This is a genomic window from Paraburkholderia dinghuensis, assembly GCF_003837865.1.
Classification (GTDB): domain Bacteria; phylum Pseudomonadota; class Gammaproteobacteria; order Burkholderiales; family Burkholderiaceae; genus Paraburkholderia; species Paraburkholderia dinghuensis.
The window spans coordinates 286,600-395,561 of record NZ_RQIS01000003.1; the positions used below are offsets into that span (position 1 = coordinate 286,600).

General features: G+C 64.4%; 106 protein-coding genes and 1 tRNA gene (1 of these 107 running past the window's edge). 65 read left to right on the top strand and 42 right to left on the bottom strand.

The window, feature by feature from the left end; translation table 11 throughout:
- On the bottom strand, nucleotides 1–176 hold the 5' end (the start) of the coding sequence (locus D1Y85_RS05885; RefSeq protein ID WP_246024803.1) for an META domain-containing protein. Its footprint begins 364 nt before the window's first position; 176 of the gene's 540 nt are visible here — the first part of the coding sequence; its start codon is at nucleotides 174–176; the stop codon falls past the left edge of the window.
- 266 nt (nucleotides 177–442) lie between these two features.
- Here D1Y85_RS05885 and purT point away from each other — a divergent pair, with 266 nt between their 5' ends.
- From purT to D1Y85_RS05905, 4 genes are all read left to right on the top strand, one after another.
- Nucleotides 443–1,666, top strand: coding sequence for a formate-dependent phosphoribosylglycinamide formyltransferase (gene purT / locus D1Y85_RS05890; RefSeq protein WP_124150095.1), 1,224 nt, complete (start codon nucleotides 443–445; stop codon nucleotides 1,664–1,666).
- Nucleotides 1,667–1,862: 196 nt separating this feature from the next.
- Complete coding sequence (locus tag D1Y85_RS05895) at nucleotides 1,863–2,054, top strand: DUF6726 family protein (RefSeq protein ID WP_246024796.1); 192 nt, start codon at nucleotides 1,863–1,865, stop codon at nucleotides 2,052–2,054.
- Between the two features lie 46 nt (nucleotides 2,055–2,100).
- Complete coding sequence (locus tag D1Y85_RS05900; protein WP_124150096.1) at nucleotides 2,101–2,505, top strand: MliC family protein; 405 nt, start codon at nucleotides 2,101–2,103, stop codon at nucleotides 2,503–2,505.
- A 408-nt stretch (nucleotides 2,506–2,913) separates the two neighbouring features.
- Nucleotides 2,914–4,389: a DEAD/DEAH box helicase gene (locus D1Y85_RS05905; protein WP_124150097.1), complete on the top strand. Its 1,476-nt coding sequence runs from the start codon at nucleotides 2,914–2,916 to the stop codon at nucleotides 4,387–4,389.
- A 206-nt stretch (nucleotides 4,390–4,595) separates the two neighbouring features.
- Here the strand turns inward: D1Y85_RS05905 and gluQRS are convergent, their stop codons facing one another.
- Nucleotides 4,596–5,537: a tRNA glutamyl-Q(34) synthetase GluQRS gene (gene gluQRS, locus D1Y85_RS05910; protein WP_246024797.1), complete on the bottom strand. Its 942-nt coding sequence runs from the start codon at nucleotides 5,535–5,537 to the stop codon at nucleotides 4,596–4,598.
- 23 nt (nucleotides 5,538–5,560) lie between these two features.
- A complete protein-coding gene (locus D1Y85_RS05915) occupies nucleotides 5,561–6,448 on the bottom strand; it encodes a sulfurtransferase (protein ID WP_124150098.1) in 888 nt (295 codons plus the stop codon).
- A gap of 261 nt (nucleotides 6,449–6,709) precedes the next feature.
- Between D1Y85_RS05915 and dnaE the strand changes: the two genes are divergently transcribed.
- Nucleotides 6,710–10,267: a DNA polymerase III subunit alpha gene (dnaE, locus tag D1Y85_RS05920; protein WP_124150099.1), complete on the top strand. Its 3,558-nt coding sequence runs from the start codon at nucleotides 6,710–6,712 to the stop codon at nucleotides 10,265–10,267.
- Nucleotides 10,268–10,333: 66 nt separating this feature from the next.
- Here the strand turns inward: dnaE and D1Y85_RS05925 are convergent, their stop codons facing one another.
- Complete coding sequence (locus tag D1Y85_RS05925; protein WP_124150100.1) at nucleotides 10,334–11,188, bottom strand: glycosyltransferase family 2 protein; 855 nt, start codon at nucleotides 11,186–11,188, stop codon at nucleotides 10,334–10,336.
- Between the two features lie 356 nt (nucleotides 11,189–11,544).
- Here D1Y85_RS05925 and msbA point away from each other — a divergent pair, with 356 nt between their 5' ends.
- Complete coding sequence (gene msbA, locus D1Y85_RS05930; protein ID WP_425466883.1) at nucleotides 11,545–13,299, top strand: lipid A export permease/ATP-binding protein MsbA; 1,755 nt, start codon at nucleotides 11,545–11,547, stop codon at nucleotides 13,297–13,299.
- Nucleotides 13,300–13,394: 95 nt separating this feature from the next.
- Here msbA and D1Y85_RS05935 read toward each other — a convergent pair whose 3' ends face one another.
- Complete coding sequence (locus D1Y85_RS05935; protein ID WP_124150102.1) at nucleotides 13,395–14,750, bottom strand: O-antigen ligase family protein; 1,356 nt, start codon at nucleotides 14,748–14,750, stop codon at nucleotides 13,395–13,397.
- Nucleotides 14,751–15,021: 271 nt separating this feature from the next.
- Between D1Y85_RS05935 and D1Y85_RS05940 the strand changes: the two genes are divergently transcribed.
- On the top strand, nucleotides 15,022–16,083 hold the full coding sequence (locus D1Y85_RS05940) for a glycosyltransferase family 4 protein (protein ID WP_124150103.1): 1,062 nt from the start codon (nucleotides 15,022–15,024) through the stop codon (nucleotides 16,081–16,083).
- A 187-nt stretch (nucleotides 16,084–16,270) separates the two neighbouring features.
- Nucleotides 16,271–16,579, top strand: coding sequence for a DUF4148 domain-containing protein (locus D1Y85_RS05945; RefSeq protein ID WP_124150104.1), 309 nt, complete (start codon nucleotides 16,271–16,273; stop codon nucleotides 16,577–16,579).
- 188 nt (nucleotides 16,580–16,767) lie between these two features.
- Here the strand turns inward: D1Y85_RS05945 and mnmH are convergent, their stop codons facing one another.
- From mnmH to upp, 10 genes are all read right to left on the bottom strand, one after another.
- The gene (gene mnmH, locus D1Y85_RS05950) at nucleotides 16,768–17,868 is read right to left on the bottom strand and encodes a tRNA 2-selenouridine(34) synthase MnmH (RefSeq protein ID WP_124150105.1); all 1,101 of its coding nucleotides are present in this window, start codon (nucleotides 17,866–17,868) and stop codon (nucleotides 16,768–16,770) included.
- Nucleotides 17,869–17,891: 23 nt separating this feature from the next.
- Nucleotides 17,892–19,361, bottom strand: coding sequence for a ribonuclease G (gene rng, locus D1Y85_RS05955; RefSeq protein WP_124150106.1), 1,470 nt, complete (start codon nucleotides 19,359–19,361; stop codon nucleotides 17,892–17,894).
- A gap of 9 nt (nucleotides 19,362–19,370) precedes the next feature.
- A complete protein-coding gene (locus tag D1Y85_RS05960; protein WP_124150107.1) occupies nucleotides 19,371–19,994 on the bottom strand; it encodes a Maf family protein in 624 nt (207 codons plus the stop codon).
- Between the two features lie 152 nt (nucleotides 19,995–20,146).
- Nucleotides 20,147–20,617 carry a 23S rRNA (pseudouridine(1915)-N(3))-methyltransferase RlmH gene (rlmH, locus tag D1Y85_RS05965; protein ID WP_124150108.1) on the bottom strand — a complete coding sequence of 157 codons (471 nt, stop codon included), beginning with the start codon at nucleotides 20,615–20,617 and terminating at the stop codon, nucleotides 20,147–20,149.
- Nucleotides 20,618–20,639: 22 nt separating this feature from the next.
- On the bottom strand, nucleotides 20,640–21,218 hold the full coding sequence (gene rsfS, locus D1Y85_RS05970; protein WP_124150109.1) for a ribosome silencing factor: 579 nt from the start codon (nucleotides 21,216–21,218) through the stop codon (nucleotides 20,640–20,642).
- A gap of 2 nt (nucleotides 21,219–21,220) precedes the next feature.
- Nucleotides 21,221–21,976, bottom strand: coding sequence for a nicotinate-nucleotide adenylyltransferase (locus D1Y85_RS05975; RefSeq protein WP_124150110.1), 756 nt, complete (start codon nucleotides 21,974–21,976; stop codon nucleotides 21,221–21,223).
- 4 nt (nucleotides 21,977–21,980) lie between these two features.
- Nucleotides 21,981–22,934, bottom strand: a complete 954-nt coding sequence (hemF, locus tag D1Y85_RS05980; protein ID WP_124150111.1) for an oxygen-dependent coproporphyrinogen oxidase — start codon at nucleotides 22,932–22,934, stop codon at nucleotides 21,981–21,983.
- A gap of 354 nt (nucleotides 22,935–23,288) precedes the next feature.
- Entirely contained in the window at nucleotides 23,289–24,563 is a 1,275-nt protein-coding gene (gene purD / locus D1Y85_RS05985) for a phosphoribosylamine--glycine ligase (protein WP_124150112.1), read from the bottom strand.
- 135 nt (nucleotides 24,564–24,698) lie between these two features.
- Complete coding sequence (locus D1Y85_RS05990) at nucleotides 24,699–25,427, bottom strand: YebC/PmpR family DNA-binding transcriptional regulator (protein ID WP_124150113.1); 729 nt, start codon at nucleotides 25,425–25,427, stop codon at nucleotides 24,699–24,701.
- 509 nt (nucleotides 25,428–25,936) lie between these two features.
- A complete protein-coding gene (gene upp / locus D1Y85_RS05995) occupies nucleotides 25,937–26,587 on the bottom strand; it encodes a uracil phosphoribosyltransferase (RefSeq protein WP_124150114.1) in 651 nt (216 codons plus the stop codon).
- A gap of 388 nt (nucleotides 26,588–26,975) precedes the next feature.
- On the opposite strand from upp, the gene D1Y85_RS06000 reads away from it, so the two are divergent.
- From D1Y85_RS06000 to D1Y85_RS06070, 15 genes are all read left to right on the top strand, one after another.
- The gene (locus D1Y85_RS06000; protein ID WP_124150115.1) at nucleotides 26,976–27,755 is read left to right on the top strand and encodes an SDR family oxidoreductase; all 780 of its coding nucleotides are present in this window, start codon (nucleotides 26,976–26,978) and stop codon (nucleotides 27,753–27,755) included.
- A gap of 92 nt (nucleotides 27,756–27,847) precedes the next feature.
- Nucleotides 27,848–28,237, top strand: a complete 390-nt coding sequence (locus D1Y85_RS06005) for a methylglyoxal synthase (RefSeq protein ID WP_124150116.1) — start codon at nucleotides 27,848–27,850, stop codon at nucleotides 28,235–28,237.
- 89 nt (nucleotides 28,238–28,326) lie between these two features.
- Complete coding sequence (locus D1Y85_RS06010) at nucleotides 28,327–29,301, top strand: quinone oxidoreductase family protein (RefSeq protein ID WP_124150117.1); 975 nt, start codon at nucleotides 28,327–28,329, stop codon at nucleotides 29,299–29,301.
- Between the two features lie 326 nt (nucleotides 29,302–29,627).
- Nucleotides 29,628–30,659, top strand: a complete 1,032-nt coding sequence (pstS, locus tag D1Y85_RS06015) for a phosphate ABC transporter substrate-binding protein PstS (protein ID WP_124150118.1) — start codon at nucleotides 29,628–29,630, stop codon at nucleotides 30,657–30,659.
- A 334-nt stretch (nucleotides 30,660–30,993) separates the two neighbouring features.
- Entirely contained in the window at nucleotides 30,994–31,110 is a 117-nt protein-coding gene (locus D1Y85_RS27455) for a potassium ABC transporter ATPase (protein ID WP_124150119.1), read from the top strand.
- Entirely contained in the window at nucleotides 31,107–31,199 is a 93-nt protein-coding gene (gene kdpF / locus D1Y85_RS06025; RefSeq protein WP_124150120.1) for a K(+)-transporting ATPase subunit F, read from the top strand. The genes D1Y85_RS27455 and kdpF overlap by 4 nt, the downstream gene beginning before the upstream one ends.
- Nucleotides 31,196–33,001 carry a potassium-transporting ATPase subunit KdpA gene (gene kdpA / locus D1Y85_RS06030; RefSeq protein ID WP_124150121.1) on the top strand — a complete coding sequence of 602 codons (1,806 nt, stop codon included), beginning with the start codon at nucleotides 31,196–31,198 and terminating at the stop codon, nucleotides 32,999–33,001. Before kdpF ends, kdpA begins: the two co-directional genes overlap by 4 nt.
- A 17-nt stretch (nucleotides 33,002–33,018) precedes the next feature.
- Nucleotides 33,019–35,133 (top strand): potassium-transporting ATPase subunit KdpB, encoded by a 2,115-nt coding sequence (gene kdpB / locus D1Y85_RS06035; protein ID WP_124150122.1) that lies wholly within the window; start codon nucleotides 33,019–33,021, stop codon nucleotides 35,131–35,133.
- Between the two features lie 60 nt (nucleotides 35,134–35,193).
- A complete protein-coding gene (gene kdpC / locus D1Y85_RS06040; RefSeq protein ID WP_425466884.1) occupies nucleotides 35,194–35,772 on the top strand; it encodes a potassium-transporting ATPase subunit KdpC in 579 nt (192 codons plus the stop codon).
- Nucleotides 35,773–35,928: 156 nt separating this feature from the next.
- Nucleotides 35,929–38,892 carry a DUF4118 domain-containing protein gene (locus tag D1Y85_RS06045; RefSeq protein ID WP_124150124.1) on the top strand — a complete coding sequence of 988 codons (2,964 nt, stop codon included), beginning with the start codon at nucleotides 35,929–35,931 and terminating at the stop codon, nucleotides 38,890–38,892.
- Complete coding sequence (kdpE, locus tag D1Y85_RS06050; protein WP_124150125.1) at nucleotides 38,885–39,583, top strand: two-component system response regulator KdpE; 699 nt, start codon at nucleotides 38,885–38,887, stop codon at nucleotides 39,581–39,583. Before D1Y85_RS06045 ends, kdpE begins: the two co-directional genes overlap by 8 nt.
- Before the next feature lie 118 nt (nucleotides 39,584–39,701).
- Complete coding sequence (gene sugE, locus D1Y85_RS06055; RefSeq protein WP_124150126.1) at nucleotides 39,702–40,022, top strand: quaternary ammonium compound efflux SMR transporter SugE; 321 nt, start codon at nucleotides 39,702–39,704, stop codon at nucleotides 40,020–40,022.
- Between the two features lie 246 nt (nucleotides 40,023–40,268).
- A complete protein-coding gene (locus D1Y85_RS06060) occupies nucleotides 40,269–40,883 on the top strand; it encodes a DUF4126 domain-containing protein (RefSeq protein WP_124150127.1) in 615 nt (204 codons plus the stop codon).
- 131 nt (nucleotides 40,884–41,014) lie between these two features.
- Entirely contained in the window at nucleotides 41,015–43,522 is a 2,508-nt protein-coding gene (locus tag D1Y85_RS06065; protein ID WP_124150217.1) for an ABC transporter permease, read from the top strand.
- A gap of 77 nt (nucleotides 43,523–43,599) precedes the next feature.
- Entirely contained in the window at nucleotides 43,600–44,100 is a 501-nt protein-coding gene (locus D1Y85_RS06070) for a MarR family winged helix-turn-helix transcriptional regulator (RefSeq protein ID WP_124150128.1), read from the top strand.
- Nucleotides 44,101–44,184: 84 nt separating this feature from the next.
- Here D1Y85_RS06070 and D1Y85_RS06075 read toward each other — a convergent pair whose 3' ends face one another.
- From D1Y85_RS06075 to D1Y85_RS06095, 5 genes are all read right to left on the bottom strand, one after another.
- Nucleotides 44,185–44,907, bottom strand: a complete 723-nt coding sequence (locus tag D1Y85_RS06075; RefSeq protein ID WP_124150129.1) for an SDR family NAD(P)-dependent oxidoreductase — start codon at nucleotides 44,905–44,907, stop codon at nucleotides 44,185–44,187.
- Between the two features lie 37 nt (nucleotides 44,908–44,944).
- Complete coding sequence (locus D1Y85_RS06080; protein WP_124150130.1) at nucleotides 44,945–46,600, bottom strand: AMP-binding protein; 1,656 nt, start codon at nucleotides 46,598–46,600, stop codon at nucleotides 44,945–44,947.
- A 5-nt stretch (nucleotides 46,601–46,605) separates the two neighbouring features.
- Nucleotides 46,606–47,097 (bottom strand): aromatic-ring-hydroxylating dioxygenase subunit beta, encoded by a 492-nt coding sequence (locus D1Y85_RS06085; RefSeq protein WP_124150131.1) that lies wholly within the window; start codon nucleotides 47,095–47,097, stop codon nucleotides 46,606–46,608.
- A 17-nt stretch (nucleotides 47,098–47,114) separates the two neighbouring features.
- Complete coding sequence (locus D1Y85_RS06090; RefSeq protein WP_124150132.1) at nucleotides 47,115–48,434, bottom strand: aromatic ring-hydroxylating dioxygenase subunit alpha; 1,320 nt, start codon at nucleotides 48,432–48,434, stop codon at nucleotides 47,115–47,117.
- A gap of 62 nt (nucleotides 48,435–48,496) precedes the next feature.
- The gene (locus tag D1Y85_RS06095; RefSeq protein ID WP_124150133.1) at nucleotides 48,497–49,495 is read right to left on the bottom strand and encodes a PDR/VanB family oxidoreductase; all 999 of its coding nucleotides are present in this window, start codon (nucleotides 49,493–49,495) and stop codon (nucleotides 48,497–48,499) included.
- Between the two features lie 341 nt (nucleotides 49,496–49,836).
- Between D1Y85_RS06095 and D1Y85_RS06100 the strand changes: the two genes are divergently transcribed.
- The 5 genes from D1Y85_RS06100 to D1Y85_RS06120 all read left to right on the top strand — a co-directional run bounded on the left by D1Y85_RS06100 (nucleotide 49,837) and on the right by D1Y85_RS06120 (nucleotide 53,344).
- On the top strand, nucleotides 49,837–51,000 hold the full coding sequence (locus tag D1Y85_RS06100; RefSeq protein ID WP_124150134.1) for a thiolase family protein: 1,164 nt from the start codon (nucleotides 49,837–49,839) through the stop codon (nucleotides 50,998–51,000).
- A complete protein-coding gene (locus D1Y85_RS06105; RefSeq protein ID WP_124150135.1) occupies nucleotides 50,997–51,320 on the top strand; it encodes a Zn-ribbon domain-containing OB-fold protein in 324 nt (107 codons plus the stop codon). Before D1Y85_RS06100 ends, D1Y85_RS06105 begins: the two co-directional genes overlap by 4 nt.
- 93 nt (nucleotides 51,321–51,413) lie before the next feature.
- On the top strand, nucleotides 51,414–51,824 hold the full coding sequence (locus D1Y85_RS06110; RefSeq protein WP_124150136.1) for a group II truncated hemoglobin: 411 nt from the start codon (nucleotides 51,414–51,416) through the stop codon (nucleotides 51,822–51,824).
- A gap of 198 nt (nucleotides 51,825–52,022) precedes the next feature.
- Entirely contained in the window at nucleotides 52,023–52,757 is a 735-nt protein-coding gene (locus D1Y85_RS06115; protein ID WP_124150137.1) for an alanyl-tRNA editing protein, read from the top strand.
- The gene (locus D1Y85_RS06120) at nucleotides 52,754–53,344 is read left to right on the top strand and encodes a DUF924 family protein (protein ID WP_124150138.1); all 591 of its coding nucleotides are present in this window, start codon (nucleotides 52,754–52,756) and stop codon (nucleotides 53,342–53,344) included. The genes D1Y85_RS06115 and D1Y85_RS06120 overlap by 4 nt, the downstream gene beginning before the upstream one ends.
- A gap of 19 nt (nucleotides 53,345–53,363) precedes the next feature.
- On the opposite strand, the gene D1Y85_RS06125 is transcribed toward D1Y85_RS06120, so the two are convergent.
- The 10 genes from D1Y85_RS06125 to D1Y85_RS06170 all read right to left on the bottom strand — a co-directional run bounded on the left by D1Y85_RS06125 (nucleotide 53,364) and on the right by D1Y85_RS06170 (nucleotide 61,133).
- Nucleotides 53,364–54,110 carry an SDR family oxidoreductase gene (locus tag D1Y85_RS06125; protein WP_124150139.1) on the bottom strand — a complete coding sequence of 249 codons (747 nt, stop codon included), beginning with the start codon at nucleotides 54,108–54,110 and terminating at the stop codon, nucleotides 53,364–53,366.
- A gap of 56 nt (nucleotides 54,111–54,166) precedes the next feature.
- On the bottom strand, nucleotides 54,167–54,751 hold the full coding sequence (locus D1Y85_RS06130) for an LOG family protein (RefSeq protein WP_124150140.1): 585 nt from the start codon (nucleotides 54,749–54,751) through the stop codon (nucleotides 54,167–54,169).
- Nucleotides 54,748–55,488: a TetR/AcrR family transcriptional regulator gene (locus D1Y85_RS06135; protein WP_124150141.1), complete on the bottom strand. Its 741-nt coding sequence runs from the start codon at nucleotides 55,486–55,488 to the stop codon at nucleotides 54,748–54,750. The genes D1Y85_RS06130 and D1Y85_RS06135 overlap by 4 nt, the downstream gene beginning before the upstream one ends.
- 162 nt (nucleotides 55,489–55,650) lie before the next feature.
- Nucleotides 55,651–56,244: a diacylglycerol kinase gene (locus tag D1Y85_RS06140; protein ID WP_124150142.1), complete on the bottom strand. Its 594-nt coding sequence runs from the start codon at nucleotides 56,242–56,244 to the stop codon at nucleotides 55,651–55,653.
- Nucleotides 56,245–56,453: 209 nt separating this feature from the next.
- Nucleotides 56,454–57,485 (bottom strand): glycosyltransferase family 4 protein, encoded by a 1,032-nt coding sequence (locus D1Y85_RS06145; protein WP_124150143.1) that lies wholly within the window; start codon nucleotides 57,483–57,485, stop codon nucleotides 56,454–56,456.
- Between the two features lie 85 nt (nucleotides 57,486–57,570).
- Entirely contained in the window at nucleotides 57,571–58,530 is a 960-nt protein-coding gene (locus D1Y85_RS06150) for a UDP-2,3-diacylglucosamine diphosphatase (protein ID WP_124150144.1), read from the bottom strand.
- A gap of 177 nt (nucleotides 58,531–58,707) precedes the next feature.
- Entirely contained in the window at nucleotides 58,708–59,169 is a 462-nt protein-coding gene (locus D1Y85_RS06155) for an RDD family protein (protein WP_246024805.1), read from the bottom strand.
- Nucleotides 59,170–59,351: 182 nt separating this feature from the next.
- Nucleotides 59,352–60,134, bottom strand: coding sequence for a DUF3106 domain-containing protein (locus tag D1Y85_RS06160; RefSeq protein WP_124150146.1), 783 nt, complete (start codon nucleotides 60,132–60,134; stop codon nucleotides 59,352–59,354).
- A 16-nt stretch (nucleotides 60,135–60,150) separates the two neighbouring features.
- Nucleotides 60,151–60,573 (bottom strand): DUF3619 family protein, encoded by a 423-nt coding sequence (locus D1Y85_RS06165; RefSeq protein WP_124150147.1) that lies wholly within the window; start codon nucleotides 60,571–60,573, stop codon nucleotides 60,151–60,153.
- A complete protein-coding gene (locus tag D1Y85_RS06170; RefSeq protein ID WP_124150148.1) occupies nucleotides 60,570–61,133 on the bottom strand; it encodes an RNA polymerase sigma factor in 564 nt (187 codons plus the stop codon). Before D1Y85_RS06170 ends, D1Y85_RS06165 begins: the two co-directional genes overlap by 4 nt.
- Nucleotides 61,134–61,636: 503 nt before the next feature.
- On the opposite strand from D1Y85_RS06170, the gene D1Y85_RS06175 reads away from it, so the two are divergent.
- The 6 genes from D1Y85_RS06175 to D1Y85_RS06200 all read left to right on the top strand — a co-directional run bounded on the left by D1Y85_RS06175 (nucleotide 61,637) and on the right by D1Y85_RS06200 (nucleotide 68,822).
- Nucleotides 61,637–63,430, top strand: coding sequence for an acetolactate synthase 3 catalytic subunit (locus D1Y85_RS06175; protein ID WP_124150218.1), 1,794 nt, complete (start codon nucleotides 61,637–61,639; stop codon nucleotides 63,428–63,430).
- A gap of 111 nt (nucleotides 63,431–63,541) precedes the next feature.
- Complete coding sequence (ilvN, locus tag D1Y85_RS06180) at nucleotides 63,542–64,033, top strand: acetolactate synthase small subunit (RefSeq protein ID WP_124150149.1); 492 nt, start codon at nucleotides 63,542–63,544, stop codon at nucleotides 64,031–64,033.
- Between the two features lie 151 nt (nucleotides 64,034–64,184).
- Entirely contained in the window at nucleotides 64,185–65,201 is a 1,017-nt protein-coding gene (gene ilvC, locus D1Y85_RS06185) for a ketol-acid reductoisomerase (RefSeq protein ID WP_124150150.1), read from the top strand.
- Between the two features lie 148 nt (nucleotides 65,202–65,349).
- The gene (locus D1Y85_RS06190; RefSeq protein WP_124150151.1) at nucleotides 65,350–66,003 is read left to right on the top strand and encodes a phosphatidylserine decarboxylase; all 654 of its coding nucleotides are present in this window, start codon (nucleotides 65,350–65,352) and stop codon (nucleotides 66,001–66,003) included.
- Between the two features lie 11 nt (nucleotides 66,004–66,014).
- Complete coding sequence (gene pssA, locus D1Y85_RS06195) at nucleotides 66,015–66,890, top strand: CDP-diacylglycerol--serine O-phosphatidyltransferase (protein WP_124150152.1); 876 nt, start codon at nucleotides 66,015–66,017, stop codon at nucleotides 66,888–66,890.
- 381 nt (nucleotides 66,891–67,271) lie between these two features.
- Nucleotides 67,272–68,822, top strand: coding sequence for a 2-isopropylmalate synthase (locus D1Y85_RS06200; protein ID WP_124150153.1), 1,551 nt, complete (start codon nucleotides 67,272–67,274; stop codon nucleotides 68,820–68,822).
- Between the two features lie 112 nt (nucleotides 68,823–68,934).
- Here D1Y85_RS06200 and D1Y85_RS06205 read toward each other — a convergent pair whose 3' ends face one another.
- Nucleotides 68,935–69,477 carry a hypothetical protein gene (locus tag D1Y85_RS06205; RefSeq protein ID WP_246024798.1) on the bottom strand — a complete coding sequence of 181 codons (543 nt, stop codon included), beginning with the start codon at nucleotides 69,475–69,477 and terminating at the stop codon, nucleotides 68,935–68,937.
- A gap of 165 nt (nucleotides 69,478–69,642) precedes the next feature.
- On the opposite strand from D1Y85_RS06205, the gene D1Y85_RS06210 reads away from it, so the two are divergent.
- From D1Y85_RS06210 to D1Y85_RS06345, 28 genes are all read left to right on the top strand, one after another.
- The gene (locus D1Y85_RS06210) at nucleotides 69,643–70,986 is read left to right on the top strand and encodes a branched-chain amino acid ABC transporter substrate-binding protein (RefSeq protein ID WP_124150154.1); all 1,344 of its coding nucleotides are present in this window, start codon (nucleotides 69,643–69,645) and stop codon (nucleotides 70,984–70,986) included.
- A 243-nt stretch (nucleotides 70,987–71,229) separates the two neighbouring features.
- Nucleotides 71,230–71,499 (top strand): 30S ribosomal protein S15, encoded by a 270-nt coding sequence (gene rpsO / locus D1Y85_RS06215; protein ID WP_027795476.1) that lies wholly within the window; start codon nucleotides 71,230–71,232, stop codon nucleotides 71,497–71,499.
- A 322-nt stretch (nucleotides 71,500–71,821) separates the two neighbouring features.
- Nucleotides 71,822–73,981, top strand: a complete 2,160-nt coding sequence (pnp, locus tag D1Y85_RS06220; protein WP_124150155.1) for a polyribonucleotide nucleotidyltransferase — start codon at nucleotides 71,822–71,824, stop codon at nucleotides 73,979–73,981.
- A 126-nt stretch (nucleotides 73,982–74,107) separates the two neighbouring features.
- Nucleotides 74,108–75,124, top strand: coding sequence for an NAD(P)H-quinone oxidoreductase (locus tag D1Y85_RS06225; RefSeq protein WP_124150156.1), 1,017 nt, complete (start codon nucleotides 74,108–74,110; stop codon nucleotides 75,122–75,124).
- 186 nt (nucleotides 75,125–75,310) lie between these two features.
- Nucleotides 75,311–76,093 carry a triose-phosphate isomerase gene (gene tpiA / locus D1Y85_RS06230; RefSeq protein ID WP_124150157.1) on the top strand — a complete coding sequence of 261 codons (783 nt, stop codon included), beginning with the start codon at nucleotides 75,311–75,313 and terminating at the stop codon, nucleotides 76,091–76,093.
- Nucleotides 76,094–76,185: 92 nt separating this feature from the next.
- On the top strand, nucleotides 76,186–76,611 hold the full coding sequence (gene secG, locus D1Y85_RS06235; RefSeq protein ID WP_124150158.1) for a preprotein translocase subunit SecG: 426 nt from the start codon (nucleotides 76,186–76,188) through the stop codon (nucleotides 76,609–76,611).
- A 115-nt stretch (nucleotides 76,612–76,726) separates the two neighbouring features.
- Nucleotides 76,727–76,811, top strand: a tRNA-Leu gene (locus D1Y85_RS06240).
- A gap of 160 nt (nucleotides 76,812–76,971) precedes the next feature.
- On the top strand, nucleotides 76,972–77,331 hold the full coding sequence (locus D1Y85_RS06245) for an NADH-quinone oxidoreductase subunit A (protein ID WP_124150159.1): 360 nt from the start codon (nucleotides 76,972–76,974) through the stop codon (nucleotides 77,329–77,331).
- A 73-nt stretch (nucleotides 77,332–77,404) separates the two neighbouring features.
- Complete coding sequence (locus D1Y85_RS06250) at nucleotides 77,405–77,884, top strand: NuoB/complex I 20 kDa subunit family protein (protein WP_006052903.1); 480 nt, start codon at nucleotides 77,405–77,407, stop codon at nucleotides 77,882–77,884.
- A 22-nt stretch (nucleotides 77,885–77,906) separates the two neighbouring features.
- A complete protein-coding gene (locus tag D1Y85_RS06255; RefSeq protein WP_124150160.1) occupies nucleotides 77,907–78,512 on the top strand; it encodes an NADH-quinone oxidoreductase subunit C in 606 nt (201 codons plus the stop codon).
- 9 nt (nucleotides 78,513–78,521) lie between these two features.
- Nucleotides 78,522–79,775, top strand: a complete 1,254-nt coding sequence (locus D1Y85_RS06260; protein ID WP_124150161.1) for an NADH-quinone oxidoreductase subunit D — start codon at nucleotides 78,522–78,524, stop codon at nucleotides 79,773–79,775.
- Nucleotides 79,776–79,917: 142 nt separating this feature from the next.
- Complete coding sequence (nuoE, locus tag D1Y85_RS06265; RefSeq protein WP_124150162.1) at nucleotides 79,918–80,403, top strand: NADH-quinone oxidoreductase subunit NuoE; 486 nt, start codon at nucleotides 79,918–79,920, stop codon at nucleotides 80,401–80,403.
- Nucleotides 80,400–81,728 (top strand): NADH-quinone oxidoreductase subunit NuoF, encoded by a 1,329-nt coding sequence (nuoF, locus tag D1Y85_RS06270; protein WP_124150163.1) that lies wholly within the window; start codon nucleotides 80,400–80,402, stop codon nucleotides 81,726–81,728. Before nuoE ends, nuoF begins: the two co-directional genes overlap by 4 nt.
- A 108-nt stretch (nucleotides 81,729–81,836) precedes the next feature.
- Complete coding sequence (gene nuoG / locus D1Y85_RS06275; protein ID WP_124150164.1) at nucleotides 81,837–84,170, top strand: NADH-quinone oxidoreductase subunit NuoG; 2,334 nt, start codon at nucleotides 81,837–81,839, stop codon at nucleotides 84,168–84,170.
- Nucleotides 84,171–85,235, top strand: a complete 1,065-nt coding sequence (nuoH, locus tag D1Y85_RS06280; protein ID WP_124150165.1) for an NADH-quinone oxidoreductase subunit NuoH — start codon at nucleotides 84,171–84,173, stop codon at nucleotides 85,233–85,235.
- A gap of 15 nt (nucleotides 85,236–85,250) precedes the next feature.
- Nucleotides 85,251–85,739, top strand: coding sequence for an NADH-quinone oxidoreductase subunit NuoI (nuoI, locus tag D1Y85_RS06285; protein ID WP_028210402.1), 489 nt, complete (start codon nucleotides 85,251–85,253; stop codon nucleotides 85,737–85,739).
- Between the two features lie 175 nt (nucleotides 85,740–85,914).
- Nucleotides 85,915–86,571, top strand: a complete 657-nt coding sequence (locus tag D1Y85_RS06290) for an NADH-quinone oxidoreductase subunit J (RefSeq protein WP_124150166.1) — start codon at nucleotides 85,915–85,917, stop codon at nucleotides 86,569–86,571.
- A gap of 20 nt (nucleotides 86,572–86,591) precedes the next feature.
- Nucleotides 86,592–86,897: an NADH-quinone oxidoreductase subunit NuoK gene (gene nuoK / locus D1Y85_RS06295; RefSeq protein WP_124150167.1), complete on the top strand. Its 306-nt coding sequence runs from the start codon at nucleotides 86,592–86,594 to the stop codon at nucleotides 86,895–86,897.
- Between the two features lie 11 nt (nucleotides 86,898–86,908).
- A complete protein-coding gene (gene nuoL / locus D1Y85_RS06300; protein WP_124150168.1) occupies nucleotides 86,909–88,942 on the top strand; it encodes an NADH-quinone oxidoreductase subunit L in 2,034 nt (677 codons plus the stop codon).
- A 15-nt stretch (nucleotides 88,943–88,957) separates the two neighbouring features.
- A complete protein-coding gene (locus tag D1Y85_RS06305) occupies nucleotides 88,958–90,457 on the top strand; it encodes an NADH-quinone oxidoreductase subunit M (RefSeq protein ID WP_124150169.1) in 1,500 nt (499 codons plus the stop codon).
- Between the two features lie 39 nt (nucleotides 90,458–90,496).
- Complete coding sequence (gene nuoN / locus D1Y85_RS06310; RefSeq protein WP_124150220.1) at nucleotides 90,497–91,954, top strand: NADH-quinone oxidoreductase subunit NuoN; 1,458 nt, start codon at nucleotides 90,497–90,499, stop codon at nucleotides 91,952–91,954.
- On the top strand, nucleotides 91,954–92,256 hold the full coding sequence (locus tag D1Y85_RS06315; RefSeq protein WP_124150170.1) for a DUF2818 family protein: 303 nt from the start codon (nucleotides 91,954–91,956) through the stop codon (nucleotides 92,254–92,256). The genes nuoN and D1Y85_RS06315 overlap by 1 nt, the downstream gene beginning before the upstream one ends.
- A gap of 94 nt (nucleotides 92,257–92,350) precedes the next feature.
- Nucleotides 92,351–92,944: an NUDIX domain-containing protein gene (locus D1Y85_RS06320; protein WP_124150171.1), complete on the top strand. Its 594-nt coding sequence runs from the start codon at nucleotides 92,351–92,353 to the stop codon at nucleotides 92,942–92,944.
- A 210-nt stretch (nucleotides 92,945–93,154) separates the two neighbouring features.
- Nucleotides 93,155–93,589: a DUF1178 family protein gene (locus tag D1Y85_RS06325; protein ID WP_124150172.1), complete on the top strand. Its 435-nt coding sequence runs from the start codon at nucleotides 93,155–93,157 to the stop codon at nucleotides 93,587–93,589.
- 52 nt (nucleotides 93,590–93,641) lie between these two features.
- Complete coding sequence (locus tag D1Y85_RS06330; protein ID WP_124150173.1) at nucleotides 93,642–94,850, top strand: acyl-CoA dehydrogenase family protein; 1,209 nt, start codon at nucleotides 93,642–93,644, stop codon at nucleotides 94,848–94,850.
- Nucleotides 94,851–94,861: 11 nt separating this feature from the next.
- A complete protein-coding gene (locus D1Y85_RS06335; protein ID WP_124150174.1) occupies nucleotides 94,862–95,989 on the top strand; it encodes an acyl-CoA dehydrogenase family protein in 1,128 nt (375 codons plus the stop codon).
- 26 nt (nucleotides 95,990–96,015) lie between these two features.
- On the top strand, nucleotides 96,016–96,489 hold the full coding sequence (locus D1Y85_RS06340; RefSeq protein ID WP_124150175.1) for a MaoC family dehydratase: 474 nt from the start codon (nucleotides 96,016–96,018) through the stop codon (nucleotides 96,487–96,489).
- A gap of 29 nt (nucleotides 96,490–96,518) precedes the next feature.
- Nucleotides 96,519–96,956 (top strand): MaoC family dehydratase, encoded by a 438-nt coding sequence (locus D1Y85_RS06345; protein WP_124150221.1) that lies wholly within the window; start codon nucleotides 96,519–96,521, stop codon nucleotides 96,954–96,956.
- 85 nt (nucleotides 96,957–97,041) lie between these two features.
- On the opposite strand, the gene D1Y85_RS06350 is transcribed toward D1Y85_RS06345, so the two are convergent.
- From D1Y85_RS06350 to D1Y85_RS06365, 4 genes are all read right to left on the bottom strand, one after another.
- A complete protein-coding gene (locus D1Y85_RS06350; protein ID WP_124150176.1) occupies nucleotides 97,042–97,743 on the bottom strand; it encodes a glutathione binding-like protein in 702 nt (233 codons plus the stop codon).
- A gap of 175 nt (nucleotides 97,744–97,918) precedes the next feature.
- The gene (locus D1Y85_RS06355) at nucleotides 97,919–98,647 is read right to left on the bottom strand and encodes a histidine phosphatase family protein (protein WP_124150177.1); all 729 of its coding nucleotides are present in this window, start codon (nucleotides 98,645–98,647) and stop codon (nucleotides 97,919–97,921) included.
- On the bottom strand, nucleotides 98,644–99,432 hold the full coding sequence (locus tag D1Y85_RS06360) for an oxepin-CoA hydrolase, alternative type (RefSeq protein ID WP_124150178.1): 789 nt from the start codon (nucleotides 99,430–99,432) through the stop codon (nucleotides 98,644–98,646). The genes D1Y85_RS06355 and D1Y85_RS06360 overlap by 4 nt, the downstream gene beginning before the upstream one ends.
- A complete protein-coding gene (locus D1Y85_RS06365) occupies nucleotides 99,429–99,785 on the bottom strand; it encodes a 3-hydroxyacyl-CoA dehydrogenase NAD-binding domain-containing protein (protein WP_185218916.1) in 357 nt (118 codons plus the stop codon). The genes D1Y85_RS06360 and D1Y85_RS06365 overlap by 4 nt, the downstream gene beginning before the upstream one ends.
- Nucleotides 99,786–99,891: 106 nt before the next feature.
- Here D1Y85_RS06365 and D1Y85_RS06370 point away from each other — a divergent pair, with 106 nt between their 5' ends.
- A complete protein-coding gene (locus tag D1Y85_RS06370; protein WP_124150180.1) occupies nucleotides 99,892–100,533 on the top strand; it encodes a glutathione S-transferase family protein in 642 nt (213 codons plus the stop codon).
- A gap of 117 nt (nucleotides 100,534–100,650) precedes the next feature.
- On the opposite strand, the gene D1Y85_RS06375 is transcribed toward D1Y85_RS06370, so the two are convergent.
- Together D1Y85_RS06375 and D1Y85_RS06380 are read right to left on the bottom strand one after the other, a co-directional pair.
- A complete protein-coding gene (locus D1Y85_RS06375; protein ID WP_124150181.1) occupies nucleotides 100,651–101,841 on the bottom strand; it encodes a pyridoxal phosphate-dependent aminotransferase in 1,191 nt (396 codons plus the stop codon).
- A 120-nt stretch (nucleotides 101,842–101,961) separates the two neighbouring features.
- Nucleotides 101,962–102,465: a putative toxin-antitoxin system toxin component, PIN family gene (locus D1Y85_RS06380; RefSeq protein WP_124150182.1), complete on the bottom strand. Its 504-nt coding sequence runs from the start codon at nucleotides 102,463–102,465 to the stop codon at nucleotides 101,962–101,964.
- A 57-nt stretch (nucleotides 102,466–102,522) separates the two neighbouring features.
- Here D1Y85_RS06380 and yaaA point away from each other — a divergent pair, with 57 nt between their 5' ends.
- A complete protein-coding gene (gene yaaA, locus D1Y85_RS06385; RefSeq protein WP_124150183.1) occupies nucleotides 102,523–103,305 on the top strand; it encodes a peroxide stress protein YaaA in 783 nt (260 codons plus the stop codon).
- 14 nt (nucleotides 103,306–103,319) lie between these two features.
- Nucleotides 103,320–104,483 (top strand): M14 family metallopeptidase, encoded by a 1,164-nt coding sequence (locus D1Y85_RS06390; RefSeq protein ID WP_124150184.1) that lies wholly within the window; start codon nucleotides 103,320–103,322, stop codon nucleotides 104,481–104,483.
- An 85-nt stretch (nucleotides 104,484–104,568) separates the two neighbouring features.
- Here the strand turns inward: D1Y85_RS06390 and D1Y85_RS06395 are convergent, their stop codons facing one another.
- The 5 genes from D1Y85_RS06395 to D1Y85_RS27300 form a co-directional block, all read right to left on the bottom strand.
- Complete coding sequence (locus D1Y85_RS06395) at nucleotides 104,569–105,210, bottom strand: BspC domain-containing protein (protein WP_124150222.1); 642 nt, start codon at nucleotides 105,208–105,210, stop codon at nucleotides 104,569–104,571.
- A 203-nt stretch (nucleotides 105,211–105,413) separates the two neighbouring features.
- Entirely contained in the window at nucleotides 105,414–106,088 is a 675-nt protein-coding gene (locus D1Y85_RS06400; protein ID WP_124150185.1) for an energy-coupling factor ABC transporter permease, read from the bottom strand.
- A gap of 9 nt (nucleotides 106,089–106,097) precedes the next feature.
- Nucleotides 106,098–107,024, bottom strand: a complete 927-nt coding sequence (locus D1Y85_RS06405) for a helix-turn-helix transcriptional regulator (protein ID WP_124150186.1) — start codon at nucleotides 107,022–107,024, stop codon at nucleotides 106,098–106,100.
- A gap of 195 nt (nucleotides 107,025–107,219) precedes the next feature.
- On the bottom strand, nucleotides 107,220–108,434 hold the full coding sequence (locus D1Y85_RS06410) for a DUF2863 family protein (protein ID WP_124150187.1): 1,215 nt from the start codon (nucleotides 108,432–108,434) through the stop codon (nucleotides 107,220–107,222).
- 84 nt (nucleotides 108,435–108,518) lie between these two features.
- A partial coding sequence (locus D1Y85_RS27300) for a hypothetical protein (RefSeq protein WP_221410269.1) occupies nucleotides 108,519–108,962 on the bottom strand: 444 nt, incomplete at its 5' end.

Consider the following 108,962-nt stretch of genomic DNA (forward strand, 5'->3'; position numbering starts at 1 on the left):
CCATCGGCCTGCTTCCATTCGACTAGCTGCCACTGGGTGTTGTCGAGCAACTGCGTCGCCGCGGGTACGAATGGGTCGGACGGCGGTGCGGATGCGTAGTCGTGGACGGGCATCGTGCACGCGGCCAGCAAAAGGGCGGCGGCGAACGGCGCAATGCGCGACGCGATCAGGCGCATGGAAAAGCCCCCCGGTTTGCGTCCGGTCTGGAGTCCGGGTTTGCGTCGCGGCGGGCGCGTGCTCGAGCGGATTGGCATCGCATCGGTCCTCGTATTCAGCGAAGGCGTAAGCGTAACGCAGTAGTGGGGATGCGCGCGAGACAATCATCGAGTTCCCTGTGCGCCGACGTCCTTCGCACGCGGGGCGCGGCAGCGCTTTCCTGTGTTCGCGCGTGTTAACATCGGCGCTCTTTCGTATCGTGCAACACCGTCATTCTGGAGACATCATGGAGATCGGCACCCGCATCGGCACGCCGCTGTCCGCCTCGGCCACGCGCGTCATGCTGCTCGGCGCAGGCGAACTGGGCAAGGAAGTGATCATCGCGCTGCAGCGCCTCGGCGTCGAAGTGATCGCCGTCGACCGCTACGAAAACGCGCCGGGCCATCAGGTCGCGCATCGCGCGCACGTGATCGACATGGCCGATCCCGAGGCGCTGCGCGCCCTGATCGATGCCGAGCGCCCGCATCTCGTCGTACCCGAGATCGAGGCCATCGCCACCGACGCGCTCGCCGCCGTCGAATCCGAGGGCGTCGCCGAGGTGATTCCGACCGCGCGCGCCGCCCAGCTCACGATGAACCGTGAGGGCATCCGATGCCTCGCCGCCGAGGAGTTGGGTCTCGCCACCTCGCCCTACGCGTTCGCCGACTCGCTCGACGAACTGAAAGCGGGCGTTGCGAAGGTCGGCTACCCGTGTGTGGTGAAGCCGGTCATGTCGTCGTCGGGCAAGGGGCAATCGGTCGTGCGCAGCGACGCCGACGTCGAGAAAGCGTGGGAGTACGCGCTCGCGGGCGGGCGTGTGAACCGTGGCCGTGTGATCGTCGAAGGCTTCATCAACTTCGATTACGAAATCACGCAGTTGACCGTGCGCGCCATCGACCCGGCGAGCGGTCAGGTGAACACGTATTTCTGCGATCCGATCGGCCATCTGCAGGTGGATGGCGACTACGTCGAATCGTGGCAGCCGCAACCAATGAGCCCGAAGGCGCTCGAACGCTCGCGCGAGATCGCGCACAAGGTGACCGAGGCGCTCGGCGGGCGCGGGATTTTCGGCGTCGAACTGTTCGTGCGCGGCGATGAGGTGTGGTTCTCTGAAGTGAGTCCGCGCCCGCACGACACGGGCCTCGTCACGCTCGCGTCACAGCGCTTTTCCGAGTTCGAACTGCACGCGCGCGCCATCCTCGGCTTGCCGGTCGATACGACGGCCCGCGCTCCGGGCGCGTCAGCCGTGATCTATGGCGGGCTCGAAGCACACGGCATCGCGTTCGAAGGGGTGCGGGCGGCGCTGTCGGTGCCGGATTCGGACCTGCGGCTCTTCGGCAAGCCGGAGAGCTTCGTGAAGCGCCGTATGGGCGTCGCACTCGCGACCGGGGTCGACGTCGAAGAAGCGCGTGCGCGTGCGCGCGCATCGGCGGCGGCGGTTCGCCCGGTGCCGGGCTTCCCGGCGGACTGAGCGGTCGACACCCGCATCGGCGCGCTGCATTCCGCCCCGGCCACACCGTCATGCTGCTCGGCGGACGGAGCGGCGCAGCGTCGACGCGGACGGAGCGCGCATGGCGATGAGCGTCGCATAATCGCCGGATGGTGCAGTGCGCACGGCGTTTGTGCGCCTGCCTGTCTATCGTGATGTATGAAGACAGGAGCATCCGATGAAGATATCGATACCTTTTCGCTGGGCGCGCCTCGTCGTGGCCGCCGCGTGGGGGCTCGTTGCACTGTCGGGCTGTGGTCTCGCAGCGGCGCCATGCCGCGTGGCTTCCGCGGGGCTGAAAATCGTGCCGGTAGTCGGCCACGCCGCCGCGGCGCCAACCGATGCCTGCGCCGCAGTGATCGACCCTTGATTACCCGCACGCGGGGCAACGAACGACGCAACCGTGAGAGGACGCGATGAAGAACAAGCACAGACGCGTTGCAGATCGGGTGAGCCGGGCGGCTCATACCGCGGCGTTGCTGGCCCTCGTCTGCGGCGCAGCCGCGGTGCGCGCGCACGCCGCGCAACTGGTCGTGCATGAGATCCAGACGCAGGCGCGTCACACGTTCAGTTACACCTGTGCCAACGGCAAGACTTTCAAGGTCACCTATCTCAACGCGAAGAACGGCCAGAGCTTCGCGGTGGTGCCGGTGCAGGGACGGGACCTCCTGTTCGTCTCGACCATCGCTGCGTCGGGCGTGAAGTATCAGGCGGACCGCTACACGTGGTGGACGAAGGGGCCGCGCGCCGATCTCTTCGATGCCACGGCAGGCGAAAACGCAGCGCCGGTGCTCGCCGGCTGCGCGACGATCATGCGCTGAGCGCGCGCCGCTTCTGCGTTGTCAATGCGCCGCTTTTCGCGGGCGCTCCGAATGATGGGGCGCGACCACGCCGCGCGGGACGAGGCGCGCCCTTACGCAGGGGCCTTAGCGCGTTACCAGTGGGATTTATGCCAGGGTGCTACAATACCGCGCTTTCGGCGGGGTTCGCCGGCCGCAGAAAAATGCTGCGTGCCGCTCGACCTGTCGGATGACAGCCGGGGGAAGCGCGAAGCGCGCGACCTTGCGTCCGGGCCGATTCGTCGGTGCGGGAGCGACACCCCGGCCGTACGCCGGTGACTTGCGCCGGGCGTACTCCTCGCGGCCCGCCGGGCTGCGAGCCGCGACCCGCGCGCCCGGCCGTCAGTGCCGCAGCGCCAAGCGCTCAGGCGCCTTTATAGCGAAGCCACCATGTCCGACACCGACGTCAAGCCCAGTACTGCGACCTTCGACCAGTTTGGCCTTGCACCCGAAATTCTCAAGGCGATCGACGAGCAGGGCTACACAACGCCCACGCCCATCCAGGCGCAGGCGATCCCCGTGGTGCTCACGGGCCGCGACGTGATGGGCGCCGCGCAGACCGGCACCGGCAAGACCGCGAGTTTCTCGCTGCCGATTCTCCAGCGCCTGTTGCCCAACGCGAGCACGAGTGCTTCGCCCGCCCGCCATCCGGTGCGTGCACTGATCCTCACGCCGACACGCGAACTGGCCGACCAGGTCGCCGCCAACGTGCGCTCGTATGCGACGCACACGCCGCTGCGTAGCGCGGTGGTGTTCGGTGGCGTCGACATGAATCCGCAGTCCGACGAACTGCGTCGCGGCGTCGAGATCCTGATCGCGACGCCGGGCCGCCTGCTCGACCACGTCCAGCAGAAGACGACGAATCTCGGCCAGGTGCAGATGCTCGTCCTCGACGAAGCCGACCGCATGCTCGACATGGGCTTCCTGCCGGATCTGCAGCGCATTCTGAATCTGCTGCCGAAGGAGCGCCAGACGCTGCTGTTTTCGGCGACGTTCTCGCCGGAAATCAAGAAGCTCGCGGCCACGTATCTGCGTACGCCACAGACCATCGAAGTCGCGCGCAGCAACTCGACGGCCACGAACGTCACGCAGGTCGTCTACGAAGTCGCCGAGGGCGACAAGACCGGCGCCGTCGTGCAACTGATCCGCGAGCGCGGCCTGAAGCAGGTGATCGTGTTCTGCAACAGCAAGATCGGCGCGAGCCGCCTCGCGCGCTCGATCGAGAAGCAGGGCATCGTCGCGGCGGCGATTCACGGCGACCGCTCGCAGAACGAACGCATGCAGGCGCTCGATGCGTTCAAGCGCGGCGAGATCGAGGCGCTTGTCGCAACCGACGTGGCCGCTCGCGGCCTCGACATCGTCGAACTGCCGGCCGTGATCAACTTCGATTTGCCGTTCAATGCGGAAGACTACGTGCACCGCATCGGCCGCACGGGCCGCGCAGGCGCGTCGGGCGACGCGCTTTCGCTGTGCAGCCCGAACGAGAAGAAGCAGCTCGCCGACATCGAGAAGCTCATCAAGCGTCCGCTGACGGTGGAGCGTCTTGTCGTCGATGCGCCTGCCGTGCATCACGAGAGCGGCAGCAGAGGTCGTCACGACCGCGGTGAGCGTAGTGAGCGCTCGGCCCATGGCCATCGCCGCACGGGGTCGTTCGACCGGCCGCATCATCGTGCGCAGGCCGTCGATGAGTTCTTCCTCAAGCCCTATGAGCCGTCGCCGTCGGCGCGCAATGCCGCCGACGACACGAACGTGACGAACAACACCGTCACGCCGCAGAAGCCGCAGTCGAAGCAGCCGCTCGCGGCGCTGTTGGGCGGCCTCGGGGCGTCGTGGCGCAACAAGCCTTCTTCGTCTTCGTCGAACTGACGTATAACCTCGGCGCAGGTGCAGGTAGAAACAAAACGGCGTGCCAGGCGGCACGCCGCTTTGCTTTGCGGGGTCTGAATGGCGTGCGCCGTGCTCGCGGACATTGCGGGCGAGTGGCTGGTGTGGCCGCCGCGCCTTGATCGCCTGACTCAGTCTGCCGCGTTCCGATCGCCGTGCTTCGGCCGCCGGGTTTCAGGCCACCGTATTCAGCCCATGACTGGCGGCAACTGCGCGAGCCGACGCCGCCAGGCGTCGATGGCGTCAGCATGAAAAGCTTTGAGCGTGGCTGGTGCGGGATCGCGCAATTCGAGCCCCAGATGCCGGGCCGCCGCGACAAGCGCATCGAGCGGACGCACACCATCGAGCGCCTGCGCGCCGGTCTGTTTCGAGAGCTTCTCGCCGTCGTCGTTGGTCACGACCGGAACATGCAGGTAAGTCGGTGAAGGCACACCGAGGCAGCGTTGCAGCCAGATCTGGCGCGCCGTCGAGTCGAGCAGGTCCGCGCCGCGCACGACGTGTGTGATGCCCTGTTCGGCGTCGTCGACGACCACGGCAAGCTGGTACGCCCACTGACCGTCCGCGCGCAGCAGCACGAAGTCGCCCACATCGGTTGCGAGATTCTGCGACTGCGGCCCTTGCCAACGGTCGTCGAAGCGGATCACCGCCGCGCCCGGCGGTGCGTCATCGGGCACGCGCAGGCGCCACGCGCGTGCGCGCTTTCCGTGCAGGCCGTTGCGGCAGGTGCCGGGGTAAATCAGCGTGGTATTGCGCTGATGCGCGTGCAGTTGCGAATCGGCGATTTCCTTGCGCGTGCAACCGCACGGATAGACGTGGCCCGTCGCAAGCAACTCGTCGAGCGCCGCGCGATATCGATCGATTCGTGCGCTTTGCCAGACGGGAGGTTCGTCGGCGTGAAAGCCGAAGCGTTCGAGTGTCGCCAGGATGTCCTGCGCTGCGCCGGGCACCGTACGCGGCCCATCGATGTCCTCGATGCGCACGAGCCACGCACCGCCGTGCGCACGCGCGTCGAGCCAGCTCGCGAGCGCCGAGACGAGCGAGCCGTAATGCAGCGGGCCCGTCGGCGAGGGGGCGAAGCGGCCGCGGTAGGGGAGATGACCGGGTGCGCTCACGCAGTGGGTGTCGCTCACGCGCGCGTGCTTTTTCCGTGCGCTCAGGCGGCCAGGCCGTCCTGTGCCGAAGGGGTGCCGCCTTGCTCGCGCGCCGGATGGCACGCCGGGCAGCTCGTGCCCGCGACATAGAGCGGCGATGCCTGTCCGGCCGGCGTCACGACGGCACGGCACGCGAAGCATTGCACGGTGTCGGTGGCCTCGAGGTTTGGATTGAGCGCGGTGCGCTGGTCGAACACGAAGCAGTCGCCGTGATAATGCGCGCCGCCCACTTCCTCGAAGTATTTGAGAATGCCGCCTTCGAGCTGGTAGACGTGATCGATGCCCGCTTCCTTCATGTGGATGGCGGCCTTCTCGCAGCGGATCCCGCCCGTGCAGAACGACACGACGGTCTTGCCTTCGAGATCAGCGCGGTTCGCTTCGATCACAGCGGGGAATTCGCTGAACTTGTCGATGCGGTAGTCGAGCGCACGCTCGAACGTACCGACGTCCACTTCGAAGGCGTTGCGCGTGTCGAGCATCACGACCGGGCGGCCCTCGTCGTCGTGGCCGCGGTCGAGCCAGGCCTTCAGCGTGACCGGCGCAACCGACGGCGCACGGCCCTCTTCGGGACGGATCGCCGGTTTCTTCATCGTGATGATCTCGCGCTTCAGGCGCACGAGCATGCGATTGAACGGGCGCGTTTCGGAGAAGCTTTCCTTGAACTGCAGCGTCGCGAACTTGCCCTCGAAGAGCGGATCGTGGCGGATGTAGTCGATGAAGGTGCGCACGGCGGCTTCATCGCCCGCGACGAACAGATTGATGCCTTCCGGCGCGAGCAGGATCGTGCCCCGCAAGTCGAGCGACTTGCAGCGTTCGAGGACTTGCGCTCGCCATTCGACTGTCTTGTCGAGCGTCGCGAACTGATAGGCGGAGAGATTGAGGATGCGCATGGACAGAACTGGTGAGACTCGCCCGCCTCTCGTCTGGCGCTGTCGGGAGGCCGCGCGGCGGGCGCAATCTCGTATTATCGCTCATCCGTGCTTCGAGGCGCTTCGCGCCGGCATGCGCCATCCATCGTCGGTCGCGCGGCGCTGGACGACGGGCGCAAGGGCCGATGCACCGGTGTAAGGCCCCACAGCGGGCCAACGACGCCTTATCCGTATGGCCAACGCCGTCGCGACGGCCCGAATTCGCCCGAGGCTGGAGTTACAATGACGCGCATGTCAGATCCCCGCTTCGTTCATCTTCGCGTCCACTCCGAATTTTCGATTGCCGACGGCATCGTGCGCCTCGACGACCTCGTCAAGGCGGCGGCCAAAGACGGCCAGGGGGCGCTCGCACTCACCGACCTCAGCAACGCATTCGGCCTCGTTCGTTTCTACAAGGAGGCGCGCGGCAAAGGGGTCAAACCCATTGCCGGCTGCGACGTCTGGATCATGAATCCGGACGATCGCGACAAGCCTTCACGCCTGTTGCTGCTCGTGAAGGACAGGCGCGGTTACCTGAACCTCTGCGAGCTGCTTTCGAAGGCGTGGCTGACGAACCAGTATCGCGGCCGCGCGGAAGTCGACGTCGCGTGGCTCGAAGCTGGGCTCGGCGAAGGGCTGCTCGCGGTCTCGGGCGCCCAGCAGGGCGATATTGGACTCGCGCTTGCGGCGGGCAACGTCGAAAGTGCGAAGCGTCACGCGCAACGGTGGGCCACGCTGTTCCCGAACGGCTTCTACATCGAACTGCAGCGCTGTGGCCAACCGGGCGGTGAGCCATACGTGCAACAGGCGGTCGCGCTGGCGGCGGACCTGAAGCTGCCCGTGGTCGCCACGCACCCGATGCAGTTCATGGAGGCCGACGAATATACGGCGCACGAAGCGCGCGTGTGCATCTCGGAAGGCGACATCCTCGCGAATCCGCGCCGCCAGAAACGCTTCACCACGGACCAGCGCTTCCAGTCGCAGGAGGAAATGACCGCGCTTTTTGCGGACATTCCGTCGGCGATCACGAACACGATCGAAATCGCGAAGCGCTGCAATCTCACGCTCGAACTCGGCAAGCCGAAGCTGCCGCTCTTTCCGACGCCGGACGGCCTTTCGCTCGACGACTATCTCGTGCAGCTCTCGAAAGATGGCCTCGAAAAACGCCTCGTGCAGCTGTACCCCGACGAAGCGGAGCGTGAGAAAGAGCGTGCGCACTACTATGAACGTCTGGAATTCGAGTGCGGGACCATCATCAAGATGGGCTTCCCGGGCTACTTCCTGATCGTCGCGGACTTCATCAACTGGGCGAAGAACAACGGCGTGCCGGTCGGGCCGGGCCGGGGCTCGGGTGCGGGCTCGCTCGTCGCTTACGCGCTCGGCATTACCGACCTCGATCCGCTGCGCTACAACCTGCTGTTCGAGCGCTTCCTGAATCCGGAACGCGTGTCGATGCCCGACTTCGATATCGATTTCTGCCAGCACGGACGGGACCGCGTCATTCAGTACGTGAAGGAGAAGTACGGCGCGGACGCGGTTTCGCAGATCGCGACGTTCGGCACCATGGCCGCAAAGGCGGCCGTGCGCGACATCGGCCGCGTGCTCGACCTCGGCTACAACTTCACGGACGGCGTGGCGAAGCTCATCCCGTTCAAGCCGGGCAAGCACGTCACCATCGCCGACGCGATGAAGGAAGAGCCGCTCCTTCAGGAGCGCTACGACAACGAAGACGAAGTACACCAGCTGCTCGACCTCGCGCAGCGCGTGGAGGGCCTCACGCGTAACGTCGGCATGCACGCGGGCGGCGTGCTGATCGCGCCGGGCAAGCTGACGGATTTTTGCCCGCTCTACACGCAGGGCGACGAAAGCGGCGTCGTGAGCCAGTACGACAAGGACGACGTGGAAGCCGTCGGCCTCGTGAAGTTCGACTTTCTGGGCCTCACTACGCTGACGATCCTCGACTGGGCCGAGCGCTATATCCGCATGCTCGATGAGTCGAAGAAAGACTGGTCGCTCGCGCAAGTGCCGCTCGACGACGCGGCTTCGTTCCAGATCCTCAAGAAAGCGAACACGGTCGCCGTGTTCCAGCTTGAAAGCCGCGGCATGCAGGGCATGCTGAAAGACGCCCAGCCCGACCGCTTCGAGGACATCATCGCGCTCGTGGCACTGTATCGTCCGGGTCCGATGGACCTGATTCCGAGCTTCTGCGCGCGTAAGCACGGGCGCGAGGTCGTGGACTATCCGGATCCGCGCGTCGAGCCCGTCCTGAAAGAGACCTACGGCATCATGGTCTATCAGGAGCAGGTGATGCAGATGGCGCAGATCATCGGCGGCTACTCGCTCGGCGGCGCGGACTTGCTGCGCCGCGCGATGGGCAAGAAGAAGGCCGAGGAGATGGCCGAGCATCGCGAGATCTTCGCGACGGGCGCCGCGACCAACGGGCTCACGCGCGAGAAGTCCGACGAAATCTTCGACCTGATGGAGAAGTTCGCGGGCTACGGCTTCAACAAGTCGCACGCGGCTGCCTACGCGCTGCTCGCGTACTACACGGCGTGGCTCAAGGCACACCACCCGGCCGAATTCATGGCAGCCAATATGTCGCTCGCCATGGACGACACCGACAAGGTGAAGATCCTCTTCGAGGACTGCATCACGAACGGCATGAAGGTGCTGCCGCCGGATGTCAATGCGTCGGCGTATCGCTTCGAGCCTGTCGCTGAAACGAACGGCTCGCGCTCGCGCACGATCCGCTATGGCCTCGGCGCGATCAAGGGCAGCGGCCAGAACGCAATCGAAGAAATCCTGCGTGCGCGTGAAGAAGGCGGGCTCTTCAAGGACCTGTTCGACTTCTGCGAGCGTATCGACCGCCGTCTCGTGAATCGCCGCACGATCGAAGCGATGATCCGCGCGGGCGCATTCGACACGATCCACGCGAATCGCGCGCAACTGCTCGCTTCGGTGCCGATGGCGATGGAAGCTGCCGACCAGGCGAGCGCCAACGCCATGCAGGCCGGCCTCTTCGACATGGGCGACGCGCCGCTCGCCGCGCATGAACTGGTGGATGAACCCGCGTGGGCCGAGAAGCGCAAGCTTCAGGAAGAGAAGGGCGCGCTCGGGTTCTATCTTTCGGGGCACCTGTTCGACGCCTACAAGGACGAGGTGCGCCGATTCGTGCGCCAGAAGATCGGCGACCTGAAGGAAGGGCGGGACAAGCTGATCGCGGGCGTGATTGCATCGCTGCGCACGCAGATGACCCAGCGCGGCAAGATGCTGATCGCGCTGCTCGATGACGGCTCCGGCCAGTGCGAAGTGACGGTCTTCAACGAACAGTTCGAGGCGCACAAGGCGCTCTTCAAGGAAGACGAACTGCTCGTCGTGCAGGGTGGGGCGCGCAACGACGCGTTCACGGGCGGCATCCGCTTCACCGTCGACACCGTGATGGACCTGGAGCGTGCGCGCAGCCGCTATGCGCAGGCCGTGAAGCTGGAGATGAATGGCAACGCGAATGCGCAGGCGCTGCGCGCCGTGCTGGAGGCGCATCGCGCGAAGCCCGACGATACGCTGCCCGCACCTGCTGCAGACACGCGCGCACGCGGTGGCCGCGAGGGTGGCGGCGGGTACGGACGCGAGCGCGCCCAGGTGGTGATTCCGAACGGACTCGCCGTGCAGATCGTCTATCGCAACGCGAGCGCGGAAGGTGAAGTGCGGCTTGGCGATGCGTGGCGCGTCAAACCGACGGATGAACTGCTTGCGGCGCTGCGTGGCGAATTCGCTGGCAGTTCGATTGAGATCGTGTACTGACGCTCGTTCGCCATGCGAAGGCCGCGCGAAGTCTCTGACTTCGCGCGGCCTTCGCACATCTGGAATCTATTTCCGTGCTTCGCCCTTCTTCGCGACGCGGCCATCGCGTGTGAGCAGCGCGAGCTTCACGTAGCGGTAGTAGGTCGTCTCGGCGTTGTTGATGGCGAGCATCAGCCCCTCGGGGCCGTCGAGGAAGCCCGCGCGCAGCACCCACGTGCGGAAGAACGCCCAGAATCCCTTGCCAAGCGCCTTGCCGAGCGATGAGCGCTTGCCGGCCTCGGCCATCGTCAGCGCGCCGGCCGTCGAATATGCGTTGGTCTTCTCCAGCGCTTCGTGCAGGTCGGGCATCGAGAGGTGGATGATCGGCCCGTCGAAACGGCCGACCGTCCCCTGGATTTCCAGGTGCGTATGCGTGCGAACGTCGGTGAAGCGCGCGCTGCCGCGTCGGAAGATCCGCTCGATGCGGTCCGGCCACCAGCCCGAATGCTTCATGAAGCGGCCGCAGAAGCTGGAGCGGCGGGGCGTCGAAAACGCGGCGTGCGGCGTGCCTTTCGCGAGCAGCGCCTCCAGTTCGGCGCGCAGTTCGGGGCTCACACGTTCGTCGGCATCGAGGCACATCACCCAGTCGCCGTGCGCTTCGGCGAGCGCTCGGTTCTTCTGCGGGCCGTCGCCGGGCCAGTCCGTTTCGAATACCCGTGCACCTAGCGAGCGGCACAGGTCGGGCGTACCGTCCGTGCTGCCGGAGTCGAACACGATGGTTTCCATCGCGAGCCCGCGCACGGATTCGATGCAGTCGCGAATGTCATGTGCCTCGTTCATCGCGACGACGATGACCGAAAGCGTCGCGCGCTCGGCGCCGTTTGCCCCGCGGGCGACCGTGGCCGGGGCGGGTTGCGTGGTCGAGGAAAGTCCTTCGGACATGAGGGTGACGCCTGTTGTGGACGGATAGCGGGAGCGAGTCCGGCGGCAGGGCGGCGCGGCTCGCGGAGGTGCGTATTCTAGACCATGCCTTCCAGCGCGGGCCGGGTTGCCCGTTCGTTGCCGGTCCCCGGAAAGCGACGACGACGCGCTACGGCGTCCGTTCCGTCCCCGAAATCAGCGCCGACACGCCGTCGCGTGCACCCGACGCGCATCCCGTCGCATCGAGCGGCCCACCGCGCGGAGCGTTTACAATGCGGTACCCCGTTGCCGGCCCAAGCGCCGGGTAACGGCGTTCGTGAGCATTTCCAGAGGATTCCTTGAGCAAGCAGCCCCACCAGTCCACTCTCAGCAAGCCGATCGGCACCGGTCAGGCTTCGTCTCCGGCGTCTGTCGGACGGCGGCTCTGGCCGTATCTCAAGCCGCTCCTCGGGGTGGCGATCGCAGCCGTGCTCACGCTCGCCCTCGTGGCCGCGACGGAAGCCGGCATTCCCGCGCTTCTCAAGCCGCTGCTCGACCACGGTTTCGGCACGAGCGGCAGCCCGATCGCCAAATGGCTCGTTCCCGCCGCCGTGATCGGGCTTTCGCTCGTGCGCGCGCTCGCGCAATACGCGTCGGGTTATCTGCTGCAGTACACGTCCAACAAGATCCTGCTGGAACTGCGCATCAAGATGTTCGAGCGGATGATCCATGCAAGCGTCGGGTTTTTCCAGCGCGAGACGGCGAGCACGGTCATCAACGCGATCGTCTTCGAGGTCAACCAGATCCTGAACGTGCTGATGGGCGTGCTGGTCACCGCCGTGCGCGACTCGCTCACGGTGGTCTTCCTGCTCGGCTACCTGTTCTACCTCAACTGGCGTCTCACGCTGATCGTGGCCGTGCTGCTGCCGGCTATCGGCTGGCTCGTCAGCAAGATCAACCGTCGTCTGCGGCGCCTGAACCGCGAGAGCCAGTTGCTGACGAACGAGTTGTCGTACATCGTCGAAGAAACCGTGGGTGGCTACAAGGTCGTCAAGGTTCACAACGGCGAGCGCTACGAAATGGACCGCTTCGGCGAAATGAGCCGCCGCCTGCGCGGCTACCAGATGCGCATGGTGGTCCACGGCGGACTCGCGCAGCCGCTCACGCAGTTCCTCGCTTCCATCGCGCTCGCCATTGTCGTGACGATCGCCGTGGTGCAGGCGTCGCACGATCAGACGACCGTCGGCGGCTTCGTCGCGTTCGTGACGTCGATGCTGCTCGTGATTTCGCCGCTCAAGCACCTGATCGATGTGAACCAGCCGCTTCAGCGCGGCATGACGGCGGCCGAGCTGATCTTCGGTCTGATCGACGAGCCGGCCGAGCCCGTCGGCGGCGGAAAGCCGCTCGATCGGGCGCGCGGCGAGGTCGAGTTCCGCAGCGTCTCATTTACCTATGGACCGGGCGGGCGGCCGATTCTCGAAAACGTGTCGTTCAGCGCCGCACCGGGCGAGATGATTGCGCTCGCGGGTCCGTCGGGCAGCGGCAAGACAACGCTCGTGAACCTGCTACCGCGCTTTTTCGATCCGAGCGGCGGGCAGATTCTGGTCGACGGCGTGCCGCTGGCGGACTACGACGTCCACGCGCTGCGCAGTCAGATCGCGCTGGTGAGCCAGGACGTGACGCTCTTCAACGACACCGTGTCGAACAACGTCGCCTATGGCCAGAAGGCCGACCGCGAGCGCGTCGAGAAGGCGCTGCGCGCGGCGAACCTGTGGGACACGATCGCCGCGCTGCCGGAGGGCATGGACACGCTCGTAGGCGACAACGGCATGAAGCTTTCGGGTGGCCAGCGCCAGCGTCTCGCAATCGCGCGCGCAATCTATAAGGACGCGCCGATCCTCATCCTCGACGAGGCCACGTCGGCGCTCGATTCGGAATCGGAGCGCCACGTGCAGGCGGCGCTCGAAACGTTGATGGCGGGACGCACGACGCTCGTGATCGCCCACCGCCTGTCGACCATCGAGCGCGCGGACCGCATCCTCGTGATGGAGGCGGGGCGTATCGTGGAGCGCGGGTCGCATCAGCAGTTGCTCGAACAGCGCGGCCTCTACGCGCATCTGCATCAGATCCAGTTCCAGCAAAACGCGGCGTAAGCCGCTCGCAAAGCGAGTCTTTCAGTCGCGGGGCGCCGCAGCGCCCCGCGGCACGTTTCGTCGCTGTGTCTTTCGTATCGGGCCGCGGGTCGGGTTCAGGAAGAAGATGCGACCGGGGGCCTTGCATCTGACTGCACGTGGCCATGCGCGCGAGCCTGGACGGTGTCTCGCTGCGTTTGCGCCCGGAGTGCGTCCAGTGCGCATTCGCGTCTGCGCGCGACGATCGCCGCCAGAAAGGTGGCCGTGAGAAGCGCGAGCACCACGGTCACCATGATCGGCACGAAGACGTCGATCGTCAGCCCGAACAGGATCGTGCTGAATGAGACCGCAAGTCCGCTGCACGCTGCGGTGCGGATCACAGGGTCGGTGTCTCGCCGTGCGCGCCAGAAATAAACGGATGTCCCGAAGTACACGACGAAGATGCTCGCCGCACCGATGGCGCCCATCTCCGCGAGCGCCGAGAAGAAGTCGCTATGCGCGCGCTCGTTGATGATATGCGGACTGGCAATACCACGCTCAGCGAGGTCGCGGATCGCGCTCCTCAGATGCCCCTTGCCTACGCCATAAATCGGGTGCTGCTCGAAGAGCGTGATCGACGCGCGCCAGAGCTGCAATCGCTCTCCGACCGATGTGTTCTCCTCGCCGCGTTCGAGGAGGGAGACGTCCCTGGTGGCGTCGATAAAGCGCTGGTGGATGCGTTCAGTGGAGAGGAGCGCGGCCACGCACGCCGCGATGCACACCGCCGCAACGACGATACGCTTCCAGTGCGTGAACCATCCGTACTGCACGCCGATCAGGATCAGGAATAGCGGAATGGCGATCCAGCCGCCGCGCGTGCCGGAGAGATACGAGGCGACGCCGCCCGCGACCAGCCCGAGCAGCTTGACGACCAGCGCGAACGCGCGGTGCCGGCGATCCCAGCCGAACGTAAACAGGCTGAGAAATGCGAAGAGCAGTGCGGTATCGCCGAACGGTATCGGGTTGGTGTAGTAGTTCGTGAGGCGTACCGTGGCGCTCCAGTCGCCTGCCGGTGGGGCGATGATCAACCAGGCGCTCGCCGCCAGCGCACCGAGCGCACAGCCCCAGCCGATGGCGGCGAGATTGCGCGAAGGCAGACGGCACAGCATCACGAAGATGGGCACGGCGAGTGCGAAGCGGGAGAGCGGATCGAACTGACGCGGATCCCAGTAGCCGTATACGGCTTGCTGGACGAGCATCGCCGTGACTGGGACGACCATCGCGGCGACGTACCACGGGTGCGCGCGCAACGGCGCGAAGTAGTCGCGGTCGTGCCGGTTCACCCACGCTTGCTGCAAGGCAATCGCGAGCAAGAGGAAGAAGCAGTAGCCGGTTCCTCCGCGCCAGACAAGGTTGACGGCCGGTGCGAGGAGCAAAAGCAGCGTGACGAAGGGAACCAGGCGGCGAGGCAAGAACTTTGGTGCGTCATTCATGGCGGCTGGTGCGAATCGCTCGGGCTGTTGTTGTGGCGACATAATCCTTTAGGCGCGGTGTTCTGCGCGACGGAGGATCAACGGGACGCTCTCATGCCCATACCGCATCGATTATACCGAACGGCCTTTCTGCGGCACGGAAAGCGGTGCGCCTTGAAAGAGCCGCCGGAAGTCTCGCCGCGCCATGCCGGCGCTATATAATCGGCGCGCGCCGCATCCGGCGCCCGTAAAGGCGATAACCGCCGTATAACACACCATGTCGGATGGGGTCATGAAGATCGGAATCTCCAGCAACGCGCTCAAGCACAGCGGCGGTCTCGAACGGTACGCCATGGACCTCGTGCGCGGGCTGGCCGCTCGGGGCCACCGGCCTGCCTTCTTCGCGCGCAAGTTCGATCTCGCGGTGCCGGAGTGTCAGCTCGTCGACCGGTATCGCATCAACGTCTCCTTCCTGCCCGGCAAGTGGCGCGATGCGTGGTTTTCGACGCAACTCGCGGCGCTGCGCAAACGGGCGGACGTGGACGTCCTGATCGGCTGCAACCGTGTCGATTCATCGGAGATTGCGATCTGCGGCGGCACGCACCGTGGCTTTCTGCGGGCGACCGGCCGCCCGATGCGCCGGTCCGACCGCTGGCAGATCGAACTCGAAAGCCGCCAATACGAGCGTTCGCGCGTGATCGTCGCGCATTCGGACCTGATGCGCGCGGAACTACTCGAACTGTACAACGTGGACGACGCGAAAATCCGCGTGCTCTATCCACCCGTCGACGGTGCGCGCTTCTCGCCCGTCGATGACGCCGCGCGCGCCGCGCTACGCGCGTCCTATGGCTTTGGCGAGCACGAAACGGTGCTGCTCTTCCCGTCGAGCAGTCACGACCGCAAGGGACTTCCGCTCATCGAATCGGTCGTGAACGCGCTTGATCTGCCGGTAGTCGTCGCGGTGGCGGGGCGGCCACCCGAGCGCACGAGCGCGCACGTGCGCTATATCGGCTACGTGAAAGACCTCGAAAACGCCTACCGCGCCGCCGACTACGCGATCCTTGCATCGAAGTACGAACCGTTCGGGCTCGTCGGCATCGAATCGGCGATGTGCGGCACGCCCGTGATTCTCTCGTCGAATATTGGCTGCTGCGACGCCATTGCCGACGCCGCGAAGCACGTCTTCCGGCCGGGCGATGCCGCCGACCTGCGCCGCGTGATCGAGGAGCTGGTCGCGGGCTGCAAGCGCCGCGTCACGCCAGCCGATGGCGCCGCCATCCTCTATGACGCGAGCGTCGATGCCCACGTCGGCCAGCTTCTTTCGCTTGCAGCGGATATCGTTGCGGCACGATAGTTTCGCCCTGCGTATGCGCGTCGCGAACGGCCGCGAGGCGGGCGTGCCACGGATTCTGCTCGATCCTGCAAAGATCCTCTGAAGATCCAGGGGTTAACCCTCGGGATTGATCCTCCTACACTGCGTACATCGGTCACATGCACACACCGCCGCATGCGGACCGCACCAGTCAAATGGAGGTAATACCGTGAAGTCCCTGATTCAAGCCGTTGCTGTTGCCGCCGCACTCATCGTTCCCGTTGTTTCGTACGCCCAGGCAAATTCGCCTATCACCCGCGCGCAGGTCCGCGCGGAACTCGAGCAACTCGAGAAGACCGGCTACCGCGTCGGCGATGGCGACAACGCGCACTATCCCGAGGCGATCCAGGCCGCCGAAGCGCGCGTGGCGGCAGCGAACGGCAACTCCGGGTACGGTGGCGTGGCCAACGGCACGTCGCAGGCCGGTGGCGGCGCGAAGGTATCGCAGAAAGACTGGGACGCGATGTACAGCCACTAAGCACGCTTTCTGGCGCCCCGCATGAGGCTGGCGGACGCCGCCTGTGCGGTGCGCCCGCAGCAAGGCCGATCCGTAAGACGATGCTTCGTTGCTGATCTGATGCCCCAAGACCTCCGCCATCGGACGTTCGATGGCTTAGCCCGGACCCTCGCGGTCCGGGCGCTTTTTTCAGCGTCCGACGAGAGGCTTTAGCGTAGCGCGCCGGCGTGTTCGGAGCGCGTTTCGGGAAGTGGTTCGTTCAGCGGTTTGCCCAATTGTTCGAGCAGCGTTCGCGCTTCGTCGACGACATTGCCGTCCACCGGATGAAACGCGAACCGCGGCGCCTTATCCAGCTTCGCGAAGTTGCGCCGGGTGCTGCGCGTATAGGCCGGATCGTAGTGGTCGGCGATGAGCGCTTCGGACAGCGCACGGCGATCGTCCGTCTCGAGCAACTGGCACCATGCATCGATGCGCTCGTGCCCGTGCAACGGCACGAGCTTGAGCAACTGCTCCCGGAAGTAGGTCCGGTTGTCGAGCAGATGGCCGTATTCGTCGAGCAGCAGCGCGACACGCTCGTCGAGCGCGACATCCAGCACGACACAGGGCGCCGCGCGGATGTGATCGATCAGTACGACCGGCAGCGTGATCGTGCCGATGCGCCGGCTTTCAGCTTCGACAAATACAGGCCGCGCGGGGTCGAGCGCGTGCAGCGCTTGAACCAGTGCTGTGTCGAACGATTTTTGCGAGGGTTGGGCACGCTCGGGCAGTGCGCCGAGAAGCGAGCCGCGATGGGCCGCAAGCGCTTCGAGATCGAGGGTCTGCGCACCCGCCACGCCCAGCGCCTGCAACAGGCGCGTCTTGCCGCTGCCGGTGGGGCCCGCGAGCACGACATAGTGGAAGTTCACGGGCAGCGCGCCGAGCGCCTCGACGACCGAATGCCGGTACGTCTTGTATCCGCCTTCGAGCTGGCGCGCGCGCCAGCCGATCATGTTGAACACCGTCGTCATCGCGCCCGAGCGCATGCCGCCGCGCCAGCAGTAGACAAGCGGCCGCCAGTTGCGCGGCCGCTCGGCGAAGAGCGTATCGAGATGCGTGGCGATGTTGCGCGAAACGATGGCCGCGCCGAGGCGCGCGGCATCGAATGGCGAGTCCTTGTAAAGCGTGCCGACGACCACGCGTTCTTCGTTGCTCATCACCGGCGCGTTGACGGCGCCGGGAATATGGTCTTCGGCAAATTCGGCCGGCGTTCTCACGTCGATGATTTCGTCGAATTCGCCGATCTGCTCGATGGTGGCGCGGTGGTGATTCAACTGCGGTGCTCCCTGATACTGCGTTACATCAGCACGATATCGTACTGTTCCTGACTCAGATTCGACTCGACCTGCAGCGACACCGGCTTGCCGATGAAGTCGATCAGCATCGCGAGATGCTGCGACTCTTCTTCGAGGAAGAGGTCGATCACCTGCTGCGACGCCACCACGCGGAACTCGCGCGGATTGAACTGACGCGACTCGCGCAGGATTTCACGCAGCACGTCGTAGCAAACCGTGCGCGAGGTCTTCACCTGGCCTTTGCCGAGGCACGTCGGACACGGCTCGCACAGCACATGCGCGAGCGACTCGCGCGTGCGCTTTCGCGTCATCTCGACGAGCCCCAGTTGCGAGAAGCCGTTCACGGTCACGCGCGTGCGGTCGCGCGAGAGCGCCTTCCTCAATTCGCCGAGTACCTGCTCGCGATGCTCGGCGTTTTCCATGTCGATGAAGTCGATGATGATCACGCCGCCCAGATTGCGCAGACGCAACTGGCGCGCGATCGTGTGCGCGGCTTCGAGGTTGGTCTTGAAGATCGTGTCGTCGAAGTTGCGTGCGCCCACATAGCCGCCCGTGTTCACGTCGATCGTCGTCATCGCCTCGGTCTGGTCGATCACGAGATAGCCGCCCGACTTCAGGTCCACGCGCCGTGACAGCGCACGCTGGATTTCTGCCTCGATGTTGTAGAGGTCGAAGAGCGGCCGCTCGCCCGTGTAGTGGTGCAGCTTCGGCGTGACGGCGGGCGTGAATTCCCCCGCGAATTCCGTGAGCATCTGGAAGGTCTCGCGCGAATCGACCTGCACGCGCGTCGTCTCTTCGTTCACGAAGTCGCGCAACACGCGCTGCGCGAGATTCAGGTCCTGATAGAGCAGGCTCGTCGCGGGCAGGCGCTGCGCCTGCGCGACGATCGTGGCCCAGGTCTTGCGCAGATAAGCCACGTCGGCGGCGAGTTCTTCGCTCGACGCATCCTCGGCGATAGTGCGCACGATATAGCCGCCTTTCTCGTCGGCGGGCAACACGGCCGTGAGGCGCGCGCGCACCGCTTCGCGCTCGGTCTCGCTCTCGATCTTCTGCGAGATGCCGATATGCGGCTCCTGCGGCAGATAGACGAGCGTCCGCCCGGCGATGCTTACCTGCGTCGAAAGTCGCGCGCCCTTCGTGCCGATCGGGTCTTTGACGACCTGGACCATGAGTGTCTGGCCCTCGAAGACGGTTTTTTCGATCGGCTGATGAGGCGCGCTTTGATGCGGTTCACCTGCGATACGCGGCTGCCAGATGTCGGCGACGTGAAGAAACGCGGCGCGTTCGAGCCCGATGTCGATGAACGCGGACTGCATCCCCGGCAGCACGCGTACGACACGGCCGAGATAGACATTGCCGACACGCCCGCGCGAGAGAGTGCGTTCGACGTGAAGCTCCTGTACTGCGCCTTGCTGGACCAGCGCGACACGCGTCTCCTGCGGCGTAACGTTGATCAGGATTTCTTCGTTCATGGTGTTGTTCTAGAAGTCGATGCGCGCCGCGCGCAATAGCGCGGCTGTTTCGAATAGTGGCAAACCCATGATACCCGAATAGGACCCGTCGATTCGCTCGATGAATTCGGCAGCGCGGCCCTGGATGCCATATGCGCCGGCCTTGCCGAACGGCTCGCCGCTGACGACGTAGCGTGCGATCGCCGCGGGCAGCGCGGCGGCGAAGCGTACCAGCGAACGCGAGAGCGCGATCGGCAGGCACACACCTTCGGCATCGACGACGGCCACTGCCGTGAGCACCTCGTGCGTGCGGCCACAAAGGCGTTCGAGCATGGCGTAGGCGTCGGCGGCGTCGTGTGGTTTGCCGAGGATATGGCCGTCGATCGAGACTGTGGTGTCGGCGGTGAGGATTGGCGCGTGCGCGTGCGCCCCTGCGACGAGACGCGCACGTGCCGCATCGGCTTTTGCCGCGCAAACGCGCACCACGTAGTCAGCGGCGCTCTCGCCGGGCAGCGTGTTTTCGAGCGCTTCGGCGTCTTCGTCGGGACGCGGCAGTAGCAGCTCGAAACGCACGCCCAGCTGTTGCAGCAGTTCCTGGCGGCGCGGGCTTTGCGAGGCGAGATAGATGTACGGATAAGTCACGGAGGAGGCCATCGGAGCGTCTCGGTCGTGGCGGTTAGCCGGGTGGAGTAAAGGGGCACGCGCGGTGTTGCGTCGCATTGTTGCGTCGTCGCTTCAACGCCCACTTCTCCGCGCATGGCGCCGCAGGGATGTACGGTGCGCGCGGCGCCGGGGGCGCGCCAGGATCACACGCGATGATAGGGGTGATTCTGCGTAATGGTCCACGCACGGTAAAGCTGCTCGGCGAGCAGCACGCGCACCATTGCGTGGGGCAGGGTGAGGCTCGACAGGCGCAGCAGCAGGTCGGCGCGCGACTTGAGTTCCGCATCGAGCCCGTCCGCACCGCCGATCAGGAACGCCACATCGCGCCCGTCCTGCTGCCAGACCGGCAGCGCCTGTGCGAGCTGCATCGTGGACCAGTCCTTACCGCGCTCGTCGAGGGCGACGATGCGCGCGTTCTTCGGCAGCGCCGCTTCGATGCGCGCGCGCTCGGCGGCCATGACGCTTTCGGCGGCACGGCCCGATGAACGCTGCTCGGGCTTCACCTCGCGCAACTCGATGCGCAGCTCGGGCGGCATGCGCTTCGTGTACTCCTCGAAGCCCTCGGCGATCCAGTCCGGCATCTTGTGGCCGACGGCGACGATATGCAGTTTCATCGCGTGAACGAGCGGGCGGCGCTCACTTCGCGGCGCTGCGGCGCGCGGCGGTCTTGCGCGCGGGTGCCGCAGTCTTGCGGGCGGGGCTCTTGCGCGCAGCGGCCGGCTTTGCAGCGGATTTCGCAGCGGGCGCAACTTGTGCTCGGGTGGCCTTCTTTGTCGCCGGCTTCGTCGCCGCGACGCGGGCTACTTCTTCGATGTCGTCCTCGTCGTCGTCCATCGGCTCGCTCGGGCGCGCGCCCGAGAAACCGCTCACGGTCGAGAGCTTGACGTGCACCGGCTTGTCGCCCCAGATTTCCTCGAGGTTGTAGTACTGACGCAGCGCGGGCTGGAGGATATGGACGACGGCGTCGCCGCAATCCACGAGCACCCATTCGCCGATGTCCTCGCCTTCCGTGCTGATGATGTCGCCGCCCGCTTCCTTGACCTTCTCGCGCACGCTGGAGGCGAGCGCCTTGGTCTGGCGGTTCGACGTCCCGCTCGCGACGATCACCCGATCGAAGAGTTCGGTCAGATGGCTGGTGTTGAACACCTTGATGTCTTGTGCCTTGACGTCTTCAAGGCCGTCGACGATGGCGCGTTGCAGTTTGCGGATGTCCATATTTACCCGTGGTACAGATGATGTTGAAGAATATAGTCCCAAACGGCCGCGGGAACGGGCGCGGCGGGGGTGTCGCCAGCGCGTGCGGCACTGTGGGGCGCGGTGTGGGTCGTTTTGGGGCCGGTTTCGCGCGCGGCCAGGGATTCAATCTGGCACGCGCGGATCCGGCGGCGAATTTCGGTGGCCGACACGTCGTAGGCGAGCGACTCGTCGATCACCACGTGGCCGTGCGATGTCTGCGCGAGCGTCGCGGGCGCGCCGCGCCGCGCGGCGACTTCGGCGGCGACGTCTGGCGGCAGCGCCGCGAAGTCGAAACCGGGTCGGCTCGCCACGCCGATGTGGGCCAGTTCGAACAGTTCGCGCCAGTACTGCCAGGTGTCGAGGTGCAGCAACTGGTCGGCCCCCATCAGCAGCGTGAGCGAGCAGTCGCCGCCGTTGCGCGCTCGCCAGCGGCGCAGCGTTTCCACCGTATACGTGGGACCGTCATGCTCGATTTCGTCCGTATCGACGCTGACCGTCACACCCGGCAGCACGAGCGATGCGGCTGCGGCGCGCGTCATCGCGAGCCGGTGCTCCGCTGCGCTCACCTCGGGCTTTTGCCACGGTTGACCGGCCGGTAGCAGCACCAGTTCCGTGAGGTCGAGCAGCGCAGCAAAGCGCCGCGCGAGCGCGAGATGGCCGTCATGGATCGGATCGAAGGTGCCGCCGAACAGGCCAACGCGGCGCGCTCGCGCACGAGGCTCAAAGACTTGCGTCACGGCGTCAGATCCAGTCGCGCACCGGCAGGAAGTCGGTGTAGAGGCGCGCTTCCGGCGTGCCGGGCTGCGGTTGCCAGTTGTAGCGCCAGCTCGCGCTGGGCGGCATCGACATCAGGATCGATTCGGTGCGGCCTCCGCTTTGCAGGCCGAAATGCGTGCCACGGTCGAGGACCAGATTGAATTCGACGTAGCGGCCGCGCCGGTACGCCTGGAATTCGCGCTCGGCTTCACCATACGGCGTCGCACGGCGCTTTTCGATGACAGGCAGATACGCCTTCAGGAAGCCCTCGCCGACGCTCCTCACCATCGCGAATGCCTGATCGAAGCCGCCTTCGGCGTAGTCGTCGAAGAAGATGCCGCCTACGCCGCGCGCCTCGTTGCGATGCTTCAGGAAAAAGTATTCGTCACACCAGCGCTTGAAACGCGGGTAGAGGTCCGCGCCAAAGGGCGCGAGCGAATCGCGGCAGACGCGGTGGAAATGCTGCGCATCTTCCTCAAAGCCGTAGTACGGCGTGAGATCCATGCCGCCGCCGAACCAGAAGACGGGCGCTTCGCCCGCTTTGGTCGCGAGCAGCATGCGCACGTTCATGTGCACGGTCGGGCAGTACGGATTGCGTGGGTGCAGGACGAGCGAGACGCCCATCGCCTCGAAGCCGCGTCCGTTGAGCTGCGCGCGCGCAGCCGTGGCCGACGGCGGCAGGGTGTCGCCCGAGACATCCGAGAACCCGATGCCCCCGCGCTCGAAGAACTGGCCGCCTTCGATGATGCGTGTGCAGCCACCGCCGCGCAGCTTGTCGCCGGCCTCGCGCTCCCAGCGGTCGGTGGCGAGCGGGGTGCCGTCGAAGGCGCCGAGCGCATCGGCGATCTGCGTCTGCAGTCCGGTCAGCCAGGCGCGGACGGCCACGCTGTCGGGGGTTGCGCGCTCGTCGAGTGCGCCGGTGCGGTTCGTGTCGGTCATCGTGATGTGCGGGCGATCCGCCGGATGAGGCCGGCGGGCGTATCAGGTTGTTTGGGGGGCGGCGTCATGCCGTGCATTTTTGAACGCACGGCGCATGCCGACAGCGGCAGTGTAGCGCCGTTCGGGCAGCCGACGGCGCGCGGCGGGGCCGGATGCGCTGCGTAACACTTTTGCCCTGTTTTCGCGAACCGCGCGATGCGCCCGGTCGCGGCGCATCGGTTCGTTCAGGGTGCGGCGGACGGGGTCACCGCGCATGGTCCGGGTCCAATGCTCCCGGCATTGCGGATCTGGTCCCCAAAAGCCAGGCCGCGTCGCCTCGCGAGACAACGCGGCCAGACCGGTGGCGCTTGACGCTTAGCTCTTGCGCCCCGCGGCGCGGTAGCCGATGTCGTGGCGATACTGCATGCCATCGAACGAGATGCGGTTCACGGTCTCGTAGGCCACCGATTGCGCGCTGCGCACCGAATCCGCGAGGCCGACCACGCACAGCACGCGGCCACCCGCCGTGACGAGCTTGCCGTCGACGAACTTCGTGCCCGCGTGGAACGTCACGGAATCGTCGGTTTCAGCGGGGATATCGCTGATGCGGTCGCCCTTGCGCGGCGTATCGGGATAGTTGTGCGCGGCGAGCACCACGCCAAGCGCCGTGCGGCGGTCCCATTCGAGTTCGATCTGGTTGAGCGTGCCTGCGATCGCATGCTCGACGACCTTCGAGAAGTCGCCCTTCAGGCGCGCCATGATCGGCTGCGTTTCGGGGTCGCCCATGCGGCAGTTGAACTCGAGCGTCTTCGGGTTGCCTTGCGCGTCGATCATGAGACCGGCGTACAGGAAGCCCGTGTAGCGGATGCCTTCCTTCTCCATGCCCGCGACGGTCGGCAGGATGATTTCGCGCATCACGCGCGCGTGCAGCTGCGGCGTGACGATCGGCGCGGGCGAGTAGGCGCCCATGCCGCCCGTGTTCGGGCCCTGGTCGGCGTCCATGAGGCGCTTGTGGTCCTGGCTCGAGGCGAGCGGCAGCACGTGCTTGCCGTCCACCATGACGATGAAGCTCGCTTCCTCGCCTGCCAGGAATTCCTCGATCACAACGCGCGCGCCGGCGTCGCCGAGCTTGTTGTCGGCGAGCATCATGTCGATGGCCTGATGCGCTTCTTCAAGCGACATCGCGACGACCACGCCCTTGCCCGCGGCGAGGCCGTCGGCCTTGATGACGATGGGGGCGCCATTCTTTTCGACGTAGGCGTGCGCGGCGGTGGCGTCGGAGAACGTCTCGTAGGCGGCCGTGGGGAGGCCGTGGCGCTTCATGAACGCCTTGGCGAAATCCTTCGAGCTTTCGAGCTGCGCGGCTTCCTTCGTCGGGCCGAACACCTTCAGGCCGCGCGAGCGGAACACGTTGACGATGCCGGCCGCGAGCGGCGCTTCCGGCCCGACCACGGTGAGCGCGACCTGTTCGCGCTCGACGAAGTCGGCGAGCTCGTTGATGTCCGTGATGTCGACGTTGGCGAGCCGCTCGTCCTGCGCGGTGCCGCCGTTGCCGGGTGCGACGTAGACGAGCTGCACGCGCGGCGACTGGGCAAGCTTCCACGCCAGCGCATGTTCGCGGCCGCCAGAACCGACGACGAGTAACTTCATTTGAATCCCCGAAAGACCTGAAAGGCCAGAAAGACCAGAAAACAGTGACGGCCGGCGTATGGACGCCGGCCGCGGTAACACAATGGGACGGTACCGCCCCTCAGCACGACGCCCATGCGTCGTGCCGCCCGGAAATCATTCGTCGGCGATCGACGCGTTGGTGTACACCTCCTGGACGTCGTCCAGGTTTTCCAGCGCATCGAGCAGCTTTTGCATCTTCACGGCGTCATCGCCCGTGAATTCGACTTCATTTTGCGGCTTCATGGTGACTTCCGCCATTTCCGCCTTGAAGCCCGCGGCTTCGAGCGCTTCCTTCACCTTGGTGAAGTCGAACGGCGGGCAGACCACTTCGATACTGCCGTCGTCGTTCGTCACGACGTCGTCGGCGCCCGCTTCGAGCGCGGCGTCCATAAGCTTGTCCTCGGGCGTGCCCGGCGCGAACACGAACTGGCCGACGTGATCGAACATGAACGCCACCGAGCCGTCCGTGCCCATGTTGCCGCCGAACTTCGAGAACGCGTGACGCACTTCCGCGACGGTGCGGGTGCGGTTGTCGGTCATCGTATCGACGATGACGGCCGCGCCGCCGATGCCGTAGCCTTCGTAACGGATTTCCTCGTAGTTCGCGCCGTCGACGCCGCCCACGCCGCGCTGGATCGCGCGGTTGATGTTGTCCTTGGGCATGTTGGCGTCGTACGCCTTGTCGACGGCCAGACGCAGACGCGGGTTGGTGTCGATATCACCCCCGCCCATGCGGGCGGCCACCTGGATTTCCTTGATGAGCCGCGTCCAGATCTTGCCGCGCTTCGCGTCAGCAGCCGCCTTCTTGTGCTTGATGTTGGCCCATTTCGAATGACCCGCCATACGTTTCTCCGTCGCACGCTCTTTTCGCGTGCATGGTGCAATGTGCAGTTGTCTATGCGTTTTCGCGGGCGCGGCCGCGCAGATCCGCCGGTGCGGCCTTTGTGCCCATGATTGTCTTGTCCGCCCTGAACGTGGCGAATGCGGCAGATGCGGCGCCAGGCGAGGTCCGGTCTTGTGGCTCGAAGCGCACGTCGGCGGCCGGCTGCGGCACGTGTCCGGTTTGTCTGTGCAACATGGGTGCGGTGTTTGTGCCATGCACACCATGCATCGAGCGCGCCGGACACCCGTTCAGGAGGATCTGAATTTTATCACGCGGGGCTGTCCGTCCGTGGTCCCGGGTGGGGGACCGGCGGTCTCGAAGAAGCGAGCGGCTCGCCCGACGCGCGACGCAACCGCAACGCAGCCGCGTCGCGGATGTGATTTCGCGGGAATTTGCACCGTCCGGCGATGCTTACCGGCGCCCCGCCGTTCGGGCTGTGCCGCAGCGGCAAGGGGCAGGGCGCCCGCAGTCAGTTCTTCGTGCCGAAGAGCCGGTCACCCGCATCGCCGAGGCCCGGCACGATATACGCGTGCTCGTTCAGGTGCGAGTCGAGCGAGGCGACGTAGAGTTTGACGTCCGGGTGCGCCTGCTGGAACACTTCGACGCCCTCCGGCGCCGCGACGAGCGCGAGGAACGAGATGCGCTCGCCCGTCACGCCGCGGCGTTTGAGCACATCGATCGCGTGCACCGCCGAGTAACCGGTCGCCAGCATCGGATCGCAGAGGATGAAGTTGCGGTCTTCGAGGTCGGGCAGGCGCACGAGGTATTCGACCGGGCGATGATCGTCGGCGCGGTAGACGCCGATATGACCCACGCGCGCCGAGGGGACCAGTTCGAGCAGCCCGTCCGACATGCCGATGCCCGCGCGCAGCACCGGCACGATGGCGAGTTTCTTGCCCGCGATGACGGGCGCGTCGACCTCGACGAGCGGTGTGCGTACGCGCCGCGTCGTGACCGGCAGGTCGCGCGTGATCTCGTAGCCCATCAGCAGCGTGATTTCGCGCAGCAGTTCCCGGAACGTCCGCGTGGACGTGTCCGTGTCGCGCATGTGGGTGAGCTTGTGCTGGATCAGCGGGTGATCGAGGATGAAGAGGTTCGGAAAGCGGCTGTCCTGTTTCATGGCGGGGCGCACAAGGCTGCAAGAGGATTCGGGAAATCGGCGGTCGACGCCGTGCGGCGTGGTCGCGCGCGCGGCAGGTAGCCGGACGGGCAGTCCGGCGCGGCACGAGCCGCGCTACAGGCGCAAGTATACGGAAAATCCCCCTCGTCCGGCAGGCTCGCGCCGGTGTCCGCGCGGGTTGTGCCGATGCCGGGGGAACGCCGCGAGGCGGGGAACGTCGGGCGCGATGTCCCCGATTCTTCTAGAATCCGGAAAGGATGGGTCGCCCGCCGCGGACGGCCGTCGCGAAAGCGTTGCGTAACCCGCTACAACCGACTCACAACAGCCGGGCCAGCCGTGTCAAAGGCTCGAAGGCGCCGGCAAACACGAAAGAAAGGACTGGGCAACGATGGACATGGGCATCGCAGGACGCAGCGCGCTGGTGTGCGCGGCAAGCAAGGGGCTCGGCCGGGGCTGCGCCGAGGCGCTTGCCGAAGAAGGCGTCAACGTCACGATCGTCGCGCGCACCGTTGAGACGCTCGAGGAAACCGCCGCGCAGATCCGTGCGCGGACCGGCGTCGAGGTAAAAACCGTCGCGTGCGACATCACGACGGCCGAGGGCCGCGCCGCCGCGCTTGCGGCGTGCGGCGAGCCAGACATCCTCGTCAACAACGCAGGCGGGCCGCCGCCCGGCGACTTCCGCACGTACACGCACGAAGCGTGGACTGCCGCGCTCGAGGCCAACATGCTCACGCCGATCGCGCTGATCCAGGCCACCATCGACGGCATGATCGCGCGCGGCTTTGGGCGCATCGTCAATATCACGAGTTCGTCGGTGAAGGCGCCCATCGATGTGCTCGGCCTCTCGAACGGCGCGCGCTCGGGGCTGACGGGCTTCGTCGCGGGCGTCGCGCGCCAGGTCGCCGCGACCGGCGTCACGATCAACAACCTGCTGCCGGGTGCGTTCGACACCGATCGCATCCGGGCCACCCTCGTTGCTCAGGCCAAGGCGAACACCGTCTCGTTCGACGAAATGCGCGAGCGACGCCTCACGTCGATTCCCGCGCGGCGCCTCGGCACACCCGATGAATTCGGCCGCGCCTGCGCATTCCTGTGCAGCGTCCACGCGGGCTACATCACCGGGCAGAACTGGCTGCTCGACGGCGGCGCTTTCCCGGGCACGTTCTGAGCCGCGCGTTTGATAGCGCAACCGATGGCCCACAACCCGTAGCCCATCTGGTCGTCCATCCCTCCAACCTGAATCGAAGGAGCAACGAAGACATGGCAACCCGCGTCGCGCTGATCGCGCACGACCACAAGAAGGACGACATCGTCAAACTGGCCGGCGAATACGCCGATACGCTGCGCCGCTGCGAGCTGATCGCGACCGGCACGACCGGTTCGCGCATCGAGGCGGCGCACGGGCTTTCCGTGGAGCGCATGCTCTCGGGCCCGCACGGCGGCGACCTGCAGATCGGCGCGCAGCTCGCGGAGGGCCGCGTGGGCATGGTGATCTTCCTTCGCGATCCGATGACGCCGCAGCCGCACGAACCGGACATCAATGCACTCGTGCGCGCGTGCGACGTGCACAACGTGCCGTGTGCGACGAACATCGCGACGGCGCGCATGCTGCTCGAAGCATTGAAGCTGCACGTCGCCGGCACGGTCTGAGCCGCACACCGGGCCACGACGACCACTCCAAACTTTGTACGGGATGGGACTAAGCGCTAAAGCGCCAGGTCCCATCGACAGGAGACACCATGAGCAAGGCAATCCAGATCGAGAAGACGGGCGGCCCCGAAGTCATGAAGTGGGTCGACGTCGAAGTGGGCGAACCCGGCGAGGGGCAGGTGCGTCTTTCGCAGACCGCGTGCGGCCTCAACTACATCGACGTGTATTTCCGCACGGGTCTTTACCCGCAGCCGTTGCCCGCCGGGCTCGGCATGGAGGCGGCGGGCGCGGTGACGGCGGTCGGGCCGGGCGTGACGGACCTGAAAGTGGGCGATCGCGTCGCTTACGTGGCGCGGCCGCCGGGCGCGTATGCGCAGGAACGCGTGCTGCGCGCCGACCAGGTGATCCGTCTGCCCGATGCGATCAGCGACGAGGCCGCGGCGTCGATCATGCTCCAGGGCCTCACGGCGCAATATCTGCTACGCCGCACGTATCGCGTGCAGCCCGGCGACACGATCCTGATCCAGGCCGCCGCGGGCGGCGTGGGGCTGCTCGTTTGCCAGTGGGCGAAAGCGCTCGGCGCGACAGTGATCGGCACGGTGGGCTCCGACGAGAAAGCGCAGATCGCGAGAGCCCACGGCTGCGATTACCCGATCGTCTACACGCGCGAGGACTTTACGGCGCGCGTGCGCGAGATCACGAACGGCGCGGGCGTGCCGGTGGTGTACGACTCGATCGGCAAGGATACGTATGCGAAATCGCTCGACTGCCTCGCGCCGCTTGGCATGTTCGTGAGCTTCGGTAATGCGTCGGGGAAACTGCCGCCGATCGATTCGTTGGACCTCTCCGCTCGCGGCTCGCTCTTCTTCACGCGCCCGACGCTCTTTACCTACATCGCAAAACGCGCGGACTACGAAGCGATGACGGCTGAACTCTTCGAGGTCGTTGCTTCGGGCAAGGTGAAAACGTCGATTAACCAACGCTATGCGTTGAAGGATGTTGGGCAGGCGCATACGGATCTTGAGGCGCGCCGCACGACCGGGTCGACGATTCTCGTTCCCTGAGCGGTTTCCTCGTGCGGGGATCGTCGCAGTGTTCGCCGAGGTACTCACCGAAGTGCTCACACAAGGGCGCGCAAGCTTTGCTTGCGTGCCCTTTTTCTTTGCGCCATCGGGGATAAGCGGCGCATGCGGCCGGGGCGGCCGGGAACGGCGCATGCTGAGCGCTACGCCGCACCAGACGATGGCGTCCAGTTATCGCCCGAGCGGATTTCGCGGCACGGTTGGCGCGAATTCCATGCTCAAGCCCGGCATACCTCGCCTGTCACCGGATTGACATTAACCGCGGCTAGTTTCATACGGCAACTTACAAGACTTTCGAGGAGTCTGTCATGAAGAACCTGTCGATCGCGCTATGCGTGGCTATCGGTGGCCTTGTCGGCGTGCCGGCTCATTCGGCCGATATCACGGGTGCTGGCAGCACATTCGCCGCGCCCATCTACAACAAGTGGGCCGCGGCGTATCAGAAAGCCGGCGGCGCCCGCGTCAACTATCAAGGCATCGGGTCGGCAGGCGGGATCAAGCAGATACTCGCTAAAACCATCGACTTCGCTGGCTCCGACGCACCGATGAAAGACGACGAACTTCAAAAGAATGGCCTGTTTCAGTTCCCGACCGTGGTTGGGGGCGTCGTGGCCGCCATTAACCTTCCGGGCGTCAAGCCGGGAGAACTGACGCTGTCGGGTCCGGTGCTCGCCGACATCTATCTCGGCAAAATCAAGAAATGGAATGCGCCCGCCATTGCGGCGCTCAACCCGAACATCAAGTTGCCGGACACGGACATCGCGGTCGTCCGGCGCGCGGATGGCTCGGGAACGAGTTTCATCTGGACGCACTTCCTGTCGCAAATGAGTCCGGACTGGAAATCGAAGGTCGGTGAAGGCACGACGGTGAGCTGGCCGACCGGAACCGGCGGCAAGGGCAACGATGGCGTGGCGGCATTCGTGCAGCGTCTTCCGGGTGCCATCGGCTATGTGGAATGGGCGTACGTGAAGCAGAACAAGATGATCTACACCGCGATGAAGAACCAGTCGGGCGCGGTAGTGCAGCCCGGCATCGAGACATTCAAGGCGGCGGCGGCCGGCGCGAACTGGTCGCAGAGTTTCTATCAGATTCTGACCGATCAACCTGGAAAGAACGCGTGGCCGGTCGTCGGCGCTACGTTCGTGATGCTGCACACGGTGCAGGCCAAGCCGGAACAGGGCACGGAAACACTCAAGTTCTTCGACTGGGCGTTCAAGAGCGGCGAGCAGGCCGCGCAGGACCTCGACTACATCTCGCTTCCCGAATCCGTTGTCAACGAGATTCGCACGCAATGGCGCGCGAAAGTGAAGGACGGCAGCGGGAAACCGGTTTTCCAGTAATTCGTCGCACCAGCGCGACGACTTGCACGTCGCTAAGGATCGTCTGGACGACGATCTTTCTCCCCGTTCCGCTGACTGCCGTTCCCGCTCGAAAGTCGCCATTTACGCGGCCCTGACTCCGAAAGGAGCCGGGGCTCGCGCGCACCATCCATTCCCCTGCGAAGTGTCTTCTCTTTTGACCTGACCACGCGCTCGCGGATCAAGAGCTTTCGCGGCACCTGGCGTGCAAGCGCGTTTACGCGTTTTTTATACGCGCAGGGTCACCTTTAATCCGTTCTTGACGCGCAAACCCGTAGTGTTTGATACCTGTCATCCGCTAATGGAGAACACGACAATGGATGTGCTGTGTATCGGGGGGCTGGCGGTCTTCGCCGCGCTCACATACGGATTGATCGCCGGTTGCGAGAAGCTCATGCAGTTCCGGCGAGCCGACCGGGGAGTGCGCTCATGAGCTGGATCCTGTGGTTATCGGGGGCAGCGACGTTGTTGCTGTTCGTCTATCTCGTCCATGCGCTGCTGCGCGCGGAGGATATCGAATGAACACCAACAATCTGCTGCAGACCGCTATTTTCATCGTCGTTCTGCTCGCGCTGGCCGTGCCGTTGGCGGGCTATCTCACGCGCGTGCTCGACGGACGCTCGCGTGTCGTGCGCCTTTTTGCGCCAGTCGAAAACTTCCTCTATCGCGTGGCGGGCGTCGATCCGCAGACGGAGATGAACTGGAAGCACTACGCGCTCGCTACGATCTCGTTCAACGTGCTCGGCGCGTTGTTCCTTTACGTGCTGCTGCGCATTCAGGGCTGGCTGCCCGGCAATCCGCAGAGCTTCGGTCCGATGACCGTGGACGGCGCGCTCAACACGGCGGTGAGCTTCGTCACCAACACGAACTGGCAGAACTACACGCCCGAGCAGACCGTGAGCTACCTCACGCAGATGCTCGGCCTCACCGTGCAGAACTTCCTCTCGGCGGCGACGGGCATCGTGGTCGTGATCGCGCTGATCCGCGGTTTCGCGCGTCACTCGGCTACGACTATCGGCAACTTCTGGGTCGATGTCACGCGCACGACGCTCTATGTCCTCATACCGATGTCGGCGGTCATCGCTGCGATCCTGATGAGCCAGGGGATGATCCAGAACTTCAAGGCCTATCAGGACGTTCCGGTTCTGCAGACGACCACGTATGCCGCGCCGAAGCTAGACGCGCAGGGTAATCCGGTGAAGGACGCGCAAGGTAACGCCGTTACGGTCGATACGAAGGTCACGACGCAGACGCTCGCCATGGGTCCGGCCGCTTCGCAGGTCGCGATCAAGATGCTCGGCACCAACGGCGGCGGCTTCTTCAACGCAAATTCGGCGCACCCGTACGAGAACCCGACGCCATTCTCGAACTTCGTCGAAATGTTCGCCATCCTGATCATTCCAGCCGCGCTGTGTCTCGTGTTCGGCAATTTCGTGGCGGACCGGAGGCAGGGCGTTGCAGTGCTCGCGGTGATGACGATCGCGTTTGCGCTGGCGGTGGGTGGCGAACTGGCCGCGGAGCAGGCAGGCAATCCGATGTTCACGTCGCTCAACGTCGACCAGCACGCCAGCGTGCTGCAAGCGGGCGGCAACATGGAGGGCAAGGAAACGCGCTTCGGCATCGCGCAGACGGGCATCTTTGTCGTTGCGACCACCGCGGCTTCGTGCGGCGCCGTGAACGCCATGCACGACTCGCTCACGCCGCTCGGCGGACTGATTCCGATGCTTTTCATCCAGCTGGGCGAAGTGATCTTCGGCGGCGTCGGTTCGGGGCTCTACGGCATGCTCGTGTTCGCGCTGCTCGCGGTGTTCGTCGCCGGTCTCATGATCGGCCGCACGCCCGAGTACGTCGGCAAGAAGATCGAAGCGTTCGAGATGAAGATGGTGTCGATCGCCATCTTGCTCACGCCGCTGCTCGTGCTCGTTGGCACCTCGATCGCGGTGCTCGTCGATCCGGGTAAGGCCGGAATCGCCAATCCGGGCGCGCACGGTTTCTCGGAGATTCTCTACGCGTTCAGTTCGGCCGCGAACAACAACGGCAGTGCGTTCGCGGGGCTTTCGGTGAATACGCCGTTCTATAACTGGATGCTCTCCGTTGCGATGTGGTTCGGCCGCTTCGGGACGATCATTCCCGTGCTCGCCATCGCCGGCTCGCTCGCCGGCAAGAAGCGTATCGCCGAATCCGCCGGCACGATGCCCACGCACGGCCCGCTCTTCGTCGTGCTGCTGCTCGGCACCGTGCTGCTCGTCGGCGCGCTGACCTACGTGCCCGCGCTCGCCCTCGGCCCCGGCGTCGAGCATCTGATCATGATGGGCGTGCACTGAACAAGGACTAGACCAACATGACTCAACATAGTGCTACACGGTCCATGTTCGATCCGGCGCTCGTGCGTCCGGCCATCGTGGACTCGTTCAGAAAACTCAAGCCGCGCACGCAGTTGCGCAATCCCGTGATGTTCTGCGTGTACGTCGGCAGCGTGCTCACGACGATCCTCTGGATCGCCGCGCTCATGGGCCAGGCGGAAGCCCCCGCGGGCTTCATCCTCGCCGTCGCGCTGTGGCTGTGGTTCACGGTCCTCTTCGCGAACTTCGCGGAAGCACTCGCGGAAGGGCGCTCGAAGGCGCAGGCCGCGTCGCTGCGCCAGGCCAAGCGCGACGTGATGGCGAAGAAGCTCGGCGAGCCGCATCCGAAGGCGCCGATCCGCATCATGACCGCTTCCGATCTGCGCCGCGGCGACGTGGTGCTCGTCGAAACCGGCGACACGATTCCCGCCGACGGTGAAGTGATCGAAGGCGTCGCTTCGGTGGACGAATCGGCGATCACGGGCGAATCCGCGCCAGTGATCCGCGAGTCGGGCGGCGATTTCTCGTCGGTGACGGGCGGCACGCGTGTGCTCTCCGACTGGATCGTCGTGCGCGTCACGGCCAATCCGGGCGAGGCGTTCCTCGACCGCATGATCGCCATGGTGGAAGGCGCGAAGCGCCAGAAGACGCCCAACGAGATCGCGCTTACGATTCTGCTCGTCGCGCTGACCATCGTGATGCTGCTCGCCACGGCGACGCTGTTGCCGTTCTCGATGTTCTCCGTCGAAGCGGCGAAGATGGGCCACGTCGTCACGATCACGGCGCTCGTCGCGCTGCTCGTTTGCCTGATTCCGACCACCATCGGCGGGCTGCTTTCGGCGATCGGCGTGGCAGGCATGAGCCGCATGATGCAGGCCAACGTGATCGCGACATCTGGCCGTGCGGTGGAAGCCGCGGGCGACGTGGACGTGCTGCTGCTCGACAAGACCGGCACGATCACGCTCGGCAATCGTCAGGCATCGACGTTCATCGCAGCGCCTGGCGTGACCGAGGAAGTGCTCGCGGACGCGGCGCAACTCGCCTCGCTCGCCGACGAAACGCCGGAAGGCCGCAGCATCGTCGTGCTCGCGAAGCAGCGCTTCAACATTCGCCAGCGCGACATGGCAACGCTGCATCCGGTGTTTCTCGCGTTCAGCGCGCAAACGCGCATGAGCGGCGTGGACCTTTCGCCCGAGGGGACCGCACCCGGCACGCACGGCCGCGAGATCCGCAAGGGCGCGGCCGATGCGGTCAAGCACTTCGTCGAAGCACAGGGTGGCCGCTTTCCGGCCGAAGTCGAAACAGCCGTCGATGACGTCGCGCGTCGCGGCAGCACGCCGCTCGTGGTCGCACACCGCGTGAAGGACGGCGCGGCGCAGGTGCTCGGCGTGATCGAACTGAAGGACGTGGTGAAGGGCGGCATCAAGGAGCGCTTCGCCGAGCTGCGCAAGATGGGCATCAAGACCGTGATGGTTACGGGCGACAACCGTCTGACCGCCGCGGCGATTGCTGCCGAAGCGGGCGTGGACGACTTCCTCGCCCAGGCCACGCCGGAGACGAAGCTCGCAACGATCCGCGAACACCAGGCTCAGGGCAAGCTCGTCGCGATGACCGGCGACGGCACCAACGACGCGCCGGCGCTCGCGCAGGCCGACGTCGCGGTGGCGATGAATACCGGCACGCAGGCCGCGAAGGAAGCGGGCAACATGGTCGACCTCGATTCGAACCCGACGAAGCTCATCGAGATCGTCGAGATCGGCAAGCAGATGCTGATGACGCGCGGCTCGCTCACGACGTTCTCGATCGCCAACGACGTCGCGAAGTACTTCGCGATCATTCCGGCGGCGTTCGCGACCACGTATCCGCAGCTGAACGCACTCAACGTGATGCATCTCGCGACGCCCGCTTCGGCGATCCTTTCGGCGGTGATCTTCAACGCGCTCATCATCGTGCTGCTGATTCCGCTGGCGTTGAAGGGCGTGAAATACCGGCCGCTCGGCGCCGCGATCCTGCTGCGCCGCAATCTGCTGGTCTATGGCCTCGGCGGGATTCTCGTGCCGTTCGTCGGGATCAAGCTGATCGATATGGTGCTCGCCGCGTTCGGCTGGGTCTGATCCGAACGTGACTCAAGCGACTTAATCGACGCATATTCGGGAAAAAACATGAAATCGTTGCTGTTTCCTCTGCTACGTCCGCTCGTCGTGATCTTCGCCGTGCTGACGGCGCTCACGGGTCTCGCGTATCCGGCCGTGATGACCGTGTTTGGTCAGGCCGTCTTCCACCGCCAGGCCAACGGCAGCCTCGTCGAAGTCGGCGGCAAGGTGGTCGGGTCCGAACTGATCGGCCAGCAGTTCGACGCGCCGCAGTACTTCTGGGGTCGTCTCTCGGCCACGACGCCGAATCCGTACAACGCGGCCAATTCGGGCGGTTCGAACCTGGGTCCGACCAACCCGGCGCTGGCCGACGAGGTCAAAGGGCGCATCGCCGCGCTCAAGGCTGCGGGCACCGACGTTTCGCAGCCGATTCCGGTGGACCTGGTGACGTCGTCGGCGAGCGGCCTCGATCCCGAGATCTCGCCCGCTGCGGCGGCTTATCAGGTCGAGCGCGTCGCGAAGGCGCGCCACCTGAGCCCGTCCGATGTGCAGGCGCTCGTGGACCGCTATACGAAGGGCCGCCAGTTCGGCGTGCTCGGCGAGCCTCGCGTGAACGTGCTTGCGTTGAATCTTGCGCTCGACGGCAAAGAAGCCGACTGAGGGCGTATCAAGCCGATCCGCACGCCGCGCGTCCTGCGCGGCGTGCGGTTTGCCATTCCGGCGCTGCGGTGAGAGGATCAGCATGCAGCCGGCCCGCGCTTGCAGCATGAAAGACGCGATGCCACCCGAGGCGCCCACTACACCGAGCCCAACCGCATGAACCGTCCCGATCCCGACGAACTGCTCGATCGCCTCCAGCGCGACGAGGAAAAGCGCCGCCGCGGCAAGCTGAAGATTTTCTTCGGCGCGTCGGCGGGCGTCGGCAAGACCTATGCGATGCTGCAGGCCGCGCGCCGCCGCGCCGAGGAGGGCATCGACGTCGTCGTGGGCATCGTCGAGACGCACGGGCGCAGCGAAACCGCCGCGCTCACGAATGGCCTCGACGTGCTGCCGCGTGCGCAGCTCGCATATCGCGGCCGCATGCTCGCCGAGTTCGACCTCGACGCGGCACTCGCGCGCAAGCCGCAACTCGTGCTCGTCGATGAACTCGCGCACTCGAACGTGCAGGGCGCGCGCCACATGAAGCGCTGGCAGGACGTCTACGAGCTGCTCGACGCGGGCATCGATGTCTACACGACCGTCAACGTCCAGCACCTCGAAAGCCTCAACGATGTGGTCGGCCAGATCACGGGCATCCGCGTATGGGAGACCGTGCCCGACCGCGTGTTCGACAGCGCCGACGAAGTGACACTCGTCGACCTGCCCGCCGAGGAACTGCTCGACCGCATGCGCGACGGCAAGGTGTATATGCCGGCGCAAGCCGAGCGCGCGGTGCGCAACTTCTTTCGCAAGGGCAATCTGATCGCGCTGCGCGAGCTGGCGCTGCGCCGCACGGCCGACCGCGTCGACGCGCAGATGCGCGAGTATCGCGCCGACCGTTCGATCCAGCCTGTGTGGCAGGCGCGCGAGCGGCTGCTCGTGTGCATCGGCCCCGGCCCCGAGGCGAACGCGCTGGTGCGTGCGGCCGCGCGCCTCGCCGTGAGCCTGAAGGCCGACTGGATCGCCGTCTATGTCGAAACGCCGAGGCTCCAGCGTCTGCCCGACGCAATCCGCGAACGCACGCTCGGCGCGCTGAAGCTCGCGTCCGAAATGGGCGCGGAGACCACGACGCTGGCGGGCGAGGACGCGGCGACGACGCTCGTTGGCTATGCGCGTCTGCGCAACGTTTCGAAGCTCGTGGCGGGCGCGACGCTACGCACGGGTTTGTCGCGCTGGCTGCGCCGGCCCTTCGGCGAGCGGCTCGCGGAAAAGGCGGGCGACGTCGATCTCACGCTTGTGCGCGCGCTGGCCGGTGAGGCCGGTGCAAAGATGGGCGACCCTTCGGCCACGGGCACGGCGTCGCGCGCCGCCAACGCGTGGCGCGACGCGCTGTTCGCGGGCAGCGACCGCTCGCCGCCGCGTGCGTACGGTGCGGCGCTCGTGATCTGCGCGTGCGTCACGCTGATTGCGAGCCAGTTGATCGACCGCATCGACCTCACGAATCTCGTGATGCTGTATCTGCTCGGCGTGATCTTCACGGCGACGAAGCTCGGACGCGGGCCGGGCGTGATGCTCTCGTTCGTGAGCATTGCGGCCTTCGACTTCTTTTTTGTGCCGCCGCGTATGTCGTTATCCGTGAGCGACACGCAATACCTGCTCACCTTCGTGGGCATGCTGCTCACGTCGCTTGTGATCAGCCACCTCACTTCGAGTCTGCGCCGCGAAGCGAGCGTCGCGCAGCGGCGCGAGCAGCGCACGGGCGCGATGTACGCGATGGCGCGCGAACTTGCTGCGGCGCTGACCACGGAGCAGATCGTCGCGATCGGCAGCCGCCACGTGAGCGAGGTGTTCGGCGCGCGCGTCGCGATCCTGCTGCCGGACAGCGTGGACAAGGTGCAGCAGAAGATCGAAGAGCCCGATCCGCAGACCATGCTCGACGCGCCGAGCGTCGACCTCGACGTGGGCCAGTGGGTCTACGACCAGCAAAAACCCGCGGGCCACGGCACCGACACGCTGCCGGCGGCGGTGGCGCGCTATCAGCCGCTCAAGGCGCCGATGCGCACGCGCGGCGTGCTGGCGGTCGTCACGCGCGACGCGCGCGAACTGCAGGTGCCCGAGCAGCAGCGCATGTTCGACGCGTTCGCGTCGCAGATCGCGCTCGCGCTAGAGCGCGTGCATTACGTCGATATCGCGCGCGATGCGCTCGTCAACATGGAATCGGAGCGGCTGCGCAATTCGCTTCTGTCGGCGATTTCGCACGATCTGCGCACGCCGCTCACGGCGATCGTCGGGTTTTCGTCGATGCTTGCGACGACGCAGACGCCCGGCTCGCGCGTCGACGAGCGAGCGGGCGAACTGATCGAGTCGATCCACGACGAGGCGCTGCGCATGACCGGCATCGTCACGAACCTGCTCGACATGGCGCGCCTGCAGGCGGGCAGCCTCAAGCTGAACCGCCAGTGGACGCTGCTCGAAGAGACGGTGGGCGCCGCGCTGGCGGCATGCCGGCGCGTGCTGGCGCGGCATCCGGTGCAGGTGTCGCTCGAAGAAGGTCTGCCGCTGTTGCATCTCGACGCCGTGCTGATGGAGCGCCTCTTCTCGAATCTGCTCGAAAACGCCGCGAAGTACACGTCGCCCGATACGCCGCTCGTGATCGGCGCACGCCGCGTGGAGACCGGCGGCCAGGCGTTCGTGCGCGTGACGGTCGACGACAACGGACCGGGCTTGCCACCCGGCATGGGCGAGCGCGTCTTCGACAAATTCACGCGCGGCGAGAAGGAGTCGGCGAAGCCCGGTATCGGCCTTGGGCTCGCGATCTGCCGCGCGATCGTGGAGGCGCACGGCGGTACAATCGGCGCGGTCAATCGCATGGACGAAGCGGGCCGCCTGCTGGGTGCTTCGTTCTGGTTCTCGCTGCCGGTGGAGTTGCCGCCGCCTCCACCCGCGGACGAGGTGGCGCAAGACGCGCCGGCTCACGGCGAGGAAATGTCGCAAGCCGCGCGGCTCGTAGACGAGGGCGCGGACGCCGACTCGCCCGCGCATGGGCATACGGAGCATGGGGCGCATTGCGGCGCGCCGGCGTCTGTCGAACCCCAACCCGATGAACTGAAACCTGCCGATTCGAAGCCTTCCCATGAGTGATCCGAGCGTCGCCGTCGTCCTGATCGAAGACGAAAAGCAGATTCGCCGCTTCGTGCGGGCGTCGCTGGAGGGCGAGGGGATGGTCGTCCACGACGCCGAGACGGGCAAGCAGGGCCTGGTCGAAGCCGCCACGCGCAAGCCGGATCTCGTGATCGTCGACCTCGGCCTGCCCGATACCGATGGTCTCGACGTGATCCGCGAACTGCGCGGCTGGAGCGATCTGCCGGTGATCGTGCTCTCGGCGCGTACGCAAGAAGCCGAGAAGGTGGCCGCGCTCGATGCGGGCGCCGACGACTACCTCACGAAACCGTTCGGTGTTTCCGAACTGCTCGCGCGGATCCGCGCGCAACTGCGGCGGCGTAATCGCGGCGGAGCGAACGAAGCGCCGCAGGTGCGCTTCGGCGACATCACCGTCGATCTCGGCCTGCGCCAGGTCACGCGCGCGGGTGCGGCGGTCCATCTGACGCCTATCGAATACCGACTGCTCGCGACACTCGTGCGCGACGCGGGCCGCGTGCTGACGCACCGGCAACTGCTGCGCGAGGTGTGGGGGCCGTCGCATGTGGAGAGCAGTCATTATCTGCGGATCTATATGGCGCATCTGCGCCAGAAACTCGAACACGACCCAGCGCAGCCCGAGCATATTGTTACCGAGACGGGCGTCGGCTATCGGCTCGTGGGCGTGCAATAGTGCAATAACGCCCGTAGCCTGTGAGAAGGGGGATGCCGCTATAATTTCGGGACAGCAAGGACGACCTTGCCATCCATCTTCACTCGGGGACGGCCCCATTTTTCGTGGAGCGTCTCCGATGTCCTGGTTTCTTCTTTTCCTCGCCGGCCTGCTCGAAGTGGTGTGGGCCGCCGGTCTCAAGTCTTCCGAAGGATTTTCGCGGCTGTGGCCGTCCGTGTTGACGATCACGGCCGCGCTCGGCAGTTTCGGCTTGCTCACGCTTGCGATGCGCCAGTTGCCGCTCGGCACGGCTTACGCCGTGTGGACTGGCATCGGCGCGGTGGGCGCGTTCGTGTTCGGTGTTGTCGCGATGGGCGAAACGCTCAGTGCCGCACGCGTGGCGAGCGCCGCGCTGATCGTGCTCGGGCTCGTGGGGCTCAAGTTGTCGTCGTCGGCGTGAGCCGCTTGGCTGTCGTATCTTCCGCAAACCACGGGGGGTGCCACGATCGGCGTGACTATAATGGAGCCATTGTGTCTCAATAGCTGGCGGCGCCGGTAGCGCGGTTAGCGTTAGCCGCCCCGGGGTCCGGGTACGTACAGGGACGGTCCAGGACTGGTGCCGCAATAGCGTCCGGCCGCGCTGCGTCAGCGTTGCAGGGATCAGAATAAGCGCCAAAGCACCAACCCGGATCGACAGGAGGCAGCCATCGTGGAACCCCTTTCGCTAGCAGCGGGCCTGTCGTGGGGCAGCGGGCTGCGCCTCTACCTCACCGTACTCATGGCGGGCGTGTTGCAGCGCTTCGGCCTGATTCATCTGCCCGATACGCTTGCCGTTCTGGCTTCCCCCTGGGTGATCGGCGCCGCGGGCACGCTCACGGTGCTCGAATTTCTCGCCGACAAGATCCCCGCAGTCGATTCACTCTGGGACGCGATCCACACCTTCATCCGCATCCCGGCCGGCGCGTTGCTCGCGGTGGGTGCGATGGGGCATGCTGATCCGGCCCTGCTCACGGTGGCCGCGCTCGCGGGCGGCACGCTCGCAGGCACCGCGCATCTCGCCAAGGCCGGCACGCGCGCGCTCATCAATCTTTCGCCGGAACCGGTATCGAACGTCGTCACGTCGACCGCCGAGGACGGTCTGACCTTCGTCGGCGTTCTGATGTCGTTCTTCCTGCCGATCCTGTTCCTCGTCCTGCTGGTCGCGTTCCTGTGCCTCGCCGCCTGGGCGCTGCCGCGGTTGTGGCGCGGCGTGCAGGGCGGCTTTCGCGGGATGGCGTCGCACATGGTTTCGCGCCTGTCGCTGCGGAGCCATCACGATTGAGCGGCGCCGCACGTTCTTCATCCACCCGCAAGCCCGCCCGCGGCGACGGCGGCACCGGCCTGCCGCGGCCCGGTGCGACGAAGCCGCGTGAATCCCTCGGCGGTTTCGACCTCGTCCGGCTCGCCGCGCGCATGACCGCGCGCGACTGGCGCGCGGGCGAACTGACGATGCTGCTGCTCGCGCTGGTGCTGGCCGTCGCCGCGCTCGCGAGCGTGGGCTTTCTCGCCGACCGCCTGAACCGCGGCCTGGAGCGCGATGCCCGGCGGATGATCGCGGCGGATTTCATCGTCCGCGCGGATCATCCCGTCGATCCGATGTTCGCGCGCGAGGCGCAGTCGCTCGCGCTGGCCACGGCGAGCACGACGATCTTCCCGAGCATGGTCGGCGCCGATGGCGGCAACGGCCAGCCGCTCTCCCGTCTGGCGGCGATCAAGGCGGTGTCGGCGGAGTATCCGCTGCGCGGCGCGCTGCGCATCGCGTCCGCGCCCGGCGGGCCCGATCGCGAGGCAAAAGGCATTCCGCCGCCCGGCACGGTCTGGGTCGACGACGAACTGCTCGACGCGCTGAAGCTTCACGTCGGCAGCGCCGTGAAGGTGGGCGCGCGCAGCTTCACGGTGGACGCGGTCATCACGCGCGAACTCGACCGTGGCTTCTCGTTCGTCAATTTTTCGCCGCGCCTCATGATGCGCGCCGACGAACTCGCCGCCACGGGCCTCATCGGCTACGGCAGCCGCGTGACGTACAGGCTGCTCGTCGCCGGCGCCGATCCCGCCGTCGCCCAGTTCGCCGCGTGGGCACATGCGCGCGTCGACGACGGCAAGATGCGCGGCGTCGCGCTCGAATCGCTGCACGACGGCCAGCCGCAGGTGCGCGAGACGCTCGACCGCGCGCGGCACTTCCTCACGCTCGTTTCGCTGCTGACCGCGCTCCTTGCGGCCGTCGCGATCGCCATGTCCGCTCACCGTTACACGCGGCGTCATCTCGACAGTTGCGCGGCGATGCGCTGCCTCGGCGCAAGCCAGCGCACGCTGCGCTCGCTATTCATCCTCGAATTCGCGGGGCTCGGGCTCGTGGGTGGTGCGGTCGGCGTGGCGCTCGGCTATGCGGGGCATCTCGCGCTGCTTGCGTGGCTCGGTAGCCTCATCAATGTCGTGCTGCCATATCCCGGACCGCTTCCCGCGCTCGAAGGCATCGCGGCGGGGCTCGTGCTGCTGCTCGGCTTCGCCTTGCCGCCGCTTTTGCCGCTCACTCACGTGCCGCCCGTGCGCGTGCTGCGCCGCGAGTGGGGCGATGCGGGCCGCACGGCGTGGCTCGCGTATGGCGTCGGTATCGCGCTCTTTGCAGGGCTGCTCGTGATCGCGGCAGGCGAGCTGAAGCTCGGCGGCATCGTTGCGGGCGGTTTTGCGATCGGGATTCTCGTGTTCGCGTGCGTGGCGCGGCTCGCGCTCTGGTGCGCGGCGCGCGTGTCGCGCAGCGAGCGCTTCGGCGGCGGCGTGCGCGCGGGCGTCGGCTGGCGCTATGCGCTGGCGTCGCTGGAGCGGCGGCCAGGCGCGAGCGCGCTGCAGATCACCGCGCTCGCCATCGGGCTCATGTGCCTCTTGCTGATTGCGATGACGCGCAACGATCTGATCGACGGGTGGCGCAAATCGACGCCGCCCGACGCGCCGAATGAATTCCTCATCGACATCCAGCCCGACCAGCACGACGCCGTGGCCGCGTGGCTGCGCACGCACGGCATCGGGGACGTCGAACTCGCGCCGATGGTGCGCGGTCGGCTCATCTCGATCAACGGCAATCCGGTGGACCCTGCCCAGTACAAGAGCGAGGACGCGCGGCGGCTTGTCGACCGCGAGTTCAACCTCTCGTACACGACGCAACTGCCGGGCGATAACCGCATCGTCGCAGGCACCTGGTTCGGCGAAACGACCGACCCGCACATTTCGATCGAAGAGGGGCTCGCGAAGCTGATCGGCGTGAAGATCGGCGACGTGCTCAAGTTCGACGTGACGGGCCTCGAAGTCACCGCGCCCGTGACGAGCATGCGCAAGCTCGACTGGGGTTCGTTCAAGGTCAACTTCTTCGTGCTGATGCCGCCTGCGCAACTGCGCGATTTTCCGGCCACGTACATCACGAGCTTCCATCTTCCCGCGACGGAGCGCCGTGTGGTCGACGGCCTCGTGGCCCAATACCCGAACGTGACAGCCATCGACATCGCACCGATCCTCGCGCAGATCCAGCGCATGCTCGAACAGGTGATCAGCGCCGTGCAGTTCCTCTTTCTCTTCACGCTTGTGGCGGGCGTGCTGGTGCTCTACGCGGCGCTCGCGGGCACGCGCGACGAGCGGAGCGCCGAGTCCGCGCTGCTGCGCGCGCTGGGCGCGTCGCGCGAACAGGTACGCGCGGTGCAGGTGGCGGAGTTCGTCACTGTGGGCGCGCTTGCGGGGCTCATGGCGGCCATCGGCGCACAGGCGGTGGGCTCGGTGCTCGCGACGCGCGTGTTCAACTTCTATCTGCCGCTCGATCCGTGGCTTGTGCCGGTTGGCATCGCGGCGGGTGTGGCGTGCGCGGGCATCGGCGGCTGGATCAGTCTGCGGCACGTGCTGTCGCGCCCGGCGCTGCAATCATTGCGCGACGCGTGAGCGCGGAGTTTGCGGATAACACGTAGTCGCGCGCGCGTGTTTCGCCTTATGATGCCGGGGTCCTCGACACCCATATCATGACCGCCGACACGATCAAGCCGCGCCGCTCGAACGCGGCCGCCCTGCAGGGCCAACAAGATGCCGGAACCGCGCCGATGCGCTTCCTCGACACCTATCTCGCCGCATTGCTCGCGCGCGCGAGCAGCCTCATCTCCGACGAATTTCACGCGACGCTCGCGCGCAAAAAGATCCCCGCGTTGCAATGGCGCGTGCTGGCGTGCCTCTACGATGGTCCACTGCCAGTGGGCGATCTGGGACGCCTAGTCCTCGCGAAGCAGCCGACCGTCAGCAAACTGATCGACCGGATGGAGGCGGGCGCGCTCGTGGTGCGCAGGGAGGACCCGGCGAGCCGCAGACGCACGCTCGTGGCGCTCACGCCGCAAGGCGCGAAGCTCGCGGCGGAACTGATTGCGCTCGCGCTCGAACACGAGGCTTCCGTGCTGCTGCCGTTTTCGCCCGAGGTGGCGAAGGTTTTCGTCGATGTGCTGCGGCAGCTGATCGCGCAGCATTCGGAGTGAAGTCGCGCGCAGTTCGATGCGCGCGCGAAAAGAAAAGGGCGGGCGGGGCGTGCCTAAGCGCCCGCCCTTTAGCGCTTCAGATCTTCAAAGCGCGAGGCTGCCCGTGCTGGTCCCGCCGCACACATAGAGCGTCTGTCCCGTGACGAAGCCGTTTTCCGGCGACGCGAAGAACATGGCGGCCCGCGCGATGTCGTTGGGGCGGCCGAGCCGTCCGACCGGAATACCCGCTGCGATCTGCGCGACCTTGGGGCTATCGGCGGGCACGATCTCGTGGAACATGCCGGTCTCGACCGGGCCTGGTGCGATTGCGTTCGCCGTGATGCCGAGCGGCCCCAGTTCGAGCGCCCACGTGCGCACGAGTCCGAGCATGCCCGCCTTCGTCGCCGAATACGACGTGCGAGTCGCCAGCCCCAATGCCGCACGCGATGAGATCAGCACGAGCCGTCCGAAGTGCGCCGCCTTCATCGCGGGCAACATGGCTTGCGCGAGCGCGACGCTCGCGCCGAGATGCAGGTTCGTGAGCGCGATGAGATCGTCATGCGCGACGTCGGCCAACAGCGCCGGGCGGATCACGCCCGCGTTGTGGATCAGCGTCGTGGGTGCGTAGCGAGTGGCGACCTCGGTGGCGGCTTCGCGCGTCGCGGTTGCATCGGTCAGATCGACTTCGACCGTATGAAGCCGCGAATGTCCCGGCGCGTCCCCGCGCCGGTCGAGCGAAATCACTTCGTAGCCGGCTTCGAGCAGATGCTCGACAATCGACCGGCCAATGCCGGCGTTGCCGCCGGTGACGATGGCTGCGCGGTTCATCGTGTTTCCTTCGGGTTCGGGGATCGGTGGCGTCATTTCAGTCCTGACGCTTCTTCATCGCGCGCGTGTCGACGCAGCGCGGCGTGCCGGGCAGCGTGCGCGCCAGATCCTTGAGCGCCGCGCGTTGCACCTTCTGCGTGCCTGTGAGCGGGAGGGCATCGACGAATGCGACGTAGCCAGGCGCCTTGAAATAGGCGAGGCGCGTGAGGCAAAGCTGCGTGAGCGCGGCGGCGGTGGAGGCGAGCGAGCCGTCATCGAGCGGCTCGCGCGGGACCACGCACGCGAGCACTTCGTCGCCACGTACTGCGTCGGGTGTGGCGGCCACGGCGACGTCCGCGACGCACGGATGCTTGCGCAACACGCTCTCGACTTCGACTGCCGAGATGTTCTCGCCGCTACGGCGGATCACGTTCTTCTTGCGGTCGACGAAATACATCTGGCCGTCCGCGTCCTGCTGAACGATGTCGCCCGTGTGGAACCAGCCGCCTTCCCATGCTGCGGCAGTTGCTTCGGCATCCTTCAGATATTCGCGGAAGAAGCCGCGACGCGGTTGCGGACCACTCGCGCGCACCCACAACTCGCCGGGCGTGCCGCTCTCAACCGGCGTGCCATCGTCGCCGACGATAAGCGCTTCAAGCGCCGCCTCGGGCCGTCCGAAGCACGACTTGCCGACATTGCGCGGTTCACGGTTGGCGATCACGACCGCGCCCGCGCCGGTTTCGGTCATCGCCCAGGCTTCGATGAGCGGGATGCCGAAGCGCGATTCGAATGGCGCGTGCAAGGTCTTGTCGACGCCCGCGCCGAAGCCGAAGCGCACGTCGTGACGGCGGTCGTCGGCGTGTTCGGGGGCGCCGAGCAACATCGCGGGCATCACGCCCAGGTAGTGCATCACCGTCGCCCGCGCCGCGCGCACGCTGTCCCACCACGAACGCGGATGGAAGCGGTCGAGCACCACGATCGCACCGCCTGCGAGGATCATCGCCATCGTCGAGTACGCCATCGCATTCATGTGCGTCATCGGCAGTGGCGTGATGAGACGTTCGGCGCCGGGGCGCAGCGCACACAGTCCGCCGATGCGGTTGTACCAGACGCCCGCGAGCAGGAAGTACTCGTTCGGCAGCACACAGGCCTTCGGGCGGCCCGTCGTGCCCGAGGTGTAGAGCAACGCGCATTCGGTGTCGCCATCGGGCTTTCCATCGCGAGGTGGCGTCGCGGCGCGTGGTGTTTCGTGAGCGTCGGCTTCGCACAGCGCTACGGTGCGCTGTGCCGCGACGGCTGCCGCGCGCAGTTCGGCGTGGCGCGCGGCGGGCGCGACGGCGAGGTCGAGTTCGCTATGGCCGGTGATGTATTCGAGTTCGGCTGCGCGCAACTCGGTGGAAAGCGGCACCACGGAAACGCCGAGCGCGTTCAGCGCGAGCCAGTGCAGGAAGAACGCGGGGCGGTTTTCGAGCATCAGCCCGGCGCGATGACCGAGGCCGAAGCCCGCCGCGCGATAGCGCGCGGCCAGCGCGCCAATGCGCGCGAGCGCTTCGCCGTAGCGCAGCACGCCGGGTTCGATGCCGTAAATCTGCGCGGTTTCGGGCATCACGACGAGAAAATCGTGACAGGGGTACTGTGCCGCGCTCGCGGCGAACGCGGCGTAGACGGATTCGAACGGCAACGCTTCGGACTGGATTGAACTGGAAGTCACCATCGTTCTCACATGAAAAGCTGCACGGATGGCAGCGCGGCATCGCAGTTGAGCAGGTCGATGCGTTTCTCGCGAATGCGCCATGCGCCGTTTTCGCCGACCAGGTGATGACGTACGACGCCCGTGAAAATCAGTTGCTCGTCGCCGCGTGCTTCGGCGTAGAAGAACGGCGTGCGCAGGCGATAGCCTGCTTCGCCTTCCGCCGCTTCGACTTCGGGGCGTTGCAGCACATGCTGGCAACGGCTTTCGGGTTGCTGCGAAAACGCGCGCGGCTCTTTCAGGCGCTCAATGCGCAGCTTTAGCAGCAAACGGTCCTCATACATCAGCGATACATGGTTCAGGCCGTCCTGCTGGTTCGGCACCAGCGGAATCCAGTAGAGGCCGTCTTCCGCGAACAGGTTGTGCCACGCGTCAAAGTTTTTTTCGTCGAGGAGCCGCGCCTCGCGGTAGACGAAATCGATCAACGCCTCGCGCAGTGCTGAATCGGGTGAGTGGATCATTGCGTTCGTCCTCGTCGTCATTTCGTGCCTTGCGGCGTCATGTAGCGCGCCCACGCGCGGAACTGGTTGCGCATCGAGATTTCGCTCGTGCCGTTTACCGTCTGGTCCCGGTGGTCTTCTTCGCCGGCGCGGTAGTCGCGGTGCAGGCTCACCCAGTCGTTGCCGCTCGCTTCGAGGCCCTCCTGGATGCCGCGGTACGCGTGCAGGTCGTCGTGACCGACCACGGACATCGGCGAGTTGATCAGGCGCGAGTACGTGAGCGTGCGTTGCAGGAGCGCGTCGGGCGCGCCCTTCAGGCGGAACGTCCACGATTCGATCAGCGTCTTGTTTGCCGCGATCGGGCGCACCACGCGGATCGCCTGGATCGCGCCCTTGATCGTGAGGCTCGGGTAGTAGACCGTGTTGTGGCGCGCCGTGCCGAGCACAGACTTCGCTTTCTCCTCGCCCATCGCATCGATGAGCTTCTGCTCGTATTCGGGCTGCGCCGAATAGCTCGAATGAATCGAGAAGTTCACGCCCGTGTAGCTGTGGCCGTTCTCGAACACGCGCACGCCCATGCCGTCGAAGAAGGCGTAATCGGAGACGAACGGCACGAACTGCTCGATCGCCATCGGCTTCGGTTCGTCAGCCGGCTTGCCTTCCCAGAGCTTTTTCGCCGTACCTGCCGACGACTCGTGCGCCACCATCGGATGCATCGTGTCGTTCAGGTTCTCGACGAACATCTTCCAGTTGCAGTTGTGCATGTAGCGCAGGCACCCGCCCGCAATTTCGAGTTCGCCTTCAGGCGAGCGGTCGGCCATGTTGTCGATGGACGAAAGCGAGTCGCCGAAGTATTCCTCGAAGGTCGGACCATCGTCGGAAAGACGCACGAACACAAAACCGCGATACGTGGCTACGTTTGCGACCGCGTGCAGGCCTTGTCCCGAGGGGCATTCCTTTAGACGCGTGCCCTCGTAACCGTTCTTTTGCGGAATCGCAAGCAGCTTGCCGTCGGTCTTGAAGGTCCAGGCATGGTACGGACAGCGAAAGAATTTTCCGGTATTGCCCTCGCGCGCGCTCACGAGCTTTGCGCCTTTGTGCGCGCAGCGGTTCTTGAGCACGCGGACGCCGCCGTTGCTCTCGCGGACCATCACGAGCGGCTCGCCCGCGATGTCGACGGTCAGGTAGTCGCCGGCGTTCGGCACCTGGCTCGTGTGCCCCGCGTAGACCCACGTGCGGCGCCAGAGGCGCTCCATTTCCAGATCGAAGACTTCCTGGTCGAGATAGACGTCGCGATGAACCTGGTCCGGTTCGATCAGCGCGGCGAGCGCACTGTCGTCTTCGCGGTAGCGGGGCATATGAGGGTCTCCTGGGCTTGAATGGGGCGTGTATAGACGTGAGGACGTGAGGGCGCGCGTCGTCACGCGTCGAGAACGAGCCGCGATCCGCATGCGCGCGACACGCAGATGTGCATCACCTTGCCCGCGCGCTTTTCGCTGTCGCTCAGGCAGTAGTCGCGATGGTCGACCTCGCCTTCGATCACACCCACTTCGCACACGCCGCATTCGCCGCGCTTGCAGTCGTAGAGCGGATCGAGGCCGTTGTCGAGCATGGCGTCGAGAATCGTTTGTTTCGGTGCGATGGCCAGCGTCACGCCGGACTGACGCAGTTCGACTTCGAATGAGGTGTCGCCAGCTTGTGGCGCGGCCGCAGCGAACAACTCGGAGCGGATCGCGTCGCGCGGCCAGCCGCGTGCGGTGGCGAGCGCGATCGTCGCGTCGATCAGTCCTTGCGGACCGCAGACGTAGAGCGGTTGCGTGGGGCGAAGCGTGTCGAAGAGGCGCGCAAGATCGAAGCGATTCGCCTCATGCACTTCGTCGTCGCCGTAAAGACGGAGGTTTTTTCCGGTGACTGCGCGCAGTTCGTCGACGAATGCCAGTTGCGCGATCGCACGTCCCGTGTAGTGCAGCGTGAACCGATGCTGGCGCGCGGCGAGGGCGGCGGCCATCGACGCGATCGGCGTGACGCCGATGCCGCCTGCGATCAGCACGGCGTCGTCGCACGCGCCGAGCGCGAACGCGTTGGCGGGTGGCGTGATCCGCAGCGTGCTACCTGCGCGCACGGCTTCATGCATCCATCGCGAGCCGCCCGTGCCCGTGTCTTCGCGGCGGACCGCGATCAGGTAGTGATCGGGCGCTTGCGATATCGCGGCGTCGCCCGTGAAGTCGACGAGTGAATAGGCGCGCCAGTCTGCGGCACGCTCCGGCTGCACCTGCACGCGGATATGCGCGCCCGCCGTGTAGCCCGGCAGCGCGCGGCCATCGGCTGCGCGCAGGCGGAATGCCGTGACGTGCGGCGTGAGGGTCTGCACGGTCTCGACGACGACATCGAAGGTATCGGTAACGCTCGGGGCGCTCATGCGGAGGCTCCTTGCGGGACAACGGGTCGGCGAGAATTCATGGGGGCGTCTCCTGCCCGTCTGCTGCGGGCGATACTGCGTGGTCCAATCATCGAGGATGGGGCGCGATGCGCGTAAACCCTTTAGGTTGGAAAATATGAAATTTCATGGGTTTTATTGGATAATGAAATTAATCGACTGTCAAGGCGGCGGCGGTTCACGCGGCGCACACGATGCAAACCCTGGGAAGACACGGATGAAGGCAGACGAAATGAAGGGCGGAAACGGTGGCATTGGCCGCGCGTCCTGCTTGTGCAACCGGAAACACACGGACCGCGCGCCACGCGGCGCAGGGAGGCGTCATGGCGGCTGATTTCGATGGCGCCGTGATTGCGGGCGGCGTCGAAGTGCCGTACCGCCGGCAGGCGCCCGAACACACCACGGGCGATCTGCTCGCGCAGGCGTTCGACGCAGCGCTCGCGCAAACGGGCTTTTCAGCGCGAGACGTCGACGGTTTGGGCGTGGCATCGTTCACGCTCGCGCCCGATCACGCCATCGACATGGCGTGGCGGCTCGGCATCAGCCCGCGCTGGTGCATGGACGACTGCCACGGCGGCGCGAGCGCGATCAACATGCTCCAGCACGCGATCCGCGCGGTGCAACACGGCGATGCTTCGGTGATCGTGCTGCTTTCCGGCGACCGCTTCGAGGCCGCCGACTTCAAGCAACTCGTCGAGCACTACAACCTCACGACGCGCACGTATCTGCGCCCGCTGGAAAACGGCGGGCCGAACAGTTTGTTCGCCATGCTGACGAATCGGCACGCCGAGCGGCACGGGCTCGACGCGCGCGATTACGGCGCGTTGTGCGTCGCGCAGCGTGAGTGGGCGTCGCTGAATCCGGGTGCGGTGTACCGCACGCCGCTGACCCTCGACGACTATCTCGCCGCGCCGCGCGTCGCGGACCCGCTCGGCCGTTTCGACTGCGTGCCTGTGGTGTGCGGCGCGAACGCGGTGGTCGTGGCCCGTGCGGACCGGCTCCCACGCAGCGCGCGCACGACGCCGCTACACGTGCGCGCACTGCAATGCTGCTACAACCCCGATCACCAGGCTGGCGACGGTCTGCGCACGGGACTCGCCACGCTGGCGCCCGCGTTGTGGTCGCAGGCGCGCATGGGCGCGGCGGACATGGACGTGGTGTCGGTCTACGACGACTATCCCGTGATGACGCTGATCCAGCTCGCCGATCTCGGCTTTGCGCCCGATGGCGACCTGCGCGCGCTGATCGGGCGCATCGCGTCGCGCGCGCTGCCGGTCAATACGTCGGGCGGACAGCTTTCGGCGGGGCAGGCGGGGGCGGCGGGCGGCATGCACGGGCTCGTCGAGGCGATCGTGCAACTGCAGGGCGACGCAGGCGCGCGCCAGGTTCGTGGCGCACGGCGCGCGCTCGTGAGCGGCTACGGCATGGTGCAGTACCGCTACGGCATGTGCGCGAATGCGGTGGTACTGGAAAGGCAATCAGCATGAGCGAGACGACACTGACGATCTTCCGTTGCCGCGCTTGCGGCGAAGCGCTGTTTCCGGCGCGCTACCGCTGCCCGCGCTGCGGCGCGGCCGACTGGAGGGATGAAGACGCACCCTCGGGGGTGACCGAGGAAAGCACGGTGGTGCGTCATCGTGTGGGCGCGCTGGGGGCGGGCGATATCCACCTCGCGACCGTGCGTACCGATGCGGGTGCGGTCGTCATCGCGCGGCTCGACGCGCCGGCGTCGGGGCCAGTTCGGGCGGGCGAGCCGGTGCTTCTGACGATCGACAACGCAAAGCGGGTGTTGGCGCGCCCGCGATGAGTGGCGGTGCGCCGCTATGCGAGAATTGATGTTCTGGGTCCGGCGTTGGTGCGCCGGACCTGTTCCAAACGTTTTTTCGCATCGATTTTCCGTATGACTGATCCAGCCGACGAAGCGCCGCAGCAACCCACGGCCTTTGAACTTGTCGGCGGCGAGGCGCGCGTGCGCGAACTCGTCGACCGTTTCTACGACCTGATGGACCTCGAACCCGAATTCAAGGAGCTTCGCGCGATGCATCCGACCACACTGGACGGGTCGCGCGACAAGCTCTTCTGGTTCCTCTGCGGCTGGCTTGGCGGCCCGGACCACTACGTCGAGCGCTTTGGCCACCCACGTTTGCGCGCGCGGCATATGCCGTACGCGATTGCATCACTGGACCGCGACCAGTGGGTGCGTTGCATGGCGTGGGCGATGGAAGAAGTCGGCCTGCCCGAGCCGCTGCGCGAGCGCCTCGTGCATTCGTTCTTCGATACGGCCGACTGGATGCGCAATCGTCCGGGCTGAAGCCTTGCACGGGAGGGTCCGGCTGAGCCACGCACAATCCTCGCCGGATCCTCGCTCAAACCCCGCTTGAGCTTTACCCGACCCAACTGGCCCGGTTGGCGGCCCGGTACAGTCCGGCAGCGGGGCGTTGCGGTTGATTTTCAAGATGCGCCGTGCGACGTCCATAATGGCCGTTCGGCAGGCTGACGAGGAGATCGCATGACCACCACCCGGGCGCTATTTCGCGAGGATGCCTATCTGACGCACTGCGACGCCACGATCGTCGCGGTGGGCGAGGACGGCGTACGCCTCGACCAGACCATTTTCTATCCGCTCGGCGGCGGTCAGGCGGGCGACACCGGTGCCTTGGTGCTGGCGGACGGCACACGCATCGAGATCGCCGACACGCGCAAGGCGAAGTTCGAAGGCGCCACACCCGACGACGCACTGCATGTACCCGCTGCGGGCCAGGAGGCGCTGATCGCGCGCTTGCGCGCGGGCGAGCCGGTGCGCGCTGAAATCGACTGGACGCGGCGTCACCGTCATATGCGGTTGCACACGGCGAGCCATCTGATGTGCGCGGTGCTCCCGTATCCCGTCGACGGCTGCAGCATCACGGCCGACTACGCACGTATCGATTTCGCGACGGTCGAGCCGATCGAGCGCGACATGGTCGAGTCGCGGCTAGCGGAACTGGTGGCAGGTGCCCATGCGGTCGAAACCGAATGGATCACCGACGAGGAAATGGCCGCGCGTCCCGAACTCGTTCGGACGATGAGCGTCAAGCCGCCGATGGGCCTCGGTCGCGTGCGGCTCCTGCGCATCGAGAATGTGGATCTGCAGCCGTGTGGCGGCACGCACGTGCGTAATACGCGGGAAATCGGTGCGTTGCGCGTTGCGAAGCTGGAGAAGAAGAGCGCGCGCACGCGCCGTCTCGTGCTGGAGCTGGCATGACGGCCGCCGCGCATGATCCGCGCGATGTGCTGGACTTCTGGTTCGGCGAGCCGGGCTCGTCCGAATACGGCCAGGCTCGCAAGATGTGGTTTTACAAGGACGAGGCATTCGACGCGCTACTGCGCGAGCGCTTCGGCGCGCTGCTCGATTCAGCGTGCGCTGGCGAACTCGATGCCTGGGCCGGGACACCCGAAGGGGCGCTCGCACTTTTGATCGTGCTGGATCAGTTTTCGCGCAACTGCCATCGCGGCACGCCACGCGCATTTGCCGCCGACGAACGCGCCCTCGATGTTGCGCGTCAACTCGTGGCGAGCGGCGCGGACCGCACGTTGCCGACACCCCAACATCGTGTTTTCGCGTACATGCCGTTCGAGCATGCGGAGTCGATGGATGCGCAGCGGGAATCGTTGCGTCTTTTCGGCGAACTCGCGGCGGAGCCGGGGTGTCAGGGCTACTACGACTACGCCGTGCGGCACGCCAATGTCATCGAACGGTTCGGGCGCTTTCCGCATCGCAACGCCCAATTGGGCCGCGCATCGAGCGACGAAGAACTCGCGTTCCTGCGCGAGCCTGGTTCGTCGTTCTAGTTTCGCTCAGCGGGTTCGCTCAACGCCCGCCGCTCACATCGAGAATCGCGCCCGTCACATACGACGCGGCATCGCTCAATAACCACACGATCGCTTCGGCCACTTCGTCGGCACCGCCAGGACGCCCGAGCGGTGTCTGCACGCCGAGCACAGCGGCGCGCTCAGGGCGGCCGCCGCTCGCGTGAATTTCCGTATCGATCAGGCCGGGGCGTACTGCGTTCACACGCACGCCCTGCGGGCCGAGTTCCTTTGCGAGGCCGATCGTCATCGTGTCGATGGCGCCCTTGGACGACGCGTAGTCGACATACTCGCCCGGCGACCCGAGCCGCGCCGCCGCTGACGACACATTCACGATCGCGCCGCCGTCGCCGCCACGGTCCTTCGACATGCGTCGCGCCGCTTCGCGTGCGCACAGGAACGCGCCGTAGACGTTCACGTCGAACATGTGTGCGAGGCGCTCGGCGCTCATGTCGGCGAGCGGCATGGAGGGCGCGACGATGCCAGCGTTGTTGACGAGCGCGTCGATGCGTCCGTAGGCATTTTCGAGCGCATCGAACATCGCGATCACATCGGCTTCGTTCGCGACGTCGCCGCGCAGCACGCGCGCGTGGCCGCCCGCGCGGCCGACCTCGGCCGCCGTTTCGTCGGCGGCGGGTTCGTTGTGCCGATAGTTGACGCCCACAGTCCAGCCGCGCGCGCCGAGAAGCCGCGCGGTTGCGCGGCCGATGCCGCGGCTCGCGCCGGTGATCAGGACAACCTTGCTCATCGGAGTGCCCCCGTTGGATGCAGGTTCTGATGCAGGTTCTGCTGCAGGTTCGAAGCTCAGACGCTCTCGCGCATGTCGGCCCACTTGTCCTGCGCGGGCGCGTGGTAGTGCGCGATCTTCGTAATCAGCGCCGCCGGATCATTGTCGATCTGGAGCAGGTCGAAATACTTTTGCTGCATGAAGCCCTCGCTCACCGTGTGCTTGAGCAGCGCGATGAGCGGATCGTAGAAGCCATCGATATTGAGCACGCCGATTGGCTTGTGGTGATAGCCGAGCTGCGCCCACGTGTAGACCTCGAACAGCTCTTCAAGCGTGCCCGCGCCGCCGGGCAGCGCGACGAACGCGTCGGAGAGGTCGGCCATCATCTTCTTGCGGTGATGCATGTCGGGCACGACGTGCAGTTCCGAGAGCCCCCCGTGTCCCACTTCCTTGTTCACGAGCAGTTCGGGAATCACGCCGATCGCGCGGCCGCCTTCGGCCATCACGGTATCGGCGATCACGCCCATCAGGCCCACCTTGCCGCCGCCATAGACGAGCCCGAGGTTAGCCGCGACGAGCGCGCGGCCGAACGCCTTCGCGGCCTCGCTGTGGGCCGGATTGACTCCGAAAGACGAGCCACAATAAACACAGACTGCTTTCATTCGGGTATGTCCTTGCTGTCTTTCGCTACGGCCGCTATTACCGTGCCGTCGCGTGGCGGCAGGTAATCGTAGAACTCGCGCTTGGGCAGCTTGCCCGACACGAGATCGTCGAAGTGCTGGCGTGCGCGTCCGCGCAGATAGGGCGCCATCAGCGAAACGATCTGCACGCTCACCTGGTGCAGGTCGTCGCGAATCGCTTCCTGCTCGTTGTATTTGCGCGGATTCATCACGAACTGGTATGAGAGCCAGTACGTGCCGATCACCCCGATGTTGGTCGACATCACGCCGATCTCGGCGGGTGTCGCCACCATCTCGCCGTCTTCCACGAGCTGATCGCAGAACTGCTTCGCGAAGTGCACCTTGTGGCTGATGATCTGCTTGAAGTGCGTCTCCAGCGTGCGGTTGCGCGCGAGCAGGTCGTTCAGGTCGCGATAGAGGAAGCGGTAGCGCCACGTGAAATCGACCATGTACTGCAGGTAGGCCCACATTTCGTCGATGGTGGCCCGATGGTCCTCGGGGAAGCGCAGACGCCTTTCGATCTCCTGCTCGAACTGGCTGAAGATGCTGTTGATGATGTCGTCTTTGTTGCGGAAGTGGTAGTACAGGTTGCCTGGACTGATCTCCATTTCCTCGGCGATGGTCGTCGTGGTGACGTTCGGTTCGCCGATTTCGTTGAACAGCTTCAACGACAATTCGAGAATCCGCTCGCGTGTACGGCGGGGAGGTTTGGCTTCCATGTCGTCCGGCCCTGTGAGCGCCGGGCTCGTGCGCTGCCGGAGGACGGCTGCTGCGTGGACTGCCCGGACGCGGTTGGTCTTTTTTAAGACTATCGGTCGATTATAAACCGACCGCCGATCCTTACAGGTCAGGGCAACGGCGCGCATACGGGATTGCGGAGCTTACAGCGAGGCGAGCAAGCGCAGAAGCGGTGGCCCGAAGAGCGGCACGAGAATCAGTCCCCACGTCATGATGAGCACGACGAATGCCACGGTGACGGCCGCGCTGCCGAGATCCTTCGCGCGTCGCGAAAGCTCGTTGCGCTCGAGCCCGATGCGGTCGATGGCGTTCTCGATGCTCGAATTAATCAGCTCGACGATCAGCACCAGCATCACCGAGCCGAGCAGCAGCACGCGCGCCACTGGCTCCACCGGCACGAAGATGCCGATCGGCACGAGGATGGCCGCAAGCGTCAACTCCTGGCGGAACGCGCTTTCTTCGCGGATCGCCACCCGGAAGCCCGCGATCGAGTTCTTGAGCGCGTGCCACGCGCGCGTGAGGCCGCGATTGCCCTTGTACGGGTTGAACGGCGGCGTGAGCGGATCGTCGGGGCTAAGCGGTTCGCGGGGCTCGTGCGGATCGACCGGCTCGGCGGCATCGTGATACGACAGGGGCGGCTGCGGCAAATCGTCCGGGGGCGCTGCTGCGGGCCTTTCCGACGCCACGGTGGTGACCGGCTGGACGGAGCGCGATGGTGATGAGGAGCGTGCTGACATGGCGGTGCGTGCGGATGCGCCAGTATCGCACGCTGTCCTCGGCGCTGCCGCTGCGCTGCCTGCGTCCGGCAACGTACCGGGTTCCGCGGATGGCGTAGCGACGTGCGACGGCGGCGGCGCGCCGGCGGGTTGGGCCTGTTCGTTCTCGTCGGTCGGGAGGCGCACGGTCGAGGGCCGGTGCATCGTCATCGTGGAGGGGCGCGGCCGGTTCAGGCCGCGGCGCTCGTTTCCCGCATCTGTGCGCGCGGCCTCGGCTTCAGGTGCGTCGCGAACTGCTCGGACGCTGCACGCCACGAGAAGCGCTCGGCCCATTCGCGTGCCGTTGCGCGGTCGATCTTGAGTGCGTCGAGGCACGCTTCGCGCAGATCTTCGTTCATTGCGCCGGCATGGCCCGTGCCGAGTACGTCGATCGGGCCCGTCACCGGATAGGCCGCCACGGGCGTGCCGCACGCGAGCGCCTCCAGCAGCACGAGGCCGAAGGTGTCGGTGCGGCTCGGGAACACGAACACGTCGGCGGCGGCGTAGACCTTGGCCAGTTCGGGCTGGCTCAACACGCCGAGGTAGTTCGCGTCCGGGTAGCGCGATTTCAGTTCGGCGAGCGCGGGGCCCTCGCCGCACACCCACTTCGAGCCCGGCAGATCGAGCTTGAGGAACGCCTCGACGTTCTTTTCCACGGCGACGCGGCCCACATAGAGAAAGATCGGCCGCGCGGTATTCAGGACCTTCGATTCCATCGGCCGGAAGATGTCGAGATCCACGCCGCGTGTCCAGAGCACGACGTTCGTGAAGCCGAATTTTTCGAGGTCCGATTTGACAACAGGCGTCGGCGCCATCACGGCAAGCGAGGGCTTGTGGAACCAGCGCAGGAAGCGGTACGTCGCCGTTAGCGGAACGCCGAAACGCGCCTGCACGTATTCGGGAAAGCGCGTGTGATAGGCGGTCGTGAACGGCAGATTGCGCTTGATTGCATAGTTGCGCGCGACGAGGCCGAGCGGGCCTTCCGTCGCGATATGCAATGCGTCGGGACCGAACGCCTCGATGCGCTCGTGCAAGCGGCGCTTCGGGAACAGCGAGAGACGGATCTCGGGATACGTCGGGCACGGGATCGTGCGGAATTCGAGCGGCGTCAGCAGATCGACCTGATGGCCGAGCGCGGTTAGCTCGCGCGTCGTGTTCTTCAGGGTCCGTACCACGCCATTGACCTGTGGCTCCCATGCATCGGTCACGATCATCACTTTCATCGGTCGTCGGCCCTCTGATATGTCGGTTGGTCTGGCCCGTCGTGGGCCGTTTCGTGAGGCGCGTGCCCCGAAGCGGCACGCTCTTTCAGGCGCTCACGTGCGCCTTCTTGCTCGTGCCTTGCGCCTGCGGGGCCTGGATCACGGTCCAGTAGATGATCTGTAACTCGCCTTCCACGGTTTCGACGAGCGCCGAGAGACTCTCCACCCAGTCGCCGTCGTTGCAGTACAGCAGGCCGTCGATATCGCGGATCTCGGCCTTGTGGATGTGACCGCAAACCACGCCGTCACAGCCGCGGCGGCGCGCTTCGTCGGTCATGACGCGCTCGAACGACGAGATGAAGTTCACGGCGTTTTTCACCTGGTGCTTGAGATACTGCGAGAGCGACCAGTACTGAAAGCCGAGCTTCGCGCGGATCCGGTTGAACCAGCGGTTCAGGAGGAGGATCAGCGTATAGGCCGAGTCGCCGAGATAGGCGAGCCACTTCGCGTGCTGGATCACGCCGTCGAAGAGATCGCCGTGCACAACCCACAGCCGCTTGCCCGCGAGCGTCGTGTGAAACGCTTCCTCGCGAACGTGAATGTCACCGAACGCGGTATTGGTGAACTGTCGCGCCGCTTCGTCGTGGTTGCCCGGGATGTACACGACATGCGTGCCCTTGCGCGCTTTGCGCAGCACCTTCTGCACGACGTCGTTGTGCGCCTGCGGCCAGTACCAGCCTTTTTTCAGCTGCCAGCCGTCGATGATGTCGCCGACGAGGTAGAGATACTCCGATTCGTTGTGACGCAGAAAGTCGAGCAGATAGTTCGCCTGGCAGCCATTCGTGCCGAGGTGAATGTCGGAGAGCCAGATGGTGCGGTAGCGGTGCGGGGAGGGGTGTTCGTCGTCGTGAGAGCCGTGGGATCCATCGGATCCGCCCGGGTGCAGCGGCAACGGCGGCGACGCTGAAAATGACATGCCACCGGGGCCGGGCTGAAAGGCGACGGGGTCGGTGGCCGCTCCGGTGGTCTGCCGGAATAGTGTGGTCGCGGACGTCTTTTGGGCCATGGTTCACGTGGCGTGTTTGTAATGCCAGCATTGCGCCATGTGGTCGTGACCGTGCCGTGACAGTCACAAGAAGGTCTTGTTACGCAGTCCTGCCCTGTGGCGTTGCTGCGACAGGGGCGGCGGTGCCCACTCGCGTGCGGGCACCGGCTGCCGTTGACTGGCTGGGCGTGAAGGCGCTCAGCGCGGCACCGCGACGATGCGCGTGCCGGCGATACGGTCGTGAGGGAACTGGCGATCGGCGACGAAACAGGCGCTTGCGGCCCAGAGCGAAAACCACACGGCTTCGGCCACGAGTGTGTGCGCAAGGGGGAGATTGAAGAGCGGGCGCAGCGCAAGCGGCGGCAGAAACCAGAGCCAGGCGGCGAGATACCGGATCGTTGCGCGCGAGAGCGATGGCGGTGTCCCGAATGGGCCGGTCACGCGCAGGCGCCAGGTTTTCATCGGCAGCGTCTGTCCGCCGTGATGCCAGAACCCGACGAAGTACATGCCCGCGACGAGTGCGATCCACATCGACATCAGGTGATTGTAGGCGAGCCCATTGCGCGCCTGCATGGCTAGACTGAACGCGAGCCCCGCGACAAAGATCACGCCGAAGAGCAGCACGCTTTCGTACACGAGTGCGGCGAGGCGGCGGCGGATCGAGGCGGGCGGGAGTACGGACGGCGTGGTGACGCCTGGCTGCGGGGTGGTCGGGCTGGCTTGCGCAGCGGTAGCGGGAGCGCGTTCGGTCACGATGGCGTCGGAATAGGGGAGGAGCGCTGTAAGGATAAGCGCGAATACCGGCGAAACGGCATAAGCGGTTTGTCGCGGGGAAAGGCGGCTTACGAGCCCTTGTACAGTGCGGGCGTGTCGGCTGGCGGGGCGGGAATCGGCGTTGCCGGGACGAAGCTGGCCGGCGCGGGAACAGCCGCCGAGGCCGTTACCGGCGCATTCTTTGCGCCGGACGTCCCGGGTGTGGCCACCGGGCCGGATGCCGGCAGAGAGGTCGGCGCGTGCTGCTGACGGCGGCGCTCGCGCTCATCGACGAGGCGCTCGATGTCGCGGATCTCGCGCTTGCCGCCTGTCGGCGGTGCACTGATGACCGTGCGGCGCTTGTGCTCCGTCGCGGCGAGACGCGCCTTCTGGTCAGGAGGCAATTGCTGGTAGTCCGTCCATGCACGCTGGCGGGCCTGCGGCGGCAGCGTCTTGGAGACCTGATAGTTCTCGCGTGCGACGCGGCGCTGATCGGGTGTCATGCGGACCCACTCGGTCATCCGTTCATGCAGGCGCTTTTGCGCTTCGGGCGACATTTTCGGGTAATTCGCGGCGATCTTCAGCCATTTGCGCCGACGCTCGTCACTGAACTTGTCCCATTCGAGCGCAAACGGGGCGAGCGCGGTGTGTTGAGCGTCCGAGAGGCGCGCCCAGGCGAGCGGACTGTCACTGCCGGGAAGCGGCGTAAACGCCGTGGTGATCGAAGTCTCGACGGAAGGGCCGCTGGCCGCCGTGTCGGGGGCAGTTGCAGCTGCATGCCCGGGATGAAAGCGCGGGTAGGTCGCCGCATACGACACGAGTGCCGCAATCACCGATCCAGTCACTACGGCCAGGCCGCGCTTGTAACTCACCCCGCGAGTCTCCCGGTCAGTGCGAACGCGACAGGTACGCGTTGAAACCGTGATCGAGATACGCAGTGAGCGGCAGTTCGTCGCTCAGCATGGCGGCGTCGATATCGGCGAGTTCAGCGGTGCGCTGCTGATCCTCGAAATACGCGATGGCGAAGAGCCCCGCGACCAGGGCTGCGAGTGGCCACGCGAGCGCGAAGCGCGCGAGCCGCGAACGGCGGCGAGGCGCGGACATACCACCGGCCGGCATGCCTGCGGGCGCGAACACCGGAGTGCGCACGAACACGGGCTCGGCTTCGCTCTTCTTGTGGGCGAGCGCAGTACGGCGCGCAATGGCGAGCCGATCGGTGGTGGATGCGGGCAAGCTGGCTGCGCTCTCGTCGAGCGCGCGGCGCAGCTCCCGCACGAACTCTGGTTCTGTGTTTTCGAGAGCGGAACTCATAGCGTGATTCCTTTTGCCTTGAGCGCTTGTGCCAGCGTGTGGGTAGCCCGCGAGCAGTGCGTTTTCACGCTGCCTTCGGAGCAGCCCATAGCGGCGGCGGTCTCGGCGACATCCATATCCTCCCAGTAACGCATCAGGAACGCCTCCCGTTGACGTGTCGGTAATTTCTGGATCTCATCGTCGATCAGCTGGAGCACCTGCGCCCGCTCGAACTGCTGCTCGCTGCTCTCGGCGCCGGCTGAGCCCTGCTCCGCCTCGAAGGTTTCGAGCGGGTCGAAGTCCTCGTCCTCGGCGTTGCCGAGCGACGAGAACAGGCTCACCCACGTATTGCGTACTTTCTGCCGCCGAAAATAATCGTGCGTCGTGTTCTGGACGATGCGCTGGAACAGGAGTGGGAGTTCGGCCGCGGGCCGGTCACCATATTTCTCCGCGAGCTTGATCATCGCGTCCTGCACGATGTCGAGCGCGGCGTCATCGTCCCGCACGGCGTAGACCGTCTGCTTGAACGCGCGCCTTTCGACGCCCGCCAGGAAGTCGGCAAGTTCCTTGTCTGATGCCATCCGTTGCAGGGCGCCGCTACCAGCGTACGCGTAATCGTTTGAAAAATGTCGTAAAACTCGCGGATGCTAGCAAATTTTCGGGTCGGCAGGGTAGCTGGTCGTTCGTGTCGCCGGATTTGGGGGGTGCCCGAGGTGTTGGCAATCGCTGTCGCTTCACGTCCGCTTCACGTCCGCATGCCGGCCTGGCGGGGCATCGCAACCGCCACCAGTCTGTTCGCCTCGTTGCAATCGGGATACAAAACAGGGTGCAAACGTTCGCAAACCGGCGCAAACCTGTCGTGGCGCTGCGTGCGACGTAATTTCCCGGCGCGATGCGGCAAGATTTGCTTGACCGGCAGGGCGCGACCCGCTATCTTCGACGGTTCGCAACATAAGTGACCTGTCTCAATTCAGGTGTGGCCCATGAGGCTCATCTGTCAACTGGACGCGCCGCTTGAACCCGAGCCACAAGCCCGGCAGAGAGCACCCGATCAATTTTTTGCCGAAAATTCGAAAGGTGAATGATGAATATGCCCAGCGCGGAATTCTCCACGTCGGTTTCCCCTACACCAAACGCAACACCCGAATCTGACCCTCAAGGCTCGAACAGCCAGTCCATCGGCGCGACCGTGCTGATGAAGGCGCTCGCCGACGAGCAAGTCGAATTCATTTGGGGCTATCCCGGCGGCTCGGTACTCTACATCTACGACGAGCTGTACAAGCAGGACAAGATCGACCACATCCTCGTGCGCCACGAGCAGGCAGCCGTTCACGCGGCCGACGCCTATTCGCGGTCGACCGGCAAGGTCGGTGTGTGTCTCGTGACCTCGGGTCCCGGCGTCACCAATGCGGTGACCGGCATCGCGACGGCCTACACGGACTCGATCCCGCTGGTCATCATCAGCGGTCAGGTGCCTACGGGCGCGATCGGCCAGGACGCATTCCAGGAATGCGACACGGTCGGCATCACGCGTCCCTGCGTCAAGCACAACTTCCTCGTGAAGGACGTGCGCGATCTCGCATCGACCGTCAAAAAAGCTTTCTATATCGCGCGCACCGGCCGTCCCGGCCCCGTGCTGATCGACATTCCGAAGGACGTGTCGAAAGCGCTGTGCGCGTATGAACCGATCAAGAGCGTCTCGCTGCGCTCGTACAACCCGGTCACGAAGGGCCACTCGGGGCAGATCCGCAAGGCGGTTTCGCTGCTCCTGTCGGCCAAGCGCCCGTACATCTACACTGGCGGCGGCATCATCCTCGCGGATGCTTCGCGCGAACTGAACCAGTTCGCCGATCTGCTCGGCTACCCGGTGACGAACACGCTGATGGGCCTCGGCGGCTATCGCGCGAGCGACCGCAAGTTCCTCGGCATGCTCGGCATGCACGGCACTTACGAAGCCAACATGGCGATGCAGCACTGCGACGTGCTGATCGCAATCGGCGCCCGCTTCGACGACCGCGTGATCGGCTCTCCGGACCACTTCGCGTCACGTCCGCGCAAGATCATTCACATCGACATCGACCCGTCGTCGATTTCGAAGCGCGTGAAGGTCGACATCCCCATCGTCGGCGACGTGAAGGAAGTGCTCAAGGAAATGATCGAGCAGCTTCAGCACGCCGAACACGGCCCCGACACCGAGGCGCTCGCCGACTGGTGGAAGGACATCGAAGGCTGGCGCGAGAAGAACTGCCTGAAGTTCGACCGCGGCTCGGAGATCATCAAGCCGCAATACGTCGTCGAAAAGCTCTGGGAGCTGACGGGCGGTAACGCGTTCGTCTGCTCGGACGTCGGCCAGCACCAGATGTGGGCCGCGCAGTTCTACCGCTTCAATCAACCACGCCGCTGGATCAATTCGGGCGGCCTCGGCACTATGGGCTTCGGCCTGCCGGCCGCGATGGGCGTGAAGATGGCGCACCCGGACGAGGATGTCGTCTGCATCACGGGCGAAGGCTCGATCCAGATGAACATTCAGGAGCTGTCGACCTGCAAGCAGTACGACACGCCCGTGAAGATCATCTCGCTCAACAACCGCTACCTCGGCATGGTTCGCCAGTGGCAGCAGATCGAATACAGCAAGCGCTATTCGCATTCGTACATGGATGCGCTGCCCGATTTCGTGAAGCTCGCCGAAGCGTACGGCCACGTGGGCATCCGCGTCGAAAAGACCGCGGACGTCGAGCCCGCGCTCAAGGAAGCGCTGCGACTGAAGGACCGCACGGTGTTCCTCGATTTCCAGACCGACCCTTCCGAAAATGTCTGGCCGATGGTTCAGGCCGGCAAGGGCATCACCGAGATGCTGCTCGGTTCGGAAGACCTGTAACGGTCATTGCACGGCGCCGCATCGACCTCGCGCGGCACGCGTCTCCACAAAAGGCGCGCGGATTCGCGGGGAAGGGCGGCGGCTCAAACTGGATAAATCGCGGAACACATCATGAGACACATCATTTCCGTTTTGCTGGAAAACGAGCCGGGCGCACTCTCGCGCGTGGTCGGCCTCTTCTCCGCACGCGGCTATAACATCGAAACCTTGACGGTGGCGCCGACCGAAGACCGTTCGCTGTCGCGCATGACCATCGTTTCCATTGGCTCCGACGACGTGATCGAACAGATCACGAAGCATCTGAACCGCCTGATCGAGGTGGTGAAAGTGGTCGACCTGACAGAGGGCGCCCACATCGAGCGTGAGCTGATGTTGATCAAGGTTAGGGCGGTCGGCAAGGAGCGTGAGGAGATGAAGCGACTGGCGGATATTTTCCGCGGCCGCATCATCGACGTCACCGAAAAGACTTACACGATCGAACTGACGGGTGCGAGCAACAAGCTCGACGCGTTCATCGAGGCGATCGACAGCAGCGCGATTCTCGAAACCGTCCGAACCGGCGGATCGGGCATCGGGCGCGGCGAGCGCATTCTGAAGGTGTGACGTCGGGTAGTATTCGCTACCATTCGTCAATTCAGATCGGCGATTGAATACCGCAAGCCTGCCGGGGCGCGGCGCAAATGAAGCGCCTCGTGCAGCAAACGAACAGTAGTACCGAATCTCTCAATTTTTAGTATCTCGCCAGGGAACAGACATGAAAGTTTTTTACGACAAGGACGCCGACCTCTCCCTTATCAAAGGCAAGCAGGTCACCATCATCGGTTACGGCTCGCAAGGCCACGCTCATGCGCTGAACCTGAAGGACAGCGGCGTGAACGTCACCGTCGGTCTGCGCAAGAACGGCGCATCGTGGAGCAAGGCTGAGAACGCCGGCCTCACGGTCAAGGAAGTGGCCGAAGCGGTCAAGAACGCCGACGTCGTGATGATGCTGCTGCCGGACGAGCAGATCGCAGACGTGTACGCGAAGGAAGTCCACGCGAACATCAAGAACGGCGCTGCGCTCGCATTCGCGCACGGCTTCAACGTCCACTACGGCCAGGTGATCCCGCGCGCCGATCTGGACGTCATCATGATTGCGCCGAAGGCACCGGGCCACACGGTTCGCGGTACCTACTCGCAAGGCGGCGGCGTGCCCCACCTGATCGCCGTCCATCAGGACAAGTCGGGCGCGGCGCGTGACATCGCGCTGTCGTACGCAGCAGCGAACGGCGGCGGCCGTGCCGGCATCATCGAAACAAACTTCCGCGAAGAGACCGAAACCGACCTGTTCGGCGAGCAGGCTGTTCTGTGCGGCGGTACGGTCGACCTGATCAAGGCCGGCTTCGAGACGCTCGTTGAAGCTGGCTACGCGCCGGAAATGGCGTACTTCGAGTGCCTGCACGAACTGAAGCTGATCGTCGACCTGATCTACGAAGGCGGCATCGCGAACATGAACTACTCGATCTCGAACAACGCCGAGTATGGCGAGTACGTGACGGGCCCGCGCGTCATCACCGCCGAAACGAAGAAGGTGATGAAGGACGTCCTGAAGGACATCCAGACCGGCGAATACGCGAAGAGCTTCATCCTCGAGAACAAGGCTGGCGCACCGACGCTGCAATCGCGCCGCCGCCTGAACTCCGAGCACCAGATCGAGCAGGTCGGTGCGAAGCTGCGCGCGATGATGCCGTGGATCGCGAAGAACAAGCTCGTCGACCAGTCGAAGAACTAAGCTGACGGCGATGCTTTGACTGCGCACGCGGCTGGTACTCACGAAGGCCGCCGCGCCGCATGCGGTTCCATCAAAAGCCGCCCAAGGGAGATGAACCCTGGGCGGCTTTTGCTATCCTACGGTTTTCAAAAATAACATCGACGCCACCATGAATTACCCTCATCCGATCATTGCCCGCGAAGGCTGGCCGTTCATCGCCATTGCGGTCGTCGTGGCGCTTGTGATCCATGCAATCGCAGGGTTGGCCCTCGCGTGGCCGTTCTGGCTGATTCTCATCTTCGTCGTCCAGTTCTTCCGCGATCCGGCGCGGCCGATTCCGCAAGAGGCCAATGCCGTACTGTGCCCCGCCGACGGCCGCATCGTCGCCGTCGAGACCGCACACGATCCGTATGCAAACCGCGAAGCGCTCAAGATCAGCGTGTTCATGAACGTGTTCAACGTCCACTCGCAGCGCTCGCCTGTCGATGGTGCCGTCGCCAAGGTTGAGTATTTTCCTGGCGCGTATCTGAACGCCGCGATCGACAAAGCGTCCACCGAGAACGAGCGCAACGCCGTCGTCATCACCATGGCCGATGGCACGACCGTGACTTCGGTGCAGATCGCCGGCCTGATCGCGCGTCGCATTCTCTGCTATGTGCGCTCGGGCGAGCCGCTCACGCGCGGCCAGCGCTACGGCTTCATCCGCTTTGGTTCGCGCGTCGACGTGTACCTGCCGCTGGGCAGCCGTCCGCGCGTGTCGATCGGCGAGAAGGTGTCCGCCTCGTCGACGATCCTCGCCGAACTGCAAACGCAATCGGCCTAAGGAGGATTGCGATGGCCGGATTCAAACCGCGTCGTCCCCGCAATGCGGCCGGCGGCCCGCTGCCGCGGCCGTTTCGACGTAACAAGTCGGTGGCGGAGCCAGTGGGCGCCGTCGCGAACCGCCGCGCAGCGCGCCAGCAGTTCCTCAGAAAGCGCGGCATCTATCTGCTGCCCAACGCATTCACGACCGCCGCGCTGTTCTGTGGCTTTTTCGCCGTCGTGCAGGCGATGAATGTGCGCTTCGAGGTTGCGGCGATCGCGATTTTCGTCGCGATGGTGCTCGACGGCATGGACGGGCGCGTCGCGCGGATGACGCATTCCCAGAGCGCGTTCGGCGAGCAATTCGACAGCCTCTCGGACATGGTGTCGTTCGGTGTCGCGCCCGCGCTCGTGATGTACGAGTGGATACTCAAGGACCTGGGGCGCTGGGGCTGGCTCGCGGCGTTCGTCTACTGCTCGGGCGCGGCGCTGCGGCTTGCGCGTTTCAATACGAACATCGGCGTGGTCGACAAGCGCTTCTTCCAGGGCTTGCCTAGCCCGGCGGCGGCGGCGCTGATCGCGGGCTTCGTCTGGCTCGCCACCGATAACCGCGTGCCCGTCAAGCTCGCGTGGTTGCCGTGGATAGCGTTCGTGCTGACGATCTACGCGGGCGTGACGATGGTGTCGAATGCGCCGTTCTACAGCGGCAAGGCGCTCGACGTGCGCCATCGCGTGCCGTTTGCGGCGACTCTGCTCGTCGTGGTGGCGTTTGTGCTCGTTTCGTCCGATCCGCCGCTCATGCTGTTTGGTCTGTTCGTCCTCTACGGCCTGTCCGGCTACGTTTTCTGGGCCTGGCAAGCGGCGCGCGGCCGTGGCAATCCCGCGCGTTCGTTGCCGCGCGAGCGGTAGCGGCAAGTTTTCGGCGCGCCGACGCGCCTCGGCGCCGCTACGCGCCACGTTTCCCGGGGGCCGCTTGCATGCGGCCCCATTCTTTTTGTCTGCCGCTTCGTTTGTCCTTCGCGCTGAGACGGTGAGGGCGCCGGCCGCTTCACGGTCGCGCCGATTGCGCTATCACCAGAATCCGGCTATAGTCGGCGACATGGAAACGACCACGTTCCCCCTCCTTTCCCTTCTAGCCGGTGCGCCGCTACGCGCGCTAGCACTAGCGCGCCTGCCGCGCTGATCCCGCTCGCCCTCCGTCTGCTTCGTTCATTGTCAGCGTCGCCAACGGTGGCGCGAACACCCGAATTCCGTTCTTAGACACTGAACAAGCCCCCTTGGAGATCCGAAATGGCAGCAGACAAGCTCATCATCTTCGATACGACGTTGCGTGACGGCGAGCAGTCGCCCGGTGCGTCGATGACGAAGGAAGAGAAGATCCGCATCGCGAAGCAACTGGAGCGCATGAAGGTCGACGTGATCGAAGCGGGCTTCGCAGCCAGCTCGAACGGCGACTTCGACGCGATCCACACGATCGCCGGCATGATCAAGGACAGCACGATCTGCTCGCTCGCCCGCGCGAACGACAAGGACATCCAGCGCGCCGCTGACGCCCTCAAGCCCGCCGATCACTTCCGCATTCACACGTTCATCGCCACCTCTCCACTGCACATGGAGAAGAAGTTGCGCATGTCGCCCGAGCAGGTGCTCGAGCAGGCGAAGCTGGCGGTGCGCTTCGCGCGCAAGTTCACGAACGACGTCGAATTCTCGCCGGAAGACGGCAGCCGCTCCGATTTCGACTTCCTGTGCCGAGTGCTCGAAGCCGTCATCAATGAAGGCGCGACCACGATCAACATCGCCGATACGGTCGGCTACGGTGTGCCCGAGCTGTACGGCAACCTCGTGAAGACGTTGCGCGAGCGCATCCCGAACTCGGACAAGGCCGTATTCTCGGTGCACTGCCATAACGACCTCGGCATGGCGGTCGCGAACTCGCTGGCCGGCGTGCGGATCGGCGGCGCGCGTCAGGTCGAGTGCACGATCAACGGTCTCGGCGAGCGTGCGGGCAACACGTCGCTCGAAGAAATCGTGATGGCCGTGAAGACCCGCAAGGACTACTTCGGCCTCGACCTCGGCATCGACACCACGCAGATCGTGCCGGCCTCGAAGCTCGTTTCGCAGATCACCGGTTTCGTCGTGCAGCCGAACAAGGCCGTGGTGGGCGCCAACGCCTTTGCGCACGCGTCGGGCATCCACCAGGACGGCGTCCTCAAGGCGCGCGATACCTACGAAATCATGCGCGCGGAAGATGTGGGCTGGAGCGCGAACAAGATCGTGCTCGGCAAGCTCTCGGGCCGCAACGCGTTCAAGCAGCGCCTGCAGGAACTGGGCATCGCGCTCGACAGCGAAGCCGAGCTGAACCAGGCGTTCGCGCGCTTCAAGGAACTCGCCGACCGCAAGGCCGAGATTTTCGACGAGGACATCATTGCGATCGTCACCGAGGAATCGGCAGAAGCGCAGGAGAGGGAGCACTACAAGTTCATCTCGCTGTCGCAGCACTCGGAGACGGGTGAACGTCCGCACGCACGCATCGTGTTCTCGGCCGACGGTAAGGAAGTGACCGGCGAAGCCGCGGGCAACGGCCCGGTCGATGCGACGCTCAACGCCATCGAAACCGAAGTGGGCAGCGGCTCGGAACTGCTGCTCTACTCGGTGAACGCAATCACCACCGGCACGCAGGCACAGGGCGAAGTGACGGTGCGTCTGTCGAAGGCGGGACGTATCGTGAACGGCGTCGGCACTGATCCGGACATTGTCGCCGCGTCGGCGAAGGCGTATATCTCGGCGCTGAACAAGCTGTACTCGGCCGATAGCGACAAGCTCAATCCGCAGCGTTCGTAACCGGCGGACCGTACAAAGCAAAACCCCCGCGTCTGCAACGTGCGGGGGTTTTGTCTTTTGGGGCGGATGACGCGCGGCGTACAGCGCGTTTTACGGATTCGCGCGGCAAGGATCAGAACATGTGTCGGCGATCCGGATCGTGCAGCGGATCAGGCGTCTTCTGCGTGAGACGCAGGATGCCGTCGTTGTCGAAGTAGAAGCTGTAGAGCATGTACCAGACGCCGACGTCCATATAGCGATAGGTCCACACCTCGCGCTGCATCAGCGGGAAATACGAGGTTTCCATTGGACGGCCGAAGTTCACGAGCACGTCGGCGCGCGTCCATTTGCCGATCTCGGCGCGATAGAACTCGTTCGTGTCCAGCACCTGGCGCACGTTGACGACTTTGCCGTGCGCGTCTATGTCGGCGGCGACGGTAGTTTCGCCCATTGGCTGGGTCGGCCACATCAGGCGCTTGCCGCCGTCGGGCAGATCATAGACCTCGCGCGGCTGGCCGAAGCGCGCGATGACGGCCTCTCCATCGTCGCCTGCGTGGAATTGTGTCCACGGCTGCGCGCAGCCGGCGAGCGCGAGGGCGCCGAGGCCCGTCACCAGCGCGCGGCGCGCACCGCGCGGCAGGCGGGATGCGATTGCAGTAGTAAGACGGTTGAGCATGGAGTCTCCCGATGGCTCTGTCCCGATGACGCCATTATTGTCGGACCGGTATTTTGACATGCGAAGTGCGGCTTGGGACCACGGCCCCGGGCGGGCTTGCGGTCGCAGCGTCAGCCGTCCTATGATCCGCGCTTCGGGCGTCATTGGGAACAAAAGGAACAAGGCATGAAGGCAAGAATTACTCGCGCGGTGGCAGCCGTGCTGCGTTCGCTCGCGCTCGGGGCAGCGGTCGCTGCTTCAGGCGCGTGGGTTCACGTTGCGCAAGCGCAAGCGCAAGCGCAAGCGCAAGCGCAAGCGCAAGCGCAGGCCGGCACGCCGGCGGGCGCCCCGATTCAGCTCGCGCTGATCGAGGGCATGTCGGGTCCGTTCGCCGACGCGGGCGCGGCGGTGGAGCGCAACCTGCGTCTCGGCGTCGAGCGTGTCAACGCACGTGGCGGCGTAACGCTGCGCGATGGGCGACATACGCTCGAACTCGTCGTGTTCGACAGTAAAGGCAGCACGGAGGCGGCACTGATGCAGCTGCGCGCCGCCGCGGACCGCCATATCGGTTTCATCCTGCAGGGTAATAGTTCGGCGGTGGCGGCGGCGCTCGTGACTGCGATCGAACGCCAGAACGCACGCGAGCCCGATAGCCGCGAGGTGTTCCTCAACTATTCTGCCGACGACCCCGCACTCACCGGCACGAACTGCAGTTTTTGGCACTTCCGCTTTGACGCCCACGCTGGCATGCGTATGGACGCACTCGCGGATGTGATCGGTGCGGATCGGTCGGTCAAGAAGGTGTACCTGCTGAATCAGGATTACAGCTTCGGCCATGACGTGAGCACGCTTGCGCGGGCGGCGCTGGCGAGCCGCCGCCCCGATATCGCCGTGGTCGGCGACGAGTTTCATCCGGTCGGCCGGGTGAAGGACTTCGCACCCTATATCGCGAAGATTCGCGCGTCCGGTGCCGATGCCGTGATTACCGGCAACTGGGGCAGCGACCTCTCGCTGCTCGTGAAGTCTGCGCGTGAGCAGGGGCTCGATACGAAGTTCTATACGTTCTATGGCAATAGCCTCGGTGCGCCGGCAGCGCTCGGCGATGCGGGCGTGAGACGTGTGATTGCCATCGCGGAATGGCATCCGAACGCAGGCGGCGTGGCCTCCGATGCGTGGTACGCCGCCTTTCGCGCACGCTATCGTGCGCCGCAGGACGACTATCCGGTGCTGCGCATGGAAATGCTCGTAGAAATGCTCGCGCAGGCGATGACCAACACCGGTTCCGCCGATCCCACCGCAGTGGCGAAGGCGTTGGAGGGCATGCGCTTCGACAACGGCTTCCACCCGATGTGGATGCGCGCCGACGATCATCAGGTGATCCAGCCCCTTTACGTGATGCAGATGGACAAGGTGGGTACACCCGGCGTGCGTCACGACAACGAAGGCTCGGGCTACGGCTTTCGAACGGTGCTGGAACTGTCGCCACAAAGCACCGTGCCAGCTACCGCCTGCCGCATGAAGCGACCGTGACGGCAGTCGGCCTTGTCAGGGCAGGGTGCTCACCCACGACGGACCGCCCGGTCGCGCGAGGACGTTCATCTGGGTGCCGCCCCGGCCGTTATCCGGCCTTTAACCGACCCTCACGCGGCCCGAATCCTCGCCACCACCCTCCGGTTCGCGGCGAATCGGCTCTGTGCTACAATACGCCCTTCGTCGTAACCCACGGCACGGCCTTTCTTCCGTGACCGCCCGTTAGTTTTAAAGGAAAAGCAAATGTCCGTAGCAGATATCAAGAAGTCCGACATCGTCGCGCAATTCGCGCGCGGCACCGGCGACACGGGTTCGCCCGAAGTTCAGGTTGCACTCCTGACGTCGCGCATCAACGAACTGACCGGTCACTTCAAGTCGCACGCGAAGGATCACCACAGCCGCCGCGGTCTGCTGCGTATGGTGAGCCGCCGTCGCAAGCTCCTCGACTACCTGAAGGGCAAGGACGCTGATCGTTACCGCGCGCTGATCGAGAAGCTGGGTCTGCGCAAGTAACCGGAAGGTCTTCCAGCAAGATGCCTGTGTCAGTTCCGCTGATGCAGGCATTTTGTTTTTGAACGGTACGCTTCGCACGAGGCGTGCCGCATAAGCGGCACAATGCAGCAACAGTCGTACGTGTAAGCAAGCGCAGTATCAGCAGGGCCAGCCGCGGGGCAGAGCTTTGTGTCATTCCAGCGGATCGCGCGTCAGCGCATCTCAAGCGCGATTCGCTGGAATGGCATAACACTCCTCTTCCTGCGCGGTGCCGGTCCGAGCAATGCCGTGTCGCGCGCCAAAGGCGCGCAACGCATAACAATGAGTAAGGAGTGACTTGACCATGACCATGTTCAATAAAGTCGTGAAAGAATTCAAATGGGGCCAGCACAATGTGCGCCTCGAAACGGGTGAGATCGCCCGTCAGGCAAGCGGTGCCGTTATCGTCGACGTCGAAGACACCGTCGTGCTCGCCACCGTCGTCGGTGCGAAGACTGCCAAGCCGGGTCAGGACTTCTTCCCGCTGACCGTCGACTACCTCGAAAAGACCTATTCCGCCGGCAAGATCCCGGGCGGCTTCTTCCGCCGCGAAGGCCGTCCGTCGGAAGGCGAGACGCTGATCTCGCGCCTGATCGACCGTCCGTTGCGTCCGCTGTTCCCGGAAGGCTTCTACAACGAAGTGCAGGTCGTCATTCACGTCCTGTCGATCAACCCGGAAATCCCGGCTGACATCCCCGCGCTGATCGGCGCGTCGGCAGCGCTCGCCGTGTCGGGCCTGCCGTTCAACGGTCCGGTCGGTGCCGCTCGCGTGGCCTACATCAACAACGAGTACGTGCTGAACCCGACGCGCGCACAGATCAAGGAATCGAGCCTTGACCTCGTCGTCGCCGGTACGGAACGCGCGGTGCTGATGGTGGAATCGGAAGCCCAGCAACTGCCGGAAGACGTGATGCTCGGCGCCGTGGTTTTCGGTCACGAACAGATGCAAACCGCCATCGACGCGATCCACGAACTCGTGCGTGACGGCGGCAAGCCCGAATGGGACTGGCAGCCGGCGCCGAAGAACGAAGCGCTGATCGCGCGCGTTACCGACATCGCCAACACCGACCTGCTCGCTGCGTACCAACTGCGCGACAAGCAGCAGCGTTCGGCGAAGCTGAAGGAAGTCTACGCGACGACCTCGGCGAAGCTCGAAGAAGAAGCGGCTGCAGCCGGCACGGTCGCGGCCGACAAGGCCACGGTCGGCAACATCATTTTCGACCTCGAAGCGAAGATCGTCCGCTCGCAGATCCTGAACGGCGAGCCGCGTATCGACGGCCGCGACACGCGCACCGTACGTCCGATCGAAATCCGCACCGGCGTTCTGCCGCGCACCCACGGCTCGGCGCTGTTCACGCGCGGCGAGACGCAGGCGCTGGTCGTCGCGACGCTCGGCACGAAGGGCGATGAGCAGATCATCGACGCGCTCGAAGGCGAGTACCGCGACCGCTTCATGCTCCACTACAACATGCCCCCGTTCGCGACCGGCGAAACAGGCCGCGTCGGTTCGCCGAAGCGTCGTGAAGTCGGTCACGGCCGTCTCGCGAAGCGCGCGCTCGTCGCATGCCTGCCGAGCGCCGAAGAGTTCGGCTACTCGATCCGCGTCGTGTCGGAAATCACCGAGTCGAACGGTTCGTCGTCGATGGCGTCGGTGTGCGGTGGCTGCCTCGCGCTGATGGACGCCGGCGTGCCGATGAAGGCGCACGTCGCCGGTATCGCGATGGGCCTGATCCTCGAAGGCAACAAGTTCGCCGTCCTGACCGATATTCTCGGCGACGAAGATCACCTCGGCGACATGGACTTCAAGGTGGCCGGTACGTCGGCAGGCGTGACTGCGCTGCAGATGGACATCAAGATCCAGGGCATCACGAAGGAAATCATGCAGGTCGCGCTCGCACAGGCGAAGGAAGGCCGCATGCACATCCTCGGCAAGATGACCTCGGCGGTCTCGGGCGTGAACACGGAGCTGTCGGCTTATGCTCCGCGCATGATCACCATCAAGATCAATCCGGAGAAGATCCGCGACGTGATCGGCAAGGGTGGTTCGGTGATCCGCGCGCTGACCGAAGAGACCGGCACGACGATCGACATCTCCGACGACGGCGTCGTGACCATCGCGAGCACGTCGAGCGAAGGCATGGCCGAAGCGAAGAAGCGCATCGAGAACATCACGGCTGAAGTCGAAGTCGGCCAGGTGTACGAGGGCGCAGTCCTCAAGCTGCTGGATTTCGGCGCGATCGTGAACCTGCTGCCGGGCAAGGATGGTCTGTTGCACATCTCCGAGATCGCCAACGAGCGCATCAAGGACATCAACGACTATCTGAAGGAAGGCCAGATCGTTAAGGTCAAGGTCATCCAGACGGACGAGAAGGGCCGCGTGCGCCTGTCGGCGAAGGCACTGCTGAACGAAGCAGCTGCAAACGGCGGCGGCGACGGTGCGCCGCAAGGCGAACCGCAGCAGTAAGTATTGCGGTAGCCTGTAACGGTCGGCAGCGTAGCGCTCGCCGGCCGTTTTTTCATGATGGGAAGCCTTGATGGCCCTGCGTATGCGTCGCGTGCGCAGCACCATCCAGACCAGGGAGTACGCGAGATGAAGGCAGTCGAGATTACCGAATTCGGTGCGCCGGATGTGCTGAAGCTGACTGAGCGGCCGACGCCCGAACCGAAAGCTGGCGAAGTGCTGATCAAGGTAGCGGCGTCAGGCGTCAACCGCCCGGACGTGTTCCAGCGAAAGGGTTCGTATGCGCCGCCGCCGGGCATCTCCGACCTGCCGGGGCTGGAAGTGGCGGGCGAGATCGTGGGCGGCACGATCGACGAGAAGAACAATCCGTTCGGCCTGAAGATCGGCGACCGCGTGTGTGCGCTGATCGCGGGCGGCGGCTATGCCGAATTCGCGGTTGCGCCGCTCGGTCAGTGCCTGCCGGTGCCGAAGGGGCTCTCCGATGTCGAGGCTGCTTCGCTACCCGAAACGTTTTTCACGGTCTGGTCCAACGTGTTCCAGCGCGGCCAACTTGGCGCGGGCGAGGGCGGTGCGAACGAGACACTGCTCGTGCAAGGCGGTTCGAGCGGCATCGGCGTGACGGCGATCCAGATGGCGCAGGCGCTCGGCTTCCGCGTGTTCGTGACGGCAGGCTCTGACGACAAGTGCCACGCCTGCGAAGAACTGGGCGCCGAACGCGCGATCAACTATCGCACCGAGGATTTCGTCGAGGTCGTAAAGGCGCTGACGCACGATCGGGGCGTCGACGTGATTCTCGACATGGTCGGCGGCGGCTATGTGCCGCGTGAACTTTCGGCACTCGCGGACGGTGGCCGTATCGTGCTGATCGCGACGCTTGGCGGATCCAAGGCGGAGATCGCCATGCACGAGATCCTGCGCCGACGTCTGACGATTACGGGTTCGACGCTGCGTGCGCGACCCGTGGAATTCAAGGCACGCATTGCTCGGGAGTTGAAGGAGCGCGTGTGGCCGCTTATCGAAGAGGGTCGCATCAAACCTGTGGTGTTCCGCGTGTTTCCCGCTGCGCGGGCTGCAGAGGCGCATGCGCTCATGGAGAGCAGCGAGCACATCGGCAAGATCGTGCTCGATTGGGGGCAGACGGCCTGAGCGCCTTTCGTCCCTCGCGTGGCTTGACCTTTGCGCGTTTTTCCCCGCTTTGTGCCCGTTGACGCGTGGAAATCCGGCGGTGCTGGTTTGACCGGCCTGGATTTCGCACAGTAAAATGATGTGTTTTGCGTCCGCTTTTAACGGCAAGAGAATTAACCGAAGTTAAACGGAAGTTAACTGAAGGCGATGTCGAATCAACGATCCAAGCTTGTAGTCGGTAACTGGAAAATGCACGGGCGCCTCGCGCCGAACGTAGCGCTCCTGCAGGGCGTCGCACGCGGCGCGCAGGCGCTGCCGCAGGACGTGCGGGTGGGTGTGTGCGTGCCGTATCCGTATTTCGCGCAGGCGCAGGCACTGCTCGGCGGAAGTCGTGTGGCGTGGGGTGCGCAGGACGTATCGGCGCATGAGCAGGGCGCATACACCGGCGAAGTCGCGGCGGGCATGATCGCCGACTTCGAGGCGACGTACGCGATCGTGGGTCACTCGGAGCGGCGCGCGTACCACGGCGAAAGCCCGGAACTCGTGGCGGCAAAGACGCAGCGCGCGCTGGCGGCGGGTCTCACACCGATCGTCTGCGTGGGCGAGACGCTCGACGAGCGCGAATCCGGTGCGACTGAATGTGTGGTCGGTGCTCAGCTCAATGCGGTGCTCGTTGTGCTGTCGGCCGATGAGGCTGCGCGCATTGTTGTGGCCTACGAGCCGGTCTGGGCCATTGGCACGGGAAAGAGCGCGACGTCGGAGCAGGCTCAGCAGGTGCATGCCTTCTTGCGCGCGCGCCTTGCCGCCAAGGGGGCGCAGGTCGCGGACGTGCCGTTGCTCTACGGTGGCAGTGTGAAGCCGGAAAATGCGGCCGAACTGTTTCGCCAGAACGATATCGACGGCGGCTTGATTGGCGGTGCGGCGTTGAAGGAAGGGGATTTTCTCGCGATTTGCGCGGCCGCTGCGGCGGCCGCGGACGTCGCGGGCTGAGAGCTTCGCGCGTGCCCTTGCCAGGGGCCGCGCAGGTTACGTATGCGCGGGCCGTAGAGGGCGTGCGCTCAACAACGAGTCAGGTGAGTGTGATGCTGGTTTTGAAAACATTGGTTATCGTCGTACAGCTTCTGTCGGCGCTTGGGGTCATCGGCCTCGTGCTGCTGCAGCACGGCAAAGGCGCTGACATGGGCGCTGCTTTCGGTAGTGGTGCTTCGGGCAGTCTGTTCGGCGCGAGCGGTTCCGCGAACTTCCTGTCGCGCACGACCGCGGTGCTGGCGACGCTGTTTTTCGTGTCGACCCTTGCATTAACTTACCTGGGGTCTTATCATGCGAAGCCTTCGGCTGGCGTGCTTGGTGCTACGGCTCCTGCTCCGGTTGCGGCATCCCCGGTAGTGGCTCCTGCAGTTGCTCCTGCGGCGGCTTCACCGGTGGCTGCATCGCCCGTGGCAGCATCCCCGGTAGCAGCATCACCGGCCGCAGCGGCGACGCATCCTGGCAATGACGTCCCGAAATAAAAAATTCAAAAAACCTGGGTTTGTGCGTTGAACAATTCGCGAGAACAGGTTAGAATTTAAGTCTTGAAGCGATTCGCGGGTTTCAACGAAATTGTCCTCCCGGATTGCATGCAGTGCCGACGTGGTGAAATTGGTAGACACGCTATCTTGAGGGGGTAGTGGCGAAAGCTGTGCGAGTTCGAGTCTCGCCGTCGGCACCAATGTTATCTAAAAAATGCCAGCCGCTTGCTTCAGCTTTCGGCTGGCATTTTTGCTTTTAGATCGTGTTAGTTTGTTGTTCGCAGCGCGAAGTATGTGTAGTGATACCCGCAGGGTGATACGTCCCTGCGGCTCCCCGAACCAAACCGATAGAGGATAGCCTTGAACCTCGCTGCCTATTACCCCGTCCTGTTGTTCATTGTCGTAGGTCTCGGTCTGGGCATAGCGCTGGTCACCATCGGCAAGATCCTCGGTCCCAATCGACCAGACAGCGAAAAAAATTCGCCGTACGAGTGCGGCTTCGAAGCGTTCGAAGACGCGCGCATGAAGTTCGACGTGCGCTACTACCTGGTCGCCATTCTCTTCATCATCTTCGACCTTGAGACCGCGTTCCTGTTTCCGTGGGGCGTGGCCCTGCGTGACATCGGCTGGCCCGGCTTTCTGGCGATGATGGTATTTCTGCTCGAATTCCTGCTGGGCTTTGCCTACATCTGGAAGAAAGGTGGTCTTGACTGGGAATGACGGGTTAATCGCCGGATAGCATGGATGGTGCCGCGGGGAACACTGCGGGCCATTCGTCTGGAGTGGAAAACAAATGAGTATCGAAGGGGTCTTGAAGGAAGGGTTTGTCACCACCACGGCTGACAAACTGATCAACTGGACGCGCACCGGCTCGCTGTGGCCGATGACGTTCGGGCTTGCATGTTGTGCGGTTGAGATGATGCACGCGGGCGCGGCCCGCTATGACCTCGACCGCTTCGGCGTCGTGTTCCGTCCGAGTCCGCGTCAGTCCGACGTGATGATCGTCGCCGGCACGCTGTGCAACAAGATGGCGCCCGCGCTGCGCAAGGTCTACGACCAGATGGCCGAGCCGCGCTGGGTGATCTCGATGGGGTCGTGCGCCAACGGCGGCGGCTATTACCACTATTCGTATTCGGTTGTGCGCGGTTGCGATCGCATCGTGCCGGTCGATGTCTACGTGCCGGGTTGCCCTCCCACTGCGGAAGCCCTGGTGTACGGGGTGATCCAGCTGCAGGCGAAGATCCGTCGCACCAACACCATCGCCCGTCAATAAAGGCCGCGTGCCTCCCCACAATATGGCAAGCAAACTCGAGACCCTGAAAGCGAACCTCGAAGCAGCCCTTGGCGCGCGCGTCGTCAGTCTCACCGAGGCACTCGGCGAGCTGACGCTGGTCGTCAAGGCGAGCGATTATCTGGGCGTCGCGAAGGAACTGCGCGACAATCCCACGCTTCGCTTCGAACAGTTGATCGACCTGTGTGGTCTGGACTATCAGACCTACGGTGACGGCGCGTGGGAAGGCCCGCGCTTCGCGGCCGTGTCGCACCTGCTCTCGATCGCGAACAACTGGCGTCTGCGTCTGCGCGTGTTCGCACCCGACGACGCGGTGCCTATCGTGCCGTCGCTCGTCGAGATCTGGAATTCGACGAACTGGTACGAGCGCGAAGCGTTCGACCTCTACGGCATCGTCTTCGAAGGTCATCCGGACCTGCGCCGCATCCTCACCGACTACGGCTTCATCGGCCATCCGTTCCGTAAGGACTTCCCGGTTTCGGGTTACGTCGAAATGCGTTACGACCCGGAGCAGAAGCGCGTCGTCTATCAGCCGGTGACGATCGAGCCGCGCGAAATCACGCCGCGCGTGATCCGCGAGGATCGGTACGGTGGTCTGAAGAAACACTAAGAGGGTCGCATGTCCGAGATCAAAAACTACACGCTCAACTTCGGCCCGCAGCACCCGGCAGCGCACGGCGTGCTGCGCCTCGTGCTCGAGCTCGATGGTGAAGTGATCCAGCGCGCCGATCCGCACATCGGCCTTTTGCACCGCGCGACTGAAAAGCTCGCCGAAAGCAAGACCTTCATTCAGTCGGTGCCCTACATGGACCGTCTCGACTACGTGTCGATGATGGTCAACGAGCACGGTTACGTGCTCGCGATCGAAAAGCTGCTCGGCATCGACGTGCCGGTGCGCGCGAAGTACATCCGCGTGCTGTTCGACGAAATCACGCGCGTGCTGAACCACCTCATGTGGATCGGCTCGCACGCACTCGACGTCGGCGCGATGGCGGTGTTCCTCTACGCGTTCCGTGAGCGCGAAGACTTGATGGACGTCTATGAGGCTGTGTCGGGCGCGCGCATGCACGCGGCCTACTATCGCCCGGGCGGCGTCTATCGCGATCTGCCCGACGCGATGCCGCAATACAAGGCGTCGAAGATCCACAATGAGCGCGCGCTCGCGAAGATGAACGAAGCACGCCAGGGATCGCTGCTCGATTTCATCGACGATTTCTTCACGCGCTTCCCGGGTTGTGTCGACGAGTATGAAACGCTGCTCACCGACAACCGCATCTGGAAGCAGCGTCTCGTTGGCATCGGCGTGGTGAGCCCCGAGCGTGCGATGCAGCTCGGCCTGTCCGGCGCGATGCTGCGCGGTTCGGGAATCGAATGGGATCTGCGCAAGAAGCAGCCGTACGAAGTCTACGATCAGATGGACTTCGACATTCCGGTCGGCGTGAACGGCGACTGCTACGACCGCTATCTCGTGCGTGTCGAGGAAATGCGTCAGTCCACGCGCATTGCAAAACAATGCATTGAGTGGCTGCGCAAGAATCCCGGCCCCGTGATGATCGACAATCACAAAATCGCTCCGCCGTCGCGCGTGAACATGAAGTCGAACATGGAAGAGCTGATTCACCACTTCAAGCTCTTCAGCGAAGGCTTCCACGTGCCTGCGGGCGAGGCGTACGCCGCCGTCGAGCATCCGAAGGGCGAGTTCGGCATCTATCTCGTGTCGGATGGTGCGAACAAGCCGTATCGCCTGAAGATTCGCGCACCGGGCTATGCGCACCTGGCCGCGCTCGATGAGATGGCGCGCGGTCACATGATTGCAGACGCAGTGACGATCATCGGTACGCAGGACATTGTGTTCGGCGAGATCGACCGCTAAGCGGGCAACATCTGGCGCGCCCCGGGGGCTCGGGTGCGTGCCGCGCAACATGCCGGGAACGCCACGTCTGTCGCAGCAAGCGGTAACGCAGCATGCGCGACAGGTTTTCGTTCGGTAGGAATTGAAAGAGTCGTGTCTGAAAATGATCTCAGCTGAAGGCCTGAAAGAAATCGATCGCGCGTTGACGAAGTACCCCGCCGATCAGAAACAGTCCGCCGTGATGGCGGCACTGGCCGTCGCTCAAGAAGAGCATGGCTGGCTGTCGCCCGAACTCATGCAGTTCGTGGCCGACTACCTTGGCATGCCGCCCGTCGCGGTCCAGGAAGTTGCCACGTTCTACACGATGTTCGAGACCAAGCCGGTCGGCAAGCACAAGATCACGCTCTGCACGAACCTGCCGTGCCAGCTCGGTCCGGATGGCGGCTCCGACAGCACGGCCGCATACCTGAAGCAGAAGCTCGGAATCGACTTCGGCGAAACCACACCCGATGGCAAGTTCACCCTGAAAGAGGGTGAGTGCATGGGTGCGTGTGGCGATGCACCGGTGCTGCTCGTGAACAACCATCGTATGTGCAGCTTCATGAGCCGCGAGAAGATCGACCAGCTGCTCGAGGAACTTTCGAAATGACCTCTCTGCACAACCGTCACATCAAACCGCTGATTCTCGCCGGCCTTAACGGCGACAACTGGCACCTCGAAGACTACGTGGCGCGCGGCGGTTACAAGCAGCTGCGCCGTATTCTCGAAGAAAAAATTCCGCCCGAGCAGGTGATCGCCGACGTCAAGGCGTCGGGTCTGCGCGGTCGCGGTGGCGCGGGTTTTCCGACCGGCCTGAAGTGGAGCTTCATGCCGCGCCAGTTCCCGGGGCAAAAGTATCTCGTCTGCAACTCAGATGAGGGCGAGCCGGGCACATTCAAGGACCGCGACATTCTGCGCTGGAATCCGCACTCGGTGATCGAAGGCATGGCCATTGGCGCTTACGCGATGGGCATCACCGTCGGATACAACTACATCCACGGCGAGATCTTCGAGGTCTATCGCCGCTTCGAGGCTGCGCTTGAAGAAGCGCGCCAGGCGGGCTATCTCGGCGACAACATTCTCGGCACCGATTTCTCGTTCCAGCTGCACGCGCACCACGGTTACGGCGCCTACATCTGCGGCGAAGAAACGGCACTGCTCGAATCGCTCGAAGGCAAGAAGGGCCAGCCGCGCTTCAAGCCGCCGTTCCCGGCGAGCTTCGGCGTGTACGGCAAGCCCACCACGATCAACAACACCGAGACGTTCGCCGCGGTTCCGTTCCTGCTGGAAGTCGGTCCGCAGGCGTACATGGAACTCGGCAAGCCGAACAACGGCGGCACGAAGATTTTCTCGATCGCTGGTGACGTTGAGCGTCCGGGCAACTACGAAATCCCGCTCGGCACCCCGTTCGCGACGCTCATGGAGCTGGCCGGCGGCGTGCGCGGCGGCAAGAAGCTCAAGGCGGTGATTCCGGGTGGATCGTCGGCGCCGGTGATTCCGGGCGACCTGATGATGCAGACCGACCTCGACTACGACTCGATCGCAAAGGCGGGTTCGATGCTCGGCTCGGGCGCGGTCATCGTCATGGACGAAACGCGTTGCATGGTGCGCTCGCTGCTGCGTCTTTCGTACTTCTATTTCGAAGAGTCGTGCGGTCAGTGCACGCCGTGCCGCGAAGGCACGGGCTGGATGTATCGCGTCGTGAACCGCATCGAACACGGTCAGGGCCGCCAGGAAGACCTGGACCTGCTGAACTCGGTGGCGGGCAACATCATGGGCCGCACCATCTGCGCGCTCGGCGATGCGGCGGCGATGCCGGTGCGCGGCATGCTCAAGCACTACTGGGACGAATTCGAATATCACGTGCACAACAAGCGTTGCCTCGTCGGCGGACATGCCGGTTCGCAAGCGGCATCGGAGACGGTGGCCGTCTGAGGGCGAAACGCGGAAGGGGCGATCTGGGTGCGGGCCGCGTAACGCGACGCATCCGGGTAGACCGCGGTGAACGATTGAGCGGTAACAGGTTAGGGACGATTAACCATCATGGTTGAACTTGAAATAGACGGCAAGAAGGTGGAAGTGCCCGCAGGCAGCATGGTGATCCAGGCTGCGCAGCAGGCGGACACGTACATTCCACACTTCTGCTATCACAAGAAGCTGTCGATCGCGGCCAACTGCCGGATGTGTCTTGTCGATGTCGAGAAGATGCCGAAGGCCGTGCCCGCATGCGCGACGCCGGTGTCCCCGGGCATGATCGTGCGCACGACATCCGAGAAGGCCGTGCAGGGTCAGCAAGCCGTGATGGAGTTCCTGCTGATCAATCACCCGCTCGACTGCCCGATCTGCGACCAGGGCGGCGAATGCCAGCTGCAGGACCTCGCGGTCGGCTATGGCAAATCGGCTTCGCGCTACAGCGAAGAAAAGCGCGTGGTGTTCCACAAGAACGTCGGTCCGCTCATCTCGATGGAAGAGATGTCGCGCTGCATTCATTGCACGCGCTGCGTGCGCTTCGGCGACGAAATCGCGGGCGTGATGGAACTGGGCATGCTCGGCCGCGGCGAGCACTCGGAAATCACGACGTTCATCGGTAAGACCGTCGACTCGGAACTGTCGGGCAACATGATCGACTTGTGCCCGGTCGGCGCACTCACGAGCAAGCCGTTCCGCTACAGCGCTCGCACCTGGGAACTCTCGCGCCGCAAGTCGGTGAGCCCGCACGACTCGACGGGTGCGAACCTCGTCGTGCAGGTGAAGAACAACCGCGTGATGCGCGTGCTGCCGTACGAGAACGAAGCGATCAACGAATGCTGGATCTCGGACAAGGACCGCTTCTCGTACGAAGGCGTCAATAGCGAAGAGCGCCTGACCCACCCGATGATCAAGCAGGGCGGTCAGTGGATCGAAACCGACTGGCAGTCGGCGCTGGCATACGTCGTGAAGGGTATCAAGGGCATCAGCGACGAACATGGCGAAAACATGATCGCCGCGCTTGCCAGCCCGCACAGCACGACCGAAGAACTCTATCTGCTCAAGCAGTTCGCGAACGCGATCGGCACGCCGAACGTCGACTTCCGTCTGCGCCAGAGCGACTTCTCCGCACCGGTCACGGGTGCACCGTGGCTCGGCACGAAGATCGCCGATCTGACGTATGCCGACGCCGCATTTGTGATCGGCTCGTTCCTGCGCCGCGATCACGCGCTGTTCGCTGCGCGTCTGCGCCAGGCCGCGAAGGGCGGCGCGAAGGTCACACTGCTTCAGGCCAGCGCCGACAACTCGCTGATCCCGAGCGCGCAGCGCATCGTCGCGGCACCGTCGGCATGGCTTGACGAACTCGCCGGCATCGCAGCCGCGGTCGCGCAAGCCAAGGGCGTCGCTGTGCCGGAAGCATTCGCAAACGCGCAAGCTGGTGACGCAGCAAAGCAGGTTGCTGCTTCGCTCGCGAGCGGTGAACGCCGTTTCGTGCTGCTCGGCAACACGGCCGTCCAGCACCCGGATTTCTCGCGCCTGCACGCCGCAGCGCAATTCATCGCCGATACGACCGGCGCGACGCTCGGCTTCCTCACCGAAGCGGGCAACACGGTCGGTGCATACCTCGCGGATACATTGCCGGGCAACGGTGGTCTCAACGCACGCGAAGTGTTTGAGCAGCCGCGCAAGGGTTATCTGCTGCTCAACGTCGAGCCGGAATTCGATAGCGCGAATCCGGCAGCGGCGCGCGCGGCGCTCGACCAGGCGGAAATGGTTGTGATGTTCTCGCCGTTCAAGGCGGGCCTCGACTACGCGGACGTGCTGTTGCCTATCGCGCCGTACACCGAAACGTCGGGGACCTTCGTGAACGCCGAAGGCACGGTCCAGAGTTTCAATGGCGTTGTCCGTCCGCTCGGCGAAACGCGTCCGGCGTGGAAGGTGCTGCGCGTACTGGGCACGATGCTCGGCGCGCAAGGCTTCGAATACGAAACCTCGGAAGAAGTGCGTCGCAAGGCACTGGGCGACGGCAGCTTTGCCGCACGTCTGTCGAACAAGGCAGGTGCGCCGCTTTCGAAGGGCACGGTGGCCGCGGCGGCACAAGGGCGCTTCGAGCGCATCGCCGACGTGCCGATCTATCACGCCGATTCGCTCGTGCGCCGCGCCGATGCGCTGCAGCTTACGGCGGCGGCCCGCGTGGCGAATTCGGTCGGTCTGCCGACCGCGCTCTTCGATCAGCTTGGCCTGAAGGAAGGCGACGCCGTGCGCGTGCGCCAGGGCAATCTGTCGGTGAGCGCGCCCGCTACGCGCGATGCGAATCTTGCGCCGACGGTGGTGCGTGTGTCGGCGGCAACGCCGGTGGGCGCGCAACTCGGCAGCCTGTTCGGTGAACTGCTGGTGGAGAAGGCGTAAATGAGCTTGTTCGATACGATCAATGCAGGCGGCAGCCAGCTGCTCGGCGTGGCGTGGCCCACTGTGTGGGCGGTGGTGCGCATTCTCGTCGTCGCGGTGGTGATCCTGCTGTGCGTCGCGTACCTGATCCTCTGGGAGCGCAAGCTCATCGGCTGGATGCACGTGCGTCTCGGTCCGAACCGCGTCGGTCCCGCAGGTCTTCTGCAGCCGATCGCCGACGTGCTGAAGCTGCTGCTCAAGGAAGTCATTCAGCCTGCGCAGGCGAGCCGCTGGATCTACATGATCGCGCCGATCATGGTGGTGGTGCCGGCGTTCGCGGTCTGGGCGGTGATTCCGTTTCAGGCGGGCGCGGTGCTCGGCGACATCAACGCAGGTCTGCTCTATGTGATGGCAATCTCGTCGATCGGTGTCTACGGCGTGATTCTCGCGGGCTGGGCCTCGAACTCGAAGTACGCGTTCCTCGGCGCGATGCGCGCCGCGGCGCAGATGGTGTCCTACGAAATCGCGATGGGCTTCGCGCTCGTCGTCGTGCTGATGGTGTCGGGCAGCCTGAATCTCTCGGACATCGTCCACGGCCAGATGCGCGGCATCTTCGCAAGCTGGGGCATCACGTTCCTCTCGTGGAACTGGCTGCCGCTTCTGCCGATGTTCGTCGTCTACTTCATCTCGGGCATCGCCGAAACGAACCGCCACCCGTTCGACGTGGTGGAAGGGGAGTCGGAAATCGTCGCGGGTCACATGATCGACTACTCGGGGATGGGCTTCGCGCTGTTCTTCCTCGCCGAGTACATCAACATGATCGTGATCTCGGCGCTGGCCTCGGTCATGTTCCTCGGTGGCTGGAGCGCGCCGTTCGCCTTCCTCGATTTCATCCCGGGCGTGTTCTGGCTCGTGCTGAAGGTCTTCTTCCTGCTGTCGGTCTTCATCTGGGCCCGCGCGACGTTCCCGCGCTATCGCTATGACCAGATCATGCGTCTCGGCTGGAAGGTGTTCATTCCGGTTTGCGTGGTGTGGCTCATCGTGGTCGGCTTCTGGTACATGTCGCCGCTGAGCATCTGGAAATAAAGGGCGGACGAGACCATGAACGCTATCCAAAACTTCTTCAAGACGTTCTTCCTGACCGAGTTGCTCAAGGGGCTCGCGCTGACCGGCCGTTATACGTTCAAGCGCAAGTTCACGGTGCAGTTCCCGGAAGAGAAGACCCCGATGTCGCCGCGTTTTCGCGGTTTGCACGCGCTGCGCCGCTACGAAAATGGCGAAGAACGCTGCATCGCGTGCAAGCTGTGCGAGGCTGTGTGCCCCGCGCTCGCCATCACGATCGAGTCGGAAGTGCGCGAGGACAACACGCGCCGCACAACGCGCTATGACATCGACCTGACCAAGTGCATCTTCTGCGGCTTCTGCGAAGAGAGCTGCCCAGTCGATTCGATCGTCGAAACGCACATTCTCGAGTATCACGGCGAGAAGCGCGGCGATCTGTATTTCACGAAGGACATGCTGCTGGCCGTCGGCGATCGCTACGAAGCACAGATCGCAGCGAACAAGGCAGCGGATGCACCGTACCGTTGATTTTTTAGTTTGACGCTGCATCGGCCCGCGGTTCGGGCCGGCTGCGGGACAGGTGTGTGCTGACAAGCGCCACCTCTTCGCAGCATGTCCGCCGCGGCGCGGCGCTCCCTGGTCTGGCCGCCAGTCCGAGCCGCGCAACCCGCCTCACGATGGCCCCAACGATGAACCAGTAATCATGGAATTCACGACCGTCCTGTTTTACATCTTCGCGCTGCTGCTGACGCTGTCAGGGCTGAAGGTGATCACGTCGCGCAACCCTGTGTCGGCGGCGCTTTTCCTCGTGCTCGCGTTCTTTAATGCGGCCGCGATCTGGATGCTGCTCGAGGCGGAATTCCTCGCGATCCTGCTGGTGCTCGTCTATGTGGGCGCGGTGATGGTGCTGTTCCTGTTCGTCGTGATGATGCTGGACATCAACATCGACGTACTGAGCCGCGACTTCAAGCGCTTCGTCCCGGTTGCGACCGTGGTGGGCGCGATCATCGTGGTCGAGACCGCGCTGATCCTCTGGCATGGATACGGTGCGACGACGTCGCCGGTGCCCGATACGTCGGCTGCAGCGGTCGCGTCTGTGTCGAACTCGCATCTGATCGGCAAGATCATGTACACCGACTACATCTTCGCGTTCGAAGTGGCCGGCCTCGTGCTGCTCGTCGCGATCGTCGCGGCGATCGCACTGACCGTGCGCGAACCGAAGGATGCAAAGCGGCAAAACGTTTCGAAGCAGGTCAAGGTGCGTCGCGAAGACCGCGTGCGCCTCGTGAAGATGCCTGCCGTGAAGGAAGTTCCGGAAGAGCCTGCAACGGACGAAACCGCGTCCGGCAGCAAGAGCTGAACGCGCAGGAGAGAGACCCCATGTTGACCCTTGCTCATTACCTCGTCCTCGGCGCGATCCTCTTTGCGATCTCGATCGTTGGCATTTTCCTCAACCGCCGCAACGTCATCATCATTCTGATGGCGATCGAGCTGATGCTGCTGGCGGTGAACACGAACTTCGTTGCGTTCTCGCACTACCTCGGTGACATTCACGGCCAGGTGTTCGTGTTCTTTGTGCTTACTGTTGCGGCCGCGGAAGCCGCGATTGGTCTTGCGATTCTCGTGACCTTGTTCCGCAGCCTCGACACGATCAACGTCGAGGATCTCGATCAGCTCAAAGGTTAAGGCAGCCTGCTATGGCAACGACACTCAACGAAAACCTGTTGCTGGCGGTACCGCTCGCACCACTCGCCGGTTCCCTCATTGCCGGTCTGTTCGGCAAAACGGTGGGACGCGCCGGTGCGCACACGGTAACCATTCTCGGCGTTGCGATTGCGTTCGTGCTTTCGTGCATGACGTTCTTCGACGTACTCGGCGGCGCGAGCTTCAACGCGACTGTCTACGAATGGATGTCGGTAGGCGGCCTGAAATTCGAAGTTGGTTTCCTCGTCGATTCGCTGACGGCTCTCATGATGTGCGTGGTGACCTTCGTGTCGCTGATGGTGCACATCTACACGATCGGCTACATGGCGGAAGAAGAGGGCTACCAGCGCTTCTTCTCGTACATCGCGCTCTTCACGTTCGCAATGTTGATGCTCGTGATGAGCAACAACTTCCTGCAGCTGTTCTTCGGCTGGGAAGCGGTGGGGCTCGTCTCGTATCTGCTGATCGGTTTCTACTTCAAGCGTGAAAGCGCCATCTACGCGAACATGAAGGCGTTCCTCGTGAACCGCGTGGGCGACTTCGGCTTCCTGCTCGGCATCGGCCTGCTGCTCGCATACGGTGGCTCGCTGAACTACAGCGAAGTGTTCGCGAAGGGTCACGAAATCGCCGCGCTGACGTTCCCGGGCTCCTCGTGGAACCTGCTCACGGTGGCGTGTATCTGCCTGTTCGTCGGCGCGATGGGTAAGTCGGCACAGTTCCCGCTGCACGTCTGGCTGCCCGATTCGATGGAAGGCCCGACGCCGATCTCCGCGCTGATCCACGCGGCAACCATGGTGACGGCCGGTATCTTCATGGTCGCGCGCATGTCGCCGTTGTTCGAGCTTTCGGAAGCCGCGCTGTCGTTCATCGTTGTGATCGGCGCGATCACCGCGCTCTTCATGGGTTTCCTCGGCATCGTCCAGAACGACATCAAGCGCGTGGTTGCGTACTCGACGCTCTCGCAGCTCGGCTACATGACGGTCGCGCTCGGCGTGTCGGCGTATCCGGTCGCGATCTTCCACCTGATGACGCACGCGTTCTTCAAGGCGCTGCTGTTCCTCGGCGCGGGTTCGGTCATCATCGGCATGCACCACGATCAGGACATGCGCAACATGGGCGGCCTGCGCAAGTACATGCCGATCACGTGGATCACGTCGCTGGTTGGCTCGCTCGCGCTGATCGGTACGCCGTTCTTCTCGGGCTTCTACTCGAAGGACTCGATCATCGAAGCCGTGAAGGCCTCGCATCTGGCGGGTTCGGGCTTCGCGTACTTCGCGGTGGTCGCCAGCGTGTTCGTGACGGCGCTGTACTCGTTCCGTATGTACTTCCTGGTGTTCCACGGTGAAGAGCGCTTCCGTCATCCGAAGCACCCGGATTCGCCGATGGGCGCGGAGGCCGTCTCGCATCACGACGATCATCACCACGCCCACGAGCCGCACGAGTCGCCGTGGGTGGTCTGGTTGCCGCTCGTCCTGCTCGCGATTCCTTCTGTGATTGCCGGCGCATGGGGCATCGGTCCGATGCTGTATGGCGACTTCTTCAAAAACGGCATCGCCTTTGAGAAGGTGATCTACATCGGCCAGAACCATCCGGGTCTCACCGAAATGGCCGAAGAATTCCAGGGCTGGGCAGCCATGGGCGCGCATGCGTTCTCGGGCCTGCCGGTTTGGCTCGCGCTCGCGGGTGTGGTGGTCGCGTGGTTCTTCTATATGAAGCGCCCGGACCTGCCGGAAGTCGTGCAACGCACGTTCGCACCGGTTCACAAGCTGCTCGCGAATGCGTATTACCTCGACAAGATCAACGAAGTGGTATTCGCCCGCGGCGCGGTCGCGATCGGTCGTGGTTTGTGGAAAGAGGGCGACGTGGTCGTGATCGACGGCGTCGTAAACGGGAGCGCGAAGTTCATCGGGTGGTTTGCGACGGTTATCCGTTTCCTGCAATCCGGCTACATCTACCATTACGCATTTGCGATGATCATTGGTATGCTCGGGCTCCTGACCCTGTTTGTAACGCTCGGCGGCAAATAAGGCGAGGGAAACTGAATGCACGCTACCCCGATTCTCAGTATTGCGATCTGGCTGCCGATCCTGTTCGGCATCCTGGTTCTGTTTGTGGGTTCCGACCGGAACCCGGGCACGGCCCGTTGGCTGGCGCTCATCGGTTCGTTGCTGGGTTTCCTCGCTACTATCCCGCTCATTTCGGGATTTGACGCGTCTACCGCCGACCTCCAGTTCGTCGAGAAGTCGGTCTGGATCGAACGTTTCAACATTGCGTATTACCTTGGCGTCGACGGCATCTCGATGTGGTTTGTCGTGCTGACCGCGCTCATTACCGTGGTCGTCGTGATCGCGGGCTGGCAGGTCATCACGAAGAACGTCGCGCAGTACATGGCCGCGTTCCTGATCCTCTCGGGGATCATGATTGGTGTGTTCTGCGCCGCGGACGGTCTGCTGTTCTACGTGTTCTTCGAAGCCACCCTGATCCCGATGTACATCATCATCGGCGTGTGGGGCGGCCCGAACCGCGTGTACGCAGCGTTCAAGTTCTTCCTCTACACGCTCGCCGGCTCGCTGCTGATGCTGGTCGCGCTGCTGTATCTGTACCGTGAGACCGGTACGTTCGATCTCGCAACGTGGCAGGCCGCGAAGATCGCCATGACGCCGCAGATCCTGCTCTTCCTGGCGTTTTTCCTGGCGTTCGCGGTGAAGGTGCCGATGTGGCCCGTCCACACGTGGTTGCCGGACGCGCACGTCGAGGCGCCCACGGGCGGCTCGGTGGTGCTGGCCGCGATCATGCTGAAGCTCGGTGCGTACGGTTTCCTGCGTTTCTCGCTGCCGGTCACGCCCGACGCCAGCCACTATCTCGCGCCGGTCGTCATCACGCTGTCGCTTATCGCGGTGATCTATATCGGTCTCGTCGCGATGGTGCAGTCGGATATGAAGAAGCTGGTCGCGTATTCGTCGATCGCTCACATGGGCTTCGTCACGCTCGGCTTCTTCATGTTCGGTGAATCGAGCCAGCTGGCGATGGAAGGCGGCATCATCCAGATGATCTCGCACGGCTTCATCTCCGGCGCGATGTTCCTTTGCATCGGCGTGCTGTATGACCGCATGCACACGCGTGATATCGCCGACTACGGCGGTGTCGTCAACACGATGCCGAAGTTCGCGGCGCTCGCGATGCTGTTCATGATGGCCAACTGCGGCCTGCCGGGCACGTCGGGTTTCGTCGGCGAATTCATGGTGATTCTGGCGGCCGTGAAGTACAACTTCTGGATCGCGTTCGGCGCAGCGTTCACGCTGATTCTTGGCGCAGCCTATACCTTGTGGATGTACAAGCGCGTGTACTTCGGCGCGATTGCGAACGACCATGTGCGTGAGCTGAAGGACATCGACTGCCGCGAGTATCTGGTGCTGGGAATACTCGCGCTGATGACCCTTTTCATGGGCGTTTATCCGAAGCCCTTTACCGACGTGATGCACGTTTCCGTGGAGAATCTCCTCACCCACGTCGCGCAGTCGAAGCTGCCGGTGTCCCCGTAACGCCGGGTTGGGGATCAAGAAATCATGACCTACACCACTATGAACTTCCTGTGGCCCGACGCGTTGCTGATGCTGGCAACCGTCGTCGCCTGGCTCAACGACATGTTCACCGGTCCGTCGGGCCGCAAGAACACCTACTACATCGCGTTGCTGTCCACGCTCGTGGCCGGCGTCTGGTTCGCGGTGAACGCGTTCGATCCGCATGTGTACTACACGTTCTCGCGCATGTACGTGATCGATCCGTTTGCGAGCGCGATGAAGGCGGTGGTGTCGCTCGGCTATGCAGTGACGATCGTCTACTCGCGCAAGTATCTGGAAGACCGCGACATGTTCCGCGGCGAGTTCTTCCTGCTCGGCATGTTCTCGCTGCTCGGCCAGATCGTCATGATCTCGGGCAACAACTTCCTCACGCTGTATCTCGGCCTCGAGTTGATGTCGCTGTCGCTCTACGCCGTGATCGCGCTGCGCCGCAACGCTACGCAGTCGAACGAAGCGGCGATGAAGTACTACGTGCTCGGCGCGCTGGCTTCGGGTTTCCTGCTGTACGGCATCTCGATGATCTACGGCGCGACCGGCTCGCTTGAACTGAACGAAGTGATCCACGCAGTTGGATCGGGCCATATCGACGATGTCGTGCTGCTGTTCGGCGTGGTCTTCATCGTGGCCGGCGTGGCGTTCAAGATGGGTGCCGTGCCGTTCCATATGTGGGTGCCTGACGTGTACCAGGGCGCGCCTACGGCCATGACGCTTCTCGTAGGCGGCGGCCCGAAGGTTGCGGCATTTGCCTGGGGCGTGCGCTTCCTCGTGATGGGTCTCCTGCCGCTCGCCGTCGACTGGCAGGAAATGCTGATCATCCTCGCGGCACTCTCGATGATCGTCGGCAACATCACCGGTATCGTCCAGCGCAACATCAAGCGGATGCTCGCGTACTCGGCCATCTCGAACATGGGCTTCGTGCTGCTGGGTCTGCTCGCCGGCATCGTGGACGGCAAGGCGACGGGCGCGGCCAGTGCGTACAGCTCGGCGATGTTCTACAGCATCGTCTATCTGATTACGACGCTCGGCTCGTTTGGCGTCGTGATGCTGCTCGCGCGCCGCGATTTCGAAGCCGAGACGCTCGACGACTTCAAGGGTCTCAACCAGCGCAGTCCGGTGTTCGCATTCGTGATGATGCTGATGATGTTCTCGCTCGCGGGCATTCCGCCGACGGTCGGCTTTTACGCGAAGCTCGCCGTGCTCGAAGCGACGATGAACGCTGGTCTCACGTGGCTTGCCGTGCTTGCCGTCATCACGTCGCTGTTCGGCGCGTTCTACTACCTGCGTGTCGTCAAGCTGATGTACTTCGATGCACCGCAGGACACCGCGCCGATCGAAAGCCACGCCGGCAACCGTGCGCTGCTCACGCTCAATGGCCTGGCCGTGCTGGTGCTCGGTATCGTTCCGGGGCCGCTGATGTCGCTCTGCCTGCAGGCCGTTTCGCATACGCTGCCGCTCTGATGTCTGCGGCGGGCTGGTTTATCGTCTTGTTGGCGCTCGTCGGCGCCAACCTGCCGTTCGTCAACCAGCGGTTGTTCGGCGTTGTGCCGCTGCGCGCGCAGAAAAAGCGCGTGTGGCTGCGGATCGCTGAACTGATCGTGCTGTATTTCGTGGTCGGCGCGTTCGGCTTCCTGCTGGAAGCGCGCGCCGGTAACCGCTTCGACCAGGGCTGGCAGTTCTACGCCATCACGTTCTGTCTGTTCGTGGTGTTAGCGTTTCCCGGCTTCACCTGGCAATATCTCGTCAAGCGCCGTTCGGCGTAACGTACTCTTCGGCATACCTGCGCGCACCACTGGCGCAGGTCTCGCCGCTTGTCCATTTCTGGCCCGTTTTCGCGCGGCATCGCAGAGGTTGAATATGGCTGCTGAACAGCACAAACACGACCCGGCACTCGCCGAAACGTGCGTGGAGAGCACGACGCTCTACGCAGGCAATTTCCTGACCCTCAAGCGTGACACTGTGGCGCTGCCGGACGGCAAGCACGCCACGCGCGAGTTCGTGGTGCATCCGGGGGCGGTGATGGTGATCCCGCTCTTCGACGATGGGCGCGTGCTCATGGAGCGCCAGTATCGCTATCCGCTTTCGCGCGTGATGACCGAATTTCCGGCCGGCAAGCTCGATCCGCAGGAAGGTGCACTCGCGTGTGCGAAGCGCGAATTGCGCGAGGAGACGGGCTACACGGCACGTGAGTATATTTTCCTGACGCAGATTCATCCGGTCATTTCATACTCGACAGAATTCATCGACATCTATCTGGCGCGCGGCCTGACGGCGGGTGCAGCCGATCTCGACGACGGTGAATTCCTCGAGACTTTCACGGCAACGCTGCCGGAACTGCTCGAACGCGTGCGCAACGGCGATATCACGGATGTGAAAACGATCATCGGGACGTTCTGGCTCGAGAAGGCGCTCTCCGGCGCCTGGCCGCTCGGTGAGGTGGAGAAGGGCTGACGCGTTGGCCGCCAGGCCATGAGCAATGAGCGACGGTGGCAGGCATTGGCGCTATCGTCGCGTGACGTTGGGTTCGAGCATCCTCAGCGATGCCGCCCGGGCGGCGCTACAATCGTGAGCCAGCCCGATTCAGGGGCGGCGGAATTTTTTAGAACGACCGTTCACAAATCCGCATTTTGCGCTACACTCGTTGCCAAGCCACGATTCCCCATGAAGGTCCTCGATTTACAGTGCCCAGACGGCCATCGGTTTGAAGGCTGGTTCGCTTCCGCTGACGACTTCGAGTCGCAGCGTTCGCGCAAGCTGGTCGAATGCCCGATGTGCGGTGCCACCGACGTGAGCCGCGTGCCGTCAGCACCCCGGCTGAATCTGTCCGGTGCGACCGAGGCGAGCGCTACACCCGCCTCGCAGCAAGCCGCACAGTGGCAGGGGCGGGCGCTGCGCGCGCTGCGCGAGGTCTTCGAGAAGACGGAGAACGTAGGCGACCGTTTCGCCGAGGAAGCGCGGCGCATGCATTACAACGAAGCGCCATCGCGCAATATTCGCGGCGTCGCTTCCGCTGCGGACGCGCAAGCCCTCGTCGAAGAAGGCATCGATGTGATGCCGCTGCCGGTTCCGGCTGCGCTGAAGGGCTCGCTGCAGTAGCCATGCGGGTCTTCGTCGCGCCGACATTGGTCGCGGCGAGGAGACACTGCGCATGGATCTCGATTATTCCCCCGCCGACGAGGCATTCCGCGCCGAAGTCCGTGACTGGCTCGAGGCTAATCTGCCTCAGACCATTCGCGAGAAGGTGCTCAATCACAAACGTCCGAACCGCGACGACTTCGCGAGCTGGCACAAGCTGCTCGGTCAGAAGGGATGGTCGGCGCCCGCCTGGCCAGTTGAGTGTGGCGGCCCGGGCTGGACCGAAGTGCAGCGCCACATCTGGGACGGAGAGTGCGGGCGCATAGGTGCGCCGATGGTGTTGCCGTTCGGCGTGTCGATGGTCGCACCCGTGCTGATGAAGTACGGTAACGAAGCGCAAAAACGCTATTACCTGCCGCGCATTCTCGCTGGCACCGACTGGTGGTGCCAGGGCTACTCCGAGCCGGGCTCGGGTTCCGATCTGGCTTCCCTGCGCACGCGCGCCGTGCGGGTCACGGACGAGTCGGGCGATCACTATGTCGTGAATGGCCAGAAGACCTGGACCACATTGGGTCAGTACGCGGACATGATGTTCTGTCTCGTGCGCACCGATCCCGCCGCGAAGAAGCAGGAGGGTATCTCGTTCCTCCTCATCGACATGAAGACGCCGGGCATCACCGTGCGTCCGATCATCACGCTCGACGAAGATCACGAAGTCAACGAGGTCTTCTTCGAGGACGTGAAGGTGCCGGTCGCAAACCTCGTCGGCGAGGAGAATCGCGGATGGACTTACGCGAAATATCTGCTTGGCCACGAACGCACAGGCATCGCTCGCGTGGGCGCGTCGAAGCGCGAACTGGAGTTCCTCAAGGGCGTCGCGCTCAAGCAGAAGAAGCACGGCAAGCCGCTGCTTCATGATCCGGTGTTCGCGGCGCGTGTAGCGTCAGTCGAAATCGAACTCATGGCGCTCGAAGTGACGGTCGCGCGCGTGATATCGAGTAGTGACAACGGCCGAGGCCCCGGCCCCGAAGCATCGATGCTCAAGATCAAGAGCACCGAAATCCAGCAGGCGCTGACCGAACTGATGGTCGATGCGATCGGCCCGCTTGCCGCGCCGTTCGATCCCGCATTCCTCGAAGGCGAGCATCAGCACGCCGCCGGCGGCGACGACGATGCGGCTCCGCTCGCCGCGTACTACTTCAACTTCCGCAAGACGTCGATTTATGGCGGATCGAACGAAATCCAGAAGAACATCATCGCGCAGATGATTCTGGGGATTTGAGGAGCGTCGCAATGGACTTCAATTTCACGGAAGAGCAACAGCAACTCGCCGACGCGCTGCGCCGCTATCTCGACAAACACTATGGCTTCGAAGCGCGCCAGGCGATTGTGAAGACGCCTGCGGGCATCTCGGCTGACCACTGGAAAGCGTTCGTCGAACTGGGCCTCACCGCGCTGCCGGTGCCTGCGGATCAAGGCGGCTTTGACGGTACGCCGTTCGACATGCTGGTCGTCATGCAGCAGTTGGGTCGGGCGCTCGTCGTCGAGCCGTACTGGGCGACGGCGGTCGGCGTCGAAGCGCTCAAGTTAGCGGACGCGTCTCAACCCGACAACGCGCGCTTGCTGGAGCGCGTGGCGTCAGGCGATGTTCGCCTCGCCGCGGCATTCCACGAACCCGATGCACGCTACGACCTGTTTTCGCTTGCCACTACGGCGACGCAAACCGGCGACGGCTTTGCGCTCACGGGTACGAAGTCGGTCGTGCAGCACGGTGCGCAGGCCGATTACTGGATCGTCCCGGCCCGACTCGCGGGCGATGTTGCGCTGTTTGTCGTTGCGCGCGACGCGACCGGCGTCGAAGTGCGCGACTATCGCACGATCGACGGCCAGCGCGCCGCGACGCTCGAGTTCAATTCCACACCTGCGCGCCGTCTGGGCGACGAATCGATCGGCGCAAAGACGTGGGAGCACATTGCCGACTACGCGACGTTCCTGCTGTGTGCGGAAGCAATCGGCGCGATTGACGCGCTGACGAGCGCAACGGTCGAATACACTAAAACACGTCAACAGTTCGGCGTGCCGATCGCGCGATTCCAGGCTCTGCAGCACCGCATGGCCGACATGCTGATCCACGCCGAGCAGGCCCGCTCGATTACGTATCTCGCCGCGGCACGTTACAGTAGCGAGTCGTCCGATGAGCGTCGGCGTGCCATTTCCGCTGCGAAAGCGCGCGTGGGCCAGGCGGCGCGTTACGTCGGCCAGCAAGCCGTGCAATTGCACGGCGGCATGGGTGTCACCAACGAACTCGCGGCGGCACATCTGTTCAAGCGTCTGTCGATTATCGAAACGACACTCGGCGATGTCGATCATCATCTGGAGCGGTTCGCCGCGATGCCGGGCTTCGCGCACACGGCAGCGTGATTGAAGCCGTATAGAGGAAAGTTACTATGGGTTTGAGTTTCGAAGATCTCGAAGTCGGCAAGGCGTATACGGTCGGCTCGCACACGTTCACACGCGAGGAGATCGTGCACTTCGCGGAACAGTTCGATCCGCAGCCGTTTCACCTGAGCGAGGCGGATGGCGAGGCGTCGATGTTCGGGGGGCTCGTCGCAAGCGGCTGGCATACGTGTTCGGTCATGATGGGCATGTTCGTGCGTCACTTCCTGCGCGATTCGACATCGATGGGGTCGCCCGGTATCGACGACATACGCTGGATCAAGCCGACGCGCGTCGGCGACACGCTCACGATGACGAACACTGTGCTCAGCAAGCGTGTGTCGGCGAGCAAGCCTGATCGTGGCATCGTCGAAACGCGTTGGGATGGGGTCAACCAGCACGGGGAAACCATTGTGACGGTGCAGTCGAAGGCGCTGTTCGGTCTGCGCCATCCTGGCGTGCGCGAACCGGGGAGCGTGTCGTGAGCGAGAGCGGCATCGTGCAGATTGCCGACATGGCTGCACTGCGTGCGCTCGCAGGCGGCGCGCCGATCGTGAGCGGCTGGACCACGGTGGGCGAACCGCAGGTGCTTGGCTTTGCAGACGCTACCGGCGACCACCAGTGGATCCACGTCGATGCGGAGCGAGCGCGCCGAGAGTCGCCGTTCGGCGGACCGATCGCTCATGGCTTTCTCACGCTTTCGCTGATTCCGGCGCTGCTCGTACAAACTGTGCAGATGCGTCAGCGCATGGGCGTCAACTACGGGCTCAACCGCGTGCGCTTTACCGCGCCAGTGCCAGTGGGATCGAAGGTCCGCGCGCGCTTTGGTGTGAAAGAGGCGGGCGAAACTGGCGACGGTGGCGTGCAGGTGATCTGGGACGTGAACATCGAGTGCGAAGGCAACGAGCGGCCCGCTTGCGTCGCGGAATTCATTACGCGGCACTATTTCTGATTTACGTTTCGCGTACCGGCGTGTAAGTGTGAGACAGACAAAAAGGCGCCCGGCTTTCGCGGCCGAGCGCCCTTTTTTCGTTTACTTAGTGTTTCGCGTACTGCGTGGCGCCGAACAGTATTTCGCGAGCTTTGTCGTCCTGAAGCGCCTGGCGCGCCGATGCCAGCACCTCGACGCCACGCTTGACAGCGGGCCTTGCCGCAATCGTCTCGTGCCATCGCTTCACGTTCGGAACGCTGTCGAGATCGATGCCCTGGTTCTGCCACGAACGCGTCCAGGGGAAGGCGGCGATGTCGGCGATGGTGTAGTCGTCGCCGGCCAGGTATTCGGTTTTCCCGAGCTGCTTGTCCATCACGTTGTAAAGACGTCTGGCCTCGTTCGTGTAGCGGTTGACGGCGTACTCGATTTTTTCGGGCGCATAGATGCGGAAGTGGTGCGCCTGGCCAAGCATGGGACCGAGTCCGCCCATCTGGAACATCACCCATTGAAGCACGTCGTAGCGCGCGGCCAGATCCTCGGGCATGAACTTGCCGGTTTTCGCCGCCAGATAAATCAGAATCGCACCGGATTCGAATAGCGAGAATGGCTCGCCGTCGGCGCGACGCGGGCCTTCGGAATCGACGATGGCTGGAATCTTGTTGTTCGGACTGATGGCGAGGAACTCGGGCGTGAACTGGTCGCCCGCACCGATGTTGACTGGATGGACTCGGTACTCAAGGCCGGTCTCCTCAAGCATGATGTGGACTTTGTGACCGTTCGGGGTGGCCCAACTGTAGACATCGATCATCGTGATTTCTCGCATGGTGGACGGATGACGCCGCGGGTCTGCCGCAGCGTCTCTGGTGGCGAAAAAGTGCTAAAGCACTAAGTCCGGTCGACCGCTTTGCGTGGGACGGGAGTAAGCACTAAAGCGCTAACTCCGGTCGACCGCTTTGCGTGGGACGGGAGTAAGCACTAAAGCGCTAACTCCCGTCGACATCTGGGCGGTAGCGCAGAAATTGCGCGTACAACATTTCCATAGTCGTGTTGCGAACGTCGCGATGCAGCGGCGAGGGCGGCGAATAGTTGAGCGTGCGTAAGACCCAGTCGCCGTTCGCCGCGCCGACGTCAAGCGCGTTGATGCAGCCGGTCGCTTGCGCCAGATGCCCGAAGAACGTGCGAGCCCCCGCCGTGATCGCGTGCGAAAGGATCGCGCGGTTTACCCCGCCGTGCAGCACGAGCAGTACGGTGTCCCACGACGGATCGGCACGCAGCGCGGCGAGCGCGGGCAGCACACGGTCGAGCAGTTCGCCGATCGTTTCGCCGCCGAGGAATCGCACGTCCTCGGCAACGATGCCGTCGAACGCACGCAGGAACGCGCTCTCCAGTTCATCGGGCGGGATCGTTGCGAGACGTCCGCCGCGAATCTCTTGCCAGGCAGGCTCGATGTCGAGGTCGATATGCTGCCCAGTCTCGGCCAGCACGAGCTGTGCGGTTTCCACCGTTCGGCGCAGTCCGCTCACGATCACGCGATCGAAATGCGCCGCCTGCGATGCAAACGCGCGACCGGCCGCAATTGCCTGCGCACGGCCGTCTTTGTTGAGCGGCACCGTGTCGGGGTCGATGGCGCGGCCCGAGTCGTCGAAGTAGGTGACGTCACCGTGGCGCATCAGGAAGATGCGCCGGCGCCTCGGCATCCGGAATTCGCTCATTTGTAGACCGGTGCGCGCTTTTCGAGGAAGGCTGTGATGCCCTCGAGGCCGTCGCGATGATGCAGCGAGGCGACGAAACTCTCGCGTTCGGAGACGAGGTGATCGGTGAGCGGTTGCGCATGGGCGACGTTGACGAGGCCTTTGATCCGCGCGGCCGAGTTGGGCGAAATGTTGGCGAGATCGTCGGCCCAGGCGAGCGCGGCGTCGAGCGCCGTCTGCGGTTTGACGAGGCGGTTCACGACGCCGAGTGCGGCGAGACGCGCGGCACCGATCGGTTTGCCTTCGAGCATCACTTCGGTAGCGAGCGCCCTCGGCAGCGCGTGCGCAAGGAACCACGAACCGCCGCCATCGGGCGTGAGGCCCACGCGCGAGTACGACATGACGAATTTTGCGTCCTCGGCGGCGACGATCAGGTCGGCGGCGAGCGCGAGTGAGAAGCCCGCGCCGGCGGCGGCGCCTTCGACGGCTGCGATTACGGGCTTGCTCGACTGCCGCATCGCTGTGATCCACTCGGCGAGCATATCGATGCTGGCGGCCTGCACGGATGGATCTTTCGCACGGTTCTCCAGCAGGCGGTTCAGGTTTCCGCCCGCGCAGAAGAAGTTGTCGGCGCCGGTCAGCACAATTGCGCGCAGCGATGCGTCGCGCTCGGCGGCGTCGAGCGCTTCGATGGCGGCGGCATACATGTCGGGATGAAGTGCGTTGCGCGCACCGGGGTTCGACAGCGTCAGGACGAGTGTCGATTCATGGCCTTGCGGCCGGCTGCTGAGAAGTTCTGCGCTCATGCGCGGGCCTCGTTCGGTTCGTTGAAGTTGGTGGCATCCGGCTGGGTCAGCGAGAGGCCGATATGCGTGCGGCGAGTGAGCCACGGTGACGGTCGACGGCGCGTGCGGTCAGTCGCTTGCACGCCGTCGGCACGCGCCGGCACGGTCTGTGAGGCTCCATCGTCGATGCGGTTTTCGTCGCGCCTCGTGAAGGCGTCAGCGAGATGATTTCGCGCGGCAGCCGGGGCTTGTGCTTTTGCATCATACTGCCGCGTCGCAATGCCCGCCTGCGTGACGATCCGGGCGATACCGCAGCCCATCGCGCCAGCTCCGACGATGCCGGTTGTCTCAATGTTGCAATGATGGGTGGTCATGGGAAGCATTGCTGCATGATAATCCGGGAATGGCACGGTCGTACATTTACAGGAGGCCGGCCGGCGACGCCGTTTGGAGCGTCGCCGTTTCCAGGGAGAAACAAGGATGATCAAGCTGCACGGTATCGCGCTCTCGAACTATTTCAACAAGGTCAAATTCGTGCTGCTCGAGTACGGTATCGCCTTCGAGGAAGTGATCAACAAGCTGCCGCTCGATGAGGCGCTGCTCGCGCACTCGCCCGCAGGCAAGGTGCCGTTCATCGAAACCGAAAACGGCTTTCTGTGCGAGTCGGAAGTGATCGTCGAGTATCTGAACGCGCGCTATCCCGAATGTGGCATTTTCGCCGCCGATCCGTGGCAGGCCGCGAAGGAGCGCGAACTGATCGCGTTTGTCGAAACGCATCTGGAACTCGAGGCCCGGGAACTCTATGGCGAGGCCTTCTTCGGCGGCAAGGTGAGCGACGAAGTGAAGGCGACGGCAGAGAAGCGCTTGCGCCGCTATCTCGCGAGCTTCAAGCGGATCGCGAAGTTCGCGCCCTATGTGGCGGGCGAGCGGTTTGGCATTGCGGACGCGGCGGTGTACGCGAACCTCCCGCTCGTCGCGATGGCGACACAGCGCATCTATGGCGCGGATTTCGTGGCCGAGGCGGGCATCGACTGGAAGTCGTATGGGAAGCTGATCGGCGAGCGTCCCTCCGCTCAGCGTGTGAATGCCGATCGCAAGGCGTATATCGAGGCCAACTCGTAAGCAATTCCCGGTTGGTTGCGTTCGCAACGGGCATGGCGGCCGCGTGAAAGCAACACCACCGCCTGGCGCGATGATCGGGAACGCCCTGACCCTCGCGGATTCATCGCGCGCACGCGGTCAGAGTTTTGCGAGTCGCATCAGCGCCGTTGCGAGCGTGCTTTCCTGCTTCGCAAAGCAAAAGCGCACGACACCCGATTCGTGCGGCTCGTGATAAAACGCCGAGACCGGGATGGCTGCCACACCGATCTCGGTGGTGAGCCACTTCGAGAACTCGGCTTCAGGCATGTCGCTGATCGCCGAGTAATCGACACACTGGAAGTACGTGCCTTCGCACGCAAGCACTTTGAATCGCGTGTTCGCGAGACCTGCGCGGAAGAAGTCGCGCTTCTTCTGATAGAACGCCGGCAGATCCAGATACGGCCTCGGGTCGCGCAGATACTGCGCGAGACCGAACTGCATCGGCGTGTTCACGGTAAAGACGTTGAACTGGTGGACCTTGCGGAATTCGGCCGTGAGCGGCGCGGGCGCGGCGACATAGCCCACCTTCCAGCCCGTTACGTGATAGGTCTTGCCGAAGCTCGACACGATGAAGCTGCGTGCGGCGAGTTCCGGATAGCGCGCGACGCTTTCGTGCGGCGCGCCGTCGTAGACCATGTGCTCGTAGACCTCGTCGGACAGGATCAGCACGTTGGTGCCGCGCACGATCGCTTCGAGCTTGCGCATGTCGTCGTCGCGCCAGACCGTACCCGTCGGGTTGTGCGGCGTGTTGATGAGGATGAGGCGCGTCTTCGGCGTGATCGCGGCCGCGAGGCGGTCGAACGGGATCGCGTATTCGGGTGCTTCCAGTGTGACGAAGACGGGCTTGCCGCCTGCTAGTTCGATTGACGGCAGATAGCTGTCATAGGTCGGCTCGACGACGATCACTTCGTCGCCCGGATGCACCGCGCACAGAATCGCGGTCAGGATCGCCTGGGTCGCGCCTGCTGTGACCGTGATCTCCGTGTTCGCGTCGTAGCGGCGGCCGTAGACGTGCGCGATCTTGTCGGCGATCGCCTCGCGCAGCGCGAGGACGCCCGCCATCGGCGGATACTGGTTGTGGCCCTCGCGCATGGCGTGGGCGACCGCATCGACGATCCGCGCGTCGCAGTCGAAGTCGGGGAAGCCCTGGCCCAGATTCACTGCACCCTTTTCGGCCGCGAGCGCGCTCATCACGGTGAAGATCGTCGTGCCGACGTCCGGCAGTCGCGAAGGAAATGAGGGCGTGAGTAGCGTGGACGGCGATTCGTGCGACGGATGCGTTGCGTTCATGGCGCGGACGGGCGGTGGACGTTGGGCGTTGATTCGGGAAAGCCTGATTGTAGGCAAATCCGCGCGTTCAGGCGCGCCTTGCGGCGTTGGTGCGGCGCGAGGGCTGCGCGCGAGGCCGCGTCAGGCCGGGGCGGATTGCGTGGCGGCGAGCCCGGCAACGACGACGAACGCATCGGGTGTCGCGATACGAAAGCCAAAGTCGCGCGCCACGCGTTTCGCGAGCTTGAGCACGGCGCGGTCCTTCGAGATGAGCCACGCCGCGCCGCTTGCGCGAGCGAGTTCGAGGAATTTCTGGTCGTCGCGGTCGCGGCATTGCGGAAGGGCGCGCGCGCCCTCGGGCAGGGCGGGTGGAACGATTTCCTCCGCGAGACGCGACACCGTGGCGAGTGCAACGGTTTTATCGACGCCGCGTTCGACGAGATGCGGATAGTCCAGCACGTACGTCAGTTCGGCGAGACACCGGGCGTCGATCAACGCGTGCAGCGCGCCGCGTTCGAGCGCGGCGCGAATCGGGCGCGTGTGCGGATCGTCGAACACGAGGATATCGAGCCACACGTTCGAATCGAGCACCACGGGTAATGCCGTAACGGCGGGCGGGGGTGGAAAACCGGTCATTCGTGACATTCGCTACAATCGGGCTTTCGCCTTTGAACATCGGCACTTTCGTGCCTGCAAGCCTCTATGATAATCGTTCTGTCGCCGGCCAAATCGCTCGACTATGAGACACCGGCGCACGTCGAAACCCACACGATCCCCGATTTCGTCGATGACGCAGCCGAACTGATCGACGGTCTGCGTCGTCTGTCGCCGCAGCAGATTGGTACGCTCATGAGCATCTCCGATCCGCTTGCGCGGCTGAATTTCCAGCGTTACGCCGACTGGTCGACGGAGTTCAGCCAATCCAACGCGAAGCAGGCCGTGCTTGCGTTCAACGGCGACGTCTATGAAGGCTTCGACGCCAGATCGCTCGATGTCGCCGATCTCGACTACGCACAGCAACACGTGCGCGTGCTCTCAGGTCTCTACGGCGTGCTCCGTCCGCTCGACCTGCTGCAGCCGTATCGCCTCGAAATGGGTACGCGCCTCGAAAATGCGCGTGGCAAGGATCTCTATGCGTTCTGGGGCGAGCGCATCACGCACGCGCTCAACGCGCAGCTCGAGCGTAACGACAAGGGAGCGCGCGTGATCGTGAACTGCGCGTCCACCGAGTATTTCAAGGCAGTCAAACCGAAGAAGCTCGCGGCGCCCGTGATCACGCCGGTCTTCGAAGACTGGAAGGGCGGCCGGTACAAGATCATCAGCTTTCACGCGAAGCGGGCGCGCGGCCTGATGGCACGTTATGCCGTTGAGCATCGCATCGCCGAGCCAGAGGCGCTCAAGGGTTTCGACGCCGAGGGCTATGCATTCGATGCCGACGCATCGAACGATTCAACTTACGTATTTCGCCGGCGCATTGCCGAATGAGCGAGGAAACAGCCATGACGCTTTCCATTACCAGCCAGTTCGACGCGGGCGCGATCGAAGTTCTCTCGTGCGAGCGCGCCGACGACATCCACCTGCGCGTTCGTGCCGACAATCAGTCTGAATTCGCGCAATGGTTCTACTTCCGGCTCTCGGGTGCGCGCGGCGAGCGTTGCGTGATGACGTTCGAAAATGCTGCGGCGTGCGCCTTTCCAGAAGGCTGGCGCGACTATCAAGCCGCTGCGAGCTACGACCGCGTGAACTGGTTCCGCGTGCCGACTTCTTACGACGGCCAGAAGCTCACGATCGACCACACGCCCGATTTCGACTGCGTCTACTACGCCTATTTCGAGCCGTATAGCGAAGAGCGGCACTCGGAGTTCCTTGGCGCGTTGCAGCAACTGCCGCACGCGACGCTCACCGAACTTGGCCAGACCGTCGAGGGCCGGCCGATGTCGCTGCTCACGCTCGGCACGGCGGGTGACACGACGCCGGAGGGGAAGCCCAAGAAGACGGTCTGGATCATCGCGCGTCAGCATCCCGGCGAGACGATGGCGGAATGGTTCGTCGAAGGGCTCGTGAAGCGTCTCGCCGGCTGGGGCGACTGGGCGGGGGACCCTGTTGCACGCAAGCTTTACGACCGCGCGGTGTTTCACATCGTCCCCAATATGAATCCGGACGGCAGCGTGCACGGCAATCTGCGCACCAATGCCGCAGGGGCGAATCTGAACCGCGAATGGATGGAGCCTGACGCAGAGCGCAGCCCGGAAGTGCTGTTGGTGCGCGAGGCGATCGAAGCAACGGGCGTCGATCTCTTCTTCGACATCCACGGCGACGAGGCGCTGCCTTATGTGTTCGTCGCGGGTTCGGAAATGCTGCCGGGCTTTACCGCGCAGCAGGGTGTCGAACAAAAGGCGTTCATTGACGCGTTCAGGATTGCGAGCCCGGACTTCCAGAACCAGCATGGCTACGAAGCGAGTCGATATCGCGAGGATGCGCTCAAGCTCGCGTCGAAGTACATCGGGCACACGTATGGGTGCCTCTCGCTGACGCTGGAAATGCCGTTCAAGGACAACGCCAACTTGCCGGACGAGCGCGTCGGGTGGAACGGCGAGCGCAGCGCCGCGCTCGGCGCCGCGATGCTGCAGGCGATCCTGCATCACGTCGAGACGTTCGCGTAACGTCATACGCGCGCAGAAAAAAGGGAAGCGGTTGGTATCGCTTCCCTTTTTTATTGCCCGGCGTTCTGATGCGATTATTGCGCCGTCACGTTTGTTTCTTCTTCGACGTCGTTTGCTTCGTGCTGGCTTTGGCGTGGGTGCTCGGCGCCGCGGACTTGTGGCCTGGTTTGGCCGAGGTGGCCTTTGTCGCGTGCTTGCTGGTCGACTTGTTCGATGAATGTTTGCCCTTGCCTTTGCCGTGTGTCTTGCCGTGCGCGTTGCCACGAGCCTTCGAGGGCGGTACGGGGTCGTTCCAGCTGAACGCGAGCATCTGTTTGCCGACGTAGCCGCAGCGGAATTTCAGATCGTACGGCGCCTCATTGCTGCTCTGCGGAATGCCGAAACCCTCAACGGTTACTATCGTGTCGACCTTGACGCGCTGCTTGCCTTCGTCGAATGAGTCGTTCCACGGCGTCACGGTGGCGTGCGCGCTGTCGAAGGAACGCGGTGGAAACTCCACGTGATCGAGCACCGTTGATGTGCTGGCGATGAAATTGCCGTGCGCGGCGCAGTCGGCGACCAGCGGATCGGCGTGCATCTGGGTGACGAAGGTGTTGACGAGATCGTTGTGCTGTTCGAGCTGATCAGCCCGTACTGGTTGCACGATCGCGAATACGAGGCTCGCGGCACACGCAGCGAGCCGGCCGGCTGTCAGTAGCAACCGGTGAGATACGGAATTGCGGTCCATCTGATCAGTGTAGGAGCGGGGTATGACGTCTGGCACGGTAAGAGCCTGCGACGCGTCGGAGAGTTCAATCCTGAAGCAACAATTATTACCGCGGTATCGCCGGATTGGTGGTAAGACGCGCGTTTGCACCGCTGCGGCGCAAGGTCGCGCGGGCGATGAGGCAGCCGTATTTTAACGCGGGGAAAGCGTGACAGAAGCGGCCTTCAGGTGCGTGGACCACCCAGTCGATAGCGGCGCACGTCGTAGGTGGTGACCCATGCCGGTCGGTAGACGGCGATCAGTGCGGTTGCCATGCCGGTAAACCATGCTTCGCCGGACGCCAGCAGAAATACACTGAATGCATAGCCTGCCGGCACGGCAAGCATCGAGCCCCCAGTTAGCGCGACGTGCGTGCCGAGCGCGAGGAAAGCCGCGGCCGATACGGCAATGGCGGGCGACAGGAATCCCTGGCCGACGATGAACATGAAGAGGTTGCGTGGCAGCCAGGCAGTACACGCCCGCTGCAACAGGGCCGAGATGGCGACCGGGACGGCGCCGAACACGAGGAAGGTGAGCGCGACGCCGTCCCAGGGAGCGTCAAAGACGAGCGCCGCGAGCGCGACGACCACGGCCATCGCGACTAGCGCGAGGCCCCAGTCGAAGAGTGTCACCAAGAGGGTGGCGCCGAGCAGGTGCAGCACGGTGCCATCTTCGAGCCACGCGTTGCTCGCCCACAGCACGGACACGGCCACGATTATCGCAAGCCATACGTGCTGGAGCGTCGCGTCCTGAAGCCGCTTGAATGGGTTGTTCCATAACGCGAACGCGAGCAGCCCGAGGGCGGCAATCCACCCACCGACGACGGCCCACAGCGGAAGCGGCGTATATAGGAACCCCATGACGTCATATTACTCGTTGGACGACAAAACGTGTGGCTGTGCTGGTGCTGGCGGCGTGTCGTCGGCATCCGCGGTTCCGGCGACTTCTTCGGCGCACTGCGTGAGACCGGCCGTGCCCCACGGGCAGTCAGGCTCCGCGGCCATTGGCAGCGGCTCGGGGGTGTCGCCTGCCAGCAACGGATGACCGAGCGATTGCGGCTCACACGGCCGCAATGCCACCGACCCGTGTTGCCCGTGCACTGGCTTGGCCGCCCGCTCGGCCTGAGCGCGCAGCACCTCCAGCTGGTTGGACAGGAGGCCGTTGTAGATTGCGACGGCCGCGGCGCGATTTGGCGCGCCGAGCTGCTGGAAGATGCTCGTCAGGTGGATCTTGACGGTTCCTTCGCTGATGCCGAGTGCGCGGGCGATCATCTTGTTCGTATTGCCCATGTGGACGCACCGCAGGATTTGCTCCTGACGGGGCGACAGGCGCACGATGGGCCGCCGTTTGCGCGCCGCCGTGTCGCTTTTATCCTGGCGCTTCTGCGCCACCGGTGAGGGCCAGGGCTCACGAAGGACGTCGGCGGGCAGGTGATCGCCACCGAGCAGGACGAGTTCGAGCAGCTTGACGATGAGGATCGAGTCGGTGGTGCGCCGGATGATGCCGCGCGCACCTTCGTCCAGCAGCGTCTGGACGGCCGACGGCGGCTCTGTGCTGTCCACGAGCACCGCGATGGGCAGCGCGCGGTGGCGGTTCGCGAAATTCCGGAGTTCGCCGGCGCGGATACCGTGATGCCAGTCGACCACGAACAGATTTGGCGTGAAGCGTTGCATTGCGCGCTCGGCGCTTCGCCAGTCGGGCGCATCGTTGAAGCGTGCGCGACGGTCGATTTGCCTGAGCAGCGCCTTAAGCCCTTCTCGCCGTTCGGCGTCCGGATTGAATACTGCGAACCTCATGGACATGCCCTCCAGTTTTGACGACCTCTCGAATATACGTACGTGGCGCATGTGTCGCACACGCCACGGGATGGGACCAACTGCACCATGATGACAAAAAGCTTGCGCCGTGGCGGCCTGTCCAGAAGGTATAGGACGTACGGCAAAAAAAAGTCCCGCGCGAAGGCGGGACTGCGTAGGAATGTGACGCGTGGGTCAGTGGAAGTGTGGCTGAACGGGCTCGGCATCTTCCGGCATCTCGGCGTGGACGATCTCGCCGAGCGGGTCCGCATAGAGCGGTACGCCGCAGTCATCGCAATATTCCGGCTCGAAGCGGCCAGCATGACGGCGAATGTCAGTGACTCCCGATTCCTTGAGCAGCGCAACGATCTCCTCGAGTGGACCGTTGCTGGTGCTTTCCTCGGCCGGCTCTTCATCGATGTCGGTGTCGCCGTTCTCGCGGCCGTACAGCGGCCAGACGACGCCGTAGAGGACATCGTTGTTCCCACGCCGCGTGAAACCGATACGGTATTCGTCGATGCGCCGTTCTCCGAAGCCTGCGACGACGGCTCGCAGGTCCTGCGCGGCCGCGCCGATCGTGTCGAGCAGATATCGGACAGCGGTGCGGATCGTGTGAGGGCGCACGCGCTCGTCTGCATCCCGACAGGCCGAGTAGTACGCATCGGGCAGCAGGCACTCGAACTCGCAGCCAGGCATCACGACGGCGAGATTGGCGCCGCCCTGCGTTGCCCACTGCTCGAGGCATTGGCCGCGTTCGATGCGGGAGCCGTGCTCTTCCTCTTGCCAGCGAAAGAGCGGCGCACCGACGGGCGCGGCGACGACTGCGAGCAGAAAGCGAGGATCAGCGAGGATCGGCGAGGTCTCGGGCAACTCACCTGAGCTGACCTTCGCGGTGGCGCCGCTTAACGCGGCCTGCGCGAGTTGCTGGGAGAGACGCCAGGTTTCGACATGATGTCGCGGCAGCTGGTCAATGCTGTAGAGATAGGGCGCCATCGCGACGCGGGTGCCGTTCGCGAGCACGTGGGCTTGCAGGTGCGTGCGCAAGGCGTCGGCATTGTCGGCCTTCAACGGACCCGAGGGAATGACATAGCGCGTCCAGGCTAGCACCGGTACGGCGACGAGCAGTGCTTCGTATTGTGTACCGTCGTGCTCGACGACGAACGATTCGCTGTGGGTTTCGGCCATGTCGGCCAAAGCGCCATATGCGTCCGGGTGGTTCTGCTGCAGGTGATCGAGCGCGGCGTCAAGCGTGGTTTGATTGCCGTTGCGCACGACCTTCGCGAGCAGCGTGTCGAGCTTGGCCTCCCAGAAGCGGTCTTCGGTGCGGCTGCCCGAGGCGAACAGGGCAAGCGAGAGGCCGACGAGTTTGTCGGCGTCTGGGGGAAGGCGTTTGGCGATTCGCGAGCGCATAAATCTGTATGTTGGGATGCAGAGAACCCCATATTCTAGTCTGTTCCGTGCGCGCCATCGGATTGCGCTACGGGGACACCAGGGCTATGCGACGTGCGGTGCGGCTTCGCGAGGTCGGCGGGCGGACGTTGGGCCATCATCCGGATGGACAGGCGTAACAGCCAAGGCCAAGTCGGTCCTGTATTTCCGACTGCTAAAAAACCGCTTGCAAGAACGCGCGGTGGTCACTAGAATGCCGGTCTTTCGCGCTTTCCATGAGAGCGCGGGGAGGCGGGAAGCCCCAAGGGGCGTGAGTGCGCGGGCGGCGGTGGTAGTGCCGGACAGGTTAAGCGAAGTAAAAAACCTGTTGACAGAAAGCCCGGCAGTCTTCATAATCTCGTTTCTCTGCTGCTGACGCAGCGACGCAGGAAACGCCGGGTAGTAAGTGGTTGGACGGCGGGCCTGCGATGCGATCTTTAAAAATTTACAGCCGATAAGTGTGGGCGCTTGATGCGGTGACGCGGCCTGACCTTGCTCTTCGGGGCGAAG

What these genes read in the sequence shown, in the direction of transcription:
- purT (WP_124150095.1), top strand. Translation starts at nt 443, where the DNA reads ATGGAGATCGGCACCCGCATCGGCACGCCGCTGTCCGCCTCGGCCACG.
- D1Y85_RS05895 (WP_246024796.1), top strand. Translation starts at nt 1,863, where the DNA reads ATGAAGATATCGATACCTTTTCGCTGGGCGCGCCTCGTCGTGGCCGCC.
- D1Y85_RS05900 (WP_124150096.1), top strand. Translation starts at nt 2,101, where the DNA reads ATGAAGAACAAGCACAGACGCGTTGCAGATCGGGTGAGCCGGGCGGCT.
- D1Y85_RS05905 (WP_124150097.1), top strand. Translation starts at nt 2,914, where the DNA reads ATGTCCGACACCGACGTCAAGCCCAGTACTGCGACCTTCGACCAGTTT.
- D1Y85_RS05915 (WP_124150098.1), bottom strand. Translation starts at nt 6,448, where the DNA reads ATGCGCATCCTCAATCTCTCCGCCTATCAGTTCGCGACGCTCGACAAG.
- dnaE (WP_124150099.1), top strand. Translation starts at nt 6,710, where the DNA reads ATGACGCGCATGTCAGATCCCCGCTTCGTTCATCTTCGCGTCCACTCC.
- D1Y85_RS05925 (WP_124150100.1), bottom strand. Translation starts at nt 11,188, where the DNA reads ATGTCCGAAGGACTTTCCTCGACCACGCAACCCGCCCCGGCCACGGTC.
- D1Y85_RS05935 (WP_124150102.1), bottom strand. Translation starts at nt 14,750, where the DNA reads ATGAATGACGCACCAAAGTTCTTGCCTCGCCGCCTGGTTCCCTTCGTC.
- D1Y85_RS05940 (WP_124150103.1), top strand. Translation starts at nt 15,022, where the DNA reads ATGAAGATCGGAATCTCCAGCAACGCGCTCAAGCACAGCGGCGGTCTC.
- rng (WP_124150106.1), bottom strand. Translation starts at nt 19,361, where the DNA reads ATGAACGAAGAAATCCTGATCAACGTTACGCCGCAGGAGACGCGTGTC.
- D1Y85_RS05960 (WP_124150107.1), bottom strand. Translation starts at nt 19,994, where the DNA reads ATGGCCTCCTCCGTGACTTATCCGTACATCTATCTCGCCTCGCAAAGC.
- rlmH (WP_124150108.1), bottom strand. Translation starts at nt 20,617, where the DNA reads ATGAAACTGCATATCGTCGCCGTCGGCCACAAGATGCCGGACTGGATC.
- rsfS (WP_124150109.1), bottom strand. Translation starts at nt 21,218, where the DNA reads ATGGACATCCGCAAACTGCAACGCGCCATCGTCGACGGCCTTGAAGAC.
- hemF (WP_124150111.1), bottom strand. Translation starts at nt 22,934, where the DNA reads ATGACCGACACGAACCGCACCGGCGCACTCGACGAGCGCGCAACCCCC.
- purD (WP_124150112.1), bottom strand. Translation starts at nt 24,563, where the DNA reads ATGAAGTTACTCGTCGTCGGTTCTGGCGGCCGCGAACATGCGCTGGCG.
- D1Y85_RS05990 (WP_124150113.1), bottom strand. Translation starts at nt 25,427, where the DNA reads ATGGCGGGTCATTCGAAATGGGCCAACATCAAGCACAAGAAGGCGGCT.
- upp (WP_124150114.1), bottom strand. Translation starts at nt 26,587, where the DNA reads ATGAAACAGGACAGCCGCTTTCCGAACCTCTTCATCCTCGATCACCCG.
- D1Y85_RS06000 (WP_124150115.1), top strand. Translation starts at nt 26,976, where the DNA reads ATGGACATGGGCATCGCAGGACGCAGCGCGCTGGTGTGCGCGGCAAGC.
- D1Y85_RS06005 (WP_124150116.1), top strand. Translation starts at nt 27,848, where the DNA reads ATGGCAACCCGCGTCGCGCTGATCGCGCACGACCACAAGAAGGACGAC.
- D1Y85_RS06010 (WP_124150117.1), top strand. Translation starts at nt 28,327, where the DNA reads ATGAGCAAGGCAATCCAGATCGAGAAGACGGGCGGCCCCGAAGTCATG.
- pstS (WP_124150118.1), top strand. Translation starts at nt 29,628, where the DNA reads ATGAAGAACCTGTCGATCGCGCTATGCGTGGCTATCGGTGGCCTTGTC.
- D1Y85_RS27455 (WP_124150119.1), top strand. Translation starts at nt 30,994, where the DNA reads ATGGATGTGCTGTGTATCGGGGGGCTGGCGGTCTTCGCCGCGCTCACA.
- kdpF (WP_124150120.1), top strand. Translation starts at nt 31,107, where the DNA reads ATGAGCTGGATCCTGTGGTTATCGGGGGCAGCGACGTTGTTGCTGTTC.
- kdpA (WP_124150121.1), top strand. Translation starts at nt 31,196, where the DNA reads ATGAACACCAACAATCTGCTGCAGACCGCTATTTTCATCGTCGTTCTG.
- kdpB (WP_124150122.1), top strand. Translation starts at nt 33,019, where the DNA reads ATGACTCAACATAGTGCTACACGGTCCATGTTCGATCCGGCGCTCGTG.
- D1Y85_RS06045 (WP_124150124.1), top strand. Translation starts at nt 35,929, where the DNA reads ATGAACCGTCCCGATCCCGACGAACTGCTCGATCGCCTCCAGCGCGAC.
- kdpE (WP_124150125.1), top strand. Translation starts at nt 38,885, where the DNA reads ATGAGTGATCCGAGCGTCGCCGTCGTCCTGATCGAAGACGAAAAGCAG.
- sugE (WP_124150126.1), top strand. Translation starts at nt 39,702, where the DNA reads ATGTCCTGGTTTCTTCTTTTCCTCGCCGGCCTGCTCGAAGTGGTGTGG.
- D1Y85_RS06065 (WP_124150217.1), top strand. Translation starts at nt 41,015, where the DNA reads ATGACCGCGCGCGACTGGCGCGCGGGCGAACTGACGATGCTGCTGCTC.
- D1Y85_RS06070 (WP_124150128.1), top strand. Translation starts at nt 43,600, where the DNA reads ATGACCGCCGACACGATCAAGCCGCGCCGCTCGAACGCGGCCGCCCTG.
- D1Y85_RS06075 (WP_124150129.1), bottom strand. Translation starts at nt 44,907, where the DNA reads ATGAACCGCGCAGCCATCGTCACCGGCGGCAACGCCGGCATTGGCCGG.
- D1Y85_RS06080 (WP_124150130.1), bottom strand. Translation starts at nt 46,600, where the DNA reads ATGGTGACTTCCAGTTCAATCCAGTCCGAAGCGTTGCCGTTCGAATCC.
- D1Y85_RS06085 (WP_124150131.1), bottom strand. Translation starts at nt 47,097, where the DNA reads ATGATCCACTCACCCGATTCAGCACTGCGCGAGGCGTTGATCGATTTC.
- D1Y85_RS06090 (WP_124150132.1), bottom strand. Translation starts at nt 48,434, where the DNA reads ATGCCCCGCTACCGCGAAGACGACAGTGCGCTCGCCGCGCTGATCGAA.
- D1Y85_RS06095 (WP_124150133.1), bottom strand. Translation starts at nt 49,495, where the DNA reads ATGAGCGCCCCGAGCGTTACCGATACCTTCGATGTCGTCGTCGAGACC.
- D1Y85_RS06100 (WP_124150134.1), top strand. Translation starts at nt 49,837, where the DNA reads ATGGCGGCTGATTTCGATGGCGCCGTGATTGCGGGCGGCGTCGAAGTG.
- D1Y85_RS06105 (WP_124150135.1), top strand. Translation starts at nt 50,997, where the DNA reads ATGAGCGAGACGACACTGACGATCTTCCGTTGCCGCGCTTGCGGCGAA.
- D1Y85_RS06110 (WP_124150136.1), top strand. Translation starts at nt 51,414, where the DNA reads ATGACTGATCCAGCCGACGAAGCGCCGCAGCAACCCACGGCCTTTGAA.
- D1Y85_RS06115 (WP_124150137.1), top strand. Translation starts at nt 52,023, where the DNA reads ATGACCACCACCCGGGCGCTATTTCGCGAGGATGCCTATCTGACGCAC.
- D1Y85_RS06120 (WP_124150138.1), top strand. Translation starts at nt 52,754, where the DNA reads ATGACGGCCGCCGCGCATGATCCGCGCGATGTGCTGGACTTCTGGTTC.
- D1Y85_RS06125 (WP_124150139.1), bottom strand. Translation starts at nt 54,110, where the DNA reads ATGAGCAAGGTTGTCCTGATCACCGGCGCGAGCCGCGGCATCGGCCGC.
- D1Y85_RS06130 (WP_124150140.1), bottom strand. Translation starts at nt 54,751, where the DNA reads ATGAAAGCAGTCTGTGTTTATTGTGGCTCGTCTTTCGGAGTCAATCCG.
- D1Y85_RS06135 (WP_124150141.1), bottom strand. Translation starts at nt 55,488, where the DNA reads ATGGAAGCCAAACCTCCCCGCCGTACACGCGAGCGGATTCTCGAATTG.
- D1Y85_RS06140 (WP_124150142.1), bottom strand. Translation starts at nt 56,244, where the DNA reads ATGTCAGCACGCTCCTCATCACCATCGCGCTCCGTCCAGCCGGTCACC.
- D1Y85_RS06145 (WP_124150143.1), bottom strand. Translation starts at nt 57,485, where the DNA reads ATGAAAGTGATGATCGTGACCGATGCATGGGAGCCACAGGTCAATGGC.
- D1Y85_RS06150 (WP_124150144.1), bottom strand. Translation starts at nt 58,530, where the DNA reads ATGGCCCAAAAGACGTCCGCGACCACACTATTCCGGCAGACCACCGGA.
- D1Y85_RS06165 (WP_124150147.1), bottom strand. Translation starts at nt 60,573, where the DNA reads ATGAGTTCCGCTCTCGAAAACACAGAACCAGAGTTCGTGCGGGAGCTG.
- D1Y85_RS06170 (WP_124150148.1), bottom strand. Translation starts at nt 61,133, where the DNA reads ATGGCATCAGACAAGGAACTTGCCGACTTCCTGGCGGGCGTCGAAAGG.
- D1Y85_RS06175 (WP_124150218.1), top strand. Translation starts at nt 61,637, where the DNA reads ATGAATATGCCCAGCGCGGAATTCTCCACGTCGGTTTCCCCTACACCA.
- ilvN (WP_124150149.1), top strand. Translation starts at nt 63,542, where the DNA reads ATGAGACACATCATTTCCGTTTTGCTGGAAAACGAGCCGGGCGCACTC.
- ilvC (WP_124150150.1), top strand. Translation starts at nt 64,185, where the DNA reads ATGAAAGTTTTTTACGACAAGGACGCCGACCTCTCCCTTATCAAAGGC.
- D1Y85_RS06190 (WP_124150151.1), top strand. Translation starts at nt 65,350, where the DNA reads ATGAATTACCCTCATCCGATCATTGCCCGCGAAGGCTGGCCGTTCATC.
- pssA (WP_124150152.1), top strand. Translation starts at nt 66,015, where the DNA reads ATGGCCGGATTCAAACCGCGTCGTCCCCGCAATGCGGCCGGCGGCCCG.
- D1Y85_RS06200 (WP_124150153.1), top strand. Translation starts at nt 67,272, where the DNA reads ATGGCAGCAGACAAGCTCATCATCTTCGATACGACGTTGCGTGACGGC.
- D1Y85_RS06205 (WP_246024798.1), bottom strand. Translation starts at nt 69,477, where the DNA reads ATGCTCAACCGTCTTACTACTGCAATCGCATCCCGCCTGCCGCGCGGT.
- D1Y85_RS06210 (WP_124150154.1), top strand. Translation starts at nt 69,643, where the DNA reads ATGAAGGCAAGAATTACTCGCGCGGTGGCAGCCGTGCTGCGTTCGCTC.
- rpsO (WP_027795476.1), top strand. Translation starts at nt 71,230, where the DNA reads ATGTCCGTAGCAGATATCAAGAAGTCCGACATCGTCGCGCAATTCGCG.
- pnp (WP_124150155.1), top strand. Translation starts at nt 71,822, where the DNA reads ATGACCATGTTCAATAAAGTCGTGAAAGAATTCAAATGGGGCCAGCAC.
- D1Y85_RS06225 (WP_124150156.1), top strand. Translation starts at nt 74,108, where the DNA reads ATGAAGGCAGTCGAGATTACCGAATTCGGTGCGCCGGATGTGCTGAAG.
- tpiA (WP_124150157.1), top strand. Translation starts at nt 75,311, where the DNA reads ATGTCGAATCAACGATCCAAGCTTGTAGTCGGTAACTGGAAAATGCAC.
- secG (WP_124150158.1), top strand. Translation starts at nt 76,186, where the DNA reads ATGCTGGTTTTGAAAACATTGGTTATCGTCGTACAGCTTCTGTCGGCG.
- D1Y85_RS06250 (WP_006052903.1), top strand. Translation starts at nt 77,405, where the DNA reads ATGAGTATCGAAGGGGTCTTGAAGGAAGGGTTTGTCACCACCACGGCT.
- D1Y85_RS06255 (WP_124150160.1), top strand. Translation starts at nt 77,907, where the DNA reads ATGGCAAGCAAACTCGAGACCCTGAAAGCGAACCTCGAAGCAGCCCTT.
- D1Y85_RS06260 (WP_124150161.1), top strand. Translation starts at nt 78,522, where the DNA reads ATGTCCGAGATCAAAAACTACACGCTCAACTTCGGCCCGCAGCACCCG.
- nuoE (WP_124150162.1), top strand. Translation starts at nt 79,918, where the DNA reads ATGATCTCAGCTGAAGGCCTGAAAGAAATCGATCGCGCGTTGACGAAG.
- nuoF (WP_124150163.1), top strand. Translation starts at nt 80,400, where the DNA reads ATGACCTCTCTGCACAACCGTCACATCAAACCGCTGATTCTCGCCGGC.
- nuoG (WP_124150164.1), top strand. Translation starts at nt 81,837, where the DNA reads ATGGTTGAACTTGAAATAGACGGCAAGAAGGTGGAAGTGCCCGCAGGC.
- nuoH (WP_124150165.1), top strand. Translation starts at nt 84,171, where the DNA reads ATGAGCTTGTTCGATACGATCAATGCAGGCGGCAGCCAGCTGCTCGGC.
- nuoI (WP_028210402.1), top strand. Translation starts at nt 85,251, where the DNA reads ATGAACGCTATCCAAAACTTCTTCAAGACGTTCTTCCTGACCGAGTTG.
- D1Y85_RS06290 (WP_124150166.1), top strand. Translation starts at nt 85,915, where the DNA reads ATGGAATTCACGACCGTCCTGTTTTACATCTTCGCGCTGCTGCTGACG.
- nuoK (WP_124150167.1), top strand. Translation starts at nt 86,592, where the DNA reads ATGTTGACCCTTGCTCATTACCTCGTCCTCGGCGCGATCCTCTTTGCG.
- nuoL (WP_124150168.1), top strand. Translation starts at nt 86,909, where the DNA reads ATGGCAACGACACTCAACGAAAACCTGTTGCTGGCGGTACCGCTCGCA.
- D1Y85_RS06305 (WP_124150169.1), top strand. Translation starts at nt 88,958, where the DNA reads ATGCACGCTACCCCGATTCTCAGTATTGCGATCTGGCTGCCGATCCTG.
- nuoN (WP_124150220.1), top strand. Translation starts at nt 90,497, where the DNA reads ATGAACTTCCTGTGGCCCGACGCGTTGCTGATGCTGGCAACCGTCGTC.
- D1Y85_RS06315 (WP_124150170.1), top strand. Translation starts at nt 91,954, where the DNA reads ATGTCTGCGGCGGGCTGGTTTATCGTCTTGTTGGCGCTCGTCGGCGCC.
- D1Y85_RS06320 (WP_124150171.1), top strand. Translation starts at nt 92,351, where the DNA reads ATGGCTGCTGAACAGCACAAACACGACCCGGCACTCGCCGAAACGTGC.
- D1Y85_RS06325 (WP_124150172.1), top strand. Translation starts at nt 93,155, where the DNA reads ATGAAGGTCCTCGATTTACAGTGCCCAGACGGCCATCGGTTTGAAGGC.
- D1Y85_RS06330 (WP_124150173.1), top strand. Translation starts at nt 93,642, where the DNA reads ATGGATCTCGATTATTCCCCCGCCGACGAGGCATTCCGCGCCGAAGTC.
- D1Y85_RS06335 (WP_124150174.1), top strand. Translation starts at nt 94,862, where the DNA reads ATGGACTTCAATTTCACGGAAGAGCAACAGCAACTCGCCGACGCGCTG.
- D1Y85_RS06340 (WP_124150175.1), top strand. Translation starts at nt 96,016, where the DNA reads ATGGGTTTGAGTTTCGAAGATCTCGAAGTCGGCAAGGCGTATACGGTC.
- D1Y85_RS06345 (WP_124150221.1), top strand. Translation starts at nt 96,519, where the DNA reads ATGGCTGCACTGCGTGCGCTCGCAGGCGGCGCGCCGATCGTGAGCGGC.
- D1Y85_RS06350 (WP_124150176.1), bottom strand. Translation starts at nt 97,743, where the DNA reads ATGATCGATGTCTACAGTTGGGCCACCCCGAACGGTCACAAAGTCCAC.
- D1Y85_RS06355 (WP_124150177.1), bottom strand. Translation starts at nt 98,647, where the DNA reads ATGAGCGAATTCCGGATGCCGAGGCGCCGGCGCATCTTCCTGATGCGC.
- D1Y85_RS06360 (WP_124150178.1), bottom strand. Translation starts at nt 99,432, where the DNA reads ATGAGCGCAGAACTTCTCAGCAGCCGGCCGCAAGGCCATGAATCGACA.
- D1Y85_RS06365 (WP_185218916.1), bottom strand. Translation starts at nt 99,785, where the DNA reads ATGACCACCCATCATTGCAACATTGAGACAACCGGCATCGTCGGAGCT.
- D1Y85_RS06370 (WP_124150180.1), top strand. Translation starts at nt 99,892, where the DNA reads ATGATCAAGCTGCACGGTATCGCGCTCTCGAACTATTTCAACAAGGTC.
- D1Y85_RS06375 (WP_124150181.1), bottom strand. Translation starts at nt 101,841, where the DNA reads ATGAACGCAACGCATCCGTCGCACGAATCGCCGTCCACGCTACTCACG.
- D1Y85_RS06380 (WP_124150182.1), bottom strand. Translation starts at nt 102,465, where the DNA reads ATGTCACGAATGACCGGTTTTCCACCCCCGCCCGCCGTTACGGCATTA.
- yaaA (WP_124150183.1), top strand. Translation starts at nt 102,523, where the DNA reads ATGATAATCGTTCTGTCGCCGGCCAAATCGCTCGACTATGAGACACCG.
- D1Y85_RS06390 (WP_124150184.1), top strand. Translation starts at nt 103,320, where the DNA reads ATGACGCTTTCCATTACCAGCCAGTTCGACGCGGGCGCGATCGAAGTT.
- D1Y85_RS06395 (WP_124150222.1), bottom strand. Translation starts at nt 105,210, where the DNA reads ATGGACCGCAATTCCGTATCTCACCGGTTGCTACTGACAGCCGGCCGG.
- D1Y85_RS06400 (WP_124150185.1), bottom strand. Translation starts at nt 106,088, where the DNA reads ATGGGGTTCCTATATACGCCGCTTCCGCTGTGGGCCGTCGTCGGTGGG.
- D1Y85_RS06405 (WP_124150186.1), bottom strand. Translation starts at nt 107,024, where the DNA reads ATGAGGTTCGCAGTATTCAATCCGGACGCCGAACGGCGAGAAGGGCTT.
- D1Y85_RS06410 (WP_124150187.1), bottom strand. Translation starts at nt 108,434, where the DNA reads ATGCGCTCGCGAATCGCCAAACGCCTTCCCCCAGACGCCGACAAACTC.